The sequence below is a fragment of the Mesorhizobium australicum genome (assembly GCF_900177325.1).
In the GTDB taxonomy this organism is placed as follows: Bacteria; Pseudomonadota; Alphaproteobacteria; order Rhizobiales; family Rhizobiaceae; genus Mesorhizobium_A; species Mesorhizobium_A australicum_A.
Genome location: NZ_FXBL01000004.1, coordinates 1733956 through 1845635 on the forward strand (window position 1 = coordinate 1733956; position 111680 = coordinate 1845635).

The 111680-nt window shown below is 66.5% G+C and carries 108 protein-coding genes, 1 tRNA gene and 1 pseudogene (2 of these 110 only partly in view); 56 read left to right on the top strand and 54 right to left on the bottom strand.

Going from position 1 to position 111680, the window contains the following annotated elements; all coding sequences use genetic code 11:
- A protein-coding gene (locus tag B9Z03_RS10780; protein ID WP_085464213.1) for a LysR substrate-binding domain-containing protein crosses the window boundary here: on the bottom strand, positions 1-569 show its 5' portion. Its footprint begins 385 nt before the window's first position; only the first 569 of its 954 coding nucleotides appear in the window; its start codon is at positions 567-569; the stop codon falls past the left edge of the window.
- 177 nt (positions 570-746) lie between these two features.
- Between B9Z03_RS10780 and B9Z03_RS10785 the strand changes: the two genes are divergently transcribed.
- The gene (locus tag B9Z03_RS10785; RefSeq protein ID WP_085464214.1) at positions 747-1052 is read left to right on the top strand and encodes a DUF1127 domain-containing protein; all 306 of its coding nucleotides are present in this window, start codon (positions 747-749) and stop codon (positions 1050-1052) included.
- 92 nt (positions 1053-1144) lie between these two features.
- Here the strand turns inward: B9Z03_RS10785 and B9Z03_RS10790 are convergent, their stop codons facing one another.
- From B9Z03_RS10790 to B9Z03_RS30225, 5 genes are all read right to left on the bottom strand, one after another.
- Positions 1145-1366: a type II toxin-antitoxin system HicB family antitoxin gene (locus B9Z03_RS10790; protein ID WP_085464215.1), complete on the bottom strand. Its 222-nt coding sequence runs from the start codon at positions 1364-1366 to the stop codon at positions 1145-1147.
- A gap of 263 nt (positions 1367-1629) precedes the next feature.
- Positions 1630-2538: a DUF937 domain-containing protein gene (locus B9Z03_RS10800; protein ID WP_085464217.1), complete on the bottom strand. Its 909-nt coding sequence runs from the start codon at positions 2536-2538 to the stop codon at positions 1630-1632.
- A 94-nt stretch (positions 2539-2632) separates the two neighbouring features.
- Entirely contained in the window at positions 2633-4006 is a 1374-nt protein-coding gene (locus B9Z03_RS10805; RefSeq protein ID WP_085464218.1) for a glutamate--cysteine ligase, read from the bottom strand.
- Positions 4007-4121: 115 nt separating this feature from the next.
- Positions 4122-4859, bottom strand: coding sequence for a 16S rRNA (uracil(1498)-N(3))-methyltransferase (locus B9Z03_RS10810; RefSeq protein WP_085464219.1), 738 nt, complete (start codon positions 4857-4859; stop codon positions 4122-4124).
- 41 nt (positions 4860-4900) lie between these two features.
- Positions 4901-5671, bottom strand: coding sequence for a hypothetical protein (locus B9Z03_RS30225; RefSeq protein WP_244561714.1), 771 nt, complete (start codon positions 5669-5671; stop codon positions 4901-4903).
- A 72-nt stretch (positions 5672-5743) separates the two neighbouring features.
- On the opposite strand from B9Z03_RS30225, the gene B9Z03_RS10820 reads away from it, so the two are divergent.
- Together B9Z03_RS10820 and B9Z03_RS30410 are read left to right on the top strand one after the other, a co-directional pair.
- Complete coding sequence (locus B9Z03_RS10820) at positions 5744-6448, top strand: type 1 glutamine amidotransferase (protein ID WP_085464220.1); 705 nt, start codon at positions 5744-5746, stop codon at positions 6446-6448.
- Positions 6449-6660: 212 nt separating this feature from the next.
- On the top strand, positions 6661-6792 hold the full coding sequence (locus tag B9Z03_RS30410) for a hypothetical protein (protein WP_257810334.1): 132 nt from the start codon (positions 6661-6663) through the stop codon (positions 6790-6792).
- Here B9Z03_RS30410 and B9Z03_RS10825 read toward each other — a convergent pair.
- From B9Z03_RS10825 to B9Z03_RS10840, 4 genes are read right to left on the bottom strand one after another with little or no spacing between them, the layout of a single operon-like run.
- The gene (locus tag B9Z03_RS10825; protein WP_085464221.1) at positions 6765-7550 is read right to left on the bottom strand and encodes a metallophosphoesterase; all 786 of its coding nucleotides are present in this window, start codon (positions 7548-7550) and stop codon (positions 6765-6767) included. The genes B9Z03_RS30410 and B9Z03_RS10825 overlap by 28 nt on opposite strands.
- On the bottom strand, positions 7547-8329 hold the full coding sequence (locus B9Z03_RS10830) for a (Fe-S)-binding protein (RefSeq protein WP_085464222.1): 783 nt from the start codon (positions 8327-8329) through the stop codon (positions 7547-7549). Before B9Z03_RS10830 ends, B9Z03_RS10825 begins: the two co-directional genes overlap by 4 nt.
- 40 nt (positions 8330-8369) lie before the next feature.
- On the bottom strand, positions 8370-9515 hold the full coding sequence (locus B9Z03_RS10835) for an alpha-hydroxy acid oxidase (protein WP_085464223.1): 1146 nt from the start codon (positions 9513-9515) through the stop codon (positions 8370-8372).
- A 25-nt stretch (positions 9516-9540) separates the two neighbouring features.
- Positions 9541-10344, bottom strand: a complete 804-nt coding sequence (locus tag B9Z03_RS10840; protein WP_085464224.1) for an FCD domain-containing protein — start codon at positions 10342-10344, stop codon at positions 9541-9543.
- A 146-nt stretch (positions 10345-10490) separates the two neighbouring features.
- Here B9Z03_RS10840 and B9Z03_RS10845 point away from each other — a divergent pair, with 146 nt between their 5' ends.
- The 9 genes from B9Z03_RS10845 to B9Z03_RS10885 all read left to right on the top strand — a co-directional run bounded on the left by B9Z03_RS10845 (position 10491) and on the right by B9Z03_RS10885 (position 16513).
- Complete coding sequence (locus B9Z03_RS10845; protein ID WP_085464225.1) at positions 10491-11987, top strand: FAD-linked oxidase C-terminal domain-containing protein; 1497 nt, start codon at positions 10491-10493, stop codon at positions 11985-11987.
- A gap of 62 nt (positions 11988-12049) precedes the next feature.
- Positions 12050-12301: an AbrB/MazE/SpoVT family DNA-binding domain-containing protein gene (locus B9Z03_RS10850; protein WP_085464226.1), complete on the top strand. Its 252-nt coding sequence runs from the start codon at positions 12050-12052 to the stop codon at positions 12299-12301.
- Entirely contained in the window at positions 12298-12705 is a 408-nt protein-coding gene (locus B9Z03_RS10855) for a type II toxin-antitoxin system VapC family toxin (protein ID WP_085464227.1), read from the top strand. Before B9Z03_RS10850 ends, B9Z03_RS10855 begins: the two co-directional genes overlap by 4 nt.
- Entirely contained in the window at positions 12702-13916 is a 1215-nt protein-coding gene (glcE, locus tag B9Z03_RS10860; protein ID WP_085464228.1) for a glycolate oxidase subunit GlcE, read from the top strand. The genes B9Z03_RS10855 and glcE overlap by 4 nt, the downstream gene beginning before the upstream one ends.
- Before the next feature lie 40 nt (positions 13917-13956).
- Positions 13957-14337 (top strand): DUF4870 family protein, encoded by a 381-nt coding sequence (locus tag B9Z03_RS10865; RefSeq protein ID WP_085464229.1) that lies wholly within the window; start codon positions 13957-13959, stop codon positions 14335-14337.
- A 55-nt stretch (positions 14338-14392) separates the two neighbouring features.
- A complete protein-coding gene (locus tag B9Z03_RS10870; protein WP_085464230.1) occupies positions 14393-14620 on the top strand; it encodes a DUF433 domain-containing protein in 228 nt (75 codons plus the stop codon).
- Positions 14617-14958 carry a hypothetical protein gene (locus B9Z03_RS10875; protein WP_085464231.1) on the top strand — a complete coding sequence of 114 codons (342 nt, stop codon included), beginning with the start codon at positions 14617-14619 and terminating at the stop codon, positions 14956-14958. The genes B9Z03_RS10870 and B9Z03_RS10875 overlap by 4 nt, the downstream gene beginning before the upstream one ends.
- Positions 14959-14961: 3 nt before the next feature.
- Positions 14962-16272: a glycolate oxidase subunit GlcF gene (glcF, locus tag B9Z03_RS10880; RefSeq protein WP_085464232.1), complete on the top strand. Its 1311-nt coding sequence runs from the start codon at positions 14962-14964 to the stop codon at positions 16270-16272.
- Positions 16273-16297: 25 nt separating this feature from the next.
- Entirely contained in the window at positions 16298-16513 is a 216-nt protein-coding gene (locus B9Z03_RS10885; protein WP_085464233.1) for a hypothetical protein, read from the top strand.
- On the opposite strand, the gene B9Z03_RS10890 is transcribed toward B9Z03_RS10885, so the two are convergent.
- Both B9Z03_RS10890 and B9Z03_RS10895 read right to left on the bottom strand, forming a co-directional pair.
- Positions 16510-17373, bottom strand: a complete 864-nt coding sequence (locus tag B9Z03_RS10890; RefSeq protein ID WP_085464234.1) for a bile acid:sodium symporter family protein — start codon at positions 17371-17373, stop codon at positions 16510-16512. The two genes, B9Z03_RS10885 and B9Z03_RS10890, sit on opposite strands and share 4 nt — an antisense overlap.
- A 213-nt stretch (positions 17374-17586) precedes the next feature.
- Positions 17587-18351, bottom strand: a complete 765-nt coding sequence (locus tag B9Z03_RS10895) for a L,D-transpeptidase (RefSeq protein ID WP_139832225.1) — start codon at positions 18349-18351, stop codon at positions 17587-17589.
- A 206-nt stretch (positions 18352-18557) separates the two neighbouring features.
- Between B9Z03_RS10895 and B9Z03_RS10900 the strand changes: the two genes are divergently transcribed.
- Together B9Z03_RS10900 and B9Z03_RS10905 are read left to right on the top strand one after the other, a co-directional pair.
- Positions 18558-19196: a DNA-3-methyladenine glycosylase I gene (locus B9Z03_RS10900; protein WP_085464236.1), complete on the top strand. Its 639-nt coding sequence runs from the start codon at positions 18558-18560 to the stop codon at positions 19194-19196.
- Complete coding sequence (locus B9Z03_RS10905) at positions 19174-19593, top strand: DUF1801 domain-containing protein (RefSeq protein WP_085464237.1); 420 nt, start codon at positions 19174-19176, stop codon at positions 19591-19593. The genes B9Z03_RS10900 and B9Z03_RS10905 overlap by 23 nt, the downstream gene beginning before the upstream one ends.
- Positions 19594-19692: 99 nt before the next feature.
- Here the strand turns inward: B9Z03_RS10905 and B9Z03_RS10910 are convergent, their stop codons facing one another.
- The gene (locus B9Z03_RS10910) at positions 19693-20040 is read right to left on the bottom strand and encodes a hypothetical protein (protein ID WP_244561715.1); all 348 of its coding nucleotides are present in this window, start codon (positions 20038-20040) and stop codon (positions 19693-19695) included.
- Positions 20041-20111: 71 nt separating this feature from the next.
- Positions 20112-20345: a hypothetical protein gene (locus B9Z03_RS10915; protein WP_085464239.1), complete on the bottom strand. Its 234-nt coding sequence runs from the start codon at positions 20343-20345 to the stop codon at positions 20112-20114.
- A 211-nt stretch (positions 20346-20556) separates the two neighbouring features.
- Between B9Z03_RS10915 and hisS the strand changes: the two genes are divergently transcribed.
- The 3 genes from hisS to hisG all read left to right on the top strand — a co-directional run bounded on the left by hisS (position 20557) and on the right by hisG (position 24203).
- Positions 20557-22170, top strand: a complete 1614-nt coding sequence (gene hisS, locus B9Z03_RS10920) for a histidine--tRNA ligase (protein WP_085464240.1) — start codon at positions 20557-20559, stop codon at positions 22168-22170.
- A 237-nt stretch (positions 22171-22407) separates the two neighbouring features.
- Positions 22408-23517, top strand: a complete 1110-nt coding sequence (locus B9Z03_RS10930; RefSeq protein ID WP_085464241.1) for an ATP phosphoribosyltransferase regulatory subunit — start codon at positions 22408-22410, stop codon at positions 23515-23517.
- Positions 23514-24203 (top strand): ATP phosphoribosyltransferase, encoded by a 690-nt coding sequence (gene hisG / locus B9Z03_RS10935; RefSeq protein WP_085464242.1) that lies wholly within the window; start codon positions 23514-23516, stop codon positions 24201-24203. Before B9Z03_RS10930 ends, hisG begins: the two co-directional genes overlap by 4 nt.
- On the opposite strand, the gene B9Z03_RS10940 is transcribed toward hisG, so the two are convergent.
- The 9 genes from B9Z03_RS10940 to groES form a co-directional block, all read right to left on the bottom strand.
- Positions 24200-24622: a DoxX family protein gene (locus B9Z03_RS10940; RefSeq protein ID WP_085464243.1), complete on the bottom strand. Its 423-nt coding sequence runs from the start codon at positions 24620-24622 to the stop codon at positions 24200-24202. The two genes, hisG and B9Z03_RS10940, sit on opposite strands and share 4 nt — an antisense overlap.
- Positions 24623-24727: 105 nt before the next feature.
- On the bottom strand, positions 24728-25159 hold the full coding sequence (locus B9Z03_RS10945; protein ID WP_085464244.1) for a DoxX family protein: 432 nt from the start codon (positions 25157-25159) through the stop codon (positions 24728-24730).
- Positions 25160-25284: 125 nt separating this feature from the next.
- On the bottom strand, positions 25285-26676 hold the full coding sequence (gene fumC / locus B9Z03_RS10950) for a class II fumarate hydratase (protein ID WP_085464245.1): 1392 nt from the start codon (positions 26674-26676) through the stop codon (positions 25285-25287).
- A 125-nt stretch (positions 26677-26801) separates the two neighbouring features.
- Positions 26802-27812 (bottom strand): GGDEF domain-containing protein, encoded by a 1011-nt coding sequence (locus B9Z03_RS10955; protein WP_348529008.1) that lies wholly within the window; start codon positions 27810-27812, stop codon positions 26802-26804.
- Positions 27813-28118: 306 nt separating this feature from the next.
- A complete protein-coding gene (locus B9Z03_RS10960; RefSeq protein WP_085464247.1) occupies positions 28119-28298 on the bottom strand; it encodes a CsbD family protein in 180 nt (59 codons plus the stop codon).
- Between the two features lie 70 nt (positions 28299-28368).
- Positions 28369-28896: a GNAT family N-acetyltransferase gene (locus tag B9Z03_RS10965; protein WP_085464248.1), complete on the bottom strand. Its 528-nt coding sequence runs from the start codon at positions 28894-28896 to the stop codon at positions 28369-28371.
- 5 nt (positions 28897-28901) lie between these two features.
- Complete coding sequence (locus tag B9Z03_RS10970; RefSeq protein WP_085464249.1) at positions 28902-29474, bottom strand: helix-turn-helix domain-containing protein; 573 nt, start codon at positions 29472-29474, stop codon at positions 28902-28904.
- Between the two features lie 256 nt (positions 29475-29730).
- Entirely contained in the window at positions 29731-31374 is a 1644-nt protein-coding gene (gene groL / locus B9Z03_RS10975; RefSeq protein ID WP_085464250.1) for a chaperonin GroEL, read from the bottom strand.
- Positions 31375-31434: 60 nt separating this feature from the next.
- Entirely contained in the window at positions 31435-31731 is a 297-nt protein-coding gene (groES, locus tag B9Z03_RS10980) for a co-chaperone GroES (protein ID WP_085464251.1), read from the bottom strand.
- A 298-nt stretch (positions 31732-32029) separates the two neighbouring features.
- Between groES and B9Z03_RS10985 the strand changes: the two genes are divergently transcribed.
- Positions 32030-32836 carry a DUF2189 domain-containing protein gene (locus B9Z03_RS10985; protein WP_085464252.1) on the top strand — a complete coding sequence of 269 codons (807 nt, stop codon included), beginning with the start codon at positions 32030-32032 and terminating at the stop codon, positions 32834-32836.
- Positions 32837-32839: 3 nt separating this feature from the next.
- On the opposite strand, the gene B9Z03_RS10990 is transcribed toward B9Z03_RS10985, so the two are convergent.
- Both B9Z03_RS10990 and B9Z03_RS10995 read right to left on the bottom strand, forming a co-directional pair.
- Positions 32840-34783, bottom strand: a complete 1944-nt coding sequence (locus B9Z03_RS10990; RefSeq protein ID WP_085464253.1) for a TadE/TadG family type IV pilus assembly protein — start codon at positions 34781-34783, stop codon at positions 32840-32842.
- Between the two features lie 130 nt (positions 34784-34913).
- Positions 34914-36098 carry an EAL domain-containing protein gene (locus B9Z03_RS10995; RefSeq protein ID WP_139832228.1) on the bottom strand — a complete coding sequence of 395 codons (1185 nt, stop codon included), beginning with the start codon at positions 36096-36098 and terminating at the stop codon, positions 34914-34916.
- A 189-nt stretch (positions 36099-36287) separates the two neighbouring features.
- On the opposite strand from B9Z03_RS10995, the gene B9Z03_RS11000 reads away from it, so the two are divergent.
- Both B9Z03_RS11000 and B9Z03_RS11005 read left to right on the top strand, forming a co-directional pair.
- Positions 36288-37148: a TIGR01459 family HAD-type hydrolase gene (locus B9Z03_RS11000; RefSeq protein ID WP_085464255.1), complete on the top strand. Its 861-nt coding sequence runs from the start codon at positions 36288-36290 to the stop codon at positions 37146-37148.
- A 4-nt stretch (positions 37149-37152) separates the two neighbouring features.
- Positions 37153-38133 carry a bifunctional riboflavin kinase/FAD synthetase gene (locus B9Z03_RS11005; protein ID WP_085464256.1) on the top strand — a complete coding sequence of 327 codons (981 nt, stop codon included), beginning with the start codon at positions 37153-37155 and terminating at the stop codon, positions 38131-38133.
- A 3-nt stretch (positions 38134-38136) separates the two neighbouring features.
- On the opposite strand, the gene B9Z03_RS11010 is transcribed toward B9Z03_RS11005, so the two are convergent.
- The 3 genes from B9Z03_RS11010 to B9Z03_RS11020 form a co-directional block, all read right to left on the bottom strand.
- Positions 38137-38697 (bottom strand): HdeD family acid-resistance protein, encoded by a 561-nt coding sequence (locus B9Z03_RS11010; protein ID WP_085464257.1) that lies wholly within the window; start codon positions 38695-38697, stop codon positions 38137-38139.
- Positions 38698-38817: 120 nt separating this feature from the next.
- The gene (gene vapC / locus B9Z03_RS11015; RefSeq protein WP_085464258.1) at positions 38818-39204 is read right to left on the bottom strand and encodes a type II toxin-antitoxin system VapC family toxin; all 387 of its coding nucleotides are present in this window, start codon (positions 39202-39204) and stop codon (positions 38818-38820) included.
- Positions 39201-39413: a type II toxin-antitoxin system VapB family antitoxin gene (locus B9Z03_RS11020; protein ID WP_085464259.1), complete on the bottom strand. Its 213-nt coding sequence runs from the start codon at positions 39411-39413 to the stop codon at positions 39201-39203. Before B9Z03_RS11020 ends, vapC begins: the two co-directional genes overlap by 4 nt.
- Positions 39414-39686: 273 nt before the next feature.
- On the opposite strand from B9Z03_RS11020, the gene ileS reads away from it, so the two are divergent.
- Positions 39687-42680, top strand: a complete 2994-nt coding sequence (ileS, locus tag B9Z03_RS11025) for an isoleucine--tRNA ligase (protein ID WP_085464260.1) — start codon at positions 39687-39689, stop codon at positions 42678-42680.
- Positions 42681-42871: 191 nt separating this feature from the next.
- On the top strand, positions 42872-43540 hold the full coding sequence (locus B9Z03_RS11030) for a hypothetical protein (RefSeq protein WP_085467600.1): 669 nt from the start codon (positions 42872-42874) through the stop codon (positions 43538-43540).
- 9 nt (positions 43541-43549) lie between these two features.
- Here the strand turns inward: B9Z03_RS11030 and B9Z03_RS11035 are convergent, their stop codons facing one another.
- Positions 43550-44005 (bottom strand): nucleoside deaminase, encoded by a 456-nt coding sequence (locus B9Z03_RS11035; protein ID WP_085464261.1) that lies wholly within the window; start codon positions 44003-44005, stop codon positions 43550-43552.
- Between the two features lie 69 nt (positions 44006-44074).
- On the opposite strand from B9Z03_RS11035, the gene B9Z03_RS11040 reads away from it, so the two are divergent.
- The 5 genes from B9Z03_RS11040 (at position 44075) to B9Z03_RS11060 (ending at position 50254) form a co-directional block, all read left to right on the top strand.
- A complete protein-coding gene (locus B9Z03_RS11040) occupies positions 44075-46018 on the top strand; it encodes a pseudouridine synthase (RefSeq protein ID WP_139832229.1) in 1944 nt (647 codons plus the stop codon).
- Positions 46018-46572 carry a 16S rRNA (guanine(966)-N(2))-methyltransferase RsmD gene (gene rsmD / locus B9Z03_RS11045; protein WP_085464262.1) on the top strand — a complete coding sequence of 185 codons (555 nt, stop codon included), beginning with the start codon at positions 46018-46020 and terminating at the stop codon, positions 46570-46572. The genes B9Z03_RS11040 and rsmD overlap by 1 nt, the downstream gene beginning before the upstream one ends.
- 165 nt (positions 46573-46737) lie before the next feature.
- Entirely contained in the window at positions 46738-48042 is a 1305-nt protein-coding gene (locus tag B9Z03_RS11050; protein ID WP_085467601.1) for a M16 family metallopeptidase, read from the top strand.
- On the top strand, positions 48039-49385 hold the full coding sequence (locus B9Z03_RS11055; RefSeq protein ID WP_085464263.1) for a M16 family metallopeptidase: 1347 nt from the start codon (positions 48039-48041) through the stop codon (positions 49383-49385). The genes B9Z03_RS11050 and B9Z03_RS11055 overlap by 4 nt, the downstream gene beginning before the upstream one ends.
- Positions 49385-50254 (top strand): patatin-like phospholipase family protein, encoded by an 870-nt coding sequence (locus B9Z03_RS11060; RefSeq protein WP_085464264.1) that lies wholly within the window; start codon positions 49385-49387, stop codon positions 50252-50254. The genes B9Z03_RS11055 and B9Z03_RS11060 overlap by 1 nt, the downstream gene beginning before the upstream one ends.
- Before the next feature lie 3 nt (positions 50255-50257).
- On the opposite strand, the gene B9Z03_RS11065 is transcribed toward B9Z03_RS11060, so the two are convergent.
- Together B9Z03_RS11065 and B9Z03_RS11070 are read right to left on the bottom strand one after the other, a co-directional pair.
- Complete coding sequence (locus B9Z03_RS11065; RefSeq protein WP_085464265.1) at positions 50258-51712, bottom strand: MATE family efflux transporter; 1455 nt, start codon at positions 51710-51712, stop codon at positions 50258-50260.
- Between the two features lie 17 nt (positions 51713-51729).
- Positions 51730-53556: a monovalent cation:proton antiporter-2 (CPA2) family protein gene (locus B9Z03_RS11070; RefSeq protein WP_085464266.1), complete on the bottom strand. Its 1827-nt coding sequence runs from the start codon at positions 53554-53556 to the stop codon at positions 51730-51732.
- 229 nt (positions 53557-53785) lie between these two features.
- On the opposite strand from B9Z03_RS11070, the gene B9Z03_RS11075 reads away from it, so the two are divergent.
- The 6 genes from B9Z03_RS11075 to lpxK are packed head-to-tail and all read left to right on the top strand — an operon-like array spanning position 53786 to position 59341.
- Positions 53786-55129 carry a TldD/PmbA family protein gene (locus B9Z03_RS11075; protein WP_085464267.1) on the top strand — a complete coding sequence of 448 codons (1344 nt, stop codon included), beginning with the start codon at positions 53786-53788 and terminating at the stop codon, positions 55127-55129.
- A complete protein-coding gene (locus B9Z03_RS11080; RefSeq protein ID WP_085464268.1) occupies positions 55116-55916 on the top strand; it encodes a 3'(2'),5'-bisphosphate nucleotidase CysQ in 801 nt (266 codons plus the stop codon). The genes B9Z03_RS11075 and B9Z03_RS11080 overlap by 14 nt, the downstream gene beginning before the upstream one ends.
- A 52-nt stretch (positions 55917-55968) precedes the next feature.
- Positions 55969-56220: a DUF4170 domain-containing protein gene (locus tag B9Z03_RS11085; protein ID WP_085464269.1), complete on the top strand. Its 252-nt coding sequence runs from the start codon at positions 55969-55971 to the stop codon at positions 56218-56220.
- 18 nt (positions 56221-56238) lie between these two features.
- A complete protein-coding gene (locus B9Z03_RS11090; protein ID WP_085464270.1) occupies positions 56239-57006 on the top strand; it encodes a lysophospholipid acyltransferase family protein in 768 nt (255 codons plus the stop codon).
- Entirely contained in the window at positions 57003-58328 is a 1326-nt protein-coding gene (gene waaA, locus B9Z03_RS11095) for a lipid IV(A) 3-deoxy-D-manno-octulosonic acid transferase (RefSeq protein ID WP_085464271.1), read from the top strand. The genes B9Z03_RS11090 and waaA overlap by 4 nt, the downstream gene beginning before the upstream one ends.
- Positions 58328-59341 carry a tetraacyldisaccharide 4'-kinase gene (gene lpxK, locus B9Z03_RS11100; RefSeq protein ID WP_085464272.1) on the top strand — a complete coding sequence of 338 codons (1014 nt, stop codon included), beginning with the start codon at positions 58328-58330 and terminating at the stop codon, positions 59339-59341. Before waaA ends, lpxK begins: the two co-directional genes overlap by 1 nt.
- A gap of 6 nt (positions 59342-59347) precedes the next feature.
- On the opposite strand, the gene B9Z03_RS11105 is transcribed toward lpxK, so the two are convergent.
- The 3 genes from B9Z03_RS11105 to B9Z03_RS11115 form a co-directional block, all read right to left on the bottom strand.
- Positions 59348-59578 carry a DUF2093 domain-containing protein gene (locus tag B9Z03_RS11105; protein ID WP_085464273.1) on the bottom strand — a complete coding sequence of 77 codons (231 nt, stop codon included), beginning with the start codon at positions 59576-59578 and terminating at the stop codon, positions 59348-59350.
- Positions 59579-59752: 174 nt separating this feature from the next.
- Complete coding sequence (mutL, locus tag B9Z03_RS11110; RefSeq protein ID WP_085464274.1) at positions 59753-61573, bottom strand: DNA mismatch repair endonuclease MutL; 1821 nt, start codon at positions 61571-61573, stop codon at positions 59753-59755.
- 65 nt (positions 61574-61638) lie between these two features.
- Positions 61639-63714: a putative bifunctional diguanylate cyclase/phosphodiesterase gene (locus tag B9Z03_RS11115; protein ID WP_085464275.1), complete on the bottom strand. Its 2076-nt coding sequence runs from the start codon at positions 63712-63714 to the stop codon at positions 61639-61641.
- Positions 63715-63959: 245 nt separating this feature from the next.
- On the opposite strand from B9Z03_RS11115, the gene B9Z03_RS11120 reads away from it, so the two are divergent.
- Both B9Z03_RS11120 and prmB read left to right on the top strand, forming a co-directional pair.
- Positions 63960-65171, top strand: coding sequence for an acyl-CoA dehydrogenase (locus tag B9Z03_RS11120; RefSeq protein ID WP_210191362.1), 1212 nt, complete (start codon positions 63960-63962; stop codon positions 65169-65171).
- Positions 65171-66118, top strand: a complete 948-nt coding sequence (prmB, locus tag B9Z03_RS11125) for a 50S ribosomal protein L3 N(5)-glutamine methyltransferase (protein WP_085464276.1) — start codon at positions 65171-65173, stop codon at positions 66116-66118. The genes B9Z03_RS11120 and prmB overlap by 1 nt, the downstream gene beginning before the upstream one ends.
- Before the next feature lie 3 nt (positions 66119-66121).
- Here the strand turns inward: prmB and B9Z03_RS11130 are convergent, their stop codons facing one another.
- Both B9Z03_RS11130 and B9Z03_RS11135 read right to left on the bottom strand, forming a co-directional pair.
- Complete coding sequence (locus tag B9Z03_RS11130) at positions 66122-67300, bottom strand: GGDEF domain-containing protein (protein ID WP_085464277.1); 1179 nt, start codon at positions 67298-67300, stop codon at positions 66122-66124.
- A 92-nt stretch (positions 67301-67392) separates the two neighbouring features.
- Positions 67393-68379, bottom strand: a complete 987-nt coding sequence (locus B9Z03_RS11135) for an isopenicillin N synthase family dioxygenase (protein WP_085464278.1) — start codon at positions 68377-68379, stop codon at positions 67393-67395.
- A 219-nt stretch (positions 68380-68598) separates the two neighbouring features.
- Between B9Z03_RS11135 and B9Z03_RS11140 the strand changes: the two genes are divergently transcribed.
- From B9Z03_RS11140 to tdh, 4 genes are all read left to right on the top strand, one after another.
- Entirely contained in the window at positions 68599-69078 is a 480-nt protein-coding gene (locus B9Z03_RS11140) for a cupin domain-containing protein (RefSeq protein ID WP_085464279.1), read from the top strand.
- A gap of 111 nt (positions 69079-69189) precedes the next feature.
- Complete coding sequence (locus tag B9Z03_RS11145) at positions 69190-70377, top strand: glycine C-acetyltransferase (RefSeq protein WP_085464280.1); 1188 nt, start codon at positions 69190-69192, stop codon at positions 70375-70377.
- Between the two features lie 32 nt (positions 70378-70409).
- Entirely contained in the window at positions 70410-70856 is a 447-nt protein-coding gene (locus tag B9Z03_RS11150) for a pyridoxamine 5'-phosphate oxidase family protein (protein WP_085464281.1), read from the top strand.
- A 28-nt stretch (positions 70857-70884) separates the two neighbouring features.
- Positions 70885-71919, top strand: a complete 1035-nt coding sequence (gene tdh, locus B9Z03_RS11155; RefSeq protein ID WP_085464282.1) for an L-threonine 3-dehydrogenase — start codon at positions 70885-70887, stop codon at positions 71917-71919.
- 11 nt (positions 71920-71930) lie between these two features.
- On the opposite strand, the gene B9Z03_RS11160 is transcribed toward tdh, so the two are convergent.
- Positions 71931-73298, bottom strand: a complete 1368-nt coding sequence (locus tag B9Z03_RS11160) for a chloride channel protein (RefSeq protein ID WP_085464283.1) — start codon at positions 73296-73298, stop codon at positions 71931-71933.
- Positions 73299-73433: 135 nt separating this feature from the next.
- The gene (locus tag B9Z03_RS11165) at positions 73434-73643 is read right to left on the bottom strand and encodes a hypothetical protein (RefSeq protein ID WP_085464284.1); all 210 of its coding nucleotides are present in this window, start codon (positions 73641-73643) and stop codon (positions 73434-73436) included.
- Between the two features lie 67 nt (positions 73644-73710).
- On the opposite strand from B9Z03_RS11165, the gene B9Z03_RS11170 reads away from it, so the two are divergent.
- The 7 genes from B9Z03_RS11170 (at position 73711) to B9Z03_RS11200 (ending at position 78790) form a co-directional block, all read left to right on the top strand.
- Positions 73711-74268 (top strand): DNA-3-methyladenine glycosylase, encoded by a 558-nt coding sequence (locus B9Z03_RS11170; RefSeq protein ID WP_085464285.1) that lies wholly within the window; start codon positions 73711-73713, stop codon positions 74266-74268.
- A gap of 66 nt (positions 74269-74334) precedes the next feature.
- The gene (locus B9Z03_RS11175; protein WP_085464286.1) at positions 74335-75234 is read left to right on the top strand and encodes an MBL fold metallo-hydrolase; all 900 of its coding nucleotides are present in this window, start codon (positions 74335-74337) and stop codon (positions 75232-75234) included.
- On the top strand, positions 75231-76244 hold the full coding sequence (locus B9Z03_RS11180) for a fumarylacetoacetate hydrolase family protein (RefSeq protein WP_085464287.1): 1014 nt from the start codon (positions 75231-75233) through the stop codon (positions 76242-76244). Before B9Z03_RS11175 ends, B9Z03_RS11180 begins: the two co-directional genes overlap by 4 nt.
- 10 nt (positions 76245-76254) lie before the next feature.
- Positions 76255-76518 carry a hypothetical protein gene (locus B9Z03_RS11185; protein WP_139832230.1) on the top strand — a complete coding sequence of 88 codons (264 nt, stop codon included), beginning with the start codon at positions 76255-76257 and terminating at the stop codon, positions 76516-76518.
- A complete protein-coding gene (locus tag B9Z03_RS11190; protein ID WP_085464289.1) occupies positions 76515-76817 on the top strand; it encodes a hypothetical protein in 303 nt (100 codons plus the stop codon). The genes B9Z03_RS11185 and B9Z03_RS11190 overlap by 4 nt, the downstream gene beginning before the upstream one ends.
- 123 nt (positions 76818-76940) lie before the next feature.
- The gene (locus tag B9Z03_RS11195; protein WP_085464290.1) at positions 76941-77471 is read left to right on the top strand and encodes a TRAP transporter small permease; all 531 of its coding nucleotides are present in this window, start codon (positions 76941-76943) and stop codon (positions 77469-77471) included.
- Positions 77468-78790 carry a TRAP transporter large permease gene (locus B9Z03_RS11200; protein WP_085464291.1) on the top strand — a complete coding sequence of 441 codons (1323 nt, stop codon included), beginning with the start codon at positions 77468-77470 and terminating at the stop codon, positions 78788-78790. Before B9Z03_RS11195 ends, B9Z03_RS11200 begins: the two co-directional genes overlap by 4 nt.
- Here the strand turns inward: B9Z03_RS11200 and B9Z03_RS11205 are convergent.
- Entirely contained in the window at positions 78787-79122 is a 336-nt protein-coding gene (locus tag B9Z03_RS11205) for a protein tyrosine phosphatase family protein (RefSeq protein WP_085464292.1), read from the bottom strand. The genes B9Z03_RS11200 and B9Z03_RS11205 overlap by 4 nt on opposite strands.
- 137 nt (positions 79123-79259) lie before the next feature.
- Here B9Z03_RS11205 and B9Z03_RS11210 point away from each other — a divergent pair, with 137 nt between their 5' ends.
- On the top strand, positions 79260-80360 hold the full coding sequence (locus B9Z03_RS11210; RefSeq protein ID WP_085464293.1) for an NAD(P)/FAD-dependent oxidoreductase: 1101 nt from the start codon (positions 79260-79262) through the stop codon (positions 80358-80360).
- A gap of 76 nt (positions 80361-80436) precedes the next feature.
- On the opposite strand, the gene B9Z03_RS11215 is transcribed toward B9Z03_RS11210, so the two are convergent.
- The 7 genes from B9Z03_RS11215 to katG form a co-directional block, all read right to left on the bottom strand.
- Entirely contained in the window at positions 80437-81585 is a 1149-nt protein-coding gene (locus B9Z03_RS11215) for an acyl-CoA dehydrogenase family protein (RefSeq protein WP_085464294.1), read from the bottom strand.
- 18 nt (positions 81586-81603) lie between these two features.
- Positions 81604-82806, bottom strand: coding sequence for a pimeloyl-CoA dehydrogenase large subunit (gene pimC, locus B9Z03_RS11220; RefSeq protein ID WP_085464295.1), 1203 nt, complete (start codon positions 82804-82806; stop codon positions 81604-81606).
- A 153-nt stretch (positions 82807-82959) separates the two neighbouring features.
- Positions 82960-84141 (bottom strand): acetyl-CoA C-acyltransferase, encoded by a 1182-nt coding sequence (locus B9Z03_RS11225; RefSeq protein ID WP_085464296.1) that lies wholly within the window; start codon positions 84139-84141, stop codon positions 82960-82962.
- A gap of 3 nt (positions 84142-84144) precedes the next feature.
- The gene (locus B9Z03_RS11230) at positions 84145-85827 is read right to left on the bottom strand and encodes an AMP-binding protein (protein WP_085464297.1); all 1683 of its coding nucleotides are present in this window, start codon (positions 85825-85827) and stop codon (positions 84145-84147) included.
- Complete coding sequence (locus B9Z03_RS11235) at positions 85824-87914, bottom strand: 3-hydroxyacyl-CoA dehydrogenase NAD-binding domain-containing protein (RefSeq protein WP_085464298.1); 2091 nt, start codon at positions 87912-87914, stop codon at positions 85824-85826. The genes B9Z03_RS11230 and B9Z03_RS11235 overlap by 4 nt, the downstream gene beginning before the upstream one ends.
- A gap of 41 nt (positions 87915-87955) precedes the next feature.
- Entirely contained in the window at positions 87956-88747 is a 792-nt protein-coding gene (gene pcaD / locus B9Z03_RS11240) for a 3-oxoadipate enol-lactonase (protein ID WP_085464299.1), read from the bottom strand.
- A 204-nt stretch (positions 88748-88951) separates the two neighbouring features.
- Positions 88952-91180, bottom strand: a complete 2229-nt coding sequence (gene katG / locus B9Z03_RS11245; RefSeq protein ID WP_085464300.1) for a catalase/peroxidase HPI — start codon at positions 91178-91180, stop codon at positions 88952-88954.
- Between the two features lie 186 nt (positions 91181-91366).
- On the opposite strand from katG, the pseudogene B9Z03_RS11250 reads away from it, so the two are divergent.
- Positions 91367-92251 (top strand): annotated as a pseudogene (locus B9Z03_RS11250) (LysR substrate-binding domain-containing protein); the annotation flags it as partial.
- A gap of 6 nt (positions 92252-92257) precedes the next feature.
- Here B9Z03_RS11250 and B9Z03_RS11255 read toward each other — a convergent pair.
- From B9Z03_RS11255 to guaB, 3 genes are all read right to left on the bottom strand, one after another.
- A complete protein-coding gene (locus B9Z03_RS11255; RefSeq protein WP_085467603.1) occupies positions 92258-92650 on the bottom strand; it encodes an MAPEG family protein in 393 nt (130 codons plus the stop codon).
- Positions 92651-92742: 92 nt separating this feature from the next.
- On the bottom strand, positions 92743-94371 hold the full coding sequence (locus tag B9Z03_RS11260; protein WP_085464301.1) for an MFS transporter: 1629 nt from the start codon (positions 94369-94371) through the stop codon (positions 92743-92745).
- A 94-nt stretch (positions 94372-94465) separates the two neighbouring features.
- The gene (guaB, locus tag B9Z03_RS11265; RefSeq protein ID WP_085464302.1) at positions 94466-95971 is read right to left on the bottom strand and encodes an IMP dehydrogenase; all 1506 of its coding nucleotides are present in this window, start codon (positions 95969-95971) and stop codon (positions 94466-94468) included.
- 210 nt (positions 95972-96181) lie between these two features.
- On the opposite strand from guaB, the gene B9Z03_RS11270 reads away from it, so the two are divergent.
- The 3 genes from B9Z03_RS11270 to B9Z03_RS11280 all read left to right on the top strand — a co-directional run bounded on the left by B9Z03_RS11270 (position 96182) and on the right by B9Z03_RS11280 (position 99879).
- Entirely contained in the window at positions 96182-97312 is a 1131-nt protein-coding gene (locus B9Z03_RS11270; protein WP_085464303.1) for a YjgN family protein, read from the top strand.
- A complete protein-coding gene (locus B9Z03_RS11275; RefSeq protein WP_085464304.1) occupies positions 97302-98342 on the top strand; it encodes a M48 family metallopeptidase in 1041 nt (346 codons plus the stop codon). Before B9Z03_RS11270 ends, B9Z03_RS11275 begins: the two co-directional genes overlap by 11 nt.
- Before the next feature lie 73 nt (positions 98343-98415).
- Positions 98416-99879, top strand: coding sequence for an MFS transporter (locus tag B9Z03_RS11280; RefSeq protein WP_085464305.1), 1464 nt, complete (start codon positions 98416-98418; stop codon positions 99877-99879).
- A gap of 6 nt (positions 99880-99885) precedes the next feature.
- Here the strand turns inward: B9Z03_RS11280 and B9Z03_RS11285 are convergent, their stop codons facing one another.
- Both B9Z03_RS11285 and B9Z03_RS11290 read right to left on the bottom strand, forming a co-directional pair.
- Positions 99886-100614 (bottom strand): RlmE family RNA methyltransferase, encoded by a 729-nt coding sequence (locus tag B9Z03_RS11285; RefSeq protein WP_085467604.1) that lies wholly within the window; start codon positions 100612-100614, stop codon positions 99886-99888.
- Complete coding sequence (locus tag B9Z03_RS11290; protein WP_085464306.1) at positions 100611-102098, bottom strand: Ppx/GppA phosphatase family protein; 1488 nt, start codon at positions 102096-102098, stop codon at positions 100611-100613. The genes B9Z03_RS11285 and B9Z03_RS11290 overlap by 4 nt, the downstream gene beginning before the upstream one ends.
- 185 nt (positions 102099-102283) lie before the next feature.
- On the opposite strand from B9Z03_RS11290, the gene B9Z03_RS11295 reads away from it, so the two are divergent.
- A tRNA-Gln gene (locus tag B9Z03_RS11295) sits at positions 102284-102357 on the top strand.
- 32 nt (positions 102358-102389) lie between these two features.
- On the opposite strand, the gene B9Z03_RS11300 is transcribed toward B9Z03_RS11295, so the two are convergent.
- Positions 102390-103295: a LysR family transcriptional regulator gene (locus tag B9Z03_RS11300; RefSeq protein ID WP_085464307.1), complete on the bottom strand. Its 906-nt coding sequence runs from the start codon at positions 103293-103295 to the stop codon at positions 102390-102392.
- 107 nt (positions 103296-103402) lie between these two features.
- Between B9Z03_RS11300 and hglS the strand changes: the two genes are divergently transcribed.
- The 4 genes from hglS to arsK all read left to right on the top strand — a co-directional run bounded on the left by hglS (position 103403) and on the right by arsK (position 109185).
- Positions 103403-104800 carry a 2-oxoadipate dioxygenase/decarboxylase HglS gene (gene hglS / locus B9Z03_RS11305; protein ID WP_085467605.1) on the top strand — a complete coding sequence of 466 codons (1398 nt, stop codon included), beginning with the start codon at positions 103403-103405 and terminating at the stop codon, positions 104798-104800.
- 13 nt (positions 104801-104813) lie between these two features.
- A complete protein-coding gene (locus tag B9Z03_RS11310; RefSeq protein ID WP_085467606.1) occupies positions 104814-106232 on the top strand; it encodes an FAD-binding oxidoreductase in 1419 nt (472 codons plus the stop codon).
- A 51-nt stretch (positions 106233-106283) separates the two neighbouring features.
- Complete coding sequence (amaB, locus tag B9Z03_RS11315) at positions 106284-107810, top strand: L-piperidine-6-carboxylate dehydrogenase (RefSeq protein WP_085464308.1); 1527 nt, start codon at positions 106284-106286, stop codon at positions 107808-107810.
- Positions 107811-107979: 169 nt separating this feature from the next.
- On the top strand, positions 107980-109185 hold the full coding sequence (arsK, locus tag B9Z03_RS11320; protein ID WP_085464309.1) for an arsenite efflux MFS transporter ArsK: 1206 nt from the start codon (positions 107980-107982) through the stop codon (positions 109183-109185).
- Here the strand turns inward: arsK and B9Z03_RS11325 are convergent.
- On the bottom strand, positions 109166-110047 hold the full coding sequence (locus tag B9Z03_RS11325) for a transglutaminase family protein (RefSeq protein WP_085464310.1): 882 nt from the start codon (positions 110045-110047) through the stop codon (positions 109166-109168). The two genes, arsK and B9Z03_RS11325, sit on opposite strands and share 20 nt — an antisense overlap.
- Before the next feature lie 2 nt (positions 110048-110049).
- On the bottom strand, positions 110050-111680 hold the 3' portion of the coding sequence (locus B9Z03_RS11330; protein ID WP_244561717.1) for a circularly permuted type 2 ATP-grasp protein. 778 nt of this gene lie beyond the right edge of the window; the window shows 1631 of its 2409 coding nt (coding positions 779-2409); its start codon lies off the right edge, out of view; its stop codon occupies positions 110050-110052.

Here is a 111680-nt window from a genome sequence, read left to right on the forward strand (position 1 = left end):
CAGGTCGGCCGCCCGACCGCCAGCGGCACCACCGGCTCCTCATGCACGGCATGGCTGGCCGACGTCACCCACAGCAACGGCTCCCGTCGCACGATCTCGGTCACGTTGACGTCGTCACACTGCGTCACCAGCGCAAGGTCGAGCTGGCCCCGGCGCACGAGTTCGGCGAGATTGAGCGTGGGTTCGCAGATGACCGACATCTCGATCCGCGGGTTCGACCGTGCGAAGCGGCCCATGATCTCCGGCAGGAAGCGGTCGGCGTAGTCGTCCGGCGTGCCGATGCGCACCTGGCCTTCGAGCTGGGATTCGTCGAAGGCGGCCAGCGTCTCGCGGCTCAGCCGCAAGAGCCGCCTCGCATAGCTCAACAGCCGCTCGCCCTCCTCGGTCAGCTTGTTGGTGCGCCCGTCCTTCTCGAACAGCGGCTTGCCGATCCGCTCCTCGAGCCGTCGCATCTGCATGGAGACGGCCGACTGCGTGCGGAACACCGTATCGGCCGCCTTGGTGAAGCTGCCGGTGTCTGAAATGGCGATGAAGGTCTGGAGCTGGTCGAGATCGAGTGGCGCGTTCATGGCATATCTCATCAATCATTATGATGATTAGGATCAGAAACATTCGTTAGACTAATCGATCTCTGCCTGTCAAATACGGCACGTCCACCAAGAGGGCGCGATTGATCGCCGCCGGAACGCTGCACGCTGTGTGCCGGCGCGGCGGCCTGCGCCCGGACGCCACGAAGGAGAGATACGATGACGACGCTTGACCGCACCACGTTCCCGCTGACCGGCACGACGCGCCCGGCCGTGGCCGTGCGGGTGATCAACGCCATCGCCAACCTCCTGCGCGCCTGGAAAAACCGCCGCGCGGTCTACCGCCTCGGCGCGATGACCGATTGGGAGTTGGCCGACATCGGCCTGACCCGCGGTGACCTGCATGTCGCCTGGCGCGAGCCGTTCGGCGTCGATCCGACCACCACGCTCGGAACCCTGGCCGAAGCGCGTGCCGTTCAGGCGATGCGCGACGCCACGGAGCGTGCCGCACGCCAGGTCTGCTGATTTTCGCTTACGCAGGCGCTCCCGTTCACACCCGGCTCCCCGCCGGTCGCCTGCCACTGCCCGGTCCCCTCCCAAGGGACCGGGCTTTTTCATTATGCGAGGGCTTGTGGGCGGGTGGGTGCGGGCAGCGGCCGCCCCATCCGCTCGGCCATATCCAGCCACTCGGTAATGGCGTCTTGCACGTTATGCAGGGCTTCTTCCGGCGATTCTCCGTCGCTCATACAACCCGGAAGGTCAGGCACCGTTGCGACGAAGCCGCCGCCATCTTCGGGTGCAAGGGGAGATACGATGACTGCGTAGCGCAGCGCTCTCATGTCTATCGTCCTTCCACGGCATCGACCAATTTTACGAGTTTCCGGATATATACAGGTTTGATCGGGCGCTTGTAAGGGATCGTGACAATCTCGCGTATCCGATCATGAGCGACTTTATAGTGTGATCCGCCGCCACGCGGAGGCTGGCATTGCAAGCCGTGTTCGCGGCAGACGGTGATGACATCGTCGATCTTCCAATCGGACTGAGGATTCTTCCGCATCCGATCGATCAGGCGAATTGTGCGGAGAGCGCACACCTGCGTCTACCGGTAGCGGTCCATCCCCTTCAGATACTGGTCGAAGATCGACTCCATCCCCTTCTGGTATTCGTCGCGCTGCTTGGAGCCGCTCTCGAACATATCGCCGAACAGGTCGTCATAGGGATTGCGCGGGCGGCCGCTCGGGTTCGTCCGCTGCTGCGCTGGTTCGGGCTCCGGCTCGGCCTTGCGCTGCCCGCCGCGCATCATCTCCTCGAAGATGCGGCCAAGCGGATTGTCCGCCATCGGATCGGTCTGGCGCTGGCGGGCCTGGCCCTGCGGCTGCGGTGCGCTGCCGGCTGCGCCGCCGCCGAGCATGTCCTTGAGGATTTTGCCGAACGGATTGTCGAACGGATCCATAGGGTTGGGCTGAGGTGGCGGCGCCTGGCGCTGCTGCGGCTGGCCCATCATGCCGCCGCCCTGCTTCATCATCTGGTCGATGATCTCGCCAAGAATATTGCCGCTGGCGCCAAATCCGCCCGCCTGGGCCTGTTGCGGCTGGCCGGCCGTCTGCCTGAACAGGCCGCCCATCAGCATCGAGGCCATCGCCGGCAGCATCTGTTTCAGGATCTCCTGCTGGATGCCGGTCGCCTGCGCAGCCTGCGCGGCCACGGCCCGCGACAGTTCCTTCGAGCCGAACAGGTGGCCAAGGATTCCATTGCCCTCGGCCATGCCGGCGGGCGAGAAGGCGTTCGCCGCGTCGTCGTAATATTTCGCGTGGTTTCCGCTCGCCAGCGCCTGCAGGAAGTTCGACACGCCGTAGGGGTCCGACGTGTTGCGCTTCAGCCCCTGGCTAAATGCCGGCGCCAGCGCCTCCATGGCGAGCGCGGCCTGCTGCTGCGACAGGTTGAACTGCCGTGCCATGAGTTCGACCGCACGGCCGTTCTGCGCCATCATTTCGTAGAGCGGTAGCATCGCGGTCTCCCTGGCTGAACCTCGCCAGCGAAACCTAATGCCGAATCCGCGTTGTTAGAAGAGGCGATATCGCAGCGTGGCGATGCCGCCAGCCTCAGTAGGCATATTCCAGGAACGCCGGCTCGATCGAACCTCCCCAGCGCGTGTGGTAGGCATTGACCATCTCCTGCGCACTCGTCGTGCCGCGCGCCACCACCTCGTCCAGCGTCGACAGGAAGCTGGTCTCGTCGTACCCGTCGCGGTTCCTGCGGTTGCGGTTCGTGAGACCCAGCCGCGAGATGGCCAGAACCTCACGCGCCACCTCCAGCAGCGAGCGGTTGCGGAACACGGTCGTCAGCGCCTCCTCCGGCACCGCGTTGCGCATCGCCAGCACCTCCTCGAAGGTCCAGTCGCGGGTCAGTTCCTCCGCGGCGTCCAGCGCTTCGGCGTCGTAAAGGAGGCCGACCCAGAAGGCCGGCAGTGCGCAGATGCGCCGCCATGGTCCGCCGTCGGCGCCGCGCATCTCCAGGAAGCGCTTCAGCCTGACGTCCGGGAACAGCGTCGACAGATGGTTCGCCCAGTCGCCCATGGTCGGCATGCCGTCCGGCACTTCGTTGCGCGCCTTGCCGGCCATGAAGTCGCGGAAGGTCATGTGGGTCATGTCGATGTAGCGGCCTTCGCGGATGACGAAATACATCGGCACGTCCAGCGCCCAGTCGACATAGTCCGCGAAGCCGAAATCGGGCGAAAAGCAGAAGTCGAGCAGGCCGGAGCGCTGGTTGTCGGTGTCGCGCCAGATGTCGCCGCGCCAGCTCTGCAGCCCGTTCGGGCGCCCGTCGGTGAAGGGGGAGTTGGCGAACAGGGCCGTCGCCAGCGGCTGGAGCTTGAGCGAAACCTGCATCTTGCGACGCATGTCCGCCTCGCTCTCGAAGTCGAGATTCACCTGGATCGTGCAGGTGCGGTACATCATGTCGAGGCCCTTGGTGCCGACCTTGGGCATGTAGCGCGTCATGATTTCGTAGCGCGACTTCGGCATCTTCGGCGTTTCGGCGAGCGTCCATTTCGGGCTGCCGCCGAGGCCGAGAAAGCGGATGCCGAGCGGCTCAGCGATCTCGCGCAGCTGCGCCAGATGTGCGTTGCCCTCGCGGCAGGTGTGGTGGATCGTTTCCAGCGGCGCGCCCGAAAGCTCGAACTGCCCGCCCGGCTCCAGCGAGATCGCGCCCTGTCCGGTCGGCTCGACCAGGCCGATGATGTTGCCCGCGTCGATGATCGGCTCCCAGCCGAGCTTGTCCTTCATCCCGTCGAGCAGCGCCTTGATGCCGCGCGGTCCCGCATAGGGCACCGGCGCGTTGCCGTCGACATAGAAAGGGAACTTCTCATGCTCGGTGCCGATGCGCCACTTGTCGCGCGGCTTGTTGCCGGCGGCCAGATAGCCGACGAGTTCGTCCGTGCTTTCGATCGGGCTGAAGTCTGTCGTGTCGCGCGCCATGGTGTCGCCCCGGGTGGTCTTTTGCGCGCGAGCATTGGCCGCAAACCCCGGTCTTCGGCAAGCGAAATGTTCTGAGCCAGCCGTCAACGAAACTTGATGGCCGGGCAGCGCGGGCTTACCGCCAATCCCCGATGGAGGCCTGTATGACCGCCATCGCCGCCACCGCGGCGGTGTCGGCGCGCAGGATGCGCGGGCCGAGCGGGATCGAGGTGACGTAGGGCAGGGCGCGCAGCTGCTGGCGCTCCTCCTCGGAGAACCCGCCTTCCGGGCCGATCAGCAGGCCGAGCTTGTTCTCCGGCACGGCCTGAAGAGCGGGCATCGGGTTGTTGGTCTCCGCGCCCTCGTCGCAGAAGATCAGCCGCCGTCCCGGCTCCCATTCCCAGATCAGACGTTCGAGCTTCACCACGTCGCGCACCTGCGGGATCGCCAGGATGCCGCACTGCTCTGCGGCCTCCACCACGTTGGCGCGGATGCGGTCGATGCCGATGTTCGACATCTGCGTGTGCTGGGTCAGCACCGGCTGCAACACGCCGGCGCCCATCTCGACCGCCTTCTGCACCATGTAGTCGAGCCGGCCCTGCTTCAGCGGTGCGAAGCAGTAGATGAGGTCGGGCAGCGCCGGCTGCGGCCTGACCTGCGTCATCAGCGACAGCCGCACCTTCTTCCGCGATGCCTCGGTCAGGCTCGCCAGCCACTCGCCGTCGACGCCGTTGAAGACCAGCAACTGAGCGCCGGAATGCATGCGCAGCACGTTGAGGAGATAGTGGGCCTGCTGCGGATCGGGCTCGATCTCGCCGTTCGCCTGCATGGCTTGCGGCACGAAGAGCCGCTGCATTCTGTAATTCGCTCGCATCGCCGGCAGCCATGCGGCAGGCTTGCGGCGAGTTCAAGGCATTATCCGGCGGAGGGATGCCAGTCCGGTGCATAGCCTAGCGACAGGGCGCGCACCGTGCTTGCCGGCGTCAGGAGCACCGCATCGGCGCCCGGTTCGGAAGCGTGCAGCCAGCCTTGAAACGACCATTCCAGCCAGGCGGCGTTCGATTTCGCATAAGCCCGACCGTTGGCTGCGACGATTGCTCCCGCAGGAAGTGTGGAGAGGCTGGGCAATGCGATACCCCCACCCCTAACCCCTCCCCGCAAGGGGGAGGGGGACCTTGGTGTCGCGCTCTTCCCTCCGGAGGTGTCGCCGGGCATCGACGTTTCGGGATCCCCCTCCCCCTTGCGGGGAGGGGTTAGGGGTGGGGGTGCCTCGTCCCGGTCTTGCCCCCGTCCGCTCGCCCTTCTCTCTTGGTGCAGCACCGCATCCATCTCCGGTGCAGCCATCGCGTCCCGCCCTTGTCCCGCCGCGAAGCATCTTGCGAATTCCACCGCCCGCTCGCGCCGGCAGTAGAAGCAGGGCCGGTGTCCGGCAGCGAGCGCCGTCACCTCATCGAGGAAGAACAGTTCCGTCCAGCCGGCGCCGCCTGAGGGCGAGTTCCGGCCCATCACCTCGCGCCTGCGGCCGCGAAAGTCGCATTCGCAGATGATCCACGCCTTGGTCGTCCAGCGCTTGAGCAGCGTCTTCGTCGCCGGATCGTGGATCACGCCGCGGTTGCCGGTGAATATGCCGCGCGCGGCCACCGCGTGGATCATGCCGAACGGATCGACCCTGTTCTGCAACGGCATGCGCTCCTCCTTCCCGTCGGCGATACTGCATGATACCGCTCGGGCCTGTCCTGCCCACCCGGAACGCGCGCGATGAAAGTCCTCGTGGTCGAGAACTATGACAATACCGGCCTCGGCCAAATGGCGACCGCGCTCGACCAGGCGGGGGCTGAGATCACGCTGGTGCGCGCGCACCGCGGCGACGAACTGCCGGCCGGCGCGGACGGCCACGACGCCATCATCGTGCTCGGCGGCGGCCAGAACGCGCTGGCGGACGAGGAATATCCCTACCTGCCGGCGCTCGCCGCGCTGATGCGGTCCTTCGCCGATTCGGGCCGGTCCGCGCTTGGTATCTGCCTCGGCAGCCAGATCCTCGCCCGCGCCTACGGTGCCGAGAACCTGATCGGCGCGGCACCGGAGTTCGGCTGGCAGGAGGTGACGCTGACGCCGGAGGGGCGCGACGACCCTGTCCTGTCCGCCGCGCCCGAGGTGTTCCCTATCTTCCAGTGGCACGACGACACATTCGTCCTGCCGCGCGGCGCGGCGCGTCTCGCCGGCAACGATGCCGCCCACAACCAGGCCTTCCGGGTCGGCCGGGCTGGCTACGGCATCCAGTTCCATTTCGAGGCCGACCGGAAACTGGTCGACGAGTGGCACGCGGCGTTTCCCGAGACGATCGCGCAAAAACGCGCCGGCTGGATGGACATCTATCCCGCCGAGGCAGCAGGTCATGGTCCCGCGGCCGATGCGGCAGGCCTCGCGATCGCGCGCGCCTGGGTCTCCACCATCCGCTCCTGAGCCGCCGGCGTTGCCGGATTGCCACGTACGGAAACTATCCCCAGTTGTGTGAAACAGCTCCTTTTCATTCGCCCTGGAGAGGGATAGAGCCACGCCCGCGCTCGGCGCCGCCCGATCGTGGCGGAACCTTGTTACCGACCGGGCGTTTTTGTGAAACCAAACGGTAACGTAGAACAGCTAAAGACTTCAGAACCGAAATCGAGATGACTCCCGTGAAAGCAGCTCTCCTGTCCGTCCTGATGCTGTCCGGCATTGCGCTGTGGGGCGCAGGCATCTACGCCGCCGACGCGGCGGGCGATCACGCCCCGGTCGACGGCTACGGCGTCGTCCAGGCGTCGCGCTGACCGTCAGCGCTCATCTGCAGGATACGCTTCCGCGTTCCCTCGATCGAAAGGGCGGTCAGCACGCCCGTCGAGAACGCCGCGGTGTCCACGTTCACCCTGTTTGGCAGAATCTCCGGCACGCTTGACGGCGTGTGACCGTGCACGACAACTTTTTCGTGCAGCAGCGGCGAATCGAGGAACGCGCCGCGAATCCAGATCAGGTCTTCCGGATTTTGGCGTGCCAGTGGAACGCCGGGCCTGATTCCCGCATGGCAGAAGAAGAAGTCGCCAAAGGCGACGCTGCGCGGCAGCGTGGCGAGGAACTCGACATGCTCGCGCGGCATCGCCGCCCTGAGCCGGGCCGCCGCTTCGTGCGCCAGCGCGTGCGAGGAGAAATCGGCGTCCACGCCATATGAAAAGGCCGTCTGCCTGCCGCCGTGCCGCGCGAACAGGCTGTCGGGGTTGGGGTCTGCAAGAAAGTCCACCAGCCCCGCATCATGATTGCCGGCGAGCGCGATGTATCGTCCGTCAGCGCCGGTCGCGCGGATCAGGAAGTCGACCACGCCCTTCGAGTCGGGCCCCCGGTCGATGTAGTCGCCGACATGGACGATGCGCCAGTCGCCCGGCGGGTTGCCGTCGATCTCCGTCCGGATCGCCTCATGCATCGCCTCCAGCAGGTCGAGCCGTCCGTGCACGTCGCCGATTGCATAGATGCGCAGGCCGGCGGGGCCCGCGGCGTCGGTCAGGTGGATGCCTTCCGTTCCGATGCGTTCAGTCATCGCGAACCTCCGATCGGCGGCTCGCCGGTCATTCCGGCCAGCACCTCCGCCACATGCCGCGTCTCTATGGCGGAACCTTGCCGCTTCAGCCTGCCGGCCATGTTCATCAGGCAGCCGAGGTCGCCTGCAAGCAACAGGTCCGCGCCCGATGCCCCGATCGCCTCGGTCTTCCTCGCCGCGATCGCGTTCGACACACCGGATGGCCTAGCGCAGAACGCGCCGCCGAGGCCGCAGCAGACGTCCGCCTCCGGCAGGTCGCGCAGCCGCAGCCCCTGCACCTTGCCGAGCAGGGCGCGCGGCTGGCCGCGGATGCCGAGCTCGCGCAGCCCCGCGCACGAGTCGTGATAGGTCGCGATCGCCTCCAGGCGGGCGTCGACGGCGGACAGGCCCCTGATGTCGCTCAGGAAGGACACCAACTCGTGCACCTTGGCCGAGAAGGCAGCCACGCGCCCCTCCCAGTCCGGATCCCCCTTGAACAGGGGCGGATAGTGCTTCTTCAGCATGCCGGCACAGGAACCCGACGGCGCAACGACATAGTCGAATTCCTCGAAGGCCTCGATCGTCGTCTCGGCGATCGCGCGCGCGTCCTTGCGGTCGCCGGCATTGTGGGCCGGCTGGCCACAGCATGTCTGCGTTCTCGGAATCTCGACCGTGCAGCCCGTCGCCTCGATCAGCTTGGCCGCGGCGAGACCGACGACGGGGCGGAACAGGTCCACGAGGCAGGTCACGAACAGGCCAACGCGCGGCTTCTCGGTCTCATCGTCGATGCTCGGACTCATATCCCGCCTGTTCGTTCCGGCGAGATCGTCCGTGCCGGTGTCAGCCCGGCCTGCGGGCCAGCCAGTCCTTGCTCGCCAGCCTGATGTCGCGTTTGCCGCACAGCGCCATCGTCGTGTCGAGCTCCTTGCGGATGATCTCCAGCGCCGTCGTTACACCCGGCTCGCCCATTGCGCCAAGCCCGTAGAGGAACGGCCTGCCGATGAATGTTCCCTTGGCGCCCAGGCACAGCGCCTTGAGCACGTCCTGGCCCGAGCGGATGCCGCCATCGAAATGCACCTCGATCCTGTCGCCGACCGCATCGGCGATCTCCTCCAGCTTCGATATCGACGAATCGGCCCCGTCGAGCTGCCGGCCACCATGATTCGAGACGATGATCGCGTCCGCGCCCGTCTGCACGGCCATTTCGGCGTCCTCCCGGTCGAGGATGCCCTTGAGGATCAGCTTGCCGCCCCACTGCTTCTTGATCCACTCGACGTCCGCCCAGGAGAGCTGCGGATCGAACTGCTCCGATGTCCAGGCCGACAGCGACGACAGGTCGGTGACGCTCTTGGCGTGGCCGACGATGTTGCGGAAGGTGCGCCGCTGCGTGCCGAGCATGCCCAGGCACCAGCCGGGCCGCGTTGCCATCTGCCAGATATGCTTCGGCGTGAAGCGCGGCGGCGCCGACAGGCCGTTGCGCAGGTCCTTGTGGCGCTGGCCGAGGATCTGCAGGTCGAGCGTCAAAACCAGCGCGGAGCATTTCGCCGCCTTGGCGCGCTGGATCAGGTTGAGGACAAAATCCTTGTCGCGCATGACATAGAGCTGGAACCAGAACGGCTTCGTCGTCACGGACGCCACGTCCTCAATGGAACAGATGCTCATCGTCGAGAGCGTGAACGGTACGCCGAACTTCTCGGCGGCGCGGGCCGCCAGCATCTCGCCATCGGCATGCTGCATGCCGGTCAGGCCGGTGGGAGCGAGGGCTACCGGCATCGACACCTTCTCGCCGATCATTGTCGATTCAAGGCTTCGGTTGGTCATGTCGACCAGCACGCGCTGGCGCAGCTTGATCTTGGCGAAGTCCGCCTCGTTGGCGCGGTAGGTGCTCTCCGTCCACGAGCCCGAATCCGCGTAGTCGAAGAACATCTTCGGCACGCGCCGCCTGGCGAGTTTCTTGAGGTCGTTGATCTCGAGGATGGGTGCCATGGACAATGCCCGTCTGGTTAGGAAATCAGGATCGGCGGTCGGCGCTGCGCGCCCGCTCGCCAGCTGCCCGCTGCAGGAGCCGCAACCGCGAGACGCGCTGCCATTCGCCCGTCCGCTCGGCGGCGTCGACCGCTTCCGCGACGAAATCGATATGCGCCTCGGCGGCCCGCCGCGCCGCCGCCGGATCGCCGGACACGACCGCGCTGTGGATCGCCTTGTGCTGGGCAAGCAACTTCTCGCGCATGCCGGGCAGCGTGTAGATCAGCGAGCGGTTGAAGAAGACGCCGTCGGCCAGCAGCCGGTAGCAGGAGCGCAGCGTGTGCAGCAGGATGATGTTGTGCGCGCATTCGCCGATCGCATTGTGGAACTCGACGTCGATCTCGGCGTCCGCGCTGAAGTCGTCGCCGGCGTTCGCGGCCTCCATCCTCGTCATGATGTCGTCGAGCATGGACCGGTCTTCCGCCGTCGCCCGCCGCGCCGCATAGTCCGCCGCCATGCCCTCTATGTCGCGGCGGTATTCCAGGTAGTCGGCCGTCGCCTTGCGGTGCGCGGCGATCAGCTCGATCATCGGCGCGGTGAACACTTGCCCGACGATATCGGCGATATAGGTGCCGCCGCCGGGGCGAGACGTGATGAGCCCGCGCTCCTCCAGCGACTTCAGGGCGATGCGCAGGATCGGCCGCGACACCTCGAACCGCCCCGCGAGATCGCGCTCGCCCGGCAGCCGGTCGCCGACCCGCAGCACCCCTTCGAGGATCAGCGACTCGATCTGCTGCACGACCTCGTCGGCCGTGCGCAGGTGCTCGATGCGGGAAAAGACGTCGTTCAAGGCAGTGTCTCGACAGTCAGTGGCTCCACTCCTAGCGGAACCATCGCCAACTGGTCAACTTTATTGTCCACTTGTTGTGTTGTGGCCTCCGGTCGGCTATGGGTTGGCTGCGACGAACGAAGCGTGCCGGCAAGGAGGCGTGGGCAATGTCAGGTCTCGTGATGCCTGCCCCCGATGCGCAGACAATGCGCCGACGCGACGAGATCGTGGCGGATATGCGCATCATCGTGCCGGGCGAGGGCGTCGTCGACCATCCGACCGGCATGCGCGCCTTCGAGAGCGACGGGCTGACCGCCTACCGCCAGTTGCCCTTGGTCGTCGTGCTGCCCGAGACCACCGCCCAGGTCTCGCGCATCCTGAAATACTGCAACGACCGCAACATACGTGTCGTGCCGCGTGGCTCCGGAACGTCCCTGTCCGGCGGCGCGCTGCCGCTAGAGGACGCGGTGCTGCTGGTGATGAGCCGCTTCAACCGCATTCTCGACATCGACTTCGCCAACCGCGCCATCGTCGCGCAGCCGGGCGTCACCAATCTCGGCATCACAACGGCCGTGCAAGACCAGGGATTCTACTACGCACCGGACCCCTCCTCGCAGATCGCTTGTTCGATCGGCGGCAATGTCGCGGAAAACTCTGGCGGCGTGCATTGCCTGAAATACGGCCTCACCGCCAACAACGTACTGGGCATCGAGATGGTGCTGATGGACGGCGAGGTGGTGCGCCTCGGCGGCAAGCATCTGGATTCGGAAGGCTACGACCTTCTCGGCGTCATGACCGGCTCGGAAGGCCTGCTCGGCGTCGTCACCGAGGTCACAGTACGCATCTTGAAGAAGCCCGAGGCGGCGCGGGCGCTGCTCATCGGCTTCCCGTCTTCTGAGGAGGCCGGCCAGTGTGTCGCCGACATCATCGGCGCCGGCATCATCCCCGGCGGCATGGAGATGATGGATCGCCCGGCGATCCATGCGGCAGAGGATTTCGTCCATGCCGGCTATCCGCTCGACGTCGAGGCGCTGCTGATCGTCGAGCTTGACGGGCCTGGCCCCGAGATCGACCACCTGATCGGCGAAGTGGAGGCGATCGCACGCCGCAACGGCTCGACCGAGTGTCGCATCTCCGCCTCCGAGGCCGAGCGCCTGTCCTTCTGGGCCGGCCGCAAGGCGGCGTTCCCGGCCGTTGGCCGCATCTCGCCCGACTATTACTGCATGGACGGCACAATCCCGCGCAAGGAACTGCCGAAGGTTCTGGCCGGCATGCGCGAGATGTCGGAGAAATACGGGCTCGGCGTCGCCAACGTCTTCCATGCCGGCGACGGCAACCTGCACCCGCTCATCCTCTACGACGCGAACATTCCGGGCGAACTAGAGAAGGCTGAGAGCTTCGGCTCCGACATCCTGCGCCTCTGCGTCGCCGTCGGCGGGGTCCTCACTGGGGAGCATGGTGTCGGCGTCGAGAAGCGAGACCTGATGCCGGAGATGTTCTCCGAGATCGACCTCGACCAGCAGATGCGCGTCAAATGCGCCTTCGACCCGAAGCACCTGCTCAATCCCGGCAAAGTCTTCCCGCAACTGCGCCGCTGCGCCGAGCTCGGCCGCATGCACGTGCATCGCGGGCAGATGGCTTTCCCGGACATTCCGAGGTTTTAGGATTGGAGGTAAGGCAGTATTGCCTTACATTGGATGTCGAGGGCCAAATTGGAAACGCCACGATGACCACACTCACTGTAACGGCCAAGGGCCAAGTGACACTGAAGAAGGAACTGCTGCAGCATCTCGGCGTGAAACCCGGCCAGAAGATCGAGGTGGATGCCTTGCCCGGCGGGCAGCTGGCGATGAAGGCGGCTCCGCGAAAGGGAAGCTGGGAGGAAATCTACGGAATGCTCGCTGGCAAGACCGACAAGGTCGCGACGATCGAAGAGATGAACGAGGCCATTCGAAGGGGTTGGGCCGGAGAGAGATGAGGATCACTGCCGACACCAACATTCTGGTGCGCGTGATCGTCCTCGACGATCTTGCCCAGGCGCGGACAGCTTTGGACATCCTCACAAGGGCCGAGACGGTTTTCCTGCCGCTGCCGTGCCTCTGCGAATTCGCCTGGGTTCTCGAACGGACCTATGGGCTTTCGCGGCAAGACATTGCAGCGTCTCTGCGTCAGATCATCCAGCGCGGCAATGTGGAAACAGATGCCCAGGCAGTCGATGCGGGACTTCGTGTCCTGGATGGCGGTGGTGACTTCGCGGATGGCGTGATCGCTTCGGTTGGGGCCCAATCGGGCGCCGACAAGTTTGTTTCGTTCGACCGCAAGGCAGTTGCCCGGGTCAAAGCAATCGGCATGTCCGCAGAGCTGGTCACCATCAAGACATGACCACCTTCACCCCCACCACCGCCGCCGAGGTTCTGGACGCCGTCCGCTGGGCTGCAGCCGAGGAGCAGCCGCTGGAGATCGTCGGCCGCGGCACCAAGCGCGGCATCGGGCGACCGGCGCAGACGAAGCATGCGGTCGACCTGTCGGGGCTGACCGGAGTGACGCTCTACGAGCCGGAGGAACTGGTGCTGTCGGCTCGCGCCGGCACGCCGCTGGCCGAGATCGAGGCGCTGCTGGCCGGGCGCGGCCAGGAACTCGCTTTCGAGCCGATGGACTACGCGCCGCTGCTCACCGGAAAGACCTCTTCGGATGGCAAGTCGGGCACCGTCGGCGGCGCGCTCGCTGCCAATCTCTCAGGCCCGCGCCGGCTAAAGGCGGGTGCGGCGCGCGACCATATCCTCGGCGTCCACGCCGTCTCGGGCCGCGGCGAGGCGTTCAAGGCGGGTGGCCGCGTGGTGAAGAACGTCACCGGCTACGACCTCTCCAAGGCGATGGCGGGCTCGTGGGGCACGCTGGCGGTGGTCACCGACCTCACCTTCAAGGTGCTGCCGCGCGCCGAGACCGAGACCACCGTCGCGCTGCGTCGGCTCGACGACGAGAAGGCTGTCGCGGCGATGGCGGCCGCCATGGGCTCGAGCGCGGAAGTCTCCGCCGCCGCCCACTTGCCCGAACTGGTTGCCGCGCGCGTCGCAGGCGGCACGCTCGGCTCTGATCCGGCGACCCTGTTGCGCGTCGACGGTTTCGGCCCCTCGGTCGCCTACCGGGTCGCCATGCTCTCCGACCTCTTCGGCGGTCATGTCGAGACCATCGACACGGAGCGCTCGCGCGCGCTCTGGGTCGGCGTGCGTGACGTCGCTCCCTTCGCCGACGGTACGGACCGCCCGGTCTGGCGCATATCGCTCGCGCCGTCCGAGGGATGGAAGCTGGTCGCCGCACTGCGCATGCAGTTGGCCGTCGACGCCTTCTACGACTGGCAGGGCGGGCTGGTCTGGCTGCGCCTGGAGGACGATCCGGAGGCCGAACTCGTGCGCCGGTTGGTCCGCGGGCTTGGCAGCGGTCACGCGACGCTGGTTCGTGCGTCCGCGCCGGTCCGCGCCGCCATACCCGTCTTCGAGCCGCAACACGGCGCGCTTGGAGCGCTCTCGGCGCGCCTTAAGTCCGAGTTCGACCCCAGGGGCATCCTCAATCCCGGCCGGATGGCGACGGTATGAACTTCTGGTAGAATATGACACCGAAACGAGGGGAACCGAGATGACCGACACGAATCCGCCGCCCGCCGCACCGCGCCAGACCGACCAGTGGCTCGAGCCCGGCAAGACCAACGTCCAGATCGTCTACTTCCTCTACATTGCCGGCATGTTCATCCCGATCCTGCCGCTGGTGGGCCTGATCATGGCCTATATCAACCGCGGCAAGGCCGGCGGCTGGGTCGACACGCACTACACCTATCTCATCCGCACCTTCTGGATCGGCCTGCTTTACGGCGCCATCGCCGTGATCCTGATGATGCTCCTGATCGGCTTCCTGCTCCTCGTCGCAGTCGCCGTCTGGATCATCGTGCGCTGCATCGTCGGCCTGCAGGCCGCAGGCAGAGGCGAGCCGGTGAAGAACCCGGAGAGCTGGCTGATTTGAACGCCACAGGTCGCGGCGCGCCCCCTGGAACCGCGCGCCGCCCGAGGAGGATGAGATGAAGATCTCCGATGTCTTGAGCTCCGATCCCGAAATCGTCTCCGGTGCCGTCGTGTTCAAGGGCACGCGCGTACCGGTCGCGGGCCTGTTCGAATACCTGCGGGCGGGTGATACGCTCGACGAGTTCCTGCTCGATTTCCCGACGGTGGAGCGCGAGCAGGTCGAGGCGGTCATCCAACTGGCCGGCGAGGACGTCGAGCAGCTTATCCTGAAGCAGGCCGCGTGACAGTTCAACTCGACGAATCCGTGCCTGCGCGGCTGGCGAAATCGCTCAATGCAGCCGGTGTCCGCACCTTGCGCTTTCCGAACGAATGGAAGGGCTTGAAGAACGGGGAACTGCTGGCTGTACTTCGACAACGCGGGTTCACCTGTCTGGTCACGTGCGACAAGAACCTGCACTACCAGCAATCGATTTCCCAGTTGAACCTGGCGCTTGTGGTGCTGCCGCGTCAGCGCTTCCTGGACCTGCAGCCTTTGCTGGACGTCATCGCAGGGGCCGCGCAAGACGCGAAGCCCGGCGAAACGATCATCATCGCGGAAGACGGTACGGTATCTAAGGCGTAATTCATGCAAACCACCTTCTCCCTTGCCCAACTCGCCGATCCGCACGTGGCGGAGGCCGAGAAGATCCTGCGCAAATGCGTCCATTGCGGGTTCTGCACGGCGACGTGCCCGACCTATGTGACGCTCGGCAACGAGCTCGATTCGCCGCGCGGGCGCATCTATCTCATCAAGGACATGCTGGAGAACGGCCGCCCGGCCGACGAGGAGATCGTCACCCATGTCGACCGCTGCCTGTCCTGCCTGTCCTGCATGACGACCTGCCCGTCGGGCGTGCACTACATGCACCTCGTCGACCATGCGCGGGCGCATATCGAGCAGACCTACCGCCGCCCCTTCATCGACCGCACGATCCGCGCCGTGCTGGCGCAGGTGCTGCCGTACCCGGGGCGCTTCCGCGCCGCGCTGAGGCTCGCCGCCTTCGGCCGCCCCTTCGCCGGCCTGTTCGGTCGCATGCAGGCGCTGAAGCCGCTCGCCGCCATGCTCACGATGGCGCCGCGTACGGTACCCGCCGCCTCCGCGGTCTCGAAGCCCGCCACTCACGGCGCGAGCGCACCAAAGCGCGGCCGCGTCGCGCTCCTCACCGGCTGCGCCCAGTCGGTGCTCGATCCGGCGATCAACGAGGCGACCGTGCGCCTGCTCACCCGCCTCGGCGTCGAGGTGGTCGTGCCGGAAGGTGAGGGCTGCTGCGGCGCGCTCGTCCACCACATGGGCCGCGAGGAGGCAGCGCTCGCGGCCGCGCGCACGAATGTCGACGCCTGGACCCGCGAGATCGAGCGCGCCGGCCTCGACGCCATCGTCATCACCGCGTCCGGTTGCGGCACCACGATCAAGGATTACGGCTTCATGCTGCGCCTCGACCCGGCCTATGCCGACAAGGCCGCGCGCGTATCGGCGCTCGCCAAGGACGTCACCGAATATCTCGCGGCGATCGACTTGCCCGAGCCGTCGCTGCCGCCGGGCCTGTCCGTCGCCTACCACTCCGCCTGCTCGATGCAGCACGGCCAGAAGATCACCCGCCAGCCGAAGGACCTCCTGAAGCGCGCCGGCTTCGACGTGCGCGAGCCGAAGGAAGGGCATCTGTGCTGCGGTTCTGCCGGCACCTACAACATCCTCCAGCCCGACATCGCGGCGAAGCTGCGTTCCCGCAAGGTGTCCAACATCGAAGCGACGGGAGCGGCGCTCGTCGCCACCGGTAACATCGGCTGCATGACCCAGATCAGCGGCGGGACGGCGCTGTCCGTCGTGCACACCGTCGAGCTGCTCGACTGGGCCTGGGGCGGGCCGAGGCCGGAGGGCCTGCTGGCGACTTTCTGAAACGTCTGACGGCGAGTGGTCAACGATGTCTGATGTCGGCTTTTTCTGGGTAGGGCTTGCCTTGATCATCGGCGCCATGGCCTGGTTTGCCAGGTGGCTCGAGAGCACCTCGAGGATCTCCAAGGAGACCGAGGATGGCATTCAAGCCGGGCTCGAGGGCGGTGTGTCTGCGCACCGTGCCCGATGGTGGCACGACATGTTTTCTGGTGATGGCGATGGCGGAGGCGGCGACGGCGATTAGCCCATCATCCTTCGCCGCCACAGCACGAAGGGGATCGTCACCAAATACATCGTGATGCCGTAGACGCCCGACGGCAGCGAGAACGGCGGCAGCGCGCTTGCCTGTTCGGCGATCAGCGAGCCGACGGTGATGCCGAGCGTCGCGTTCTGGATGTCGGTCTCGATCGCGATGGCGGTCGACTGCGCCGGCCCCAGCGCGAAGACCCGCCCCAGCCCCAGCCCGATCGCCAGCAAAGCAAGGTTCAGCACGATCAGGCTCGGCGCGAGTACCGCGAGGTTGGCAACGAACAGCGACCAGTTCGCGGCCAGCGCGCCGACCACAACAATCACAAACAGAACCAGCGCCAGCTTCTCGACGAAGGGTTCGATCGCCAGCGCCATACCCTCTGCGAAGCGCCGCACCAGCACGCCGATGACGACCGGCGCCGCGGTAATCAGGAACATCGAGATGCCGAGCCGGGTCACATCCACCGGCGGAGCGTCAAGCCCCATGAAGTGTCGCGCGAAGAAGGCGACCAGCGGCGGCATGGTGAAAACGGCCACCAGGCTGATGATGCCGGTCAGCGTGATCGACAGCGCCAGATCGCCCCTGGCGAGCTTGGTCAGGATGTTCGACGTCACACCGCCCGGGCAGAGCGACAGGATCATCAGCCCCACCGCCAGTTCCGGCGGGAGGCCGAAGGCGGTAGCGATGAGGAAGGCGACGGCCGGGATCGTCACCAGTTGCGAGAACGCGCCGATGCCGAAGGCCTTCGGCTGCGCGGCCACCCGCGCAAAGTCTGCGACCGTCAGCCCGAGGCCGAGCGAGAACATGATCACCGCCAGCGCGAGCGGCAGGAACACCGTGATGAGACTGTCCAACGATCCCCTCCCTGATCGGCCGGAGGCGTCCGGCACGACAAGGCTTAGGCAAGATCCGGCGATTCCGCAATCGTATGAGCAGCGTCTCACGGCAGCACGCCCGTTCAAAAACAAAGGGCAGCGCGACGGCGATCGCGCTGCCCTTGTCGCCGCAGGTTCCCCCGCCGACGCGGCCGCCCCCGTCCCCTGACGCGGCCTATCCCCTCTCCGGGATCACATGACGATGACCTTGGTCCCCACGTTCACCATCTCGTAGAGCTCGATCACGTCCTGGTTGCGCATGCGGATGCAGCCGGAGGAATTGTTGGTGCCGATGGTCCACGGCGCATTGGTGCCGTGGATGCGGTAGAGCGTCGAGCCGAGATAAAGCGCGCGCGCGCCGAGCGGGTTCGCCTCGCCGCCGGCCATGAAGGCGGGCAGGATGCGGCCCTTCTTCCTCTCGCGCTCGATCATCTCCGCCGGCGGGCGCCAGTCGGGCCAGGTCCGCTTGTTGCTGACGATCTCGGTGCCGCGCCAGTCCATGCCTTCCTTGCCGACGCCGACGCCATAGCGCCGCGCCATGCCGTCGCCGCGCACGTAGTAGAGGAACTTGGACTGCTGATCGATGATGATCGTGCCCGGCTTTTCCTTGCTCGGATACTCCACCTCCTGCGGCAGATAGACAGGATCCATCTGGAACTGCTTCTTGGTCGGAGCGGGAACCGCAGCGGTGCGCAGGTTCGGGTCGACCGCCTGGCGCTGCCCGGTGCGCCGCAGCTCTCGCAGCCGCGGCTGGTTCATCGCGACGCTGCGGCGCTCCACAGGCGCTGCCATGCGCCGCCCATCCGGCGTGCGCTTCAGCTGCATCACCCACGGGGCAGACAGGTCCGGCGAGACGACGAGCGGCGGGCGCTCAGAATAGCGGCTCTGGGCCGCGGCGGGCTGGGCAGCGAGGGCGGCGGCGGTCGCTGCGCCGGCAAGCAGGAGGATACGCAACATCACACTTTTCACTCTCGTTCTGGCGGCACATGATCGGCGGGACGAGCACCGAAACTGTCAGGAGCGTGCATCGCGGGCGGTAGCAAAAGGTGAATCGGAATTGATAAAAGGCCGCCGATCGCGGAAACCATTTGGTGTGGTTACCGGCTGGTTCAGGAAAATGGTGAACGGCCGGTAAACCGGTCGTGGCAGGGAAGGGATGTCGGATGGCGGAGCTCGCGAGTGGGCTGATCGAGGGACCGGATGGCGCTGTGCGCTGCTTCTGGCACGGCAACCTGCCGGACTACCTGTACTACCACGACCACGAATGGGGCCGCCCCGTCGCCGACGACCGCCGCCTGTTCGAGAAACTGTGCCTTGAAGGCTTCCAGTCTGGCCTGTCATGGCTCACCATCCTGCGCAAGCGGGACAATTTCCGCGCCGCCTTCGACAATTTCGACCATGAGAAGATCGCGCACTACGGCGAGGCGGACGTCGCGCGCCTGCTCGCCGACAAGGGGATCGTGCGCCATCAGGGCAAGATCCGCTCCGTCATCAACAATGCGCAGCGCGCCAAGGAACTCATCGCCGAGGCCGGGTCGCTCGCCGCTTTCTTCTGGCGCTTCGAGCCGGGAGATTCGGAGCGCCCCGAACGCGTCGACCTCGAACATCTTCGCGCCAATCCGACGACGGAGGTCTCGAAGAAGATTTCGAAGGAACTGAAGAAGCGCGGCTGGAGCTTTGTCGGGCCGACCACCGTCTATGCGTTCATGCAGGCGATGGGGCTGGTGAATGACCACATCGAAGGCTGCATCTGCCGTTCGGCCATCGAAAGGGAGCGCCATGCCTTCGTCCGCCCCCGTTGAGCCGGCTGCGGCGGCCTATTTCGCGGCTCTGCCGAAGCAGGCAGGCGACGAGTTGCTGCGGCTGCGCGAGCTGATCCACCGTGTCGCAGGCGAGACCGCGGGCGTCGGCGCGCTCGCCGAGACGCTGAAATGGGGCGAGCCATCCTACACGCCGGCGAAGGCCGGCATCGGCAGTTCGGTACGGCTTGCCGCGCTGCGCGATGGCCGCGTGGCGGTGCATTTCATCTGTCACACCGGGTTGGTCGCGCGCTTTCGGGAGATCTATCCGGACGTCTTCGACTATCAGGGCAAGCGGTCGATCCTGATCGAGCCCGGCAGGCCGTTGGACGAGAGGGCGCTGTCCCATTGCTTGGCGATGGCGCTGACCTATCACCGTGACCGGCGCTCTTTCGGCTGAGGAAAAACGCCCCCTCCGCCGATCCTCGGGCGGATCGGGAAGGGGGCGATCATCCGGCCCGGGGCAAAGAAGGCCGGAATTCCGAAGGCGCGCGAGCGCCTATTTTTCGTAGCGGCCCTTGTAGCCGCTGCCGCCGATGTTCCAGACCAGCGCGCGGCCTTCGACATCGAGCACGATGCCGGTGAAGCCGCGGCTGTCGGGGGTGTGCCGGCCGCTGACGCGGCTGCGTCCGGCTGGCACCAGCGAGATCTTGTTGCCGTCCTGCGCCCAGCAGCCCTTGCCGTACTGGTCGTTGGCGCCATAGGCGAGCATGAATTCGAACGAGCCGTCCTTGCGCAGCAGGAGTTCGGAACCGACCTCCATCACGCCGTTGAGATAGTAGTGCCCGGCGAGGCGCTCGTGGCCGCCGCGGCAGCCGACGGCGGCGATACCTGTCTGGGCACTCACGCACGCCGCTCCAGTCGCGAAGACCGCCGACAGGAGCAGGAGTCTGAAGATATGGCGCATTGCCGTCCTCCTCACGCCGGCAGCGCCGCGCCCGACAGTGTCAGGCTGGTCAGCACGACGATCACGCAGGCGAAGACCGGATAGAGCACCAGCATCGAGGTGCCGAAGGCGCTGCCGGTCGCCATCTCGGCGAGGCGGGGATCGTTGCGCGGCGAAAACGCGCCGTGGGCAGGCGAGCCCGGCTCGGTCTTCCCGGCGGCGGGGCGCAGCGTGCGGTCTTCCGGGGCGATGGTCTCAGTGGTCATGGTCGTTGTTCCGAATGTGTTGCTGCTCTTTTCGGTGGTTCGTGTTTCAGCCCAATGGCGCGGGGGAGGGGTGATGTAACTGTGGGCGCAGACGGCGGCGGCGGAGGGCGCGCCGGGACGTTCACCGCCTTGCCCCTCCCGCATCGATCCGCTAGGACACGCCCGCGCGGGAAACCGCGTGTAAAGCCCAAGAAAACACGCGGAATTCCCGATGGCCGACAAATCGCAGAAGATGCTGGCGCGCACGCCGCGCGGCTTTGCGGATCGCACGCCGGAGGACATCCGCGCCGTCGAGCAGATGATGGCCAAGATCCGCGCCGTCTACGAGCTCTACGGCTTCGAGCCCGCCGACCAGCCGCTGATCGAATATACCGACGCGCTGGGCAAGTTCCTGCCCGACCAGGACCGGCCGAACGAGGGCGTGTTCTCCTTCCAGGATGACGACGAGCAGTGGCTGTCGTTGCGCTACGACCTGACCGCCCCGATGGCGCGCTATGTGGCGGAGAACTTCGAGCGGTTGCCGAAACCGTTCCGCTCCTACCGCTCCGGCTGGGTGTTCCGCAACGAAAAGCCCGGCCCCGGCCGCTTCCGCCAGTTCATGCAGTTCGACGCCGATACCGTCGGCACGCCGGGCGTCGCGGCGGATGCCGAGATGGCGATGATGATGGCCGACGTGATGGAGGCGCTGGGCATCGCGCGCGGCGACTACGTCATCCGGGTGAACAACCGCAAGGTGCTCGACGGCGTGCTGGAGGCGATTGGCCTCGGCGGCGACGAGAATGCCGGGCGACGGCTGACGGTGCTCAGGGCGATCGACAAGCTGGACAAGCTGGGCGTCGAGGGCGTGCGGCTGCTGCTGGGGGCCGGGCGCTGGGACGGCGGCAAGGAAGGCGAGGGGGATTTTACGAAAGGCGCGGGGCTGGATGAGGCTGGCGTAGACACAATATTGGAGTTCTTATCAAAGGCCTCAAAGCCCTACCTCACATTCACCGAAAATCCGGAGACGTCCTCGGTCACCGCTCAGGACGATGCGTGGTTGGAGGTCGAGGGTGGCGGACAGGCATTCTACGACAACGAACACATGATCGTAAGGCTGCAGCATGATCTCCCGCAAAACGCACTTCTGCAGCAAGGCCTTGAAGAGCTAGGCGCAATTGCGAACCTAGTTGCGTCTGCTGGGTATGGTTCGAAGCGCATCCGTATCGACCCCTCCGTCGTCCGAGGCCTCGAATACTACACCGGTCCGGTTTTCGAGGCCGAGCTGCTCGCCGAAATCCCCAATGACGACGGCCAGATCGTGCGGTTCGGCTCGGTCGGCGGCGGCGGGCGGTATGACGGGCTGGTGTCGCGCTTCCGTGGCGAGCCTGTGCCGGCGACAGGGTTCTCCATCGGCGTCTCGCGGCTGACGTCTGCGCTGAAGGCGCTGGGCAAGCTGGACACGTCCGACACGATCGGCCCGGTCGTCGTGCTGGTGATGGACCGCGACATGGAAAGCCTCGGCCGCTACCAGAAGATGGTGTCGGACCTGCGCCGGGCCGGCATCCGCGCGGAAATGTACCTCGGCGGATCGGGCATGAAGCCGCAGATGAAATATGCCGACCGGCGCGGTGCGCCCTGCGTGGTGATCCAGGGCGGCAACGAGCGCGCCGAGGGCGTCGTCCAGATCAAGGACATGGTGGCGGGCGCCGAGCTTGCCGCGAACATCGCCGGCCATGACGCCTACAAGGAGGCGCGGCCGGGGCAGATGACCGTGCCGGAGACGGAGCTGGTCGCCACGGTGCGGGGGATTCTCGAGGCGCAGCGGGCGGAACGTGAACGTGGCTGAGGCTTTGGCCTGCCAGACCCCCCTCTGGCCTGCCGGCCATCTCCCCCTCAAGGGGGGAGATTGGCTGTCGCCAGCGATGTCGCCAATCGCCGACGCCGCCGTTCTGTCGACTCACAGGGTCAAGATTTCCGTTCCTCACAGGTTGCGGCAGGCGCCGAAACCGCCGATCTCCCCCCTTGAGGGGGAGATGGCCGGCAGGCCAGAGGGGGGTGCGCTCACGCGACGCATCCGTCGAGCATGACCGCCCTCGCTGCCTCCATCCTCGACCTCTTCGCCGCGCGCGGCGCGCAGGCGATCGATGTGCCGATGCTGCAGCCGGCCGATCCGTTTCTCGACATCGCGGGAGAGGACCTGCGCCGCCGCATCTTCCTCACCGAGAGCGAGACGGGCGAGACGCTGTGCCTGAGGCCCGAATTCACCATTCCGGTCTGCCTCGACCACATCGCCAATCGCGCCGCCACGCCGCGCCGCTATGCCTATCTCGGCGAGGTGTTCCGCCAGCGCCGCGACGGCGAGAGCGAGTTCGTCCAGGCGGGCATCGAGGATCTCGGCGACCCGGACACGGCGCGTGCCGACGCCCGCTCGCTGGCCGATGCGCATGCGCTGCTGGCGATGGCGCTGCCCGGCCTGCCGCTGGCGGTGACGCTCGGCGACCAGACCGTGTTCGAGGCGGTGCTGGCCGCGCTCGGTCTGCCGCGCGGCTGGCAGAAGCGTCTGGCGCGCGCCTTCGGCTCGGCGGAGATGGTCGAGGCGGCGCTTGCCGACCTCGCCGACCCGCCGGCCGGCCGTGGCCTTGCCGGCGACGCCAACCTGATCGCGGCTTCCGGCGACCGCGCCGCACTCGCCGCCTTCATCGAGGGCGAGATGCGCGAGGCCGGCATCTCGCCGTCGGCCGGCCGCACGCCCGACGAGATCGCGCGCCGGCTGATCGAGAAGGCCGAGCTGTCGCGCCTGCGGCTGACGCCGGCGCAGCTCGACGCGCTGAAGACCTTTCTCGCCATTCACGTGCCGCTGGCCGAGGCCCCGGCAGCGCTGGCCGGCTTCGCGGCTTCCTCCGGCATCGTGCTGGGCGAGGCGCTCGACCTGTTTTCGGCCCGCGCCGACGCGATCCTGTCGAACGGGCTGAAGGCGAAGGACATTGCCTATGACGCGGCCTTCGGCCGCCCGCTGGACTACTACACCGGCGTCGTGTTCGAGATCGCGGCGCCCGGCGGGCCGCGCCCGCTGGTCGGCGGTGGCCGCTACGACCGGTTGCTGACGCTGCTGGGGGCCGAAAGGCCGATCCCCGGCGTCGGCTTCTCCGTCTGGCTCGACCGGATCGAGAAGGCGCGGGAGGGCAGGGGATGAGCATCACCATCGCGCTGCCCTCGAAGGGCCGGATGAAGGACGACGCGGTCGCGAGCCTGGCGAAGGCCGGTATCGAGGTGCTGCCGACCACCGATTCGCGCGCCTACAAGACTCGCGTGAAGGGTCGCGACGATGTCGAGGTGGCGTTCCTGTCGGCCTCTGAGATCGCCCGCGAGCTGGCGCAGGGCACGGTCGACCTCGGCGTCACAGGCGAGGACCTGGTGCGCGAGGCGGTGTCCGACTGGTCGGGGCGGATGGGCATCGAGGCGCGGCTCGGCTTCGGGCGGGCGGACGTTGTGGTGGCGGTGCCGGAGGTCTGGTTCGACGTCTCGACCATGTCCGACCTCGACGACGTCGCCGCCGATTTCCGCCAGCGCCACGGGCGCAGGCTTCGCATCGCGACCAAATACTGGCGGCTGACGCAGCAGTTCTTCTCGGGCAAGCACGGCATCCAGGTCTACCGCATCGTAGAAAGCCTCGGCGCGACCGAAGGCGCGCCGGCGGCGGGGCAAGCGGACGTGATCGTCGACATCACCTCCACCGGCTCGACGCTGAAGGCCAACCGGCTGAAGATCCTCGACGACGGAGTGATTCTCGAATCGGAGGCCTGCCTCGTCTCGTCGAAGAAGGCGCGCGGCGAGGCGGACGTGGCGACGCTCGCCGAGGTCGTCTCGCGCTTCGGCTAGCCGTTCTCGGCCAGCGGCGAGACCTTGTTGCGCCGCGCCAGCCACGCGTCCAGCGAGAGCACACCGCCGCCGAACAGCGCGACGAGGATCAGCCCCCCGGCCACGGCGATGTCCTTGAGCAGCATCTGCTGGTGCGTGAAGGCATCCGCCGTCTGTCCATAATGGCCGACATAGGTGGCAAACAGGCAGAAGGCCGCGAGCACGGCGGCGACGATCCGCGTCTGGAAACCGACGACGAGCAGCGCGCCGGCGGCGATCTCGAAAAGTCCCGTGCCGACCGCGACCAGGAGCGGCACCGGCAATCCAAGTCCGCCGAAATAGGCCGACGCGGCCGACAGGTCCATCAGCGCGCCATAGCCGCTGGCCAGGAACATCAGCGCGATCATGATCCGCGCCACGAGAAGGCCTGCATTGGTCATGGAGCCGTCTCCCCCTGCGGAATGCGACGGATCTTACGCCTTTTCCCCGCAAACGAAAACGCCCGGCGCGAGGCCGGGCGTTCGAGGCAGGGAGGGAAAGTGGGTTTAGGCAACCTTGCCGAGGCGGGCGTCGACCGACAGCGCACCGGGGCCGGAGGCGATCAGCGCCAGGAAGCCGCCGGCGATGGTCAGGTTCTTCATGAAGATGAGCTGGTTCATCATCGACAGCATGCCATTGGCAGCTTCCGGGAAGTCGGGAATGGCGATCGCGCCCGAGTGGAACCAGAAGGCGGTGAAGGCGCAGAACAGCGCGAGCAGCGCGGCCGCGATGCGCGTCTGGAAGCCGACGAGGATGGCGATGCCGGCCAGCGTCTCGAAGATGGCCGAGAGCCAGGCGAGCAGCGTCGGGGCGGGCAGGTTGACCGAGGCGATGTAGCCGGCGGTGCCTTCGATCGAGCCGAACTTCTGCAGGCCGGCGGCAATGAACATGAATGCGAGCAGGATGCGCGCGACGAGGAGGAGGATGTTGGTGTTCATGGAGTGGATCTCTGTTGAGGACGTCGATCCACCCCATACAAGCTTCGCCAGCGGCTGGCAGGCCCCCGCGCGCCTGACTCAGTGTTCAGCGAAAGAGAACAGTCACGAAATCTTGTTCACCAGGCTCAGCCGGGGCTGATCATCAGCTCCGGCCGTACGATCCGGTCGTAGTCGGCGGCCGAAACGAGGCCGGTCTTCAGGGCCTCTTCGCGCAGCGTCGTCCCGTTCTTGTGCGCGGTCTTGGCGATCTTGGCGGCATTGTCGTAGCCGATCGTCGGTGCGAGCGCGGTGACCAGCATCAGCGAGCGGTTGACGCCCTCGCGAATGTTATCCTCCCGCGCCTCGATGCCGACCACGCAATTGTCGGTGAAGGAGACCGCGGCGTCGGAGATGAGCTGCACCGACTGGAGGAAGTTGTAGGCCATCACCGGGTTGAAGACGTTCAGCTCGAAATGGCCCTGGCTGCCGGCGAAGGTGACGGCGGCGTGGTTGCCGAAGACGTGCACGCAGACCTGCGTCAGCGCCTCGCACTGCGTCGGGTTGACCTTGCCCGGCATGATCGACGAACCGGGCTCGTTCTCCGGCAGCGACAGTTCGCCGAGGCCCGCGCGCGGGCCGGAGCCGAGAAAGCGGATATCGTTGGCGATCTTGAACAGCGCCGCCGCGGTGGCGTTGATGGCGCCGTGCGAGAAGACCATCGCATCGTGCGCGGCGAGCGCCTCGAACTTGTTGGGCGCGGTGACGAAGGGCAGCTTGGTGATCTTGGCGATCCGCTTGGCCACCTTCTCGTCGAAGCCGATCGGCGCGTTGAGGCCGGTGCCGACGGCGGTGCCGCCCTGGGCGAGTTCGTAGAGGCCGGGCAGCGTCGCCTCGATGCGGCGGATCGAGGAGGCGACCTGCGCGGCATAGCCGCCGAACTCCTGGCCCAGCGTCAGCGGGGTCGCGTCCTGCGTGTGGGTGCGGCCGATCTTGACGATCTTGGCGAACTTCTTCGACTTCTTGTCGAGCGCCTTGTGCAGGTGCTTGAGCGCGGGGATCAGGTCGTGGACGATCCGCTCCGCGCAGGCGACGTGCATGGCCGTCGGATAGGTGTCGTTGGACGACTGGCTCATGTTGACGTGGTCGTTGGGATGGACCGGTTTCTTGGAGCCCATCTGCCCGCCCAGCATCTCGATCGCGCGGTTCGAGATCACCTCGTTGGCATTCATGTTCGACTGGGTGCCCGAGCCGGTCTGCCAGACGACGAGCGGGAAGTGTTCGTTGAGCTTGCCGTCAATCACCTCCTGCGCCGCGTCGACGATCGCCTTGCCGATGGCGGGGTCGAGCCGCTTCAGCTCCATGTTCGCCTCTGCCGCAGCGCGCTTGACGATGCCGAGCGCGCGCACGACCGACATCGGCTGCTTTTCCCAGCCGATTTTGAAGTTGCCGAGCGACCGCTGCGCCTGCGCGCCCCAGTATCGGTCCGCCTGGACCTCGATGGGTCCGAATGTATCGGTCTCGGTGCGGGTCTTGGACAAGCGGTCTCTCCAGCGTTCTGCAATGACGTGTGCGACGTATCCGCTGGACGCCGCGCGTTCAAGCGGTCAAGCCGGGGAGAGGCACGACAAAATCGTTTGAAAGAGATGCGGCCGCCGGCGGCGGCCTAGTCCTTGCGGTAGATGAACCAGTTCTTGCGTGCCTTGCCGTCCACGAGGGACGAGTGGCGCGTGATCTGGTTGCGGCCGCTGACCTTCGAGGCATAGAGCGCGCGATCGGCCTTGATGTAGAGATCTTCGGGGCCGGCGGCCTCCGAGGCCATGCAGATGCCGAGCGAGATCGTCACCGGGCCGTAGCTCATTCCGGTGTCGGTGCTGACAAAGGGAGCAGCCTCGATCGCGGTGCGGATCGCCTCGGCCACCCGCGAGATGCCTTCCTCGCTCATGCCCTCGCCGATGATGGCGAACTCCTCGCCGCCGGTGCGCGCCACGAACATGCCGGGCTGGACATTCGAGCTGATGATGTCGGCGACAATCTGCAGGATGCGGTCGCCGACGGGATGGCCGTGGCGGTCGTTGAAATCCTTGAAGCGGTCGATGTCGGCGATGATGAGGGCGCTGAACATGCGGCCCTTCTCGGTGTCGTAGATCGACGCGACGGCGCGGTCGAAGGCGCGACGGTTCCAGATCTGCGTCAGCGGGTCGGTGTCGGCAAGTTTCTTGTATTCCTCAAGCGTGACCTTGACCTTTTCGAGCTCTGCCGACTTGTCGATGATCGACGTCTCGATCTGGCGGCCCTGCTCCAGCGTGCTTTCTGTGGCGGCCGACATGATGCCGACGATCCGCAAGAGAATGTCCTGCGTGATCTGGCTGTTCAGCCCGCCGGAGGTCTTGCCGAGGATGCTGCCGTATTTTTCGAGCGAGGAGCGCTCGCGCCGCAACAGCGACATCACCTCTTCGATTTTCGTCGCAACCTGGTCACGCGCCTCTTCCAACACGTTCCGGCCGTTGGTGCCGGCGAAATACTTCCGCCCGATGCCGTCCAGCTGGTCCTGCGTCGGCATCGGACCGAGCGCACGGACGTCGTCGCACAGTGCATCGTTGCTGCCGGTGCAGATCTCGTAAAAGATCTCGTAGTTGCGTGGCAGGCCGATCACGCCCATCTGACGCATCGTCATCGCGATCTTCGTCGCGATGTCGGCTGGTTGAAAGCTGTTCGCCGCTGCCGTCCGCATATCCGCCCCGATGTTTCGCGTCCGGGTTGAAAGGCCGTACCGTCCCTCAGGCCCGGCGCCCATAGACCCGCGCGTTCAGGTCCGTCCCACATCGGATCTGCCGCTACGTGAACATCTAAGGTATGCGCGCTAATATGGGGTTAATCCGCTCGTATGCCGACGATGCGGTAAGTGAGAAATGCGATGCTGCTGCAACTTATGGGGGCGGCGTGCACCGCCGCCCCGCAAGTTCGTTTCGCAGCGATGGGCTCAGAGAGCCTTCTTGACCTTTTCCTTCACGTCGCCGAACCCTTTCTGGACCTTTCCGGCTGTCTTCTCCGCCTTGCCCTTGGCTTCGGTGCTTCGGTTGCCGGTGGCTTTGCCCACCGCTTCCTTGACTGCGCCCGTGGCCTGCTTGGCGGCGCCCTTGACCTGATCCTTATTCACCATGTCGCTATCTCCCGGCTCCTGGATCGGAGCGCGATTGAAACGCGGCAGGCACCGGGCGGTTCCGGTAGCCTCAGATCGGCTTGTACATAATCGTCGTCGAATCGAATTCCCGCCCTCGCGGATCGAGGCAGTAGCCGGGTATTACGCCGCTGGTGCGGTAGCCGATCGATGCATACAGCGGTTCGGCATGATCGCCCGTGCGCGTGTCGAGCGTGAGCAGATGGCGGCCGAGCGCGCGTGCCTTCTCTTCGACTCGCAGCATCAGCAGCCGCGCCAGGCCGCGGCGACGGAAGTCAGGATGTACCATCAGCTTGCGCACTTCCGCCCGGTGCGGCTGGTTGGGCGGTGTGTCGTAGTCGAGCTGCACTGCGCCCGCGATGCGTTTATGCGCCCTTGCGACAAGCAGGAGCAGGTTGCCGCCATCAAGCCGGGGCATCACCTTCCTCGCCCAGAAGTCCGCCCCGTCGGCGGGCGAATAGGGAAGGATGTAGCCGATGCTCGCGCCAGCGTGGACGCAGGCATGCATCATCTCGCCCAGCGCCTCGATGTTCGCAGCGACGTCGTCGCGTCCAAATTCGGTGATGGCGAAGTCCGTCATGGCGGTCACACGATGAAGAGGAGGTATTTCGCGCCCATGTCGACCGGCGTCTCGAACCGGCTCTCGCCGTGGAGCTGGTAGCGCAGGCAGTCTCCGGGCACGAGGTCGTGGCGCCTGCCTTCGATCGTGAGTGAAAGCGCGCCCTCCCGCAGCACGAGATGGTGTTCGAGGCCTGGCCGCGGCGGCAAGGGATAGTCGATGCGCGTGCCGGCCCGCAGTTCGCATTCCAGCACTTCGCCTGCGAGCGTCGCGGCGGGAGGCGACAGCGAGCGGCGGGTGAAGCCGGCGGACCTGTCTTCCCAGACCGGCTGCGAGCCGGTTTTGACCAGCGGCTCGAACCGCTCCTCGACCATTCGCATCAGCCGCGACATCGTCAGTCCGTAAGCGGCGCACAGGCGTCCCAGCGCTTGAGCGGTCGGGCTGACCTCGGCATTCTCCATGCGCGACAAGGTGGCCCGGCTCACTCCGCTCCGGGTGGCGAGTTCGTCCAGCGACCACCCGCGCTTCGTGCGCAGCGATTTCAGTCGATCGGCGACCTGTCGGGCAAATGCGTCGTCATGGAGAGAAAGAGATTCCATATACGGGAAAATTTCCCGAATATGAGAATATGTCAAGGGAGGACCGCGCAAAAAGGAACGCCCTCCTCGGCTTATATCCGTGAAGGGCGTCCTTTGTCCGTCATCTTCAGTTGGAATCTCTTCCTTCGTTGGATGGGACATCGACATAACGCCGACCCTTCCCGCCGGTTCCACGAGGCGACGAGATTTTTTCCGTCAAGAAAAAGGGCGGTCCTTTCGGACCGCCCTTCGCATTCCTGGCAGATGGCGGTACTTCTTAGAAGTCCATGCCGCCCATGCCGCCCATGCCGCCGCCCGGCATTGCGGGCATCGGGGCGTCCTTCTTCGGAGCCTCGGCGATCATGGCCTCAGTGGTGACCAGCAGGCCGGCGACCGAAGCGGCGTCCTGCAGGGCCGTGCGGACGACCTTCGTCGGGTCGACGATGCCGAGCTGGATCATGTCGCCATACTCGCCGGTGGCAGCGTTGTAGCCGAAGGTGGCCGACTTGTTGTCGAGGATCTTGCCCGCGACGATCGAGGCCTCGGCACCGGCGTTGGTTGCGATCTGGCGGGCCGGAGCCTGCAGGGCGCGACGAACGATGTTGATGCCGGCTTCCTGGTCGGCATTGATGCCCTTCGACTTCAGAGCGGCCGAAGCGCGCAGCAGAGCCGTGCCGCCGCCGGGGACGATGCCTTCTTCCACCGCAGCGCGGGTGGCGTTCAGCGCGTCGTCAACGCGGTCCTTCTTTTCCTTGACCTCGACCTCGGTCGCGCCGCCGACGCGGATCACCGCGACGCCGCCTGCGAGCTTGGCGAGACGCTCCTGGAGCTTCTCACGATCGTAGTCCGAGGTGGTCTCCTCGATCTGCTGCTTGATCTGGGCGACGCGGCCGTTGATCTCGGCCTTCTTGCCGGCGCCGTCGACGATCGTGGTGTTCTCCTTCTCGATGCGCACCTTCTTGGCGCGGCCGAGCATGTTGAGCGTCACGTTCTCGAGCTTGATGCCGAGGTCTTCGGAGATGACCTGGCCGCCGGTGAGGATCGCGATGTCCTCGAGCATGGCCTTTCGGCGGTCACCGAAGCCCGGAGCCTTGACGGCGGCGATCTTCAGGCCGCCACGCAGCTTGTTGACGACCAGCGTGGCCAGAGCCTCGCCCTCGACGTCCTCGGAGATGATGAGGAGCGGCTTGGAGGTCTGCACCACGGCCTCGAGGACCGGGAGCATCGCCTGGAGGTTCGACAGCTTCTTCTCGTGCAGGAGGATGTAGGCATCCTCGAGCTCGGCGACCATCTTGTCGGGGTTGGTGATGAAGTAGGGCGACAGGTAGCCGCGGTCGAACTGCATGCCTTCGACGACCTCGAGCTCGGTCTCGGCGGTCTTGGCTTCCTCGACCGTGATCACGCCCTCATTGCCGACCTTCTGCATGGCCTGGGCGATCATCTCGCCGATCTCCTTCTCGCCGTTGGCGGAGATGGTGCCGACCTGCGCAACCTCTTCCGAGGTCTTGATCTTCTTGGTGGCCTTGGCGAGCGCCGCGACGACCTCGGCGACGGCGAGATCGATACCGCGCTTCAGGTCCATCGGGTTCATGCCGGCGGCAACCGCCTTGTGGCCTTCCTGGACGATCGCCTGGGCGAGAACCGTGGCGGTCGTGGTGCCGTCACCGGCGATGTCGTTGGTCTTCGAGGCCACTTCGCGCACCATCTGGGCGCCCATGTTCTCGAACTTGTCCTCCAGCTCGATCTCCTTGGCGACGGTGACGCCGTCCTTGGTGATGCGCGGAGCGCCGAACGACTTGTCGATCACGACGTTGCGGCCCTTCGGGCCCAGCGTGACCTTCACCGCGTCGGCGAGGATGTTGACGCCGCGGAGCATGCGCTCGCGGGCATCACGGGAAAACTTTACGTCTTTGGCTGCCATGTTCTTGCTCCTGGGCCATCAGGCCCGACTAAACCTGGTTGGAGAGTTACGGGCGGTCGTTCAGCCGATGATGCCCATGATGTCGGATTCCTTCATGATCAGAAGGTCTTCGCCATTGAGCTTCACTTCGGTGCCGGACCACTTGCCGAACAGCACGCGGTCACCCGCCTTGACGTCCAGCGGAACGAGCTTGCCGCTTTCATCGCGGGCGCCGGAGCCGACAGCGACGATTTCGCCTTCCTGCGGCTTCTCCTTGGCGGTATCGGGGATGATGATCCCGCCCTTGGTCTTCTCCTCGGATTCGACCCGGCGGACGACAACGCGGTCGTGCAGCGGCCGGAACTTCGACTTTGCCATGTTCTTGATCCCTTGAGCGAAGCGGTTTGTGACGTCCGATGTTTCGGGCCGTCTGTTAGCACTCACCTATGGCGAGTGCTAACGTGGCGGTGAGATAGGCCGTCGCCATTTTCATGTCAAGGACTGAGGTCGCGATGACGGCGACGCCGCACGAGACCGTGAGAGGACAGACCGGCCGCGCGGGCGTATGCTGTTACTCACTGCCGCGCTGATGTGGCAGGCGGTAACCCGGCGATGGTTCGAGGGGCGCCGTCGTCGCAAGGTCCGCTCCGATCCCTGGCTGTGAGGAGGAATGGCCATGACCGACTTCCACGTCTACGCCGGCGCCGAGCATTCGATCGACCGCCCGCATGTTCGCAGGATCTCGCTGAACGATATCCGCGAGGCGCTGCGCAAGGGGCTCGACGATTTCCGGGACAAGCCGTCCCATGTCGTGTTCATCGCGCTGATCTATCCGATCGTCGGTGTCGTGCTTGCCCGATGGAGTTCAGGCGAAGACACGCTGCAGCTGCTCTATCCGCTGATGTCGGGCTTCGCGCTGATCGGCCCGTTCGCAGCGCTCGGCCTCTACGAGATCAGCCGCCGCCGCGAACTTGGCCTCGACACGTCCTGGCGTCACGCGCTCGGCGTCGTCCGTTCGCCCTCCATCCCCGGCATCGCGGCGGTTGGGCTGATGCTCGTCGCGCTGTTCCTGGCGTGGCTGCTCACGGCGGATGCCATCTACAAGGCGATCTATGTCGGCGGCAGGCCGGCGAGCATCCCGGCGCTGCTGGCCGATGTGCTCGGCACGCAACGCGGCTGGATGCTGATCGTCGTCGGCAACGTCGTTGGCTTCCTCTTCGCGGCGGCCGCGCTGGTTCTGACGCTGGTCGCCTTTCCGATGATGCTCGATCGCGATTGCGGCGCGGTGGCGGCAATAGAGACGTCGGTGCGCGCAGCTCTCGCGAATCCGGTCCCGGTCGCGGCCTGGGGCCTCGTCGTGGCCGCAGGGCTGCTGCTCGGCTCGCTGCCGCTCTTCGCCGGCCTGGCGGTCGTCATGCCGATCCTCGGCCATGCGACATGGCACCTCTACCGGGCGCTTGTCGCGCCAGGCCGGGGGAGATGAGCCTCAGCCGACGATGCGCAGGTTGGACAGTTCGTCGGCGATCTTCCTGAACGTTTCAGCCAGGTCGCCGCCCTTCGTGTTCCAGAACAGCTTCTCGTCTCGGATGCGCGAGAAGGACGCGCAGTTGGTTAGTCCGTCGATCTGCGCCTGCGTCGCCGCCTTCTCCGCCGTGGTTCCCTTCGTCGCGTCCAGATCGAGCGCGACCGTCATGATGATGACGTTCTTGTTCTTCGCGTTGGTGCAGGTCGTGGCGAGATGCTCGTCCATCGCCTTTGAATAGTTGGCGTTGGAGTAGTCCGTCTTGGTGATCGCACTGGTGGTGCCGAGGAACAGCCGGCCATAGGTGTAGGCGTTGGTGTAGGGCACGAGATAGCCGAAGGCCGAATAGATCGCCTTGGAGCCGGCGAGATCGTTGCCGCCGTAGTTCCAGTAGGTGCCTGAATAGGTGTGCGCGGTGACGGAGGTCGGCGTGTAGTAGGTGTTGGCGCCGTCGGTCAGCACGATGACGACCTTGTCATTGCCTTTCTCGGTGTCGGCGCGGCCCTCGGTGAAGGGTTCTCCGCCCGAGACGGTGCGCCAGCCCCAGGCCAGCCCTTCCGGCACGTTCGTCGCACCGTTGGGGGCCATCGCATCGATGGCCGCCTTGATCTTGTCGATGCCGGTCTGGCCGGAGACGTCCACGAGAGGCGTGATCGCCGTGGTCGAGCAGCTTGCGTTCGGGCCCTCGTCCAGCCCCATCGCCGCCGTGCCTTCGGCGGCCGCTGTGTAGTATTTCGGCATGTAACGCTGACGCACCGCGGCGCTCGAATTCGTCGATCCGTCCTTCCACCAGTTGTTGTTTGCCGGGCGGCTGTTGCTGTCGGTCTGGTCGGTCTCATCGGGCGCGAACATCGGGACGAACAGCGTCGCCGGCGTGCCCACGCTTGGGGTTGTGTCGTCGGTATTGTAGGGATGAGGCCGTGCCTCGACGCAGCCTTGCCAGGACGAGAAGCTCACCAGCTCTGTATAACCGGTGTCGCGCGTGCCCCACGTCTTGCAGTTTCCGTTCCACTTGTACTCGACGCAGTAGCTTTCCGTTCCGGTCTTAACGAACTTTTGCCGCTGCATGTCCTTGTACAAGGTGAACCGGGTCATCACCTTGTCCTTTTCCGTCCCCCATCCGGTGCCGCGCTTGTAGTAGGCGCCGCCGCTGAGTTCGACCTTCTTGTTCGAATTCGCCGCGCCCATCGTCGACCAGTCGAAGTTCTCGTGGTGGATCGGCGAAATGCCGGTCGTGTCCATCCAGCTCGACGTCTCATGGCTCGCGCCGACATTGACCGAGGCGGCGAACGGCACCAGCGAGAACTGCACCGGCTTGTCGACCTGTTTCATCTGCGCCGCCTGGGCCGAGATCGTGTCGACCAGTTGCTTGGCGGCGGCCTTGAGGAGATCGATCCGCTTCTGCCCGGAGCCAGTGCCGACAAAATCCATCGAGCCCGAATTGTCGAGCACGAGTGCGACCTCAAGCGTGTTCTTCAGCTTGATCTCGGTGTGCTCGGTGAAGTTGATTTCCGTGGAGGCGCCGGTGACATGGTGGACCAGGTTCGTAAAGGCCGCGAAGAAATAGGGTCTGTATGTCAGCGTCGCCGACATCTTGAGCGTCCCGCCACCGGTGTTGTTCTGGGGCAGGATGACGGAAAGCGTGGTGTCGGCGGGATCGACGGCGTTCAGGTTCGCCTCGAAGAAATCGCCGGCGTAGTCGATCAGTTGGGCGTCGGTCGCGCCCGTGATGGCCTGCCGGGCCGTCGCGATGCCGGCGGCGTCGAGGGCGTTGAGAACGTCTACCCGCTGGCGGTTCATTTCAGTGAAGTCGACGGCGAAAGCGAGACCGCCCAGCAGCGGGACGGACAGGATCGCCGTCATCATCGCAAACTGGCCGCTCTCATTCCTGCGGAAATGCCGGATCATCGTAAACCTGCCCCAAGGAGTGCCTGGCTAATGATCAGGATCGCAGAAAGCCGCTAATTTCCCGTTTTCCTGGTTGGTTAGAATTCCCTGCACGGCTTGAACTGGCGTTAACCATTCAGGCCGCCCGGCGTCATCGCGCAGGAAGCGTGGCAGAACCGCCGGGCGGCGATGACTTCAGCTTGCGGGGCGGCGAGAAGCACTCGCCTCGCATCAGGTCCACGCCGAGGTCGAGGAGGGCGACTGCGTCCTCGTCCGTGGCGACGTCGGTCGCGACGATGGTCATGCCCGACCTGCCGATGAGTTCGGCGAGATCCGCTCCCGGCACGGCCTTGCGCCGGACGCGCTCGCGATCGAGCAGCCGGTCCGCGGCAAGCTTGACGATGCGCACGCCCTGCAGCTTGAGCCGCTCCAGCCCGTTCTCCTCGGTGGGCCAGCCCTCGGCCGCAAGTGCGGCACCCGACACGGCCAGCCTTACGATGCTGTGCTGGACAGGCTTGTCTTTGGTGGTGAAGAGCTCGGCGGGGATCGAGAAGATCAGTCCCCTGGCCAGTCCGGCATGCAGGTCGAGCAGGCCGCAGACCTCTTCAAGCGCCGCCGCGTCGCCGAGCATCGCCGCCGAGACGGCGACGTGCAGGGGAAGCCTGGAGCTATCGGCGCCCAGCTGCCGGCGGCTCGCATGCATGGCGGCCTTGACCAGCGCGAGCTCGAATGCGGCGAGATCGGCCGGGGCGATGGCCGGCGACAATCCCCGCACGATGCGCTCGGTTCCGTCCTCCAGCACGAGATGCGCAAGCACCTCGAAGCCGGCCGCCGCGCCCTGAGACACCGACACGATCGGCTCCAGGCTGAGCTCGAGTTCGCGATCGGCCCATCCGGCGGGCAGCGTCGCTCCCAAGGCCGGCTTCGCCGCAGGCTTGCGCTCGCCCGCTCCCTGCCCGGCCGGGTCGTCGCGGTTCTCGGCCGGCGGGGCGGCCGCGGCTTCCGTGGGAGCGTCCGAGTGGGTGTCGATCCGGTCGAGCATGCCGCCGATCTGCCGGTCGATCGTCGCGGTGAGCGCCCCGAGCGTGAGCGAGTTCCGCTCGTTGCCTGCGGCAAGCTCCTTGAGCGCGCCATCGAGCGTGTGGGCGAGGCGGTCGATGTCGCCCTGCATCCGTTCCGCCTTGAGAAACAGATATGCCGCCAGCACGGCCGCGAACGCAGCGAGCAGCAGCGCCACGAGGGTGAGGAAAGGCCAGAGCGCCGCCGGGCCGGCCGCCGCGAGCGCGAGCCCGGCGCAGATGATGAGCGCCGCCGCGATGATCGCGATATATCGCATGCGCAGCTTCACGTGCCTCCGGCCGGTTCCCCGAACATCTCGCGGCCGCGGTGCCGATGTCCTGTCCGAAGGACATGTCGCATGAGGCCGGTTCCTTGTTAAGCGAAAGCTGGTGACAGGGTGAACCGGTTCGGTTAATCCGCTGCGGTCGCTTCTCGCGGCGGTGAAATCTCGTCAACCGGAGGCTCGATGGCCCATCGCGCGGACAGGATCGGCTCGCTTCAGGACATCGAGGGACGCTATGGCGTCATCCTTTCCGATGTCTGGGGTGTGGTCCACAACGGCGTCCGCGCCTTTCCGGACGCATCGCAGGCGCTGGCAGCGGCGCGTTCGCGAGGACTGGCCGTGGTGCTGATCACCAACGCGCCGCGTCCGCGGGGTGAGGTGCAGGCGCAGCTCGACATTCTCGGCGTGCCGCGCGACGCGTATGACCGCATCGTCACGTCGGGGGACGTGACGCGTGACCTGATCACGGAAGGAGCGCGCAAGATCTTTCACATCGGCCCCGAGCGCGACCTGTCGATCTATGACGGGCTCGACGTGGAGCTCGTCGAGGAGTTCGAGGCACTGACCGTCGTTTGCACGGGCCTGTTCGACGACGACACCGAAACGCCGGAAGACTATGCCGACATGCTGCGGCGCCTGCGCGCGCGCGACCTCCCCTTCGTCTGCGCCAATCCGGACATCGTGGTGGAAAAGGGTGACCGGCTGATCTGGTGCGCCGGGGCGCTGGCGCGCGACTACGCCCAGCTCGGCGGCCGCACCCGAATTGCCGGCAAACCGCACCGCCCGATCTATATCGCGGCGCTGCAGGCGGCCGCCGAGGTTCTCGGCCGCGACGTTTCTGAGCGCGACGCGCTGGCGATCGGCGACGGCGTCCTGACCGACGTGAAGGGCGCCGAACAGAACGGCATCGACATCCTCTACGTGACCGGCGGCATCCATGCGCGCGAATACGGCGAGACGCTGGAGCCCGATCCGGCGATGCTGGCCGCGTTCCTGGAGAAGCACGGCCACCATCCTGTTGCCGTCATCCCGAGGCTGCGCTGACGCCATGCCGGACTTCGCCCGCGTCTCGGACCTTCCACAACTCCCGGCTCGGCTGCGCGGCGGCGTGGTGGCCATCGGCAATTTCGACGGCGTGCACCGTGGCCACCAGATCGTGCTTCAGCGCGCGCTCGACGAGGCGAAGGCGATCGGTGCCCCGGCGCTCGCCTTGACGTTCGAGCCGCATCCGCGCCAGCTCTTCCGCCCGGATATTCCGCTGTTCCGGCTCACGCCCCCCGACCTCAAGGCGCGCCTGATCGGCACGCTCGGCTTCGACGCCATCGTGGAACTGCCCTTCACGCGCGCCTTCGCCGCTCAGACGGCGGAGGAGTTCATCGACCGCGTGCTGATCGAAGGCCTGGGGATCAGGCACGTGATCACCGGCTTCGACTTCCATTTCGGCAAGGACCGCCGGGGCGGCCCGGCCTTCCTGATGGAGGCTGGCCGCGAGCGCGGGTTCAGGGTTACGCTGCTCGACGCCTTCCGCGACGAGGGCGCGGAGGTGATTTCGTCCAGCCGCATCCGCGACCTGCTCTGCGAGGGCGACGTGGCACAATCCGCCGGCCTCCTCGGCTACCGCTACACCGTCGAGGGTGTCGTCTCGCGCGGCAAGCAGCTTGGTCGCACGCTGGGCTTCCCGACCGCCAACATGGCTCTTGGCGAGGACAACGGTTTGAAGCACGGCATCTATGCTGTGCGGTTGCGCGACGGTTCGGGCGCCTTGCGGGACGGCGTGGCGAGCTTCGGGCGGCGCCCGACGGTCGACGAGGCGGGCGAGCCGCTGCTGGAGACCTTCGTCTTCGACTATTCCGGCGACCTCTACGGCCAGACCTGCGCGGTCTCGTTCTTTGGCTTCCTGCGCGGCGAGGAGAAATTCTCCTCGCTCGACGACCTCGTCATCCAGATCCGCCGCGACGAGGAGGAAGCGCGCGCCCTTATGTCGGGCGTCCGGCCGCTTGGGCCGCTCGATCTCAGCCTCGCGTTCTGACGCCTACTTCTTCAGCGCCAGCCCGACCGCGATGAACGTCCATCCCTGGAAAATCAGGTCGATGGCGAGGAACATGCCGAGCACCCACAGGCTGTTCACCGGCCAGCCCGCGGCGATGATGAGGCCGAGGAGCACGGTAACTACGCCGCCCGCGACCACCCAGCCCCAGCCGCTGTTCGGCCGCTCCTTGAAGCCCACCCAGATGCGCAGCGCACCCGAGGCGAGCAGGCCGGCCGCCAGCATGAAGGTGAGCACCGCCGAGGCGAGCAGCGGGTTCATGAAGGCGACGACGCCCGATGCGGCATAGAGGATGCCACTGAGCAGCCACCAGAAGAACCCGCCCCAGTCCTTGACGCTGAAAGAATGGATGATTTCGCCGATGCCGGCGACCAGCATCAGCGAGCCGACGACGAAGACCGAGGCGACGGTGGCGGTGAGGAGATTCGCGGCAGCGATGCCGCCGGCCACGAGCAGGAGCACGCCGAGCGCAACGAACCAACCCCATTTGGCGCGCGCCTCGCGCAGCGCTTCGCCGAGGCTGCCTGTGGGGGAGGGGATCGTCATGGCGCGACTCCTAATTCGTATGTCGAATGCCCGAATGCTAGCACGTGCCACGCGATCCGGGGAGAGCTTTTGTGGTCGCCTCGCGTACCGGCAATGCGTGGATGCTGGACTGCGCAGGCGTCAGGCTTCGAGCAGGCCCAGCGGGCGGAAATGCTCGAAGTCGCGGTCGTCGTGGAGCAGACGGTGGCCGTTTTCGATGCAATAGGTCGCGATGACGACGTCGATCGTCTTGCGGACGGTCCTGCCGAGCGACCTTAGAATTCGGTAGTTCCGTGCCGCTTTGGGCGCCAGTTCTGGAGTGCTCAGCGCGACATGGTAGAATTGGCGCAGAAAACGCTCAATCCGCTCGGCTTGGAGATCGCTGCGAGCGCCCTGCAAGACTTCGATGAGGATCAGATCACCAATCAGGATCTGATCTGTGTCGGCAAGTTGCCTGATCTGAAGAACCTGCTTTGTCGGGGACCGGTTGAACCAGTCGATCCACACCGAGCTGTCGACAACGATCATTTGATTTCGCCGAAATCCCGTCCTTCACGCATCTCGTCAAGATTGCCTTCCCAGCCGATACCCCAAAGAGCATCCAGCGCCTCACGTTGCCGATGAAGGCGGACAAATTTTTCAAGCGCGGCCTCGATTGCGGCTTTCTTTGTCGAGACGCCCGCGATCTTTTTTGCCTCCTCGAGGAGCTGCTCGTCGATATCGATATTGGTCCGCATTGACGCACCCAATGTGTATGAACTCCTCCAATCATACACATCGCTGCGGCCGCTCGCAATGAACCCCTTCCGTCGGCGCGGTTCCTGCGATACAGAGCCCCTCATGACCCCGCGCCACCTCATCCGCGCCATACGAATTATCGGCCCGGCCGTCCGGCCGGCCTGAACGGCTGCCGACGGTCCGGGTTTCCCGCGCATTTGCGCGTCTTTCCATCCGTGATATTGGCCTGCCCGCGCGCTGTCGCGCATCCGGGCAAAACCTTGCGACCGATCATGACCGACACGAAGATCGACTATTCCACCACGCTCTACCTGCCGCAGACGGATTTTCCGATGCGCGCGGGCCTGCCCGAGAAGGAGCCGCAGATCGTGGCGCGCTGGCAGGAGATGGGGCTCTACAAGCTATTGCGCGAGGACGCGGCCGGGCGACCGAAATACGTGCTGCACGACGGCCCGCCCTACGCCAACGGCAACATCCACATCGGCCACGCGCTGAACAAGATCCTCAAGGACATCATCACGCGCTCCTTCCAGATGCGCGGGTTCGATAGCAACTATGTGCCCGGCTGGGACTGCCACGGCCTGCCGATCGAGTGGAAGATCGAGGAGGAGAACTACCGTTCAAAGGGCAGGGCGAAGCCGGACCTGTCGCAGCCGGCCGCCATGGTCGAGTTCCGCCAGGAATGCCGCGCCTATGCCGAGAACTGGATCAAGGTGCAGGGCGCCGAGTTTCAGCGCCTCGGCGTTATCGGCGACTTCGACAATCCCTACACGACGATGAATTTCCACGCCGAGTCACGCATTGCCGGCGAGCTCTTGAAGTTCGCGAAGAGCGGGCAGCTCTATCGAGGCTCCAAGCCGGTGATGTGGTCGGTTGTCGAGCGCACCGCGCTCGCCGAGGCCGAGGTCGAATATCAGGATTATGAAAGCGATACGGTCTGGGCGAAGTTCCCGGTAAAGGAGTTCTTCCGCCGCGTTGCGACCGGCCCGGGTGAGAACGATTTCCGCCTGGAGGAGGTGCCGGTCTCGGTGCTGATCTGGACGACGACGCCATGGACTCTCCCAGGCAACCGCGCGATCGCCTTCTCGCCGAAGGTCCAGTACGGCATGTACAGGGTCGTGTCGGCGGAGAACGACTACGGGCCACAGCCGGGCGAGCGTTTCGTCATCGCCGACGCGCTTGTGGGGTCGTGCGCCGAAAAGGCCAAGCTGACTTTCGAGAAGGAGAGCGCCGTCCATGCTGCCGTGCTGGCTGGCATGACGGCCGAGCACCCCTTCAAGGGTCTCGGTGGCGGCTACGAGTTCGTCGTCCCGCTGCTTCCCGGCGACCATGTGACCGACGACGCCGGCACCGGCTTTGTGCACACCGCGCCCGGCCATGGCCGCGAGGATTTCGACGCCTGGACGGATGCGGCGAAGGATCTCCGGGCGAAGGGCATCGATACGGCGATCCCGTTCACGGTCGACGACGCCGGCTTCTTCACCAAGGATGCGCCTGGCTTCGGGCCGGACCGCGAGGGTGGCGCCGCGCGCGTCATCGACGACAACGGCAAGAAGGGCGATGCCAACAAGGCAGTGATTGACGAACTGATCGCCCGCAACATGTTGTTCGCGCGCGGCAAGCTGAAGCATCAGTATCCGCATTCCTGGCGGTCGAAGAAGGCGGTCATCTTCCGCAACACGCCGCAGTGGTTCGTCCACATGGACAAGGAACTGGACGGCTATGGCCTGCCAGCAGGGGCGAAGAAGGCTCAGTCGGACACGCTGCGCACCCGTGCGCTGGCAGCCATCGACGCTACCCGCTTTGTGCCCGCGCAGGGGCAGACGCGGTTGCGCGCGATGATCGAGGAACGTCCCGACTGGGTGCTGTCGCGCCAGCGCGCCTGGGGCGTGCCGATCTGCGTCTTCGCCGACGAGGACGGCAACGTGCTCAAGGACGACGCCGTCAACGCCCGCATCCTGGAAGCGTTCGAGAAAGAAGGGGCCGATGCGTGGTTCGCGGAGGGCGCGCGCGAGCGCTTCCTGGGCTCCCGCGCCAACGAGCCGTGGACGATGGTCAAGGACATCCTCGACGTCTGGTTCGATTCAGGCTCGACCCATACCTTCACGCTGGAGGATCGGCCCGACCTGAAGTGGCCGGCGGACGTCTACCTCGAAGGCTCCGACCAGCATCGCGGCTGGTTCCACTCCTCGCTTCTGGAAGCCTGCGGCACGCGCGGCCGCGCGCCCTACGATGCGGTCATCACCCACGGCTTCACCATGGCCGAGGACGGCCGGAAGATGTCGAAGTCGCTCGGCAACCAGGTGTTCCCGCAGGACGTGATGAAGCAGTCCGGCGCCGACATCCTGCGGCTGTGGGTGGCGACGACCGACTATTGGGAGGACCAGCGCCTCGGCAAGTCGATCATCCAGACCAACATCGACGCCTACCGCAAGCTGCGCAACACCATCCGCTGGATGCTGGGCACCCTGGCGCACGACGAGGGCGAGGAAGTCGCGCTCGCCGACATGCCGGAGCTGGAGCGCCTCATGCTGCACCGTCTGTCGGAACTCGACGAGATCGTGCGCAAGGGCTACGACGCCTTCGACTTCAAGCGCATCGCCAAGTCGCTGCTCGACTTCGCCGTGGTAGACCTGTCGGCCTTCTACTTCGACGTCCGCAAGGACGCGCTCTACTGCGATGCGCCGTCGAGCGTGCGCCGCAAGGCTTCGGTCGTGGTCGTGCGCCATCTTTTCGACTGCATGGTGAAATGGCTTGGACCGCTCTTGCCTTTCACCACCGAGGAGGCCTGGCTCGACCGCAATCCGGGCGCGCGTTCGGTGCATCTTGAGCAGTTCCCCGACGTTCCGGCCGGCTGGCGCGATGAGGCGCTGGCTGAGAAGTGGCGCAAGGTGAGGCTCGTACGCCGCGTCGTCACCGGCGCGCTGGAGCTGAAGCGGGCGGAGAAGGCGATCGGGTCGTCGCTGGAAGCGGCACCGCGCGTGTTTATCGCCGATCCGGAGCTCGCAGCCGCCGTCGCGGATGTCGACATGGCCGAGGTCGCCATCACCAGCGGCATTTCCGTCGTCGCGGGCGAAGGGCCGGCGGATGCCTTCCGCCTTGACGAGGTGAAGGGCGTGGCGGTGGTCTTCGAGGCGGCACCCGGCACGAAATGCGCGCGGTCGTGGCGCTACACGACCGATGTCGGCTCGGATCCGGAATTCCCGGATGTGTCCGCGCGCGACGCGGCGGCGCTGCGCGAACTCGAGACGCTGGGCCGTCTTTAGCGATTGTTCGCATTTGCAGGGCAATGTGACCGGACGGCAACGCCCGGTCGTTGCCGTGGCGAATGCCATGAGATAAACAGGCTTGAATTCCCGGCGCCATCATTTTGCCGGATCGGGATGGGTTATCGGTGTCGGAGAAGGCGCCGAGGCCGGATGACCTTCCGAACGACACGAAGCGGACGAATATGAAGATGACGATCGAGCACGCCCGCACGACCCGCAGGATTTCCGCCGGCGCCCTAGCGGCCGTCTCGGCGGTCGCGCTTTCGGGCTGCGTCGGCATGGCGCCGACCTACGGCACCGGCAAGGCCGCCGACACCCAGCTGATGGAGGACGTGACCGGCATGTTCTCGCTGTCCGGCACCAAGAAGCGCGAGCAGATCGACTACAAGCCGCGTCCCGAACTGGTGAAGCCGGCGAATGACGAGGTCCTCCCGACCCCGCAGGACAACATCACCACGGCGTCGGCCGGCGGCGCCTGGCCCGAATCGCCCGAGGCGCGGCTTGCCCGCGTCCGCGCCGACGCCACCCAGAACCGCGACAGCCTCGGCTTCGAGCCCGAGGTGGACATGCCGATCGAGAAGAACCGCCGGACCGTGCGCTCCACCCGCGGCGACGACGTCAATCTCGACGGCAGCTCGGTCTCGATCGAGAAGCAGCGTGAGGATTTCAACCGGCGCATCGCGATGAGCAACCAGGGCAGCGCAACCCAGCGCCGCTATCTGAGCGAGCCGCCGCTCGAATATCGCCAGCCCGCCGCGACCGCTGCGACCGACGACGTCGGCGAAGACGAGTGGAAGAAGGAAAAGCGCCGCAAGGCCGGCCATACCAAGAAGAGCTCGAGCTGGTGGCCTTTCTAGGCTACTTCGTCACGAGCGCCTTTCGGCGAAGAACGATCTGAGCAGACTGGCGGCTTCGCTTTCAGCCAGTCCGTCATAGACCTCCGGCGCATGGTGACAGGTTGGCTGGGTGAAGAAGCGCCCGCCGCTTTCGACCGCTCCCCCTTTAGGATCTCTCGCACCGTAGTAGAGCCGCCGCAGCCGCGCGAAAGAAATCGCCGCGGCGCACATGGCGCAGGGCTCCAGCGTCACGTAGAGGTCCGCGCCGGTCAGCCGTTCGCTGCCGGTTTCGGCGCAGGCCTGGCGGATGGCAAGGATCTCTGCATGCGCGGTTGGGTCGTTGAGCTCTCGCGTGCGGTTGCCGGCGCGGGCGAGCACGACGCCGTCGCGGACGATCAGCGCCCCGACCGGAACCTCGCCGCGCTCCGCCGCCGCGCGGGCTTCCGCGAGCGCCTCGGCCATGAAATCGCGTCGTGATACGTGCATCTTTCCCTGAATTCCCTCGCGCGAACAAGGCGCACCTGTTAGTTACCCGCCTCGAGAGGCAAAGGCCACATGAGCGACGAACGAAAGAAATCTCCTGGCAATCGCGGCCCCGGTGGAGGTGGTCCTGGCGGACGCGGCCCTTCGGGTGGACCGAAGGGCGGCAAGCCGAGCTACGGCAAGCCTGCCCGAAAGAAGGGCGACCGGCAGCCTGCCTATCGCACGGAACGTACGCCGCGGCCTGCGGGCGCGGCGGCCGAAAAGCGCGAACCGAGGCCACGCCGCGACGATGCGGCAGCATCGGCCGATGCTCCGAAGAGGAGTTTCAAGCCACGTGGAGAGGACCGCGGCGAAAAGCCGGCGCGCGCCGAGGGACGGCCGTTCCGCAAGTCCGGCCCCGGCGAACGCCCTTTTGCAGGCAGAAGTGGCGACAAGCCGTACCGGAAGCCCGCGGAAGCCGGCGAGAAACGCGAGTATCGCCCGCGCCGGGATGATGCGGCCGCCGGCGACGGGCCGAAGCGCGCCTATCGGCCGCGTTCGGAGGGAGACAAGCCCTACCGGAAGCCTGAGGGCGACCGTCCGTTCCGCAAGCCGGCGGAAGCCGGGGAGAAGCGTGAATACCGTCCTCGCCGGGATGACGCGGCTGCTGCCGCCGACGGACCGAAGCGTGCCTATCGGCCACGACCCGATGGCGACAAGCCGTTCCGCAAGCAGGACGGCGACAAGCCCTTCCGCAAGCGTCCCGATGGCGAAGCGCCGCGTCCGGGCGGCCGGTCGCGCCCGTTCGCGGACAGGCCGGCACGCGAGGAGGCTGCGCCCGAGGAGGGCGAGCGCATCGCCAAGCGCCTGGCACGCGCCGGCATTTCGTCCCGCCGCGACGCCGAGGAGATGATCGCCGCCGGTCGCGTCAAGGTGAACGGCAAGGTGCTGGCCTCGCCGGCGATCAATGTCGGGCCCGATGACGTGATCCATGTCGACAACGAGCTGATCCCCGCGATCGAGCGGACGCGGCTGTTCCTGTTTCACAAGCCGGGCGGCGTGGTGACTACCAACCGTGATCCGGAAGGCCGCAAGACCGTCTTCGACGTGCTGCCGCAGGGCCTGCCACGCCTGATGACCATAGGCCGGCTCGACATCAACACCGAAGGCCTGCTGCTCCTGACCAACGATGGCGGCCTTGCCCGCGTGCTCGAACTGCCGGCGACCGGCTGGCTGCGCCGCTATCGCGCCCGCGTCCATGGCCGCGTGGACGAGAAGGCGCTTGCCTCGCTGAAAGACGGCATCGCCGTCGACGGTGTGTTTTACGGCTCGATCGAGGCCTCGCTCGACCGTGAGCAGGGCACCAATGCCTGGCTGACGATCGGCCTGCGCGAAGGCAAGAACCGCGAGGTTAAGAACGTGCTCGGCGCGCTCGGCCTCGACGTGTCGCGGCTGATCCGCGTCTCCTTCGGCCCCTTCCAGCTCGGCGAACTCGCCGAAGGCGCGGTGCAGGAGCTGAAGGGCAAGGCGCTGCGCGACCAGCTCGGCGACCGCCTGATCACGGAGGCCGGCGCAAATTTCGAGGCGCCGGTCGTCACGGAGTTCTCCAACAAGCCGGTTGTTCGCTCCCGCGATCCCGAGCCCGAAGCGGCACCTCGTCGCGAGCGGCGCTCCGAACCCGGCGAGGGCGGTCTGATCAAGAACCGCAAGCGGGCGAGGGAAGACCACCGCGAGGACGTGCTCGGCCGGCTCGGCACCAAGCCGGAGCGCGGCCGTTTCGAAGGCAAGGGTCCGGCCGGCGGCAGGCCGCGCGGGAGGACCGAAAAGCCCTTCGAGCCGCCCAAGACCCGCAGCGCGAATGTCTGGATGGCGCCAGGCGCCCGCCCGCAAGGCAAGCAGGGGAAGCCGAGCGAGGACGTAGCGCCCAGCCGGCGGCCCGAGGGTCCCCGCGACGGCAGCCAGGGTCGCAAGCGCCCCGCGGCGGCTGACGCCTCCTTCCGTCCGCGCGGTCCCCGCAAGCCGCGCAAGGACGATTGATGCGCATTGTCGGCGGCGAGTTCCGCGGCCGCCCGCTTGCGACGCCGCGCTCCAGCGCGATCCGGCCGACCACCGACCGGACGCGCGAGGCTCTCTTCAACGTGCTCGCCCACCGCTACGCGGACAGGCTGGAAGGGGTGCGCGTGCTCGACCTCTTTTCCGGCACCGGTGCGCTGGGGCTGGAAGCCCTGTCGCGCGGGGCCGCCTTCTGCGTCTTCGTCGAGGAATCGGCGGAAGGGCGCGGTCTCGTGCGGGAGAACGTCGAGGCGCTCGGCCTGCAGGGGCGCACCAAGATCTTCCGCCGCGATGCTACGTCGCTCGGTCCTTCGGGAACGCTCGGCTCCTTCGGCCTGCTCTTCGCCGATCCGCCCTATGGCAAGGGCCTCGGCGAGCGGGCGCTCGCGTCGGCGCGGGACGGCGGCTGGATCGTTGCGGGCAGTCTCTGCGTGGTCGAGGAGGGCGCAGATGCGCCGTTTTCACCCGGCGACGGCTTCGAGATCGTCGATGAAAGATCCTATGGCGACACCATCATCCGCTTCGTCGAAGTGACGTAAGACAACAATTTTTCGCGACGGCCATGTTGCGGACACGCGCTTTGGCGACATGTCCCGCTACAATCGCCTGATTCACGGAGGGCTTGGGCATTGCGGCATCATTTCTATCGGCATCTCGCCACGGCGACGGCGGTCTCCCTCGTCGTGCTCGCCTCGCCGGCCGTCATGGCCCAGGAGGTGCGGCAGGAGCCGGTCGCCGATTTCACCCTGGCCAACGGGCTGGAGGTGGTCGTCATCCCGGACCATCGCGCGCCGGTGGTCACACACATGCTCTGGTACAAGGTCGGCGGCTCCGACGAGGAACCCGGCAAGTCGGGCATCGCGCATTTCTTCGAGCACCTGATGTTCAAGGGCACGAAGAACGCGAAGCCCGGTGAGTTCTCCCGTCGCGTCGCCGAGATCGGCGGGCAGGAGAACGCCTTCACCTCTAATGACTACACGGCCTATTACCAACAGGTCTCGCCCGACGTCCTGCCCGATATGATGCGTTTCGAGGCCGATCGCATGCGCAACCTGATCCTCACCGATGAGGTGATCGGACCGGAGCGCGACGTGATCCTCGAAGAGCGCAACTCGCGTGTCGACAGCGATCCGGGCGGCATCCTCGCCGAGGAGATCGACGCGACGCTCTACCAGAACCACCCCTACGGCACGCCGGTAATCGGCTGGAAGCACGAGATCGCCCAACTCAATCGCAAGGACGCGATCGACTTCTACGACCGCTACTACGCGCCCAACAACGCGGTACTGGTCGTTGCCGGCGACGTCGACGCGGAGACGGTCAAGAAGCTCGCCGAGGACACCTATGCCAAGGTGCCGCGCGGACCGGACCTGCCGCCGCGCATCCGACCGACTGAGCCCGAACAGAATACCGCACGCACGGTAACGCTTAAGGACCCGCGCGTCGGCGTGCCGAGCTTCCAGAAGAACTGGCTTGTGCCGTCCTACACGAGTGCCGTGCGCGAGAAGCTCGACGGCGAGCCCGAGGCGCTCGACCTTCTGTCGGAGATCCTTGGCGGCGGCATCCGCAGCCGCCTGCACCAGGAACTGGTCGTCAAGCGCGGCATCGCCTCGTCGGCCGGCGCCTACTATCAGGGCACCGCGCTCGACGACACCGACATCACCTTCTACGGCTCGCCCCGCGGCGCCGCCTCGCTGGCCGAGGTCGAGGCCGCCATTGACTCGGAGATCGCCAAGCTGATCGAAAGCGGCGTCACGCAGGAGGAACTGGACCGCGCCCGCAACCGCTTCCTGCGCAGCCTGATCTTCGCCCGCGACAGCCAGTCCGGCATGGCGCGCATCTACGGTTCGACGCTGACCACGGGGGGTTCGATCCGGGACATCGACGAATGGCCGGACCGCATCAGGAAGGTGACGACGGACGACATCCGCGCCGTCGCGAAGAAATATCTGTCGCCCGACCGGGCAGTGACGGGCTACCTGCTGCCCGCGGGAGGAAACGCCGGATGATCACCCTTCGCATGGCTGCCGGGCGCATCGTCGCCCTAATTTCGCTGGTCCTTCTCCTTGCCCTGCCGGCCCTCTCCGCGGCGCGGGCCGAAGTGAAGATCCAGGACGTCGTCTCGTCAAAGGGCGTCCGCGCCTGGCTGGTGGAGGACTACTCCGTTCCGATCGTCTCGATCCGCTTCGCGCTGCGCGGCGGGTCGACCCAGGACCCGATCGGCAAGGAAGGGCTCGCCAACCTGATGACCGGCCTGTTCGACGAAGGGGCGGGCGATCTCGACAGCGACGCCTTCCAGCTTGGGCTGGACGACGCGGGCGCCGAGATGAGCTTCAGCGCCGGCAGCGATGCGATCTACGGCTCGATGCGCATGCTCGCCGAGGGCCAGGACGAGGCCTTTGCGCTGCTGCGCCTGGCGATCCAGCAGCCGCGCTTCGACGCCGAGCCGCTGAACCGCATCCGCGACCAGATCGTCGCCGGAATCCAGGCGAGCGCGCTCGACCCCTCGACCAAGGGCGAGATCGCCTGGCGTGAGGCCCTCTATGCTGGCCATCCCTACGCGCGGCCGGACGAAGGCACGGAGGCGACTCTGGCCACCATCACGCCCGACGATGTCAGGCAGTTCCACGACCGCGTCTTCGCTCGCGGCAACCTGGTCGTTGGCGTGGTCGGCGCGATCGACGCCGAGACGCTGAAGCGGCGTCTGGACGAACTGTTCGGCGATCTACCGGCTGAGCCGACCCTTTCGCCTGTCGTGCGCGCCGAGCCGAAGTTCGCCCAGCAGATCAACGTGGCTTCCAACCTGCCGCAGACCACGCTGCAGCTCGCCTGGCCCGGCATCGAGCGCAATGACCCGCAATTCTTCGCCGCCTACCTGATGAACCACATCCTCGGCGGCGGCTCGTTCTCGTCGCGCCTCTTCGAGGAGGTGCGCGAGAAGCGAGGCCTCACTTACGGGATCAGCTCCGCGCTGGTGAATCGCGACTATTCCTCTGCGCTGGTTATCGGCACCTCGACCCGGGCCGATCGCGCAGCCGAGACGCTGGCGCTGATCCGCTCCGAGGTGGCGAAAATGGCGACGGAAGGCCCGACCCAGGCTGAGCTCGACTTCGCCAAGAAGTATGTGATCGGCGCCTACGCCATCAACAATCTCGACACGTCGGGCGCGATCGCCCGCACGCTGGTCGAGCTCCAGCTTGACGGCCTGGGCATCGACTATATCGACCGCCGCACTACCCTCATCGAGGCGGTGACGCTGGACGATGTAAAGGCGGCCGCGAAGCGACTGCTCGAGTCTCAGCCGGCGGTGATGGTGCTTGGTCCGGCCCTGCCCCAGAGCGCGGTCCAGTGATGGCACCTGCCGCAGGGCGCACGCGCGGGGACGGCGGTCCGACCTTCGCACTGGCGCTTGGCGGCGGCGGCGCGCGCGGTCTGGCGCATATCCACGCCATCGAGGCTCTGGACGAACTGGGCATCGCGCCGGTCGCAATCGCGGGTTCTTCCATCGGCGCGATCATGGGCGCGGGCATGGCGGCGGGCATGACCGGCGAGGAGATCCATCACTATGCCAAGTCGATCCTCGGCCGGCGCGGCGAGGTTGCCAGCCGCATCTGGAAGTCGCGGCCCGGCAGCCTGCGCGAGGCGGTGGCCGGCGGCTTCAGGCTCGGCCAGTTCGACATCAGCCGCATCCTCAAGGCCTTCCTTCCGGAGGCGGTGCCGGACACGTTTGAGGAACTGAAAATCCCTCTCAAGGTGACGGGAACCGACTTCTACGGGCACAAGGCGGCCGTCTTCGAAAGTGGCGACCTCCTCTCCGCGATCGCCGCGTCGGCCGCCATTCCGGCCGTGTTCCGCCCCGTTCTGCGCGACGGCAGGTACTACATCGACGGGGGCTTCTATAATCCGGTGCCCTTCGACCTTCTGTTCGGCAAGGCCGACATCCTGATCGCGATCGACGTGGTCGGCGCGCCGGACGGAGACCCCGCCAAGGCGCCGAGCGCGCTCGACCTGATGTTCGGCACGAGCCAGCTGATGATGCAGTCGATCATCGAGACGAAGCTGACGCAACGCAGGCCTGACATTTTGCTCCAGCCGCCCGTCTCCCGTTTCCGGGTGCTCGACTTCCTGAAGATCGACACCGTGATGAGCGAGACCGCGGCGCTCAAGGACGAACTCAAGCGCGCGGTCGAGGCGGCGGTGAAGAAACGCGAGCGAAAGTAAGCTTCACGACAGCGTCGCGGCCTTTCCGGTCGAGAACGGCGAATTCGCCGTCGGCGGCGGGGCCGGGATGTTGTCTTCGGCGCCGGAAGCGGCGGTCCGTGCGATCCGCCTCACCAGCCAGAAGCACACGACCGCCGAGGCGACGCCGAAGACGATGGCCCCGAGCGCCCATCCCGCGACCACGCCCTTGGCCCCGTAATACGTGGAGCCTACCCATACGAACGGGATGATGCCAAGCGTCGAGCGCCCCCAGTTGAACAGCGTGCCGTAGCCGGGAAAGCCCAGATTGTTGAATGCCGCGTTGGCGACGAACAGCGTTCCATTGAACAGGAAGCTGCCGGCCGCGAACAGGCAGAAGAAGATCACCAGTTCGCGCGCCTCGCCATGCGCGCCGAACAGGTCCGCGACCTGGTTCGAGAACAGCGCGAGCAGCGCCCACACCGCCAGGCAGTAGACCAGCGTGACGACCAGGCTGTCGCGCATCGTCTCCATCAGTCGTCCGTAGAGCCTGGCGCCGTAGTTCTGGCCGAGGATCGGCCCGACCGCGCCGGACAGCGCAAAGATCACGCCGAACGCGACCGGGATGATGCGGCCGATAATGGCCCAGCCGGCGACGGCGTCGTCGCCGAACTCCGCCATCCGCACCGTGACGTAGGTATTGCCGACCGGCGTGGCGATCTGCGTCAGCAGCGCCGGCACGCCGATGCCGAAGAACGGCCTTGTCGCGGCCTTCAGCCGCGCAAGGTCCGGCAGGCGGATCAGCCGGTGCACGACATGTGCGCCATGCAGGCCGACGGCCAGGATGATGAAGCGCGACAGCACGGTCGCGATCGCGGCGCCGGTGATGCCGAGATCCAGGCCGAAGATGAGCAGCGGGTCGAGGATGGCCGCGGCCACCCCTCCCGACAGCGTCACGTACATCGCCCGCCTGGCGTCGCCGACGCCGCGCAGGATACCGGTCGTGCACATGCCGAGCGCCATGATCGGCGAGGAGGGGATGACGATGCGCAGGAAGTCGGCGCAGATCCGCGCCGTTTCCCCCTTGGCACCCATCCAGCCCACCAGCGTGTCGAGGAACGGCCACATGGCGAGGGCGAGCACGCTCGTCGCGGCTCCCATGAAAACCATCGACGCACCGCCGAGCCGCGCGGCCTCGTTCCGGTCGCCGCGTCCAAGCGCCCTCGACACCAGCGCCGATGCCGCGATGGTGAAGCCGATCGACACCGAAATGGTGAAGAACAGCAGGGTTCCGGCAAAGCCGATCGCCGCCGCCAGCTCCTGCACGCCCAGCATCGAGATGTAGAACAGGTTGAGCGCGTCGACGATGAAGATAGCGATGAGGCCGATCGAACCCGTCGCCGTCATCGAGATCACATGCCGCAAGGTCGATCCTGACGTGAACCGGGCTTGGCGCGGTCGCTCGACCGGCCGTGCCGGCTGCGTCCCTTCCTGTTCCATCTCAGACCTTCCTCCGCTCAGCCGGGCGCCGCCGACGGTTCCCGCTTGTCCGCTTCCTCGATCGCCTTGTCGAGCCGGCGCGCCTCCCGGCTGGGCCTGGTCAGCGGCTCGGGCGACACCGGCGTCGTCGTCAGCGTGCCACTGCCGGCATAGGCGCCGCCGGTCGCCTGCATGGCGAGGCGCTCCTCGTCCCGCCGGCGCACGTCCTCGGCAATCTCCAGCGCCTCCATTTCCGATACGCCAAGCCCCTCGAGGGTGCGGCGGCCGAACATCAGGCCCGACTCGAAGGTCTCCCGCACCTCGTATTCCACGCCCTTGGCGCGCAGCTGCAGCGTATGCGTCCTGTCGTAGGCGCGCACATAGAGTTTAACGTCGGGATAGTCGTGCTGGATCAAGTCGACGATCTTGTCCGTCGTGGCCCGCTCGCGGGTGCAGATCGCAACCACCTTGGCGTCGCGGATGCCGGCGGCCTCCAGCACGTCTTTGCGCGTGCCGTCGCCGAAATAGATGCGGAAGCCGAATTTCTCGACGGCGCGCACCCGGTTGGCCGAGTTGTCTATGATCGTGACCGACGTGCCGCCCGACAGCAGGATTTGCGACGCGATCTGGCCGAAGCGTGAGAATCCGATCATCAGCACGTCCGCGCCCGCCTCGTCGAAGTTCTCCTCGATCTCGTCCGCGTCGAGCGGCGTCTTCAGCCGCTGGCCCAGGCGCACGACGACGGGCGTCAGCGCCATGGAGACGGTCACGATCGCGATCAGCATCGATGCCGTCTCCGCTGAGAGGATCGCCGCGCCGGTCGCTGCCGAAAAGAGCACGAAGCCGAACTCGCCGCCCTGCGGCAGGATCAGCGCCACCTGCAGCGCATCGTCGTGATCGGCACCGAAGAGACGCGCCAGAGGATAGATGATCAGGGCCTTCACCAGCATCATGATCGGCACTGCGATCAGGATGGTGCCCCAATGGTCCCGGATCACCTCGAGGTCGAGCGACATGCCGACCGCCATGAAGAACAGGCCGAGCAGGATGCCGCGGAAAGGCTCGATGCAGGCTTCCAGCTCATGCCGGTAGGATGAATCGGCCAGCATCACGCCCGCCAGGAATGCGCCCATTGCCATGGACAGGCCTGCAAGCTGCATCAGTGTCGCGGCACCAAGCACCACAAGCAGCGCCGCCGCGATCATGGCCTCTCGCGCGCCGGTGTTGGCGATGATGCGGAACAGCGGGTTGAGCAGGTAGCGGCCGGAGACGAACAGGGTCGCCACCGCGGCGGCCGCGATCGAAAGCTCCCTGTAGCCCGATTCCTCCATCTCGACCGCGAAGGGCGCCAGGATTGGAATGACGGCAAGCAGCGGCACGATCGCCATGTCCTGCAGCAGAAGGATGGAGAACGAGATCTGGCCATAGCGCCGGTTGAGCGAGCCCTGCTGTTCGAGGATCTGGGTCGCGAATGCGGTCGACGACAGCGCCAGGCCGAATCCGGCAAGGATCGCCGCCGGCAGCGAGAAGCCGGCGAGCAGAACGGCGAGAGCCGTCAGCACGAGGCCGGTGGTGACCACCTGCGCCGTACCGAGGCCGAATATGTCTTTGCGCATGGCCCACAACCGCGCCGGCTTGAGTTCCAGACCGATGATGAAGAGCAGGAACACGACGCCGAGCTCGCCGAGTTGAAGCAACTGGTCACTGCCGGTGATCAGCAGCGTGACCGGCCCGATGGCGATGCCGGCCGCGATGTAGCCCAGCACCGTCTCTAATCCGAAGCGCTTGAAAAGTGGGGCAGCGATGACCGCTCCACCCAGCATCAGCAACACTTGTGCATAGATCGCCGGTCCGTGCTGTTCCATTCTTCGATCTCGTTTCGTGTTGGCGTCGCGGCGGGATCACCGCCACCCATTGCAGAACCCGAGTGGGAACAATAGATGGGGTCCGGAGCTATGTCCGATCAGATTGAGTCATTTCTGTTTCGAAACGACGCGAAATGACCGGACGTCCGCAGCTACGCCCGGCCGCTCATCGCTCCGCACCTGCGCAGGTCCGCCGCAAGTGCCCAGTCGCAGCATGTTGGAAGCCGTCATGACAGATTCCCCCGATTCGAAGAAACTTGCCGAGCGCGTCGCCGCATTGGTGGATGCAGCGAAGCGGGCAGGGGCCGACGCAGCCGATGCGGTCGCCGTCCGCTCGCGCTCGAAGGGCGTCACTGTCCGTCTCGGCAAGGTAGAATCGACCGAGGCGTCGGAAAGCGACGACATCTCGCTGCGCGTCTTCGTCGGACAGCGCGTCGCCAGCGTCTCGGCCACCGCCTCCTCGGATGCCGGCACGCTCGCCCAACGCGCCGTTGCGATGGCGAAGGTCTCGCCCGAGGACCCCTACCAGGGGCTTGTCGATCCGGCGCTTCTTGCTGACGGCGTCGTCGACCTCGATCTGTTCGACCCGACGGAGCTGTCCGCCGAGCAACTGCGCGAGGCGGCACTGGAAATGGAAGAAGCCGCGCTCGCCATCAAGGGCATCTCCAATTCGGGCGGTTCCAGCGCCGGCGCCGGCATGGGCGGCATGGTGCTGGCCACTTCGCACGGCTTCGTCGGCCACTATGCCGCCACCCGCTTCTCCCGCTCGGTCAGCGCCGTCGCCGGAGAGGGCACCGGCATGGAGCGTGACTACGACTTCTCCTCGCGCCAGCATTATCTCGACCTCGAAAGCGCGGCCGCCATCGGCAGGAGCGCCGGCGAGCGGGCCGTGCGCCGGCTCGGTGGGCGCAAGGTGCCGACCGGGACGATCACCGCTGTCTTCGACCCGCGCGTGGCGCGCGGCATCGCCGGCCACCTCGCCGGCGCGATCAACGGCGCCAGCGTGGCGCGCAAGACGAGCTTCCTGCGCGACATGATGGGCGAGCAGGTCGCTTCCGCGGCCATCACCGTCACCGACGATCCGCTGCGCCGCCGCGGTCAGGCCTCGCGGCCCTTCGACGGCGAGGGCGTACGGGGACAGCCGCTGACAATGGTCGACCGTGGCGTGCTGCGGCACTGGTTCCTGTCGAATTCGGCCGCGAAGGAGCTCGGCCTCGTGACCAACGGGCGCGGCGCGCGCTCCGGTTCGTCCGTGTCGCCGACCTCGACCAACCTGGCGATCGAGCCGGGCGCCATCTCGCCGAAGGACATGATCGCCCGCCTCAAGTCAGGCTTCTACGTAACCGAGGTGTTCGGCCAGGGCGTCAACATGGTAACCGGCGAATACAGCCGCGGCGCCTCCGGCTTCTGGATCGAGAACGGCGAACTGACCTTCCCGGTGACCGAGGTGACGATCGCCTCCAACCTCAAGGACATGTTCCTGGCACTTGTTCCTGCCGACGATCTCGACCGCAATTTCGGCACGGCCGCGCCAACGCTGCTCATCGAAGGGATGACCCTTGCAGGCAGTTGAACCCCGGCTGACGGCCTTCGAGGCCGACCTCGCTTTGATCTCCGACGCCGCGCTGCGCGGCGGCGAGATCGCCATGCGCTATTTCGGTCGCAAGCCGGACGTCTGGATGAAGCCGGGCGATTCCCCGGTCACCCAGGCCGACATCGCCGTCGACACCTATCTGCGTGAGACCCTGCGCGCCGCGCGGCCGGACTATGGCTGGCTGTCCGAGGAGACGGTCGACACGCCCGACCGGCTGAAGACAGAGCGGCTGTTCGTCGTCGACCCGATCGACGGCACCCGCGCCTTCATCGACAAGCGCGACACCTGGTGCGTCAGCATCGCCGTGGTCGAGAAGGGTCGACCACTCGCAGGCGTGCTGGCGTGCCCGGCCAAGGCCGAGTTTTATTCCGCCGCGCTCGGCGGCGGCGCGTTCCTGGACGGAACAGGCCTGTCGATCCGCGAGACCGATGCCTCTCCATCGATCGCCGGGCCGAAGACGATGGTCGATGCCGCGCGCGAGCGCTTCCCGGACCTGCGCACCGTGCCCTACATCCCCTCGCTCGCCTATCGGCTGGCGATGGTCGCGGCCGGTCGCATCGACGCCACATTCGTCAAGCCTAGGTCGCACGATTGGGATCTGGCGGCCGCCGATCTCATCCTCACGGAGGCTGGAGGCGGGATTCGTGCGCGAGAGGGCGGTTCGCCATTTTATGGCGGCGTCAGTCCGCAGCACGGCTCGCTTGTCGCGGGCGGCCCTTATCTACTAGACAGGCTCTCGGATATTCTGATCCGCCAGGACGCCTGAATCGGCCGCGCGATCTGCGACCGGTCGGAATCGAACGTACGAGGAGAAGGCCATGTCTGACGATGGCGAAAGGAAGCAGCTTCTGCATCTCGTCTTCGGTGGCGAGCTGAAGTCGTTGAAGGGGCTCGAATTCCGCGACCTCGAAGGCCTCGACATCGTCGGTATCTTTCCCGACTACAAGTCGGCCGAGCTTGCCTGGCGCGCCAAGGCGCAGGCCAGCGTCGACAACGCGCACATGCGCTACTTCATCGTCCATCTGCACCGCCTCCTCGACCCCGATTCGCAACAGGCGGCCGGGCGCTAGTCGGTGAGCGTGGGAGACATGTCCGCCGAGGACGAGGCGCCGCAGCCTGTGCGCAAGCGCAGCCCGATCGGCCGCCTCTGGCGGAAGATCCGCAAGCCGCTGGCGCAGTCGACCATGGTGAAGAACCTGCTCGCCTCGGCGATCGCGTCGGGCCTGCGCTTCGTCAAGGCGACGAACCGGATCGCGCCCGGCTCCGATCCGGTGGACAGCTTCCTCGATGTCCGCTCGAACAATATCTACGTGCTCTGGCACGGCCAGCATCTGCTTGCCCCGGCCTTCGTGCCGAAAGGGCAGCGCTTGCCGACCATGTTCTCGCGCAGCGCCGACGCCGAACTCAACGCGCTGGCCGCAAGCCGCCTCGGACTGGAGCCCGTCAGGGGATCAGGCGGGCGCGACGGTAAGCATTCGATCGAAAAAGGCGGTGCGAGGGCGCTGATTGCCCTCAAAAAGGCGCTCGACCAGGGCAAGTCGGTCTGCATGATCGCAGACATACCGCACGGAACCCCGCGCGAGGCGGGGCTCGGCGTGATCACCCTGTCGAGGATATCCGGCCGGCCCATCGTCGGCGTCGCCTTCGCCACGAGCCGGCGCAAGGTGCTCGAAAAGAGCTGGGACAAGACGACGATCAACCTGCCCTTCGGGCGTTGCGGCATCGCCTCCACCGAGGAAATCCAGGTGCCGGCAGGTGCGTCCGAGGCGGAGATGGAATACTACCGCCGCCGCCTCACCGACGCTCTCAACGCGGCGACGAAGCGCGCCTACAGCCTGGCAGACGACCGCACATGAGCGAACGCTGGGCACGCGCACTGTTGGGCACATATCGCTGGGCCGGAGCCGCGGCCTATCCGCTGGTCGGCGGCTATATCGCCTGGCGCACCAGCAAGGGCAAGGAGGAGCGTAGCCGCCGGCGCGAGCGCTACGGCTTCCCTGGAGCGGCCCGCCCGCATGGCCCGCTCGTCTGGTTCCACGCCGCGAGCGTCGGCGAGACGCTCGCCGTGGCGCCGCTGGTCGAGCGCATCATAGGCCTCGGTATCAACGTGGTGCTGACCACCGGGACCGTGACCTCCGCCGCCGTGGTGCGCGACCGCTTCAGCGAAGGCGTGATCCACCAATATGTGCCGCTGGACCTGACCCCGGCGCTGAACCGCTTCCTCACCCACTGGGCGCCGGATCTCGCCATCATTGCCGAATCCGAGATCTGGCCGATGACGATCCTGGAGCTCGGCTCGCGCCGCATCCCGCAGATCCTCGTCAACGGCCGTATGTCCGACCGCTCGTTCGAATCGTGGAAGAAGCGCTCCTACATCGCCGAGGCGCTGTTCGAGAACCTCTCGCACGTCATCGCGCAGTCGGAAATCGACGGCGAGCGCTTCCGCACCCTGGGCGCGAGGCCCGTGACGGTGTCGGGCAACCTTAAGGGCGACACCGAGCCGCTTCCGGTGGACGACGCCGCGCTGGCGCTGATCGGCGGCCAGATCGGCAAACGCCCGACATGGGCGGCGGTGTCGACCCATGAGGGCGAGGAGCAGGTGGCCGTCTCCGTCCATCGCCTCCTGAAGCAGCGGCATCCCGACATCCTGACGATCATCGTGCCGCGCCATCCCAAGCGCGCCGACGCGCTGGAGGCAGAGTTCGCGGCCATGGGCCTGAAGGTGGCACGCCGCAGCCGCAACGACCGCATCCTCTATGACACCGACATCCTGCTCGGCGACACGATCGGCGAGATGGGACTCTACCTGCGCCTGACCGAGATCGCCTTCGTCGGCCGTTCGCTGACGGCGGAGGGCGGCCAGAACCCGCTCGAGCCGGCGCTGCTCGATACGGCGGTACTGGCCGGGCGCAACGTGCAGAACTTCCGCGACGCCTACCAGAAGCTCGTCGACCGCGGCGGCGCCAGGCTCGTTCGCGACGCCGACATGCTGGCGGGCGCGGTGAACTTCCTCCTCACCAACCCGGCCAAGCGCCGCGAGATGATCGCCGCGGGTCGCGAGACGGTCGAGGCCATGCGCGGCGCGCTCAACCTCACGCTCAAGGCGCTGGAGCCCTATGTCCAGCCGCTGATCGTCAAGGCCCGCCTCGAGCAGGCCAACGGCCGCCGGGCGAGATGATGGCAAGCGAGGCCCCGCCCTTCTGGTGGGATCGTCCCGACTGGAGGTCGGCGCTGCTGTGGCCGGTCTCGTCAGTCTACGGGCTGGTCGCTGCCCGCCGCATGCTGAATGCGCGACGCGAGCATGTCGGAGTGCCGGTGCTGTGCGTCGGCAACCCGACCGTCGGCGGGGCCGGCAAGACGCCGGTCGCCATCGCGCTCGCTCAGCAGGCCCGCCGCATGGGCCTGGAGCCGGGCTTTCTGTCGCGCGGCCATGGCGGCAGCCTGTCAAAGCCGCATCTGGTCGATCCGCACCACGACAGCGCCAAGTCGACCGGCGACGAGCCGCTTCTGCTCGCCAGCGAGGCGCCGACAGCGGTGACGCCCAACCGTGCGGCGGGCGCGCGGCTGCTGATCGCGGAGGGATGCGATTTCCTCATCATGGATGACGGGTTCCAGAGCGCGCATATCCATTACGACTACGCGCTCCTGGTGGTGGACGCGCAGCGCGGCCTCGGCAACGGCCACATCATCCCGGGCGGTCCGGTGAGGGCGCCGCTGGTCGACCAGATCCGCCATGCCCACGCGGTTCTGCGCATGGGCGAGGGCGAAGCGGCCGACGCGCTGGTGCGGCTCGCCGCGCGCGCCGGACGCCCGATCTACGACGCGGTCGCCCGGCCGCGCCCCGGCAGCGGGGTCGAGGGCCGCGCGCTGCTGGCCTTTGCCGGTATCGGCCATCCGGACAAGTTCTTCCGCACCGTCGAGGAGGCGGGCGGCAGGCTCGTCGCAACGCGGCCTTTCCCCGACCATCACTACTACACCGACGAGAACCTCGCCGAGCTGCTCGAACAGGCGGATGCAGCAGGCGCCGACCTGGTCACGACGGCAAAGGATGCCGTGCGCATCCGCCACGCCTCCGAGGTTGCCGCGCGACTTTTGCAGCGGCTCTCCGTCATCGAGATCGACCTGGAATTCGATCCGCCGGGAATTCCGGAACGGATCATCGGCGACACGATCGCCGCGTTCGAACGGTAGGGTTGCTCAGCCGCGCTTGCGCAGGCCGGGATTGGCGTCGATTTCACGCTTCAGCGAGATGGCAGCGGTGAGATAGGCCTCCTGCCGCGCGACGCTCCAGTATTTGAGCTCGTCGAGCGGTATTGCCTCACCCGTCACCGCGCAGCGCACGAACGAGCCCGGACTGGCGACCTGGAAGTCGCCGTCGAGATAGCGGATGCGCGCTTCCTTCGCGCCGGGGCCTTCGAAACGGTTCATGTCTGCTCGCGTCCGCCTGACCCCGAAAATCGGAATCGATTTTCGGAAGGATCATGCGCCAACTCAAAGTGTTAGAGCGTCCTTTGCGCGTCCAATAGGACGCGCGGCGCTCTAATGCGCCTCATCCGCCATACTTCGCGCGGGAAATCAAGCTGCCGCCGCGGCGCGGGCCGCTCATCGCCGCCCGAACAGCCGTTCGATGTCGGCGAGCTTCAGCTCGATATAGGTCGGGCGGCCGTGATTGCACGTTCCGGAGCCCGGCGTCGCCTCCATCTGCCGCAGGAGCGCGTTCATCTCCTCCGGCCGCAGCTTGCGGCCCGACCGCACCGAGCCGTGGCAGGCCATCGTCGCGGCGATCGCGTCGAGCCGCCTGGTCAGGGTCTCGGTCGTGTCGTGCTCGCCGATCTCGTCGGCGAGGTCGCGGATCAACTGCCCGGCATCCACCTCGCCCAACATGGCCGGCGTCTCGCGCACGGCGACCGCGCCTGGGCCGAAGCGCTCGACCGACAGGCCGAAACGGCGCAGTGTGTCCGCGTGCCTGGCGAGCCTTTCGGCATCGTCCTCGCCGAGATCGACAATCTCCGGCACCAGCAGCATCTGGGCGGGAACGCCGCGGCTCGCCAGTGCCGTCTTCAACTGCTCGTAGACCAGCCGCTCATGCGCGGCGTGCTGGTCGACGATGATGAGCGAATCCCGCGTCTGTGCGACGATGTAGTTCTCGTGCACCTGCGCGCGCGCTGCACCCAGATCCCGGTCGAGCAGGTCCACCGGCGGCTCCGATGCATCCGCGCGCATGTCGGTGGAGCGCGCCGTCTCGAACACGGCCTGCATCGCCTCGCCGAACCCACCCGCCGGGCCGAAGGAGCGGGCGGGCTGCGGTGTCGTCCATAGCGGGGCGTTCACACCGGTATCGCCGCGAGGCCACGCCGGCGCTGCGGCTGCGGCGCCGTCTGCGCGGAACGCGGCCATCATGCCGTCCGCGCCGCTCGTCGCCGCCCGGATGCCGGAACGCGCCAAGGTCTCGCGGATCGCACCGACGATCAGGCCGCGCACGAGGCCCGGATCGCGGAAGCGCACGTCGGACTTCGCCGGATGCACGTTGACGTCCACCAGGGCCGGGTCGAGCGTCAGGAACAGCGCGGTGACCGGATGCCGGTCGCGCGGCAGAACGTCGGCGAAACCGGCGCGCAGCGCGCCGGCGATCAGCTTGTCGCGCACCGGTCGGCCGTTGACATAGGCGAACTGCTGCAGCGCGTTCGCCCGGCTGTAGGCGGGGATGGAGATGTAGCCGTCGAGCCGCACGCCTTCCCGCAGCGCGTCGACGGCGAGCGAATTCTCGGCGAATTCACGGCCGAGCACCTGCGCCACGCGCGCAAGCCGGCCTTCGGGGCCTTCGCCGGCGGGAGCTAGGTCGAGCGTGCTGCGGTCGGGTCCGGACAGGCTGAACCGGACTTCGGGGAACGCGATCGCGATGCGCTTGACCGTGTCGGCGATCGCCGTCGCCTCCGCGCGCTCGCCCTTCATGAACTTCAGCCGCGCCGGCGTCGCAAAGAACAGGTCGCGCACCTCCACCAGCGTGCCGCGATTGGCGGGCGCCGGGCGCACGGACGCGACGCGGCCGCCGTCCACCGCGATCTCCGCGCCGTTTTCCGCCTCTGCGGTCCGCGACCGGATCGCGAGCTTCGACACCGAGCCGATCGATGGCAGAGCCTCGCCGCGGAAGCCCAGGGCACGGATGTCGTTGATGTCGTCGGTGAGCTTGGAGGTGCAGTGGCGCGCCACCGCGAGCGACAGCTCGGCCTCCGGAATGCCCGAGCCGTCGTCGGTGACGCGGATGAGGCTGAGCCCGCCGCCGGCCGTCGCGACGTCGACGCGGGTTGCGCCTGCGTCCAGCGCGTTCTCGACCAGTTCCTTAACGACGCTCGCCGGCCGCTCGATGACCTCGCCGGCGGCGATCTGGTTCACCATCGTTTCGGAGAGGGGGCGGATTGGCATTCCGCCATCTTACCGGGATTCGCCCCGGCCGCGAAAGCGGTGTGGCGAACGCCCGGACGAATGTGTCAGGCGACGTTGCTTGCGGCGAGCCGGATGACCGGTTTCTTCGGCGAGCGCTGTGCCAGCCAGCTGCGTGCCTGATCGACCGGCATCGGGAAGGCGATGGAGTAGCCCTGCACCTGTTCGCAGCCGATCTTGAGCAGCGAGGACAGTTCCTCCTCCGTCTCCGCGCCCTCGGCGATGATGGAGATGCCGAGCCCGCGCGCGAGCTCGGTGATCGCCTTGACGATCGCGCTGTTGTCGTCGTTGGTGTTGATCTTCTGCACGAAGCGGCGGTCGATCTTGAGCCGGTCGATCTCGTTCGGGTTGACGTGGCTGAGCGAGGCGTAGCCGGTACCGAAATCGTCGAGCTCGAGATGAACGCCCGCCGCGCGGATCAGCCTGAGCTTGCCTGCGATGCCCGTCTTCTCGTCGTCCAGGATCACCGATTCCACGATTTCGAGGGAGAGCTTCTGCGGCGGCAGGCCGTGCTTCTCCAGCGTGCCGAACAAGAATTTGGCGAAATCCGCCTCGCGCAGTTCGGTGCCCGACGCGTTCACGGCGAGCCGGCCAAACTGGATCCCGTTGTGGTGCCACTCCGCCGCCGCCCCGATCGCCTTGTCCATGACAATCTTGCCGATCTCGGCCATCAGCCCGGTTTTCTCGGCGATCGGGATGAACTCCCCGGGCGAGATCATGCCGCGCTCCGGATGCGGCCAGCGCACCAGCGCCTCGATGCCGGCCACCGAGCCGTTGAGCAGCGACACCTGCGGCTGGAAATAGACCTCGAAGGAGCGGTCGGCGATCGCCGAGCGCATGTCGCGCTCCAGCATCTTGCGGTAGTCGAGCTCGCGGCGCAGTTCGTCCGAGAAGAAGCAGAACGAGCCGGTGGCCGATTTCTTGGCGTTGTAGAGTGCGAGGTCCGCGTCGACCAGGAGGTCGCTCGCATTGTCGGCATCGACCGGATAGACGGCGATGCCGGCGCTCGCCGCGCACTGGATCGTCACACCCTCGAAGTCCATCGGCTCGCCGATGCGGTCGAGAACACGCTTGGCGACCATGCCGATGTCCTCGGTACGGCCGGCGCCGGTGAGTACGATGACGAATTCGTCGCCGCCGAGCCGCACGCACATGTCCGAGGCGCGCGAGGTCTCGCGCATGCGCCGCGCCGTCGTCGCGAGCACGTAGTCGCCGGCCGCATGACCGATCGTGTCGTTGATCTGCTTGAAGCCGTCGAGGTCGATCTGCAGCACCGCGATGCGCTCGCCGCGGCGCTTGGCGCCGCTGATCTGGGTGTCGAAATGGTCGATCAGGAAGGCGCGGTTGCGCAGCCCCGTCAGCCCGTCATGCGCGGCGAGGAAGGCCATGGAGTTGCGCGCCTCGACAAGTTCGCTCGTCTTGCGGCCGATCGCGTTCGCCATCGGGCGGAAGATGAAGATCGCCACGGCACCGAGCAGCAGGAGGGTGAGCACGTACAACGCCCGATGCACTGTGAGCATGTCGCCGAGGCGCGTGTTGATCAGCGCTTGGAGGCGTTCGCGCAGCTCCGTATAGGCGAGGAGCGTGGTGTTTGCGACGGTGGCGTCGAGATGGGCGAGTTCGAAGCGTGGCGAATAGCCCGACGCCATGACGTCCATCCCAGCTTCCTGTTCGCTGGCAGCGACGAAACGCCGTGCGCGGGCGGCGAGCTCGGTGGTGAAATGGTCGAGATGAAACGGCTGCGCGAACAGGACCTGTTCGAACATCGCGCGGTCGCGCGGCTGCACCGATGCGTCCTCGACGCCGGAAAGGTCGAGCAGCTTGTCATAGTTGCGTTCGAAATCGGTGATCGAGGCGGAGAGGGCGGCAAGCATCTCGGGCCTCGCCTCCGGCCGGGTGAGTTGTACCTGGTTCGCGAGGAACACGATGCGCTGTGAGAGCGTGCCTTGCGTGCCGACGAGCATCAGAAGCTCGCGGTTGGCGCGGTGCTCGGACAGTTTCTGATCGAGCAGCCAGTATGACGCCGTCGCCATCGCGGCGATCAGGGTGAGGGCGATCCAGTAAGTGACCTTCATCTGCCGTGTCAGGCGTGAAGGTCCCGCAGTCTGAGAAGAGTCGTCCATCAAGAGGCGTCCCGGATGCGCATGTGTCCGTCTGCATTCTTCTGGCGAGGAGGTTAATGTCTGGAGAAGGAATCCTCGCTTTGCGCCGCCCGCACCGGCTATCGACATCGCTGGTTAGGAACGATTTGAGCGTATGGCTAAAATGCGATGAATGCCCGCTCCCGAAAGGCGCCCGACGAAGGGCTTTCGTCCGGCCGCGAAATCGGCTTTAAGGGCGCCGGATTTCTCGCGAAGGAATGAAGCCGATGAACATGGAACACAGGCCGGCCAAACTGGCGGGTTTCGTCTGGAACGATCCCTTCCTGCTGGAAGACCAGCTTTCCGAGGACGAGCGCATGATCCGCGACGCGGCGGCCGCGTTCGCCGCGGACAAGCTCGCGCCGCGCGTGGAGGATATGTATCTCAACGAGACCTCAGATCCGTCGATCTTCCGCGAGATGGGCGAGGCGGGCCTGCTGGGCGTCACGGTTCCCGAGGAATATGGCGGCATCGGCGCGAATTATGTGACCTACGGCCTCGTCGCCCGCGAGGTGGAGCGCGTCGACAGCGGTTACCGCTCGATGATGAGCGTGCAGTCCTCGCTGGTGATGTATCCGATCTATGCCTACGGCTCCGAGGAGCAGCGGAAGAAGTATCTGCCGAAGCTGGCGTCGGGCGAGTTCATCGGCTGCTTCGGCCTGACCGAGCCGGAGGCCGGCTCCGACCCGGGCGGCATGAAGACCCGCGCCGAGAAGACCGCAGGCGGCTACCGGCTCAACGGCGCCAAGATGTGGATCTCCAACGCGCCGATCGCCGACGTGTTCGTGGTCTGGGCCAAGCTGAAGAACGAGGACGGCAAGGACGAGATTCGCGGCTTCGTGCTCGAAAAGGGCATGAAGGGCCTGTCGGCGCCGAAGATCGAGGGCAAGCTGAGCCTCCGCGCCTCGATCACCGGCGAAGTGGTGATGGAGAATGTCGAGGTCGGCGAGGATGCGCTGTTGCCCAACGCGCGCGGCCTCGGCGGTCCGTTCGGCTGCCTCAACCGCGCCCGCTACGGCATCTCCTGGGGCGCTCTCGGCGCGGCGGAGGACTGCTGGTTCCGCGCCCGCCAGTATGGCCTCGATCGCAAGCAGTTCGGCAAGCCGCTCGCCGGCACACAACTCTACCAGAAGAAGCTCGCCGACATGCAGACCGAGATTTCGCTCGGCCTGCAGGCCTCGCTGCGCGTCGGCCGGCTGATGGACGAGCACAAGATGGCGCCGGAGATGATCTCGATCGTCAAGCGCAACAACTGCGGCAAAGCGCTCGACATCGCCCGCCAGGCCCGCGACATGCACGGCGGCAACGGCATCCAGATCGGCTATCACGTCATGCGCCACGCGGCGAACCTGGAGACGGTCAACACCTACGAGGGCGCGCACGACGTGCACGCGCTGATCCTCGGCCGGGCGCAGACGGGCATCCAGGCGTTCTTCTGATGACAACGAACGCCACGGCGGGCGCAGGCGACCCGCGCGCCGAGGTGACGGAACTCGTCACCCTGCGCGACGTCCTGCGCTATGCCGTGTCGGCCTTCTCGGCCGCTGGCCTGCATTTCGGCCACGGCTCCGACAATGCGCTCGACGAGGCGGTGTTCCTGATCCTGGAGACGCTCCACCTGCCGGTGGACGACTTCAACGCCTTCGCCGACGCGCGGCTCACCCAGCGCGAAAAGGCGCTGCTCGGCGAGCTCATTGCTCGCCGTGTCGAGGAGCGGCTGCCGGCGGCGTATCTCACCGGCCGAACCTATCTGATGGGCGTGCCGTTCCGCAGCGATGCCCGCGCGCTCGCTCCCCGTTCCTTCATCGCCGAGCTGCTGCGCTCGCCGCTTTTCGACGGTACGGACGAGGGGATCGGCCTGATCGATGACCCGCTGTCGGTGACGTCGGTTCTTGATCTCTGCACCGGCGGCGGTTCGCTGGCGATCTTCGCGGCTTACGCCTTCCCGAATGCCGAGGTTGACGGCGCGGACCTGTCGACGCAGGTGCTGTCGCTCGCGACCGAGAACGTCGCCGACCACGGGCTGGAAGACCGCGTCCACCTGTTCCAGGGCGACCTGTTCGACGCCGTGCCCGGCCGCGCCTACGACCTCATCATCACCAACCCGCCCTATGTGGGGCGCGAGGCGATGGAGGCACTGCCGCGGGAATTCCGCCACGAGCCGGCAATGGCGCTCGACGGCGGCGAGGACGGTTTCGACATCGTCCGCCGCATTCTCGCCGAGGCAGGAAACCATCTCAATCCGGGCGGCGGGCTGCTCTGCGAGATCGGAACCGACCGCGATCTGCTCGAGGCCCAATATCCGGATACACCCTTCCTCTGGCTCGACACCGAAGGCAGCGAGGGCGAGGTGTTCTGGCTGACGCGCGAGCAGTTGCCGGACTGACGGTCAGGCGTGCGCGCGGCGCGCCCTTGTGTTGATGGCCTTGCACACCTGGTTCCGGCCCGCGGCCTTCGCCTGATAGACGGCGGCATCGGCCTCTTCCATCAGCCTGGCGAATGATCTCGGCCTGTCCGGGCTTCGCACGCTGAAGCCGATGCTCGCGGTCACGACGCGCCTGATCCGCTTCGATCCGGAGGCATGGGCGCCTTCGACGTTGGCGCGCATCCGCTCGGCGACCGATTCGGCGATGTCCCGCGTGGCCTCGGTCAGGACCACGACGAATTCCTCGCCGCCAAGGCGCGCGACGAGGTCAAGATGCGGCCGCACGCTGGATCGCAGCGCATCCGCGACCGCCACGAGGCAGGCGTCGCCTTCGACGTGGCCGTACGTGTCGTTGTAGGACTTGAAGTGGTCGATATCGACGACGAGCACGGCGCAGGAGGCAGGCGCTGCGCGCCCGAAGGACATCAGCCGGCGGCGATTGGCGACCCCGGTGAGTGGATCGGTGGTGCTCAGCACCTCGAGCTCGCGGTTCGCGCTCTCCAGCGCCGCGGTGCGTTCTTCGAGGCGCTCCGCCAGGCGCTTGTTCTCGATCGACAGGCGCAGTGCCATCACCAGTCTCCGGCCGAGGTCGCGTCCGATCAACATGGAAAACGGGGCGAGGAGGAAGAAGCCGACGGCAATGACCCAGCCGAATTCGAGCGAGCTGAACAGCGCACCCACGGCGTAGCACCAGAAGATCGGAAAATGGAACAGGTTGTAGGCAGTCTGATGCACCACCGAGGGTATCGAGACGGTCACGGCGCCGAGGCCGATCGATATCGTCAGCAGCGCCTGCTGCCCGGTGGCTATGCTCAGCATCCACCCGCCGCCAATCCCCCAGGCCAGGCCGGACAGGAGATGCATCACGCAGACGAAGCGCTCCCATGCCTCGTCCGTCCATCCAGACGGAATGCTCCGTACCCGCATCGCGGTGGTGATCACATTCGTCGCCGCGATCGCGAAAATGCAGGCAAACCAGATCATCAGTCCCGCTGCGATCTCGGGAGACCAGTAGACGTAGACGGACAGCGATGCCGCGATGATGCTGAGAAACGAGGCCGGGGACGAACTGTGGATGGCATCCATCTGCAGCGAGAGGATCGACCTGTCGTCGTGTGTCGGCTCGGAAGCTGCTGTCGGCACGAAACATCTCTCCCCGGAAGCAGCTATCCTAGCGGAACCAGCTTTAACAATTGATGTCGTGCCTGCCTGCTGCGCGAATGCAAACTGGGGAGCTATTTTGTCGTCGACCTGAACTTGCCCATCAGATAGGGCCCCGACCGGACCGGCTCGTATTTCGGCCGCTCGCCCGCCGCCAGGAACTGAGGCAGCACCGTGATCTCCGCATCCCAGTTCGGCTGGTGGAAGAAGGCGAGGCTCTGGCGACGTTCGCCGCCGCCCTCGTCCGCTCCCGGATTAACCACGCGATGGAGCGTGGAGACCCAGCGGTCATTGGTCCACAATCCCATAAGATCGCCGATATTGATCACGAAGGCGCCGGGCACGGGCGGCACGGGCGTCCATTCGCCGTCGGGCGAAAGGATCTCGAGCCCCTTCGAGCCCTCTTGCGGCAGGAGGATCGTCAGCGTGCCATAGTCGGTATGCGCGCCGGCGCGTAGCTGCCCCGGCTCCGGCGGCACCGCCTGCTCGGGATAGTTCAGCGCTCTCAGCGCGCTGATCGGATGGTCGATGAAGGAATCGAAATAGTGCTCCGGCAGGCCGATCGCGACGGCGAAGACGCGCATGATACGCTGCGCCAGATCCTCCATCGCGCTGTAGTAGGCGGTCCATGCCGCGCGGAAGCCCGCGGGCGCCGCCGGCCAGATCGTCTCGGCATAGCAGAAGGCGAGCGCGTCCTTGTCGTCCAGTCCTGCCGGAACCGAAAGCGGCCCGCCGTTGAAGCTCTCCTTCAGGTCCGGCGGCGTGTCCACGCCCTTCGACTTCGCCAGCGCCTCCAGCTTGGGGCCGAGATAGCCGTAGGGATAACCGGCATAGGGTGCGCGGGCGGCGTACTTCTCCTCGTAGGGAAGGTCGAAGAAGGCCTTGGCCTGGTCCCAGACGCCATCGATCACGGCCCGCGGCACGCCGTGATTTGTGATGGCGAGGAAACCGGTGGAGCGGCAGATCCCGTCGACCTCGGCGCCAAGCGCCTCGCGTTCGGCGCCGCCGGCCTTTTCGAACCGGCCGAGATCGAAAACCGGAAATGCTGCTGTCCTGGCCATGCCCGTCTCCATGCTGCGATGCCGGACAATAACCCAGCACGATGGCGTGTCGACAGGCCGGGAGCATCCCGCCGCGTCGCGGTTTCCTCAACGTAACTCTTCGGTTTCAAAGCGTCGACGAAGGGCCGCCCGTGCGCCTTCGAGCCGAAACGCGGCGCTCCTAGATCGGATGAGCCGCGGCGGCGACGCCTTGCGGCGCTCATGAAAGGACAAGACACTATGAGCATCCAGAAGAAGTCGGCCCCCGCCGAGCACCTCCTCATGTTTCTCGATACGCTGGTGAGCGTGCGCCTGTCGGCCTCCGCCGGCGAGGACCGCATCAGCATCATCGAGCACCGCATGCCCTACGGCTCCAAGACGCCGATGCACATCCACCGCAAGGAGGACGAAGTGTTCCACGTGCTCGACGGCACGATGCGCTTCCGCGTCGAGGGCAAGGACACGGTGGCGCATGCCGGCCAGATCGTTTTGGCGCCGAAGGGCATCCCGCATGCCTTCCGCGTCGAGTCGGTCTCTGGCGCACGCTGCCTGACCATCACCACCGGTGGTGATTTCGAGCGCATGCTGCGCGAGATGGCCAAGCCCGCGGCGTCTGCCGAGCTGATGCCCTATGTCGAGCCGAACCTGCATATCCAGCAGGCGCTCGCCATGGCTTGCGCGCGCAACAACATCGACATCATCGGCGGGCCGATCGCCTGACAGATGACGGCGGGCGAACCGCACTGGTTCGCCCGCTCATGACAGGTCGTTTTTGCGGTAGATTTCCGGCCGCGCAGGCGCGATTGTCCCCAACCGACAAGGGGATTCTCAATGCGCGACGCCTTCATCTCGCATCTCGCTGCCGAGCTCGACGGATTGAAATCCGGCGGCCTCTACAAGAGCGAGCGCGTCATCACGTCGATGCAGTCTGCCGAGATCGAGGTGGCAGGCGGTGCACATGTGCTCAACTTCTGCGCCAACAACTATCTCGGCCTCGCCGACTCGGAGGATCTGCGCGAAGCAGCAAAGGCCGGCCTCGACCGCTACGGCTACGGCATGGCCTCGGTGCGCTTCATCTGCGGCACGCAGGAGGAGCACAAGCAACTCGAGGCCCGTATCTCCTCCTTCCTCGGTTTCGAGGACACGATCCTCTACGGCTCCTGCTTCGACGCCAATGGCGGCCTGTTCGAGACGGTGCTATCCGAGGAGGACGCGGTCATCTCGGACGCGCTCAACCATGCCTCGATCATCGACGGCGTGCGTCTCTCCAAGGCGCAGCGCTTCCGCTATGCCAACAACGACATGAAGGCGCTGGAGGAGGAGCTGAAGAAGGCGGAAGACTGCCGCTTCAAGCTGATCGCCACCGATGGCGTGTTCTCGATGGACGGCATCATCGCCAATCTTGGCGGCGTCTGCGACCTCGCCGAGAAATATGGCGCGATGGTCATGGTGGACGACAGCCATGCCGTCGGCTTCGTCGGCAAGCACGGGCGCGGCTCGGCGGAGCATTGCGGCGTCGAGGGACGCGTGGACATCATTACCGGTACGCTCGGCAAGGCGCTCGGCGGCGCCTCGGGTGGCTATACTTCCGGCCGGCGCGAGGTGGTCGACTGGCTGCGCCAGCGCTCGCGGCCCTACCTTTTCTCCAACACGCTGATGCCGGCGATCGCCGCTGCCTCGCTGAAAGTGTTCGACATCGTCGAGAAGGGCGATGCACTTCGGGCAAAGCTCGCCGGCAACGCCGTGCGCTTCCGCGAGAAGATGACGAAAGCCGGCTTCACCCTCGCCGGCGCAGACCATCCGATCATCCCGGTCATGCTGGGCGACGCAGCGCTGGCTCAGGAGATGGCGGCGCGGATGCTCGCGCGGGGGATCTACGTGATCGGGTTCTCGTTCCCGGTCGTGCCGAAGGGCCAGGCGCGGATCAGGACGCAGATGTCGGCGGCGCATTCGCACGCGGACATCGACAGGGCGGTCGAGGCTTTTGTCGCAGTCGGTAAGGAACTCGGTGTGGTATAAGACGTGGTCGCAGACGACCCGGAGACCGCAGGATGATCATCGCCGAGATGGACAAGTCTGAATGCATGGCATTGCTCGGATCATCTCAGCTCGGAAGGCTGGCCTGTGCCAAAGGCGGGCAACCCTATGTGGTTCCGATTACCTTCGCTGCCGACGGTAACTTTCTTTACGGCTTTTCCCTGTTGGGCCTGAAGATCGATTGGATGCGGGACAAACCGGCCGTCTGCGTGCAGGTGGACGAGTTCGGCGCGGCGCGGGAATGGCGAAGCGTCGTGGTCAACGGCCGCTATGAGGAACTGCCGGACCGTATCGGCTGGAAGCAGCAGCGGGAGCATGCCTGGTCGCTGCTCAGCCGGCACGCGCAGTGGTGGGAGCCGGGTGGTCTGAAGCCCATGGCAGAGACGCCCGCGCCTCACCTCTTCTACCGGATCATCATGGACGAGATCACCGGGCGGCATGCCAAGGATGACTCGAACTAGCAGGAAGCATGTTTCCCGGAGCCATGCCATGTCGAACATGATGCGCGCACTCGTGAAGGCCAGGCCCGAGCCCGGCATCTGGATGGAGCGCGTGCCGATCCCGGAGGTCGGACCGAACGACGTGCTGATCAAGGTGAGAAAATCCGCTATCTGCGGCACCGACGTGCATATCTACAACTGGGACCAGTGGGCGCAGAAAACCGTGCCTGTTCCGATGGTGACCGGCCACGAATTCGTCGGCACGGTGGCCGACGTCGGCTCAGCCGTGACCGAATACAAGCTCGGCCAGCGCGTCTCGGGCGAAGGGCACATCGTCTGCGGCCATTGTCGCAACTGCCGTGCGGGCAGGGGGCATCTCTGCCGCAACACGCTGGGCGTCGGCGTCAACCGGCCGGGCTCGTTCGGCGAATACGTCGCGATCCCGCAGCACAACGTTGTGCCGATCCCGGACGACATACCGGACGAGGTGGCCGCCATCTTCGATCCGCTCGGCAACGCCGTGCACACGACGCTGTCCTTCGATCTCGTCGGCGAGGACGTGCTGGTCACCGGCGCCGGGCCGATCGGCATCATGGGCGCGCTGGTGGCGCAATGCGTCGGCGCGCGGAAAGTGGTCATCACCGACATCAATCCCTACAGGCTCGACCTCGCTCGCAAGGTGGGCGTTCAGCATGTCGTCGACGCCTCGAAGCAGAAGCTGCGCGAGGTCATGGGCGAGATCGGCATGACGGAGGGCTTCGACGTCGGTCTGGAGATGTCGGGCGCCGCGCCCGCCTTCCGCGACATGATCGACACGATGAACAATGGCGGCAAGATCGCCATCCTGGGCATCGCGCCGACCGGCTTCGAGATCGACTGGAACAAGGTGATCTTCAAGATGCTCCACCTGAAAGGCATCTATGGGCGCGAGATGTTCGAGACCTGGTACAAAATGATCGCTCTCGTCCAGGGTCCGTTGGACGTGACCGGCCTGATCACCCACCGCATCGGCATCGACGACTACGAGGCCGGCTTCCAGGCCATGCGCAGCGGCAACTCAGGCAAGGTTGTGATGGATTGGTAGATCCGCCGGCCTCAGACCGGATCCGGACGCGACGCCGTCCCAGCGTCGTCCGCCCGTTGGCGGCGAATCAGGTCTGCCAGGAAGAGACGCGACAGGGCGTGGTAAAGCGGTTCCGGCGAGATCAGGCGTGAAACGCCATAGCCCAGCATCGATGCGAGCATCAGCGGAATGACGTTGCCGTGGTTTCCCGTCATTTCGAGGATGATGACGAAGGCGGTCATCGGCGCCTGCACGACACCCGCAAAATAGCCGGCCATGCCGAGGATCGCGGCGAGGCCGATATCTCCGCCGACGAGCGATCCGAGAGTGCCGCCTAGCCCGGCGCCGACGGAGAGGGAAGGCGCGAACAGGCCGCCCGGAATACCTGCAACCGTCGAGGCGAGGCTCGCGACGAATTTTCCGACGAAGTAAAGGGCGGGCGGCGCCTCCCCCTCGATGGCCGCCCGCGCCTGCTCGTAACCGGTGCCGAAGGTTTGCCCATCCGTGGCGACGCCGATGATGGCGACGACCATGCCTGCCGCGAGCGCGACGATGACGGTGCGGCCGACCGGATCATGGGTGCGCATCCGGCGCACGCGCCGGGTGATCTTCAGGGTCGCGAGGCTGAATGTCGCTCCGAGAGCGCCGCCGACGATCCCGCAGATGACCACCAGCAGCCAGTCGAGCGGGTCGTGCGCCGCGGCGTCGGACACGCCGAAATAGGTGTAGTTGCCGACGATGGCGAGCGAGGCGAGGCCGGCGATGATCACCGCCGACAACACCACGCCATTGGTGCGCGACTGATAGCTGCGCCCCATTTCCTCGATGGCGAAGACGATGCCCGCCAAAGGCGTGTTGAAGGCGGCCGCGATGCCGGCGGCGGAGCCTGCGAGGATCAGTCCACGCGCCTGCGCCATGCCTCCCTTGCGGGCAGCCGCGAGCATGATCGAAGCGCCGACCTGGACGGTGGGACCTTCGCGGCCGATGGAAGCGCCAAACAGAAGCCCGCCTGTGGTCAGCGCGATCTTGCCCACGACCATCCGGAGCGAAAGAAACCAGCTCCGCTCCTCGTCCTGCCGCACATGACGCGCCGCGATGGCCTGGGGTATGCCAGACCCTTGCGAGCCCGGAAAGTAGCGTAGCGCAAGCCAGGCAAGCAGAGCAAAACCAGCCGGCGTCACCGCGAGCGGCAGGAAGCGGCGCCAGTCATCGCGCACGAAGGCGGCAGAGAACAGGTGCTGCGCCCCGTCGGCGAGCCAGGCGAACGCGACGCTGGTAACTCCAATCGCCAGTGCGCCGAACCAGAAGACGAGCCGCTGCCTCCATTGGCGCGGCCGCGCCAGCGCGGTGGATCTGCGCAGCAGCCCTGCGCGACTTCGCCTGCGGGAAGCTTGAGCCATGTTGGAGGCGCGCCCTGAGGGATGACGATCCGGTGTCCGGGATGGACCCGGCAATGTCAACCGCCTGGTGATGACGATCGCCTTGGCGCGACAGAGGACCGCGCTCTTTCAAGGGCACTCGACTTTACGTCGTCCTCACACCTCGTCGAAGCGGCTGCCTTCCTTCGAAGGGTCCTTCCGCAGCACCGCTTCCTCGAGCTCGTCAGGAAGAGCTTCGTCACTTTCCTGATACGGATTGTCGTCGTCTTCCTCGGGAAGTTCGCCATTCGGCTCTTCGTCGAGCAGGTCTTCCGGAAGCTCCACCAGCGGAACCTCTTCGCTCTGGGTCGGTCTGTCATCGGCCATCTTGCATTCTCCTTGCGTTTTCTTCCCAACCGCTCGAAGTGATGATGGTTCCCGTTTCCTGAGCGCCATGACGACATCGTCCGACCTTGCCGCCTTCTTCTCCCGTTCCGCGACCGAGGTCGCGCGAGATCTGATCGGCGCGACGCTGCTGGTGGACGGCGTCGGCGGCAGGATCGTCGAGACGGAGGCCTATGCGGCCGACGAACCCGCCTCCCACAGCTTCCGCGGGCCGACGGCGCGCAATGCGGCGATGTTCGGGCCGCCGGCGCACGCCTATGTCTACCGTTCCTATGGCATCCACTGGTGCCTGAACTTCGTCTGCCTGCCGGGCAGTGCGGTGTTGATCCGTGCTTTGGAGCCGCTGATGGGGCTCGAGGCGATGGCGCGACGCCGCGGAACCGAGAATCCGCGTGCGCTTTGCTCCGGCCCCGGACGCCTGGCGCAGGCGCTGGCCGTCGACATCTCCCTCGATGGCGCGGCCCTCGCGCGCCCGCCTTTCCGTCTCCAAGCCGAACCGGGATCGGCCGACGTCGCGATCGGCCCCCGCATCGGCATCACAAAGGCGGCGGATCTGCCCTGGCGTTTCGGTCTCGCCGGATCGCCCTTCCTCAGCCGGCGGATGTAACGGGCTCGACGCAGCCGGGACGGGCGGATAGTTTCGACGGATGACAGTCCGCCGTCCGGATAGGCCATGACCGCCCAACTCGTCACTCTCGGCTCGAAGGGCGGGCCCGCGATCCGTCCAGGCGGTCCGTCGCCGACCTCCTCGCTGCTGCGGCTCGGCGGCCGCACGATCGTCGTCGACTGCGGCCTCGGCGCCTCCCGTGGGTTGGTTGAAGCCGGCGTCAGCCTCAAGAACCTCGACCTCGTCTTCATCACTCACCTGCATTCCGACCACGTGCTGGAACTGGGCGGCTTGCTCCACACAGCATGGACAACCGGTCTCGACCATGAGGTGCGCGTCTTCGGTCCGCCCGGCACCGGTCACTACTGGGCGCGTTTCGCGCAGGCACTGGAGTTCGACATCGAGATCCGCATCTCCGACGAGGGCCGGCCCGACATCCGCGATCTCGTGCGGATCGAGGAGTTCGCCGAGGGGCCGGTGCTGGATGAGGCCGGGCTCGCGGTCTCGGCCCTGCGCGTCGACCATCCACCGGTGACGGACTGCTTCGCTCTGCGGTTCGATCATGCCGAGGCAAGCATCGTCTTCTCCGCTGATACGGCTTATTTCCCGCCGCTTGCCGATTTCGCGCGCGGCGCCGACGTGCTGGTCCACGAGGCGATGCTCGCCGAGGGCGTCGAGCGACTCGTCGCCCGCACGGGCAACGGCGCGCGGCTGAGGGAGCATCTATTCGCCAGCCACAGTTTTGCGGCGGATGCCGGCCGCATCGCCACCGAGGCAGGCGTCGGGCGGCTGGTGCTCAACCATCTTATTCCCGCCGACGATCCCGCGATCACCCTCGACCATTGGGTCCGAGCCGCGCGGGAGACGTGGCAAGGGCCGTTGACAATTGCCCGCGACGGGCTGTTGGTTGAGTTCGGAACGGCCGGACGCGACAATCAGGAACCGGCCGCGGGAGGAATTGCATGAAGCTTGCCTCGGTGAGGAATGGCCGCCGCGACGGCCGCCTGGTCGTCGTCTCGCGCGATCTGACGCGCTGCACGGACGCCTCGTATCTCGTGCCCACCTTGCAGGCGGCGCTGGACGACTGGCGGCGGATTGCTCCACATCTGGCGGCTCTCGCCGAATCGCTGGAGCACGGCGCCGTGCCGTCCGAGCGTTTCCATGAGCATGACGCGCTCTCGCCGCTGCCGCGCGCCTACCAGTGGGCGGATGCGTCCTCCTTCCACAACCACGTCGAACTGGTCAACAAGGCCCGCGGCCGTGAGGTCCCGGAAAGCTACAGGACCGAGCCAATGATCTACCAGGGCGGCTCCGACGCCTTCCTGGCGCCGCGCGAATCGATCCCTCTTGCCGATGAGCGCTGGGGTCTCGATTTCGAGGGCGAGGTGGCTGTCATCGTCGACGACGTGCCCCTGGGCGCCGAGGCGGCCACCGCACGCGAGGCGATCCGGCTGGTGGTGCTCGTCAACGATGTGTCGCTGCGCTATCTGGCGGCCGGCGAGCTTGCGAAGGGCTTTGGTTTCTATCAAGCCAAGCCGTCCTCTGCCTTCTCGCCGGTCGCGGTGACGCCCGACGAACTGGGCGAGGCGTGGAACGGCGGCAAGGTGCACCTGCCGCTGAGCGTCGACCTCAACGGCAAGCCGTTCGGCCGGGCGAATGCCGGCGTCGGCATGCTGTTCGACTTCGGAGAGATCATCGCGCATGCTGCGAAAACGCGGCCGATCTGCGCCGGCTCGATCTTCGGTTCGGGCACAGTGTCGAACAAGGGCGACGATGGCCCGGGCAAGCCCGTCTCGGACGGCGGCGTCGGCTATTCCTGCATCCTCGAGCAGCGCACCGTGGAGAAGATCCTGTCGGGCTCGTCCGTCACGCCCTTCATGACGGCAGGCGATATGGTGCGCATCGAGATGAAGGACGAGCGTGGCCACTCGATCTTCGGGGCGATCGAGCAGACGGTGGCGGGGCTGGAGTCCTGAAGTGTCGTCGTTGAACGATATCCAGATCGCCGGGTGGATTGTCATCTTCGTGGCCAGTTTTGTCTTCGCGATCGTCGGGTTGTTCGACATGCGAGACAACTGGCCAAAATGGGATGAGGCAACCAACAAGATGTTCGGTGAGCGTCCGACCTCCGTCTGGCACGGGGTGACGATTGGCCTGCGCACGGTACGTGGATGGATCACATTGTCGGCATGGCTGGCCGCCCTCGCTGGAATGGGAATGGCCATGTTTGGCGGGGGGATCGCGCGATGAAGGAACTGCTCCAGTCCTCCACCGTCTTCTTCATCTTCTGCGGCCTGTGGGCGGTCGCGATGATCGCGATGTGGATCTCCGTGACGCGGCTCTGCTATGCCATCGAGGCGCGTTCCGGCCGGCCGGTGCTGAAGAACGGCCTGCCCGGCTTCGCCAATGTCTTCCCGGTCGCCTTTAACGTCGGCGTCGCGAAAGACGAGGAGACCCAGCGCATGCGCTGGCGCATGGTTCAGCGCCTGCTGGTCATCGGCGCGGGATTTGCGTTCTTCCTGATCGTGCTTCGCGAGGCGAACATCTGAGCGCTTTACGCATCCCTCGAAGATTGTTATGAAACATATCAATCGGGTGCGCGCGATTGCCTTGTGCAATCAAGGGAGATAGCGTCGCGCCGGGGAGACTGAAGGGAACGTTCGGGAGGCGGCGTGAACCTTTCATCCATCGTCCATGCGCTTGCGAAGTGGCTTGCCATAATCGGCGGTCTCTTTCTCGTTGCCATAACTGTCATGACGGTGGTCTCCATCGTCGGCCGTTCCCTGATCTTCGCCGGTCTCGGGCCGGTCCCCGGCGATTTTGAGCTGGTCGAGGCGGGCACGGGCTTCGCGGTGTTCGCCTTCCTGCCCTGGTGTCAGCTCAACCGCGGTCACGCCTCTGTCGACCTGTTCACGAACTATCTGCCGCCGGCGGCAAACCGGGTGCTCGATCTGCTCTGGGAGATCGTGCTGGGATTTGTGACGTTCCTCATCGCGTGGCGCCTGTGGATCGGCATGCTCGAGAAGCGGGACTACGGCGAGATTACCTTTATCCTGCAGATTCCCATCTGGTGGGGCATGGCGCTGTGCGCGGTGGCGACCGTGGTCGGCGTGCTGGTCGCCGCCTACATGATCGTGATTCGGGCGATGGAGGTCGTGCAGGGACGCGCGCTGTTGGGGCCGACGACGGGAGCCATCCATTGAGCGCGCTCGAGATCGGTCTCTGGTCGTTTCCCGTCCTTCTTCTCCTGATCTTCCTGCGCATGCCTATAGGGCTTGCCATGCTGGTCTGCGGCCTGGGCGGCACGTGGCTTCTGTCGGGAAGCACGGTGCCGATCCTGGCGAAACTCAAGTCCGAGACCTATTCGACCTTCGCGAGCCATTCGCTGTCGATCATCCCGCTCTTCCTGCTGATGGGCCAGTTCGCCGGCCTCGGCGGCATGTCGCAATCGCTGTTCAAGGCGGCGAACGCCTGGCTGGGTCACAGGCGGGGCGGCGTTGCCATGGCGGCAATCGGCGCCTGCGCCGGCTTCGGCGCGATCTGCGGGTCCTCGCTCGCCACGGCGGCCACCATGGCGCAGGTGGCGCTGCCGGAACTGAAGCGATACGGCTATTCGGGCGGGCTCGCCACCGGCACGTTGGCGGCCGGCGGAACGCTTGGCATCCTGATCCCGCCGTCGATTGTGCTGGTGATCTATGCGATCCTTGCCGAGCAGAACATCGCCAAGCTGTTCCTGGCCGCCTTCGTGCCCGGCATCCTGGCGGCGATCGGCTATATGATCGCCATCTCGATCTATGTCCGGCTCTACCCCGAGACCGCCGGGCAGTCGCCGCGCCTCCCTTATGGCGAGCGCTTCCGCGCGCTGGTCGACGTCTGGCCGGTGCTGCTGGTATTCCTCGCCGTGGTGGGCGGCATCTATTTCGGCTGGTTCACGCCGACGGAGGGTGCTGCGATCGGCGCCGCCGGTACCGGCCTCATCGCCTGGATCAATGGTGGTTTGACCCGGCGGACGCTTGTCCAGTCGATCCTCATGACCGCCAGCGCAACGGGAATGATTTTCTTCATCGTCTTCGGCGCGGCGATGTACAACGGCTTTCTCGCACTGACGCAGATGCCGCAGATCGCCGCCGCCTACATATCCGGTCAAGGCTTCAATCCGTGGGTCGTGATGGTCGCGATCCTCGTGCTCTACCTTATCCTCGGCTGCGTGATGGATTCGCTGTCGATGATCCTGCTGACGATCCCGATCTTCTTCCCGATCGTGACCGCGCTCGACTACGGCCTGTCGCCCGAGGAATTCGCGATCTGGTTCGGCATTCTGGTGCTGATTGTGGTCGAGGTCGGACTGATCACCCCGCCGGTCGGCATGAACCTGTTTGTCATCAACTCGATGGCGAGAGACACGCCGATCCTGGCGACCTACCGGGGCGTTACGCCCTTCGTGATCAGCGATCTCGTCCGCACCACCATCCTGCTGGTCTTCCCGGCGATCTCGCTGTTCCTGCTGCGGTGGCTCTACTAGCCGCGCAGCTGCTTCGCCATCATGTAGAGGTTGGTGGAGCGTGCGCCGGAGCGGCAATAGGCAAAGATCGGGCCCTCCATCTCGTCCAGCGCGTCAGCCATCTTCTCGACATCCTCGGACGTGATCGCGCCGCTGACCACGGGGATATAGCGGAACTCCAGGCCCGCTGCCTTCGCCGCCGCCTCGATGCCTTCGTGCGGCACGGCGCCGTCTTCCGGGTCGGGGCGGTTCGAAATGACGCTCTTGTAGCCGGCGGCCTTGATGGTCGGGATGTCCTCGGCGGTGATCTGGCCGGTCACGGCGAAGTCGTCGGTGATCTTGCGGTATTCCATCGGACACGATCCTCGTTCTGGTGCGCGGACTCATGCCACCGCTGCTGCCGGGGAGCAATGGTTTTCGGGACAGGCCAGGACGGCTGGGCCATCTCACCGCCGTTGCCTGGCCAGGCCGGTCCGTCTAACCACAGGCCATGAGTGCGGATTTCGACATCGTCATCATCGGGGCCGGCATCGCCGGCGTGGGCCTCGCGGCGGCGCTCGGGCCGGGGCCGAGGGTTGCGATCCTCGAGCAGGAGGCCCGCCACGGCTACCATTCGACGGGGCGCTCTGCCGCGATCTACATCCGCAACTACGGCAATGCCGTCATCCGGACGCTGAACGCGGCGAGCGCGCCGCTGTTCGAACAGGGCGATGCCAGCCTCTTCCCGCATCCGCTGCTGACCCCGCGCGGCGTGCTGAACGTCGCCGACGAGGAGGGGCTCGCCAGGCACGAGGCCATGCTCGAAGGTTCTCACGGCATGGAAATCCTGACGCGCGAGCAGGCGCTTGCCATGGTGCCCGCGCTGCGTCCGGAGAAACTGGCGGCCGCTGCCTACGAGCGCGATGCGCAGGACATCGACGTGTCGGCGCTGCACGAGGGCTGGCTGCGCAAGGCGCGGGCCAATGGCGCGACGCTGATGGTCGGCACGCCTATGCTTTCGGCGGCGCGCGTGGGCGGCCGCTGGCAGATCGAGACGCCGGCCGGCGCGCTAACGGCGACCACCCTGGTCGACGCGGCGGGCGCCTGGGCCGACGACGTGGCGACGAGGGCCGGGATCGCGCCGCTCGGCCTGCAGCCGATGCGGCGCTCGATAGCCGTAATCCCGGCGCCGGAGGCATATGATACCGCCGGTTGGCCGCTGATCGCCGATTCCGCCGAGGGCTGGTATGCCAAGCCGGACGCAGGAAGGCTTTACGTGTCGCCGACCGAGGAGATCCCGGTCGATCCGCATGATGCCTATGTCGACGACATGGTGCTGGCCGAAGGGCTCTGGCGCTTCGAGCAAGCGGTCGATGTTCCCATCACGCGCGTCGAGCGGAGTTGGGCCGGCCTGCGTACCTTCGCGCCGGACCGCACGCCAGTCGTGGGTTTCGGCGGCGACGGGTTTTTCTGGCTGGCCGGGCAGGGCGGCTACGGTATCCAGACCTCTCCCGCTCTGTCCGCGCTCGCCGCTGCGCTGGTCAAGGGTGAGCCGCCGCCTGATGGGCTGGAGGCGCTGTTGCCGGCGCTGTCGCCGAAGAGGTTCGGATAGAGGTTCTGGCTGACCTCTCCCTTCCCCGACAGGGTAAGGAGGGTCAGCAGCTCCGGAACGATGGACGCTTTGGCTCCTACGCCGCCTTGTCGAACAATCCTCCAAGCGCGGCGAGCTTGCGCAGATGAAAATCGCCGTCGCCGAAGAGCGTGTTCATCATCGTCAGGCGCTTGAAGTAGTGCGTCACGGCATATTCCGTCGTCATGCCGACGCCGCCATGCAACTGGATTGCGTTCTCGCCGGCGAGCCTACCGCCGCGGCCGAGTTCGACCTTGGCGGCATGCATGGCGCGCGCGCGCTCGTCGGCATCGTCGCTGTCTGCCATCATGGTTGCGAACATGGCGATCGAGCGCATCTGCTCGGTGGCGATGTACATGTCGACCGCCTTGTGCTGCAGCACCTGGAACTGGCCGATGGCGACGCCGAACTGCTTGCGCACCTTGATGTAGTCGACGGTCAGCTCGTGCATGGCCGACATCACGCCGACCGCTTCCGCGGCAAGCGCCGCGATCGCCTGGTCGACCACCGTGCGGACGAGGGGCATGCCGTTGCCGGGATCGCCCAGCACATGGTCGGCCCGAACGTTGTCGAAGGAGATTTCGGCGGCACGCAGCCCGTCCTGCGTGGGGTAGCCGCGCCGCGAAACGCCGGTGGCACCCGCGTCGACGACGAATACGCCGACGCCGGCCTCCTCGCCCGCCTCGCCGCCGGTGCGCGCGGTGACGATCAGCCTGTCGGCGCTGTCGCCATGCAGGACCAGGCTCTTGGCGCCGGAGAGCTTCCAGCCGGAGCCGTCCTTCGCGGCGGTGGTCGAGATATGTGCAAGGTCGTAGCGCGCGCCGCGCTCGACCTGGGCGAAGGCGTATTTGGTCGAGCCGTCGGCGATGCCGGGGATCAGTTCCGCCTTCTGCTCGTCGCTGGCGCCCGAACGCAGGAAGCCGCCGCCGAGCACGACGGTTGCAAAATAGGGCTCCAGCGCCAGCACGCGGCCGAAGGACTCCATGACGATCATGGTCTCCACCGGCCCCCCGCCAATACCGCCGTGGCCCTCCGCGAAGGGCAGCGCCATCAGCCCCATCTCGGCATAGGCGGACCACATGTCAGGACTGAAACCCTCGGCCGCAGCCATGTATTTCTTGCGATCCTCGAAGCCGTAGCGGTCCTTCAGCAGGCGGTCGAGCTGGTCCTTGATGAGCGACTGTTCTTCGGTCAGGTCGAAATCCATTGCGTCCTCACGATGTCCCTAAAGGCCCAGCACGGCCTTGGCGATGATGTTCTTCTGGATCTCGTTCGAGCCCCCATAGATCGAGACCTTGCGGTTGTTGAAATAGGACGGCGCGGCGTGGGCGGCGTATTCGGGTCCGTCAAAGGGCTCGTTGCGGCCGTCTAGTCCATGGTCCTGATAGGGCAGAGCATACGGGCCCATCACCTCCATCAGGAGATGTGTGGTCGCCTGCTGGATCTCCGAGCCCTTGATCTTGAGGATCGAAGAAGCGGGATCGGGCTTGCCGGTATTGCCGCGCTTGGCATCTGCGGCGACGACGCGCAGCTGCGTCAGCTCCAGCGCCTTGAGGTCTATCTCGATCGAGGCGAGCTTTTCGCGGAAGCGCTCGTCCTCCAGCAGTGGCCGGCCGCCGGAGAGTTCAAGCGCTGCGAGCTCGCGGATGCGGGCGATGCGCTGCTTCGACACGCCGATGCGGGCGATGTTGGTGCGCTCGTTGCCGAGCAGGAACTTGGCGTAGTCCCAGCCCTTGTTTTCCTCGCCGACGAGGTTTTCCACCGGCACGCGCACGTCGGTAAGGAACACCTCATTGATTTCGCGGCCGCCATCCATCGTAACGATCGGGCGGACCTCGATGCCGGGCGTCTTCATGTCGATCAGCAGGAAGGAGATACCCTCCTGCTTCTTGGCCTCTGTATTGGTTCGCACGAGGCAGAAGATCCAGTCGGCGTATTGAGCTAGCGTCGTCCAGGTCTTCTGGCCGTTGACGATGTAGTGGTCGCCGTCGCGGATCGCGCGGGTCTTGAGCGAGGCGAGGTCGGAGCCGGCGCCGGGTTCCGAGAACCCCTGGCACCACCAGTCGTCGAGGTTGCGGATGCGCGGCAGGAAGCGCTCCTTCTGCGCTTTCGAGCCGAAGGTGTAGATGACCGGTCCCACCATGTTGACGCCAAAGGCGAGCGGCTGCGGCGCGGGGAACTTCTGCAGCTCCTCGAGGAAGATATATTGCCGCATTGGGTCCCAGCCGGTGCCGCCATATTCGACCGGCCAGTGGGGCGCACCCCAGCCATGCGCGTTCAGCACGCGCGACCAGGAGACGAGATCCTCCTTGCCGAGATATTCGCCGTCTACAGTCTTGCGGCGGATATCGGGGTCGAGGTTCTCGGCGAAGAAGGCGCGAACCTCCTCGCGGAAGGCGTTTTCCTCGCGCGTGAAGCGAAGGTCCATATGCGTTCTCCCTCTTTTTCTCTTCTCCCCGTTCACGGGGAGAAGTTGGCCCGAAGGGCCGGATGAGGGGCGGTCACTTTTCCAGTCGCAGGCACCGCCCCTCGTCTGCCTGCCGGCATCTTCTCCCCGTGAACGGGGAGAAGAGGGCTGTCCTCACACGATCTCCAGCAGTCCGGCGCCGCCCATGCCTCCGCCGATGCACATGGTCACGACGGCATACTTGACGCCGCGGCGCTTGCCCTCGATCAGAGCATGGCCGGCGAGACGTGCACCGCTCATGCCGTAAGGATGGCCGACCGCGATCGCCCCACCGTCGACATTGAGCTTGGACGGGTCGATGCCCAGCCGGTCACGGCAGTAGATCACCTGCACGGCGAAGGCCTCGTTGAGCTCCCACAGGCCGATGTCGTCGATCTTGAGGCCGTGGCGTTCGAGCAGACGCGGCACGGCGAAGACAGGGCCGATGCCCATTTCGTCGGGCTCGCAGCCGGCGACGTTGAAGCCGCGGAAGATCCCGAGCGGGGTGAGGCCGCGCTTCTCGGCCTCCTTGCTGCTCATCATCACCGAGGCGGCGGCGCCGTCGGAGAGCTGGCTGGCATTGCCGGCGGTGACGACGCCGCCCTCGCGCACTGGCTTGAGGCCGGCAAGGCCTGCCGCCGTCGTGTCGGCGCGCGGACCTTCGTCATGCACGACCTCGATCTCCTTGTAGGAGATCGCCTTCGTCTCCTTGTCGACCACGGCCATGCGCGTCTTCATCGGCGCGATCTCCGTGGCGAAGCGGCCGGCCTCGCGGGCGGCGGCCGTGCGCCTCTGTGATTCCAGCGCATATTCGTCCTGCCGCTCGCGCGAGATGCCGTAGCGCTTGGCGACGACCTCTGCGGTGTCGATCATCGGCATGTAGGCTGCCGGGTGCAGCGACAGCAGCTTCTCGTCCTTGAGCCGGAACGTGTTCTGGTGCTCGTTCTGAACGAGGCTGATCGATTCAAGCCCTCCGGCGATGCCGATCTTGACGCCGTCATTGCGGATGGCGTTGGCAAGCAGCGACATCGACTGGATGCCCGACGAGCACTGGCGGTCGATCGTGGTGCCGGCGGTCGTGACCGGCAGGCCGGCCGTCAACAGTGCGCGTCGCGCGACGTTGACACCGTCGGTGCCCTCGGGCATCGCGCAGCCCATGATGACGTCTTCGATCTCGGCGCCGTCGATGCCGGAACGCTTCAGAGCGTGCTCTATCGCATGGCCGCCGAGCGTAGCGCCGGTGGTGTCGTTGAAGGCGCCGCGATAGGCCTTGCCAATCGGCGTGCGGGCAGTTGAAACGATGACGGCGTCGACCATTCTTCAGGCTCCTTGGCTTTGGGATGCGGCCTTGTCCCGCTCTTCCCGCTTGAGTTCGAGTTTGGAAAGCTTGCCCACCGGCGTGCGCGGAAGGGCTGCGCGGATCTCCAGCGCGGCGGGCATTTCGTGCGGGCCAAGCCGGCCCTTGAGGAAGGCGCGCAGGCTTTCCAGCGTCAGGGGGGAAGCGCCTGCATGCAGCTTGACGAAGGCCTTCGCAGCCTCGCCACGATAGGGGTCGGAAACGCCGATCACCAGCACTTCCTCGACGTCCGGATGCTCGTAGATCGCCTGCTCGATCATCTGCGGATAGACGTTGAAGCCGCCGGAGATGATCATGTCCTTCTTGCGGTCGACGAGGAAGATGAAGCCGTCCTCGTCCATGTGCCCGATGTCACCCGTGAGGAACCAGCCGTCGGCGAAGGCAGCCGCATTCTCGTCCGGCCGGTTGAGATAGCCGGAGGTGACGTTGGCGCCCTTCACCGCGATCTCACCGGTCTCGCCGCGGGCGAGCTCGCGGCGCGGATCGTCGAGTGCAACGATGCGCATGCGGATACCGGGCAGCGGCAGGCCTATCGTGCCCGCCTTGTCGGGACGGCCGCGCGGAATGTTTGTACCGGCAGGCGAGGTCTCGGTCATCCCCCAGCCGCCGAGCAGTTCGATACCGGCGAGATCCTTCAGCCTGCGTGCGACCTCGACGGGCAGGGGCGCGCCGCCGGAGCCGCAATAATGCAGCGAGGAAATGTCGCGCTTCTCGAAGCCGGGCAAGGAGCAGATGGCGATCCACATCGTCGGCACACCGGGGAAGACCGTCACGCCCGCCTCGATTTCGGCCAGCGCCGTTTCGGCGTCGAAGCGCGTGTGCAGGACCATGGTCTGGCCGTCGATCAGCGCACGCAGCATCACGGCGACCAGCGCGTAGATATGGAAAAGGGGGAGGACCAGCAGCACCTTTTCCTTGCCTACCCGCGTCAGCCCGTCCGCCGCGCTCCAGAGCGCATAGGAGGAGACGGCCGCCGACAGGTTCGCATGCGTCAGCATTGCCGCTTTGGGCAGGCCGGTGGTGCCACCGGTATATTGCAGCAGGGCGAGGTCTTCGACTGCGACGGACTGGAAGGATGCCGGACCGGCGGTGCCGATGAAGTCGTCCCAGTCGGTCACGCCGTCCGCGGCGGGCAGCGGGCCGGTGAGCGGGGAGGAGCCGAAACGTGCATCGTCGCCGACGATGAGGCGGTCGACGAGGCCGGACTCCAGCAGCGCAACGGCACCGGCCGCAATGCCGCCGATATTGGTGGTGACGAGCGTCCGCGCGCCGGAATCGGTGAGCTTGTGAGCGACGACCTTCGGCGCGTCGAGCGGCGAGAGGTGAACCACAGTGGCGCCCGCCTTCAGCGCGCCGAAGAAGGCATAGGGGTGGTAGAGCGTGTTGGGCAGGAGGAGGGCGACCCGGTCGCCCTTGCCGATGCCGATTGCCGCGAAACCGGCCGCGGCGCGGTCGGCCTCGCGCTTGAGGTCGCGGTAGCTGATCTTCGCGTCGCGGAAGATGAAGGCGATCGTATCGCCGAATTGCTCGGCGCTCCGGTCGACAGCCTCATGGACCGGCCAGGTGTCGAGGGCGACGTCCGGGGAGAAGCCCCCCGGATAGGACCTGGCCCAGGGCCAGGGGTCGCCCGCGATCGCCTGGATCATGCAGCGGCCTTGGTGGCATCTGCGAAGCTGCCGTTTTGCGCGGCCAGCTTCCTGAGCAGCGGCGAGGGGTTGTAGACCTCCTTGCCGGTCTTGCCGTACCAGTAGTCGAGCCGCTCGACGATCTTCGGCAGACCCACGAGCTCGGCCCAGAACATCGGACCGCCCTTGCCGACCGGGAAGCCGTAGCCGTTGACCCACACCGTGTCGATGTCGGAGGAGCGGATGGCGATGCCCTCCTCCAGGATGCGCGCACCCTCGTTGATCATCGGATACATCATGCGCTCGGTGATCTCCTCGTTGGAGATGTCGCGGCGGTTGATGCCCTTCTCGCGCGCCTTTTCGACGATCAGCGCCTCGACCTCCGGATCGGAGACCGGCGTGCGGCCGTCCGGATAGAGGTAGTAGCCCTTGCCGGTCTTCTGGCCGTAGCGGCCCTGCTCGCAGAGCGCGTCGCCAATGGCGGCCGTCTTGCCGAGCGACTTGCGCGTGCGCCAGCCGATGTCGAGGCCGGCGAGGTCCCACATCTGATAGGTGCCCATCGGCCAGCCGAAATCGGTGAAGACCTTGTCGGCCTGGGCAGGCGTAGCACCCTCGAGCAAAAGGTCCTCCGCCTCTGCGCCGCGCGCGCCGAGCATGCGGTTGCCGACGAAGCCGTGGCAAACGCCGACGACCACCGGCACCTTGCCGATCGCCTTGCCGACGGCGATCGCGGTGGCGATGACGTCAGGCGCGGTCTTCGAACCGCGCACGATCTCCAGCAGCTTCATCACGTTGGCCGGCGAGAAGAAGTGCATGCCGAGCACGTCCTGCGGGCGGCTGGTGAACTTCGCGATCTCATTGACGTCGAGATAGGAGGTGTTGGAGGCGAGGATCGCGCCCGGCTTGGCGATCTTGTCGAGCGTGCCGAACACCTTCTCCTTGACGCCCATCTCTTCGAAGACCGCCTCAATGATCAGGTCGCAGTCGGCGAGATCGGCATAGTCGGTCGTCCCCTTGAACATCGACATCCGCTTGGCCTTGGCCTCCTCGGTCAACGAGCCGCGCGAGACGGAGATGCCGTAGTTCTTCTCGATGACGCCGAGCCCGCGCTTCAGTGCCTCGTCGGACATTTCAAGGATGGTGACCGGGATGCCGCCGTTGACGAAGGACATCGAGATGCCGCCACCCATGGTGCCGGCGCCGATGACGCCCACCTTGGCGATCTTGCGCGGCTTGTCGTCCTTGCCGACGCCCGGCACCTTGTTCGCCTCGCGCTCGGCGAAGAACAGGTGGCGTTGCGCGCGCGACTGGTCGCCCTTGACGAGTTCGTGGAAGAAGTTGCGCTCGGCGGTTGCTGCCTCGGCGAAGGGCATGGTCAGCGCGTTGCGCACCGACTGGGCGCAGGTCTTGGGCGCGTCGAGGCCCTTGGACTTCTTAAGTACCTCGGCGATCTCGGCGTCGAAGGCAGCCATGTTCGCGCGCACCGGGGCGAGCTTGTCGTCGCGCTGGCTGACGGCAATCAGCGTGGCCTTCGAGGCAGCCTTTTCACGCGCGAACCGGATCGCATTCGCCAGGAGATCCCCGTCCACCACCTCATCGACCAGGCCGCTTGCGAGCGCGTCCTTCGCACCGATCGGCGTGCCGGACACGATCATCTTCAAGGCCTTGGACGGCCCCACGAGGCGCGGCAGGCGCTGCGTGCCGCCTGCGCCCGGCAGGATGCCGAGCTTGACTTCCGGCAACCCCATCTTGGCCGAGGCCTCCGCCACGCGGAAGTGGCAGCCCATCGCCAGTTCGAGGCCGCCGCCGAGCGCGGTGCCGTGAACGGCAGCGACGGTCGGCTTCTGGAAGGTCTCGATCAGGTCGATGATCTCCGGCAGGAAGGGATACTGTATCGGCTTGCCGAACTCGGTAATGTCGGCGCCCGCCACGAAGGTGCGGCCGGCGCAGGCGAGCACGAGGGCTTCGACTGACGAGTCGTCGCGCAGTTCGAGCAGGCGGGCGTGCAGCGGCTCGCGGACGTGGAACGACATCGCGTTCACCGGCGGGTTGTCGATCGTCACGATGGCGACATTGCCGTCGCGGGTGACAGTCACGGGCTGGGACATCAGCTACTCCAAATGGTTCGACGCGAGAGGATGATCGGCCGTCAGGCGAGCCTGGCGGTCATGAGAAACTGGCGGATCAGCGCGGTCACCGCAGCGGGCTGCTCCACGCAGGGGATGTGGCCGGCGTCCGCGACGATGCGGAAGTCCGAGCCGCGGATAAGGTTGGCGGTCGAACGCACGAGATCGGGCGGCGTCGAGCCATCCTGGTCGCCGACGATGCAGAGGACCGGCACCTTGAGCGCCCGGGTCGATTCTGTCAGGTCGCTGTCGCGCAGCGCCGCGCACGTGCCGAGATAGCCCGCGAGCGGGCTGCGCACGAGCATGGCGCGGCACCCAGCGAATTCCGCATTGGAGGGCGAGCGGAAGGCCGGCGTGAACCACAGCTTCATCACCGCGTCGGCGATGCTTTCGATGCCGCCGGCCTCGACGGTCGCGATCCGTGCGTTCCAGCTTTCCTGCGTGCCGATCTTGTGCGCGGTGTTCGACAGGACGAGGCCGCGCACGAGATCCGGCCGGACGGCGGCCAAGCCCTGTGCGATAACGCCGCCGACAGAAAGGCCGACGATCACGGCAGACTTGACGCGCAACTCGTCGAGCAGCGCGGCGAGGTCGTTGACGTGGTCGCTCATCGCATAGGGCGCGGGCGTCGCCTCCGACAGGCCGTGGCCGCGCTTGTCGTAGCGGACGATGCGGAAATCAGGACGTAGCGCTGCTGCTACCTTGTCCCAGATGCGGAAGTCGGTGCCTAGCGAATTCGCGAACACGATGACCGGACGGTCTCCGCCCGTGTCCTCGTAATGCAGCACGATGCCGTTGGCGTGCGTGAAATTCATCGTCGGAACTCCTCCCTGTCCCGAAACATACTACTGAGTATGTTGCAAGGGCGATGTCCGGTCAATCGCCGAGTTTTTATGCAGGGGTGCATAATCCAAAAGCGACCCCGCCCCAACGAAAAACGGGCGCGGATCGCTCCGCGCCCATCTTTTCGAGCCATAATTCAGACTTGTGTTGCGTGCGCCCCGCCGGGCGCTGCGCGATCAGGCGATGTCGAAGCGGTCGGCGTGCATCACCTTGGCCCAGGCCGCGACGAAGTCGTCCACGAATTTCGCCTTGGCGTCTGCGCTGCCATAGACCTCGGACAACGCTCGCAGCTGCGAGTGGGAGCCGAAGACCAGGTCGACGCGGGTGCCGGTCCACTTGAGCTCGCCGCTCGCCCGGTCACGCCCTTCGAACACGCCCTCGACGTCCGCCGCGGGCTTCCACACGGTCGCCATGTCCAGAAGGTTGACGAAGAAGTCGTTGGTCAGGGTTTCAGGCGTGTTCGTGAACACGCCATGCGTCGAGTTGCCGACATTCGCGCCGAGAACCCTCAGGCCGCCGACGAGCACCGTCATCTCCGGCGCCGTGAGCGTGAGCAATTGCGCCTTGTCGACCAGCATCTCCTCGGCCGAAACGGTGTACCTGCCCTTCAGGTAGTTGCGGAAGCCGTCAGCGATCGGCTCCAGAACCGCGAAGGACTCGATGTCCGTCTGCTCGGCCGTTGCGTCGGTGCGGCCGGGGACGAACGGAACCTCGGTCGGGTATCCTGCCTTGGCGGCCGCCTGCTCGACGCCGGCATTGCCAGCCAGCACGATCAGGTCGGCAAGCGAGACCTTCTTGCCGCCGGCCTGCGCCTCGTTGAACTCCTTCTGGACGGTTTCCAGCTTCGAAAGCACCGTCGCGAGCCGGGCCGGCTGGTTGACCTCCCAGTCCTTCTGGGGCGCGAGCCGGATGCGCGCGCCGTTGGCGCCGCCGCGCTTGTCGGAGCCACGGAAGGTCGAGGCCGAGGCCCAGGCGGTCGAGACGAGGTCGGAGATGGACAGGCCGGAGGCGAGGATCTTCGCCTTGAGGGCGGCCGCGTCCTGCTCGTCGATCAAAACATGGTCGACTTCCGGCACCGGATCCTGCCAGATCAGTTCCTCGGCAGGTACGTCCGGGCCAAGATAGCGGGCGCGAGGACCCATGTCGCGGTGCGTCAGTTTGAACCACGCGCGGGCGAAGGCGTCCGCGAACTCGTCGGGATTCTCATAGAACCGGCGCGAGATCTTCTCGTAGATCGGGTCGAAGCGCAGCGCGAGGTCGGAGGTCAGCATCGCAGGCGCGTGCCGCTTTGACTTGTCGTGTGCGTCCGGCACGGAGTTGGCGCCCATGCCATGTTTCGGCGTCCACTGGTGTGCGCCGGCCGGGCTCTTAGTCAGCTCCCACTCGTAGCCGAACAGGTTCCAGAAGAAGTTGTTGGTCCACTTGGTCGGCGTCGAGGTCCAGGTGACTTCGAGACCGCTGCTGATCGTATCGCCGCCCTTGCCGGTGCCGAAGCTGCTCGCCCAGCCCAGACCCTGCTGCTCGATGCCGGCACCTTCCGGCTCCGGACCGACGAGCCGCGCGTCGCCCGCACCGTGGGTCTTGCCGAAGGTATGGCCGCCAGCGATCAGCGCGACGGTCTCCTCGTCGTTCATCGCCATGCGCGCGAAGGTCTCGCGGATGTCGCGGGCAGATGCGATCGGGTCCGGATTGGCGTTCGGGCCTTCGGGATTGACGTAGATCAGGCCCATCTGGACGGCTGCCAGCGGATTCTCGAGCTCGCGGTCGCCCGAATAGCGCTTGTCATCCAGCCAGACGTTTTCCTTGCCCCAGTAGACGTCTTCTTCCGGCTCCCAGACGTCGGCGCGGCCGCCGGCGAAGCCAAATGTCTTGAAGCCCATCGATTCGAGTGCGACGTTGCCGGTGAGGATCATCAGATCCGCCCAGGAAATCTTGTTGCCGTATTTCTGCTTGATCGGCCACAGCAGGCGGCGGGCCTTGTCGAGGTTGACGTTGTCCGGCCAGGAATTGAGCGGCGCGAAGCGCTGCTGGCCGGCTCCGGCGCCGCCGCGACCGTCGGCCGTGCGATAGGTTCCGGCCGAGTGCCAGGCCATGCGGATGAAGAGGGGACCGTAATGGCCGAAGTCGGCCGGCCACCAGTCCTGCGAATCGGTCATCAGCGCGTGGAGGTCCTTCTTCAGGGCCTCAAGGTCGAGCTTCTGGAACTCCTCGGCATAGTCGAAATCCTCCCCCATCGGATCGGAGAGCGAGGAATGCTGGTGCAGGATCTTCAGGTTGAGCTGGTTCGGCCACCAGTCGCGGTTCGATCGCATCGACGGGTTCGAGGCGATCGTCGCGCCATGGGCCACCGGGCATCTCGGCTCCGGCTTGGCTTCCGTGTTTTCGTTGACCTCTAGCGCGTCCATATCGTTCTCCGATCGTGTCCCGGTGCTCCCCGTGGAGCGGGCACTGCAATGTGTCGTGCGAATTCCCCGGCTGCCGCGCTCGAAGCGGATCGTTAGGCGGCTGCCTAGTCTGGAATGGTTCCAAACTAGAAAACCAGGACGATAAACGCAAATTGCGTTTCATGTTCGTCGTGATAACCTGATCTTATGATCAGATTGACCGTCCGGCAGATGGAATATTTCGACGCGCTGGCGCAGACGCGCCATTTTGGCCGGGCAGCGGAGCTCGCGGGTGTGACGCAGCCGGCGCTCTCGGCACAGATCGCCGAGATGGAACAGCGGCTGGGATGCCGGCTGTTCGAGCGCGGCGGCAAGGCGGTCGGAATGACCGAGGACGGCCGGGCGCTCCAGCCGCGCATCGAGGCAATCCTCGACGAGATTCGCGACCTGGAAAGCACCGCCCGGCGCGGCCGGCTGGCGATGGAGGGCAAGCTCAGGCTCGGTATCATCCCCACCGTCGCGCCCTATATCCTGCCGAAGATCCTGCCTGAGCTTCGCGGCCTCTTCCCTTCGCTGACGCTCGAATTGCGCGAGGCGGTGACGCGGACGCTGATCGACGAGACGCTCGGCGGGCGCATCGACGCCGCACTCGTGGCGCTGCCGATCGAGGAGGCAGGCCTCGCCGCCGAGCCGGTCTTCGAGGACACGTTCCTGCTCGCGATCCCGGCCTCGGAGCCGGGTTTCGTCACGCCGCCGGTGCCGCCCGAAAGCCCGGTGCTCGAACGGCTGATGCTGCTGGAGGAGGGCCATTGCATGCGCGATCAGGCCCTGGCGGTGTGCGGGAACGCCCGCCCGGCCGCGATGGCGAACTATGGCGCGACCAGCCTCACCACGCTACTACAGATGGTGGCACATGGCTTCGGCGTGACGCTCATCCCCTCCATCGCGCTGCCTTCGGCCGGCGAGATGCGCGACGTGCGGATCGTTCCCTTCGCAGAGCCGGCGCCTGCCCGAACGCTCGGCCTCGTGTGGCGGCGCGGCAGCGCGCGCGGCAACGAATGCGCAGCACTCGCCACGACACTGAAACGCCTGTTCGGCTCAGATGAGGCCGGCGATGTGAAGAGCGAACCAGAGCCAGATCGCCAGCAGGGCAAAGAAGCCGACGACGAAGGCGGGCTGGCGGTGGCGGATGCGGTTGGTAGTGACGTGGATCGCGGCGTGAACGCAGCGTGACAGGACAAAGATCCAGGCCAGCACGGCGGTGAGGATGTTGACGCCGTTGGTCACGTAAAGCGCCAGGCAGGCGGCGAAGAACAGCACCGGCAACTCGAACTGGTTGGCGAGATTATTGCGGACGAACAGGCTTTCGGGCGGTTCGTTGCGGTTCTCGCGGAAGTCGGACGTCCTGATGCTTCCGGCCCGCACCGCAGCCTTGCGGCGCACCGAGATCAGCGCGTAGATCGCGTAGATCAGCGCCACCTGCAGCAGCATCGGCCAGAAAATGGCAGTCTGGTTCAAGTCGGCCTCCCAATATCCGCGCCGACGCTACCCGATTCGCGGTGACACGCAATCCGTGGTCGCGCCTACAGGATATCCGGGGTGCCTTTGAGCGGCATGTCGTCGCTTACCGGCACGGTCTGGCGCTCGATCATCCGGTGCACGCGCGGCCGCGCCGGTCCCTTGTGCAGTTTCTGCAGGGCTTCGTTCACCTCTGCATCGGCCTGAGTGCGGCGCTGATTGTGCCGCAGATACTCGATCCAGGTCGGGACGTGATAGCTCTCCGTCCAGACCTCGGGATTCTCGAGATCGCGCAGCAGCGCCCATTGCCGCGCGCCGTCGCGGATGCGGATGCGCCGGCGCGCCGTCATCGCGGCCAGGAAGGCGGGCACGTTCTCCTGTGCGATCGTGTAATCGACCATGATCATGATCGGCCCGCTGCGCGCCTTGAGGTCGAGGCGCAGTTCGGGCTCCCTGAACTGATCGAGCGGGTCGAGGTTGAGCGCGCCGAACTCAGGCAGGCGGTGCCATAGCCCCACGGCAACGCTGGCGATGAGGACGGCGCCCGATACGATGAGCGCAGCGGCAGGGCCGGACGCATCCGCGGTCGCCCCCCAGAGCCAGCTGCCCATAGCCATGCCACCGAACGTGGCCGTCTGGTAGAGGGAGAGCGCGCGGGCCACCACCCAGCGCGGCGTCGACAGCTGTACCGTGACGTTGAACAGCGACAGCGCGAACACCCAGCAGGCGCCGGCAGGCAGAAGCAGCAGGTGGCTGAGCCAGACATTGCCGCTGAGGGCGACGAGGATGTTGCTCAGCCCGAAGCCGATACAGGCGAGCCGCACGATCCACTCGTTGCTGAACCGCTCGCGCACGATACCGTTGATGAAGCCGCCGAGGATCGCGCCGACGCCGAAGGCGCCGAGCAGGCCGCCATAGGTCAGTGCGCCGCCACCGACGAGCTCACGCGCCACGAGTGGCAGCAGAGCCAGAGACGAGATCGCCGCGATGCCGAACAGCCAGGCGCGGAACATCACAATCAGGAGATTGGGCGACATCGACACGTAGCGCAGGCCGGCCGACATTGCGCTGAGAAAACTCTCGCGCGGCAGGGCCCGCGGCGGATAGACCGGCTTCCAGCGCCAGAGCGCCGCGATCAGCGTCACGTAGCTCACGGCATTGGCGAGGAACGCCGCCGCGACCCCGGCTGTCGCCACGATGATGCCGCCGACCGCCGGGCCGACGCTGCGCATCAGGTTGAAGCCCATCGAGTTGAGCGTCACGGCGGCCGGAAGATCCTCGCGGGGTACGATGTCACCCACCGAGGCCTGCCACGGCGGATTGTGCAGCGCCGTGCCGCAGCCGAGCAGGAAGGTGAAGGCGAGCAGCAGCCATGGCGTGATCCAGCCCTGATAGGCGATTGCCGCCAGTGCCACCGACACGACCATCATCATGATCTGCGCGAACAGCATGATCCGCCGCCGGTCGAAATTGTCGGCGAGCGCGCCCGAGGCGAGCGAGAACAGCATGATAGGCAGGGTGGTGGCGCCCTGCACCAGCGCGACCATGATGTGCGAATCCGAGATGGTCGTCATCATCCAGCCGGCACCGACGCCCTGGATCAGCCCGCCGAGGTTGGAGACGAGTGTCGCAATCCACAGGGCTCGGAAGGTCGGGTGCCGGAACGGGGCTAGGGTCGATGCGCGCTGCGGCACCTTGCGGGCTTCCTCCTGCCAGGTGAGATTCGTCTCCTATAGCACAGGGACGCGGCGCGTGGTCGATTGGTTCCTTGGGCTGCGCCGATCTGGCTTACATCCCGCCCGGATAGTTTGGGCTCTCGCGGGTGATCGTCACATCGTGGGCGTGGCTCTCGCGCAGGCCGGCCGAGGAGATGCGTACGAACTGCGCCTTCTCGCGGAATTCCGCCAGGTCGCGCCCGCCGACATAGCCCATCGCGGCCTTGAGACCGCCGGTGAGCTGGTGCAGCACGCCGCCGACCGGCCCCTTGTAGGGCACCTGGCCCTCGATGCCTTCCGGCACGAGCTTGAGCGTGTCGCGTACCTCGGCCTGGAAGTAGCGGTCGGCCGAGCCGCGCGCCATCGCGCCGACCGAACCCATGCCGCGATAGGCTTTGAAGGAACGGCCCTGATGCAGGTAGACCTCGCCGGGGCTTTCCTCGGTGCCGGCGAGCAGCGAGCCGATCATCGCGGCGTTCGCACCGGCGGCGAGCGCCTTGGCGAGATCGCCAGAATATTTGATGCCACCGTCGGCGATGACCGACACGCCGGACTTGGCGGCTTCCTCCGCGGCTGCGATGACGGCCGAGAGCTGCGGCACGCCGACACCGGCCACGATGCGGGTGGTGCAGATCGAGCCCGGACCGATGCCGACCTTGACCGCGTCCGCGCCCGCGTCGATCAGCGCACGGGTGCCTTCGGCGGTCGCGACGTTGCCGGCAAGGATGCGCACTGAGTTGGAGAGCTTCTTGGCCTTGGTGACGGCGTCGAGCACGCGCTGAGAATGGCCGTGCGCGGTGTCGATGACGAGCAGGTCGACGCCGGCCGCGATCAGCCGCTCGGCGCGCTCGAACCCGTCTTGGCCGACGCTGGTGGCGGCGGCGACCCGCAGGCGGCCTTGCGCATCTTTGGAGGCATTGGGGTTGAGCTGCGTCTTCTCGATGTCCTTGACGGTGATCAGTCCGACGCAATGGCCCTTCTGGTCGACCACCAGCAGCTTTTCGATGCGGTGACTGTGGAGCAGACGCTTGGCTTCCTCCTGATCGACGCGGTTCTCGCGCACCGTGACGAGGTTCTCCCGCGTCATCAGCTCGTATACCTTCTGCGACGGGTCGGAGGCGAAGCGCACGTCGCGGTTGGTGAGGATGCCGACGAGCCGGCCGGTGCGCTGGCCGCCCTCGCCGCCGTTCTCGACGACCGGGATGCCGGAGATGCCGTGCGCCTTCATCAGCGCCAGGGCGTCGGCCAGCGTTGCGTCGGGGCCGATCGTGACAGGGTTCACGACCATGCCGGATTCGTATTTCTTGACCTGGCGGACCTGCTCGGCCTGCTCATCCGGCGAAAGGTTGCGGTGGATGACGCCGATGCCGCCGGCCTGCGCCATCGAGATGGCAAGCCGCGCCTCGGTGACGGTATCCATCGCTGCCGACAGGATCGGGATGTTGAGGTCGATGTCGCCGGCGATCCGCGTGCGCACGTCGGTCTCGCCCGGCATGACGTCGGAATGGCCGGGCTGGAGCAGCACGTCGTCGAAGGTAAGCGCCTGGGCGCCGGTCGCGGTCTCGATGATTTTCGCCATTGGCCGATCCTTGAATGCGAATATGGCGCTGACGCCCGGGGTTTGGGCCGCGCCGACTCGAAATGTCCCTTTCAGGATTGGCACCGGCTGGTAACACGGCTGCGACGGAATGCAAAGCGGGAGATTCGGCTTCCTCCCGCCGGACGGCCCACTTGTAAACCGTCGGGTCGAACGGCAAGTTACGCTGCGGCAATCGGGGACGAAACGACCATGGCGACGACGCAACCTTGGGGGAGGGCGGCAGAACCGTTGTCTTCGCAACCGCCGCCGGCTCAGGCAACAAGTGTCGAACCTTTCGTCTTCACCGGTAGGACCAGCGAATATTTCGGCATCTGGATCGTCAACGTCCTGCTGACCATCGTGACGCTCGGCATTTACTCCGCCTGGGCGAAGGTAAGACGGCTGCGCTACTTCTACGGCAACACGCACCTGGCGGGATCGAGCTTCGACTACCATGCTCGACCGGTGCAGATCCTGATCGGGCGGATCATCGTGCTGGTCGTTCTCATGGTCTATAACGTCGTCCTCAACGTAGTGCCGCTGGCGGGTCTCGTCCTCGTTCCGCTCTTCGTCCTGGCCCTGCCCTGGTTCGTCATGCGCGGGCTGCGCTTCAATGCGCGGGTGACGAGCTTCCGCAATGTCCGCTTCGATTTCCACGGCGGCTACTGGGGCGCTTTCCGCGCCTATGTGCTGGGTGGCGCTGTCACCTGGCTGACGCTCGGCATCCTGGCACCCGTGGCGTCGCGCTGGATGTGGCGCTACATGCTCGCCAACACGACGTATGGTGGTAGGCCGATCACGAGCGATCCGGCGCTGCGCAAGCTCTACGGCCAGTGGCTCCTGCCGGCGGTGATCCTGCTTGCGACCATCGTCGTCTTGGGCCTGTCGGCGCTGGCGCTCGGCAGCGCGCTCTATGCGCTTTACGAGGATGTCTCGACCGGCACGAACGACGCGGATGCCGTCGTCGTCGCGATCCTGCAGGTGCTGACGACCTCCTTCCTGCCTTTCATCGTTATCCTCGCCATCGTGACGCTGATCTACCGCGCCGGCACGCGCAATGTGGCTCTGAACGCCACGGTGGTCGATGGGCGCCATCGCTTCCGGTCCGCCATCCATCGCGGGCGCTTCACCTGGATCACGGTGACGAACCTGATAGCGACCGTCCTGTCGCTCGGCCTCGCGCGGCCGTGGGCGGCGATCCGCATGGCGAAGTTCCTCGCGGCCGCCACCGCGCTGGAAGTCTCAGGCTCGCTCGACGACTATCTGGGCGACGTGCAGGACACCGGCTCGGCGGTCGGGGCGGAATACATGGACGTCGAGGGCTTCGATTTTGGCTTCTGAACCCGTCCGCGGCGCGTGGTTTCCGCCGGGGTCGAGCCGCAAGATCGAGGCGGCCATCTCGAAGGCAGGCGACGGCGACCTGATCGTTGTGGCCGGCGAGGCAGTGCTGGCACGAGCGGCCCCGGCCGAAATCGAGTTTTCCGCGCGCGTCGGCTCGATCCCGCGTCGGCTCTCTTTCCCGGACGGCAGCCTGTTCGAGACGGCGGACAATGACGGTGTCGACGCACTCGCGGGAGCGGCGGTCCGCGCGGCGGGGGCCGTGCACCAGCTCGAACGGTTCCGGCCGCGCCTCTTCGTCTTCGCCGCGCTCGTCGTCGGGCTCTGCTTCCTGATCTACCGCTTCGCAGTGCCGGCGCTGGTGGAGGTGGCGGTCGCGATCACGCCGCCGGTGGTGCCGCAACTGATGAGCCAGGGCGCGCTCGCCTCGCTGGACGAGACGCTGCTGGCGAAGAGCGAGTTGCCGGAAGCCCGGCAGGCTTCGATCCGCGAAGGTTTCTCCGCCCTTGCCGCGCTCACGCCGCGCGGGCAGGGCGGCTACGCGCTGCACTTCCGCAAGGGCGGCTCGATCGGCCCGAACGCATTTGCGCTGCCCGACGGCTCGATCATCCTGACCGACGAGCTCGTGGCGCTGGCGCCGGGACAGGACGCGGTCCTCGGCGTACTGGCGCACGAGATCGGCCATGTCGAGCGCGAGCACTCGCTGCGCCAGCTCTATCGCGCGGCGGGCATCGCGGCCCTTATCATGCTGATCGGCGGCGACATCGGTGCGGGCGCGGAGGACATCCTCGTGCAGGGATCGGCGCTCGCCGGCCTCTCCTATTCGCGCGGACAGGAGGCAGAGGCCGACAGATCGAGCGTCGAGTTGATGCTGAGGGCGGGCAAGGACCCGGCGGCGATCGTCGGCTTCCTCGAGATCATGCGCGACAAGCTGGAGAAGGGCTCCGGGACGGATTTCTTATCCACTCATCCCGCGACGCAACAGCGGATCGAGGCCGTGAAGGCGTATGCCGAGGAGCTTGCGAAGAAGTAGCCGTCAGGCAAAGCGGCTGGCCCTGTCGATCGGTCGCGACAAGCCCCGCGCTCCGTGCTAACCGCGCGGCGACATGCAGGATCGCGCAAATCCTTCCTCCACATCCGTGGAACCTGCCCCGCTCGGCAGAACGGCACCACTGGTGCTGGCGGTCGCATTGTTCATGGAGCAGATGGATTCGACCGTCATCGCCACCTCGCTACCGGCGATCGCTTCCGACATCGGCACCAGCCCGGTCGCGCTGAAGCTGGCGCTCACCGCCTATCTCGTGTCGCTGGCGATCTTCATCCCGGTGAGCGGCTGGATGGCGGAGCGCTTCGGCGCCAAGCGCGTGTTCCGCATCGCGATCGGCGTCTTCGTGCTCGGCTCGGTCGCCTGTGCCTTCGCGGGCTCGCTCGGAGCCTTCGTCGTGGCGCGCTTCGTGCAGGGCATGGGTGGAGCGATGATGACGCCGGTGGCGCGCCTCGTTCTGGTGCGCGCGACGCCGAAGTCGGAGCTGGTGCAGGCGATGGCGTGGCTCACCATACCGGGCCTGATCGGCCCTCTGATCGGCCCGCCCGTCGGTGGCTTCATCACCACCTTCTTCACCTGGCACTGGATCTTCCTGATCAACCTGCCGATCGGACTGGCCGGCATCTATCTCGCGGGCCGTGTGCTGCCCGACATCGAGCCGAGCGGCGGCGGCTCGCTCGACAGGAAGGGTTTTGTCCTTTCGGCCATGGCGGCGTCGGGCATCGTCTTCGGCCTGTCGGTGGTGAGCCTGCCGGCGCTGCCACCGGCCGTCGGCCTCGCGACGGCGCTGTTCGGGCTCGCCTGCGGCTGGCTCTATGTCCGCCACGCCAGGCGCACGCCAGCGCCGATCCTCGACCTCAGGCTCTTCTCCAATCCGGTCTTCCGCGCCGCGATCCTCGGCGGCTCGCTGTTCCGCATCGGGGCGGGCGCGGTGCCGTTCCTTCTGCCGCTGTTCTTCCAGCTCGGTTTCGGCATGACGCCGTTCCAGTCCGGTATGCTGACTTTCGCATCGGCGGGCGGCGCGATCCTGCTCAAGTTCATGGCCTCGGCGGCGCTGAGGGCAGGCGGCTTCCGCAACGTGCTGATCGCGGGCGGCCTGGCAGGGGCGGCCTTCATCGGCATCAACGCCTCGTTCACGGCCGGGACGCCCTGGCCGGTGATCGTTGCGGTGCTGTTCGCTTCCGGTTTCCTGCGCTCGCTGTTCTTCACTTCGGTCAATGCGCTGGTCTTCGCCGAGATCTCGGAGGCCCAGGCTGCACAAGCGACGGCCCTGGCGGCGGCGACGCAACAGATTTCGATCGCGCTGGGCGTGGCGGTGGCGGGCGGGGCGCTGGAGGCGATCTCGCTGATCACCGGCGAGGCGCTTACGACGCACGCCTTCGTCTGGGCCTTCCTCATCGTGGCGGCGCTCACCTCGCTCGCCGCCCTGCCTTTCGTCTGGCTCGATCCCGACGCCGGCAGCTCGGTCTCCGGCAAGGCCCCCGTGGCGCGCTCGACGACGCCGATCAACCCGCCGCAGCAGTGAGGCTCATCAGTCTTCGGAGACTGAGGATACCTGGTCCACGTCCTTCCGTCCCTTGAAGTCCTTGGCGAGCAGGAACAGCTCCACCGACTCGTCGCGCGAGGCCGGTGGCTTGACGTGGTGCACCGACTTGAAGTTCTGCTTCAGCATGGTCAGCAGGTCGTTGGCCGTGCCGCCCTGGAAAGTCTTGGTGAGGAAATGCCCGCCGGGCTTCAGCACCGAGATCGCGAAGTCGGCAGCCACTTCGCCGAGATGCATGGTGCGGATGTGGTCGGTGCGGCGATGCCCGGTGGTGGGCGCCGCCATGTCCGAGATCACGACGTCGGGCGGGCCGCCGAGCGCCTCGATGAGCGCGGCCGGCGCGTCGTCATCGAGAAAATCCTTCTTCAGGATGACGCAGCCCGGCACCGGGTCCATGTCGAGGTAATCGATCGCAGCGATCAGCGGCTTCTCGTCGGTCGAGCCGAGCTTGCGCGCCGCGACCTGGCACCAGCCGCCTGGGGCGGCCCCGAGGTCCACCACGCGCATGCCGGACTTCAACAGCTTGTAGCGCTCGTCGATCTCGATCAGCTTGTAGGCCGCGCGGGAGCGATAGCCTTCCGCCTTGGAGCGCTGCACATAGGGGTCGTTCATGTGCCGCTCGAGCCAGCGGCGCGAGGATTCCTTAAGCCCGCTCTTCTTCTTGATCTTCGTTCGGAGGACGCGGGTCGGCCCCTTGCCGGAGGTCGGCTTCTTCATGGCGCGCTCCGCCAGCGGTTGCGCCGCCACGCGCCGTCAGACGCCATCAGCTCGGTGAGGATGCCTTCGCGCAGCCCGCGGTCGGCGACCCTTAGCCGCTCCGACGGCCAGACCTGCCGGATCGCTTCGAGAATGGCGCAGCCGGCGAGCACGAGGTCGGCGCGGTCGGCGCCGATGCAGGGATTGGCGACGCGGGCGGCAAAGTCCCAGCCAAGCAGTCGCTCGGTCATCGCATCCACGTCGGCGCGCTCCAGCCACAGGCCGTCGACCCGCTTGCGGTCGTAGCGTTCGAGCCCGAGATAGACACCGGCGAGCGTCGTCACCGTGCCGGAGGTGCCGAGGAGATGAAAGCGGCCGCCGGCGACGAGGCGGCCGAGCCGGTCGCGCCCTTCAAACGCATCTAGCATGCGCGCCACGTCGGCCACCATGTCGTCGAAGACCTCGCGCGTGACGTGGCGGCCGCCGAAGCGTTCGGCCAGCGACACGACGCCGACGGGCAGCGAGGTCCAGGAGACGATGTGACGGGCAAGATGCGGGCTGCGCTCGCCCGAGAGATCGATCAGCGCGATCTCCGACGAGCCGCCGCCGATGTCGAACAGCACCACCGCCTCGGTGTCCGGCTCGACCAGCGAGCCGCAGCCGGAGACGGCGAGCCGCGCCTCCGTCTCGCGGTCGATGATCTCAAGCTCAAGCCCCGTCGCCTCCGTGACCCGGCTGAGGAATTCTTCGCCATTGCCGGCCGAGCGGCAGGCCTCGGTCGCGATCAGCCGTTTCATGCGGATCTCGCGCAGGCCGAGCTTGGTGGCGCACACAGCAAGCGCGTCGATGGCGCGGGCCATCGCCGCGTCGCCGAGCCGGCCGGTGGCCGTCAGCCCTTCGCCCAGCCGCACGATGCGCGAGAAGGCGTCGATGACGCGGAACTGCCCTGGCCGGGTCGGCACCGCGACGAGCAGCCGGCAATTGTTGGTGCCGAGGTCGAGTGCGGCATAGACTGGCTGGTCGCCGGGACGGGGTGCGCGCGGATAGGCTGGCGCGCCGATCCTGCCGTTCGCCGCGCCGACAGATTCGTTGGAAGAGGAGGCTCCTGCCGGGGGAGCGTCAGCCGCGGCGCTGGATGACTGCAGTGCGCTGTGCGTCGCAACGGCGGCGTGCGTGCGATCCTCGGTTCCCGCGCTTGGAACCGGACCTTGCGGGTGTTTCGCGCCGGCCTGGGGCGTCGGCGCTATCGACCCGTCGCGCGCGAAAACCTTGCGGCCGCGCTTGCGCTTTCGCCTCTTGCGGTGTGTCTGGCTGGGGGCCACGGCCCGCTCGCGCGTCGCCGCTTTGCCTGGCTGCCGCGGTTGTCCGCGATCGCCGCCGGACGTTCGGCGCTCGTCGCCGGCTCGGTCCGGATGCCCCCCGCGATGCGGCGCATTGCCGCTCGTGTCGGGGTCGTCCACGTGGTGTCCTTCATGCGCGGCGCGAACCCGATCGGGACGCGGCATCGCGCTTTGTCTAGCGTTGACGACAACATAGCAGTCCGATGGCCAATCACCAAGGGGGCTTGCATGGAGCATTGTGCAACGGCGGTCGTCCGGCACATGCCTTGAATTCGCCTTTGGGCTTGACTATTTCGCTCCCGTCGATAAAAGCCGCCGCACCATAGCCGCGACGCTTTTCGCGGCGGCGTTGGGGAATAGGTTAACGGTAGACCCACGGACTCTGACTCCGTTAGTCCTGGTTCGAATCCAGGTTCCCCAGCCACTCTCTCTTCAGCTTCGATCTGTGCTGGCGTCTCACGCCAGCCGCGTGCCGACCTGGCTCAGCAGCCAGGCCTGGAAGGCCTGGGCCAGCGTGTCGTCGCGCTTGCCCTCGGGCAGCACGACGTAATAGCTGTTGTCGGTCGGCATCGGGCGGTCGAAGACGATGCGCAGGCGGCCGGACGCGATCTCGTCCTCGATCAGGTAGAGCGGCAGGAGCGAGAAGCCCATGCCGCGCACGGTGGCTTCGATGACCATGGCGAACTGGTCGAAGCGGTTGCCGCGATAGGCCTGCTCGCCGCCGAGGCCGTTGAGCTGGAACCACTCGGCCCAGAGCTTAGGGCGGGTGGCGAGGTGCAGCAGGGGCCGGGTTTCGAGGTCGGAGGGTTCGCGGACCGGGCTTGCGTCGAGGAGCGCGGGGCTTGCCACCGGCAGGATCACCTCGCTGCAGAGATAGGTGCAGACGGCGTTGGCCCACACCGGCTGGCCGTAATGGATGGCGAGGTCGACGTCCTCGGCCTCGAGGTCGAAGGGTTGCGCGCGCGAGGCGACGTCCACCGCGACGCCCGGATGACCTTCGAGGAAATCGCGCAGTCGCGGCATCAGCCAGCGGCTGCCGAAAGTGGGCAAGGTGGCGATCGACAGCACCGTGCGCCCGTCGGCGCCGGCGCGGGCGCGCAGCACCATCTCCTCCGACTGCGCCAGCAGGCGCCGCACCGAGGGCAGGAGCTGGCGGCCGGCGTCGGACAGCACCGCACGCTGGCGCACCCGCTCGAACAGGAGCACGCCGAGCTGCCCTTCCAGCGTCTTGACCTGCCGGCTGATCGCGCTCTGCGTGAGGTTCAGTTCGGTCGCCGCGCGGGTGAAATTGCCATGGCGCGCAGCACTTTCGAAGGCCTGCAGGACCATCAGGTCGGGGATGAGAGTTCGGCTCAGGTTCATTCCGGATCCGCATCAAGTCAGTCAAAAACATCATAAGAGCGCGCGCGTAAGCTCAGATATGATCCGGATCACGAATGATGGCCAGCATAAATTCGAGACAGATCCCGATGACCGATACACGCTTCGTCTCCGCCGACGACATCCGTTCCGCCTTCTCCGCCGCGATGTCGGCGATGTACCGCGACGAGGTGCCGGCCTATGGCACGCTGATGACGCTGGTGGCGCGGGTGAACCAGCAGAAGCTGTCGGCCGATCCGAGGCTCAAGGCGCGGCTCGAGGCGACGGATTCGCTCGACCGCATTTCCGAGGAACGGCACGGCGCGATCCGCCTCGGCACGCCGCAGGAGCTGGCGATGATGCGCCGGGCCTTCGCGGTGATGGGCATGTATCCGGTGGGCTATTACGACCTTTCGACGGCGGGTGTGCCGGTGCATTCAACCGCGTTCCGGCCGGTCGGCGATGCGAGCCTGAAGCGCAATCCGTTTCGCGTGTTCACCTCGCTGCTGCGGCTCGACCTGATCGCCGACGCGGCGCTGCGCGAACAGGCGGCCGAGGTGCTGGCGTCGCGAAGGATCTTCACCGACGAGGCCGTGCGGCTGATTGAAAAGGCCGAAAGCGAGGGCGGGCTCGGCGAGGCGGATGCCAAGCAGTTCGTTGCGGAGGTGCTGGAGACGTTCCGCTGGCACGACAGGGCGATCGTCGATGCCGGCATGTACAAGCGCCTGCATGATGCGCACCGGCTGATAGCCGACGTGGTGTCCTTCAAGGGACCGCACATCAATCACCTGACGCCGCGCACGCTCGACATCGACAAGGTGCAGGCGCTGATGCCGGAGCACGGCATCGCGCCGAAAGCCGTGGTGGAAGGCCCGCCGACGCGAGAATGTCCGATCCTTTTGCGCCAGACCTCGTTCAAGGCGCTGGAGGAACCGGTCTCCTTCATCGGCGACGGCGGCGAGTGGCGGAAAGGTTCGCACACCGCCCGCTTCGGCGAGATCGAGCAGCGCGGCGTGGCGCTGACGCCGAAGGGTCGTGCGCTCTACGATGCGCTGCTCAACCAGACGCGCGCCAAGGTGCGGCCGGCTGCCGACGGCTCGAATGCCGACGCTTACGAGGCAGCACTTGCCGAAGTGTTCAGGGCGCTTCCGGACGACTGGAACGAACTGCGCAAGGCCGGGCTCGGCTATTTCAGCTATTCGCTGACGGAGAAGGGCCGCGCGGTGGCCGGCCGCAGGGTCGATCTGGAAACGGCAATCGCCGAGGGCCTCGTCCAGTTCGACCCGATCGTCTATGAGGATTTCCTCCCGGTGAGCGCGGCCGGCATCTTCCAGTCCAACCTCGGCGACGAGGCGACGCAGGAATTCGTCGCGAGCCCCAACCAGATCATGTTCGAGCGCGATCTGGGGGCTTCGGTGCTGGACGAGTTCGCCCACTATTCCGAGATCGAGCGCGCCTCGATCGAGGCCTGTTTCGCGGTGATCGGCCAGGCCCTCGCCGCCGAGTGACGACGGACGGATGATGATCGAAGCGGGGCACATCGAGGCATTGCGGGCGCTGCTCGGCGAGAAGGGTCTTCTCGCCGCGGCGGCCGACATGGCTGCCTACGAGACGGGTGCGCGCTACGACAAGGGGAGGGCGGCCTTCGTGGCGCGACCGGCTTCGACGGCGGAGGTCTCTGCGGTCGTCGCCTATTGTGTGAGGCATGCGATCCCGCTGGTGCCTCAGTCCGGCAATACCGGCCTCGTGTCGGGATCCACGCCTGATGCGAGCGGCGCGCAGGGCGTGCTGAGCCTCGACCGGCTGACCGGCGTGTTCGAGCTCGACCCGGTCAACCGCACGGTGCGGGCGGGCGCAGGGCTGCGGCTGTCGGACCTCAACGGCCGGCTGGAGGAACATGGCCTGTTCTTCCCGATCGACCTCGGGGCGGACCCGCGTCTGGGCGGCATGGTCGCGACCAACACCGGCGGCTCGCGCTTCCTGCGGTATGGCGACGTGCGCCGCAACACGCTGGGCCTCACCGTGGTGCTCGGCGACGAGGCCGGCACGGTGCTCGACCTCTCCTCGGCATTGCGCAAGAACAACACGGGCGTCGACTGGAAGCAGCTGTTCGTCGGCACGTCGGGCGCCTTCGGCGTCGTCACCGAATGCGTGCTCAACCTCGAACCGCTGCCGCGCCAGAGCGCCACGGCGCTGCTGGCACCATCGTCGTCCGAGGCGGTGCCGGCGCTGCTGATGGCGATGGAGGATGCGCTGGGTTCGTATCTCTCCGCCTTCGAGGGCATGTCCGGCAATGCGGTGCGGGCGGCGCTCGACCATGTGCCGTCGCTGCGCAATCCCTTCGGCGACGGTCGCGTGCCCGACTTCGTCATCCTGGCGGAAGTGTCGCGGACGAACGCGCCGCGGGCGGGCGAGCAGCCGCTCGACGCCGTGCTGGAAGAGGTGCTCGCTGCCATCTGGGAGAAGGACGATGCGCTTCTGGCGGACGCCTTCGTCGGCCCGCCGCACGAGACCTGGGCATTGCGCCATGCCCTGTCGGAGGGCGTGAAGCACCGCGGCCGGCTGATCGCGTTCGACCTCGCCTTCCGACGCGGCGACATCATGCGCTTCCTTGACAGGATGAAGGCAGAGATGCCGGAGCGCTTTCCGGGCGTCGAGATCTGCGACTTCGGCCATGTCGGCGATGGCGGCGTGCACTTCAACCTTGTCGTGGCGAAAGACGATCCGCGCCTCGCCGACGGGGCCTTCGAGGCCGCGCTGCGCGAATGGGTCATTTCGGTCTGCGTCGAGGATTTTCAGGGTAGTTTCAGCGCCGAGCACGCGATCGGCCGCAAGAACCAGGCCTTCTACGACCGCTATACGCCGGCGGAGATCCGCAGGCTGTCGGCGGCGCTGAAGGCCGCCGCCTCGCCCGGCCCACTCGGCGCGGTCGAATTTTGAGACGAATGGCGGCGCGGCCGCCGCAATGACGAGAACAGTGGAGAAAGACAGATGAGCAAGAGCGTCGACGTGAAGCAGGAGACCGCCGCGATCCTCGACCGACTGGGCGTGCCGCGCGCGGTCTGGACGGGCGGCCGCATGGCCTCGTTCAGCCCGGTGAGCGGCGAGGAGATCGCGAACCTCAAGGCCGTGACAGCAGCCGAGGCGGGCGCTGCGATCGAGGCCGCGCACGAAGCCTTCAAGGAATGGCGGCTGGTGCCGGCGCCGAAGCGCGGCGAACTGGTGCGGCTGCTCGGCGAGGAGCTGCGCGCCGCCAAGGCCGATCTCGGCCGCCTCGTTTCGATCGAGGCTGGCAAGATCACGTCGGAAGGCCAGGGCGAGGTGCAGGAGATGATCGATATCTGCGACTTCGCCGTCGGCCTGTCGCGCCAGCTCTACGGCCTGACGATCGCCACCGAGCGTCCCGGCCACCGCATGATGGAGACCTGGCACCCGCTCGGCGTCGTCGGCATCATCTCGGCCTTTAACTTCCCGGTCGCCGTCTGGTCGTGGAACGCGGCGCTTGCCCTCGTTTGCGGCAACGCCATCGTCTGGAAGCCGTCGGAGAAGACGCCGCTCACCGCACTTGCGAGCCAGGCGATCCTGGAAAAGGCGATCGCCCGCTTCGGAGCCACGCCGAAGAACCTGTCGACGGTGCTGATCGGCGACCGGGCGGCCGGCGAGGCGCTGGTCGACCATCCGAAGGTGGCGCTGGTTTCCGCGACCGGCTCGACCCGCATGGGCAAGGAAGTCGGCCCGCGGGTCGCCAAGCGCTTCGCCCGCTCGATCCTCGAGCTCGGCGGCAACAATGCCGGCATCGTCTGCCCCTCGGCCGATCTCGACATGGCGCTCAGGGCGATCGCCTTCGGCGCGATGGGCACGGCGGGCCAGCGCTGCACGACGCTGCGCCGCCTCTTCGTGCATGACAGCGTCTACGACCAGCTCGTGCCGCGGCTGAAGAAGGCCTACACAAGCGTCTCCGTCGGCAATCCGCTGGAGACCTCGGCGCTGGTCGGTCCGCTGATCGACAAGGCGGCCTTCGACGGCATGCAGAAGGCGCTCGGCGCGGCGAAAGCCGAAGGCGGCGCGGTGACGGGCGGCGAGCGCGTTGCCGAGGCAGGCAAGGAGACGGCTTATTACGTCAAGCCGGCGATCGTGGAGATGCCGAAGCAGTCCGGCCCGGTGCTCGAAGAGACCTTCGCGCCGATCCTCTACGTGATGAAGTATTCGGACTTCGACAAGGCGCTGGAAGACCACAACGCGGTGGCCGCCGGCCTGTCGTCCTCGATCTTCACCCTCAACGTGCAGGAGGCCGAGCGCTTCCTCGCCGTCGACGGCTCGGATTGCGGCATCGCCAACGTCAACATCGGCACGTCGGGTGCGGAGATCGGCGGCGCGTTCGGCGGCGAGAAGGAGACGGGCGGCGGCCGCGAGAGCGGTTCGGACGCCTGGAAGGCCTATATGCGCCGCGCCACCAACACGGTGAACTACTCCAAGGCGCTGCCGTTGGCGCAGGGCGTCTCGTTCGACATCGAGTAGGGCGGCGCGACGCGCGATGAAGAGGCGGGCTGGACAGTCGATCCAGCCCGTTGATCCAGCTGCCGGATGCAGTTGACGCCCGTCCTTTCGCGCTTCAGGAAGGGGCGTCCCGCCGGTGTCCTTCCGTGATATTTTCCCTGGCCTTCCTCGCCGAAAAGGCGCTGCCCCGATGAGCGCGGACCGCGCCCCGGCCTCCGTCATCTGGGCGCTCGGCGTCACGCAGATCGTCGGCTACGGCACGCTGTTCTACAGCTTCGCGATCCTTGCTCCGGACATCTCGGCCACCTTGGGATGGCCGCAGGCTTGGATCTTCGGCGCGCTGTCGCTTTCGCTGATCGCCGGGAGCGTCGTCGCCCCCTCGGCGGGACGACTGGCCGACCGGCTGGGCGCCGGGCGCACCATGACCGCGGGCTCGCTGGCCGCCGCGGCCTCGCTCGCCTTCGCGGCGGCAGCGCCCAGCGCCTATGTCTTTGTCGCGGCGCTGTTCCTGATGCAGGTCGCGGCGTCCTTCGTGCTCTACTCCTCCGCCTTCGTCGCCATCGTCCAGGTCGGCGGCAGCCGCGCCTCGCTGTCGATCACGCACCTGACGCTGATCGCCGGCTTCGCCTCGACCCTGTTCTGGCCGCTGACGACATGGCTGCACGGTTCGCTCGACTGGCGGCAGGTCTTCCTGGTCTTCGCCGCGCTGCACCTCGTCGTCTGCCTGCCGCTGCACGGCTGGATCGCGAGCCATTCGCGCCGCTCCGGGTCGATGCCGGTCGTCGGCCCGAAGGACGCGACCCCTACGGATGCACCGCCCTCAACGGTGCCGCGGGCGATCTTCGCGCTGATGCTTGCCGGCTTCGCCACCGAGGGCTTCGTGCTGAACTCCGTCCTCATCCACATGGTGCCCCTGACGGCCGCGCTGGGCATGGGGGCGGCGGGCCTGTGGGCCTCGACGCTGTTCGGCCCGGCGCAGGTGGCGAGCAGGCTGGTCAACATGGTCTTCGGCGGCCGTCTGTCGCAGACCTGGCTCGCCGTCATCTCGGCCTTCCTGCTTCCGGCGGGGCTGCTTGTGCTGGTCGCCACCACGCCCTGGCTGCCGGGCGCGCTCGTCTTCGTCGTCATGTTCGGGATGGGCTCCGGCCTGAACAGCATCGTCGGCGGGACCCTGCCGCTGGAACTGTTCGGTCGCCCCGGCTACGGCGCGATGGTCGGATGGGCGACGTCGGCGAAGCAGTTCTCGTCTGCCTTCGCGCCGTTCGCCTTCTCGGCCATGCTTGCCGGGCTCGGCGTCGTGCCGTCGCTGCTGGTGCTGGTCGTGCTCTCGGCAGCGGCGGTGGGCTGCTTCTCCGCCATCGCCGTGCTGCGCGGAGCTACTCCGCGACGGGTATGACGTCCACCGACTGTTCGGAGGAATGGCGGCCGACCGTGCGCAGCACGCCGACGATCGGCGCGACGTCGGCATAGTCGCGGCCGTAGCCGATGACGATATGGTCGTTGCCGGCGAGCATCGCATTGGTCGGGTCGAATTCGCGCCAGCCGGCCTCGCGCCCGCACCACACGCTCACCCAGGCATGCATCGCGTCCGCCCCCTCCAGCCGCTCCTTGCCGGGCGGGGGGATGGTGCGGATGAAGCCGCTGACATAGCACGCCGGGATGCCGAGCCCGCGCAGGCCCGAGATCATCACATGCGAGAAGTCCTGACACACGCCGGCCCGGAGGTGAAAGGCCTCCGGCGACAGCGTCCGCACGTTGGTGGCGTCGGGCTCGTAGTCGAAGTCGCCGTGGATGCGCCGGCACAGGTCGAAGGCGAGTTCGAACACGCTGCGCGTCGAGGCAACACTCTCCTGCGCATAGGCGGTGATCGCCGGATCGATCGGAGCGTGCAGGCTGCCGGCCAGGAAATGCTGCGGCGAGGCGGCATCGAGCGAAAGGGCGGCGTCGATCTCGGCCTTCAGCCCCTCGACGGTCGGCGAGATGTCGAGCGGCGGCTCGGCGCGCGTCACGCTCACCCGTGCCTTCATCGTGAGGTCGAGCGTATCGTGCGGCTCGCGATAGGCGATCGAGGTGACCGCATTGCCGAAGAAGTCGGTGAAGGTGCGGCTCTCGGTCGGCTTCGGGTCGAGCGCGATGTTGGCCGCGATCACGCGCTGCATTCCGGGCAGCGTCAGCGGCATGGTGCGCAGGTGATGCCGTCCGCCCTCGACCGTGGCGGGATAGTCGTAATGCAGGTTCAGGCGGATGTCGTAGAGCATCGTCAGGTGAAATAGCTGCGCGAGAGCGCGTCGTATACGGCGCCGAGGCCGGAGACCACCTCGTCAAGCTGCGCCGTGTCCAGGTCCTTCGCCTCGGCGATGGACAGGCGGGTATGGAGGTTCAGCACTTCCTTGGCGGCCGCGCTGAGGTGGCCGGTCTCGTTGCCCGGGAGTTCGCCGATCTCCTCCTTCAGCCGGTCGAGCTGGAAGACGATCGAGCGCGGGTTGAGCGGATCGAGCGCCAGGAGCTCGATTACCGATCGCCGGCTGGCGCTGACGCTGAACTGGCGACGGTGGGTGAGCACGCTGTCGCCGATCTCAAGCAGCATGTCCAGGCCGCCGTCGGGCGAGGTCGAGGAGCCGAGCGCGCCGAGGATGCGCGCCATGTGGATGCCGCGTTCGATGCGGCGGCCGATTTCGAGGAAGCGCCAGCCGGTGAAGCGGTACATGTTCTCGTGCACGAGGCCCGAGAAGCCGGCGAGCTTGCGCAGGATCACGGTCATGGCGCGCGCCGCGTCGTCTCCGGGTTCCACCTTGTCGGCAAAGCGGTGCAGCGTCTTCGACAGGTCGTTGAGCGCCAGCCAGCCGTCGGGCGAGAAGCGGTCGCGGATCTGGCCGGCGCTGCCGGTCGCATGGCCGATGGTGCGCAGTACGCCGGGCGAGACGGCGCAGGTCGCGTCGACGCCGAGGAAGTCGAGATAGTTTCGAACGCTCTTCAACAGCGGCAGTGCCGGATCGACCGCCTCGGCGAGCCGCACGTGGTAGGCGCGCAGGATGCGCACCGTGCTTTCCAGCCGTTCCGAATAGCGCCCGAGCCACATCATGTTCTCGGCCGCGCGGCTCGGCAGGTTGCCGGTGCGCGTGCGCGGGATCGGTTCGGACTCGTCCGGCAGCAGCGTTTCCTGCTTCACCGGCCTGTCGCTGGCGATCCAGACGTCGGCCGCCTGACCGCCGCGCTGCATGGTGATCGCGGTAGCGTCGTTGGTGCGGCCGATGCGAGCGAAGCCGCCGGGCATGATCGTCCAGCCGTCCTTGGTGCGAGCGGCGAAGACGCGCAGCGACATCGGCCGCGGCACGAGCCGGCCATGGGTGTAGACCGGCGTGGTGGACAGCGTCACCGCCTCCTGCGCGGCGAAGGCCGTGCCCTCGGCCGCGAGGCGTGCAAGCAGGTCCGCGCGCTCCTGCGGATCGAGGGCGGAGCCGAGGCGGGTCATTTCCGGATCTTCGAAGGGAAGGCGGGTCGACAGCGCGGGGCCGACCACCATCCGGTCGAGATTGTCCATCACGTGCCGCTGTTCGGCCGCCTGCCCGCACCACCATGTCGCGACGGAGGGAAGCTTCGGCTCGGCGCCGTTGAGGGCGCGGGCGATGCCGGGCATGAAGGCCAGGAAAGCACGCGTCTCAACGATGCCGGAGCCGAGCGCGTTGACGACCGCGAGGTTGCCGCTCCTGAGCGCCTCGACGATGCCGGGCGTGCCGATCCGGGAATCGCCCTTGAGCTCGAGCGGGTCCATGAAGGTGGCGTCCATGCGCCGCCACAGCACGTTGACCGGCTTGAGGCCCGAGACGGTGCGCACCATCACCTGGCCGTCGAAGACGCGCAGGTCTTCGCCCTCGAGCAGCGTTATGCCGA

Bases quoted from the DNA above. Each gene is read 5' to 3' on its own strand.
- B9Z03_RS11085 (WP_085464269.1), top strand. From the start codon at position 55,969: ATGTCTGACGATGGCGAAAGGAAGCAGCTTCTGCATCTCGTCTTCGGT.
- B9Z03_RS11000 (WP_085464255.1), top strand. From the start codon at position 36,288: ATGGCCCATCGCGCGGACAGGATCGGCTCGCTTCAGGACATCGAGGGA.
- B9Z03_RS10805 (WP_085464218.1), bottom strand. From the start codon at position 4,006: ATGGCGCGCGACACGACAGACTTCAGCCCGATCGAAAGCACGGACGAA.
- pimC (WP_085464295.1), bottom strand. From the start codon at position 82,806: ATGGACCTTCGCTTCACGCGCGAGGAAAACGCCTTCCGCGAGGAGGTT.
- glcE (WP_085464228.1), top strand. From the start codon at position 12,702: ATGACCACCTTCACCCCCACCACCGCCGCCGAGGTTCTGGACGCCGTC.
- B9Z03_RS10820 (WP_085464220.1), top strand. From the start codon at position 5,744: ATGAAAGTCCTCGTGGTCGAGAACTATGACAATACCGGCCTCGGCCAA.
- B9Z03_RS11035 (WP_085464261.1), bottom strand. From the start codon at position 44,005: ATGCACGTATCACGACGCGATTTCATGGCCGAGGCGCTCGCGGAAGCC.
- B9Z03_RS11285 (WP_085467604.1), bottom strand. From the start codon at position 100,614: ATGAAGAAGCCGACCTCCGGCAAGGGGCCGACCCGCGTCCTCCGAACG.
- B9Z03_RS11135 (WP_085464278.1), bottom strand. From the start codon at position 68,379: ATGGCCAGGACAGCAGCATTTCCGGTTTTCGATCTCGGCCGGTTCGAA.
- B9Z03_RS11230 (WP_085464297.1), bottom strand. From the start codon at position 85,827: ATGATCCAGGCGATCGCGGGCGACCCCTGGCCCTGGGCCAGGTCCTAT.
- B9Z03_RS10800 (WP_085464217.1), bottom strand. From the start codon at position 2,538: ATGCTACCGCTCTACGAAATGATGGCGCAGAACGGCCGTGCGGTCGAA.
- hisG (WP_085464242.1), top strand. From the start codon at position 23,514: ATGAGCATCACCATCGCGCTGCCCTCGAAGGGCCGGATGAAGGACGAC.
- B9Z03_RS11210 (WP_085464293.1), top strand. From the start codon at position 79,260: ATGAGTGCGGATTTCGACATCGTCATCATCGGGGCCGGCATCGCCGGC.
- katG (WP_085464300.1), bottom strand. From the start codon at position 91,180: ATGGACGCGCTAGAGGTCAACGAAAACACGGAAGCCAAGCCGGAGCCG.
- guaB (WP_085464302.1), bottom strand. From the start codon at position 95,971: ATGGCGAAAATCATCGAGACCGCGACCGGCGCCCAGGCGCTTACCTTC.
- B9Z03_RS11325 (WP_085464310.1), bottom strand. From the start codon at position 110,047: ATGCTCTACGACATCCGCCTGAACCTGCATTACGACTATCCCGCCACG.
- B9Z03_RS11205 (WP_085464292.1), bottom strand. From the start codon at position 79,122: ATGGAATACCGCAAGATCACCGACGACTTCGCCGTGACCGGCCAGATC.
- B9Z03_RS11235 (WP_085464298.1), bottom strand. From the start codon at position 87,914: ATGTCCCAGCCCGTGACTGTCACCCGCGACGGCAATGTCGCCATCGTG.
- B9Z03_RS11165 (WP_085464284.1), bottom strand. From the start codon at position 73,643: ATGGCCGATGACAGACCGACCCAGAGCGAAGAGGTTCCGCTGGTGGAG.
- B9Z03_RS10885 (WP_085464233.1), top strand. From the start codon at position 16,298: ATGTCTGATGTCGGCTTTTTCTGGGTAGGGCTTGCCTTGATCATCGGC.
- groL (WP_085464250.1), bottom strand. From the start codon at position 31,374: ATGGCAGCCAAAGACGTAAAGTTTTCCCGTGATGCCCGCGAGCGCATG.
- B9Z03_RS10835 (WP_085464223.1), bottom strand. From the start codon at position 9,515: ATGGCACCCATCCTCGAGATCAACGACCTCAAGAAACTCGCCAGGCGG.
- B9Z03_RS10930 (WP_085464241.1), top strand. From the start codon at position 22,408: ATGACCGCCCTCGCTGCCTCCATCCTCGACCTCTTCGCCGCGCGCGGC.
- B9Z03_RS11050 (WP_085467601.1), top strand. From the start codon at position 46,738: ATGGCCCAGGAGGTGCGGCAGGAGCCGGTCGCCGATTTCACCCTGGCC.
- B9Z03_RS10865 (WP_085464229.1), top strand. From the start codon at position 13,957: ATGACCGACACGAATCCGCCGCCCGCCGCACCGCGCCAGACCGACCAG.
- B9Z03_RS10895 (WP_139832225.1), bottom strand. From the start codon at position 18,351: ATGTTGCGTATCCTCCTGCTTGCCGGCGCAGCGACCGCCGCCGCCCTC.
- ileS (WP_085464260.1), top strand. From the start codon at position 39,687: ATGACCGACACGAAGATCGACTATTCCACCACGCTCTACCTGCCGCAG.
- B9Z03_RS11145 (WP_085464280.1), top strand. From the start codon at position 69,190: ATGCGCGACGCCTTCATCTCGCATCTCGCTGCCGAGCTCGACGGATTG.
- B9Z03_RS11160 (WP_085464283.1), bottom strand. From the start codon at position 73,298: ATGGCTCAAGCTTCCCGCAGGCGAAGTCGCGCAGGGCTGCTGCGCAGA.
- hisS (WP_085464240.1), top strand. From the start codon at position 20,557: ATGGCCGACAAATCGCAGAAGATGCTGGCGCGCACGCCGCGCGGCTTT.
- B9Z03_RS11270 (WP_085464303.1), top strand. From the start codon at position 96,182: ATGGCGACGACGCAACCTTGGGGGAGGGCGGCAGAACCGTTGTCTTCG.
- B9Z03_RS10970 (WP_085464249.1), bottom strand. From the start codon at position 29,474: ATGGAATCTCTTTCTCTCCATGACGACGCATTTGCCCGACAGGTCGCC.
- B9Z03_RS11115 (WP_085464275.1), bottom strand. From the start codon at position 63,714: ATGGACGACTCTTCTCAGACTGCGGGACCTTCACGCCTGACACGGCAG.
- B9Z03_RS11075 (WP_085464267.1), top strand. From the start codon at position 53,786: ATGACAGATTCCCCCGATTCGAAGAAACTTGCCGAGCGCGTCGCCGCA.
- groES (WP_085464251.1), bottom strand. From the start codon at position 31,731: ATGGCAAAGTCGAAGTTCCGGCCGCTGCACGACCGCGTTGTCGTCCGC.
- B9Z03_RS11010 (WP_085464257.1), bottom strand. From the start codon at position 38,697: ATGACGATCCCCTCCCCCACAGGCAGCCTCGGCGAAGCGCTGCGCGAG.
- B9Z03_RS11090 (WP_085464270.1), top strand. From the start codon at position 56,239: ATGTCCGCCGAGGACGAGGCGCCGCAGCCTGTGCGCAAGCGCAGCCCG.
- B9Z03_RS11040 (WP_139832229.1), top strand. From the start codon at position 44,075: ATGAGCGACGAACGAAAGAAATCTCCTGGCAATCGCGGCCCCGGTGGA.
- B9Z03_RS10845 (WP_085464225.1), top strand. From the start codon at position 10,491: ATGTCAGGTCTCGTGATGCCTGCCCCCGATGCGCAGACAATGCGCCGA.
- B9Z03_RS11105 (WP_085464273.1), bottom strand. From the start codon at position 59,578: ATGAACCGTTTCGAAGGCCCCGGCGCGAAGGAAGCGCGCATCCGCTAT.
- pcaD (WP_085464299.1), bottom strand. From the start codon at position 88,747: ATGAATTTCACGCACGCCAACGGCATCGTGCTGCATTACGAGGACACG.
- B9Z03_RS11140 (WP_085464279.1), top strand. From the start codon at position 68,599: ATGAGCATCCAGAAGAAGTCGGCCCCCGCCGAGCACCTCCTCATGTTT.
- B9Z03_RS10955 (WP_348529008.1), bottom strand. From the start codon at position 27,812: ATGACGATGCGTCAGATGGGCGTGATCGGCCTGCCACGCAACTACGAG.
- B9Z03_RS10850 (WP_085464226.1), top strand. From the start codon at position 12,050: ATGACCACACTCACTGTAACGGCCAAGGGCCAAGTGACACTGAAGAAG.
- B9Z03_RS11030 (WP_085467600.1), top strand. From the start codon at position 42,872: ATGACGATCGAGCACGCCCGCACGACCCGCAGGATTTCCGCCGGCGCC.
- B9Z03_RS11255 (WP_085467603.1), bottom strand. From the start codon at position 92,650: ATGCTGCTGCAGGTGGCGCTGATCTACGCGATCTACGCGCTGATCTCG.
- B9Z03_RS10940 (WP_085464243.1), bottom strand. From the start codon at position 24,622: ATGACCAATGCAGGCCTTCTCGTGGCGCGGATCATGATCGCGCTGATG.
- B9Z03_RS11170 (WP_085464285.1), top strand. From the start codon at position 73,711: ATGACGACATCGTCCGACCTTGCCGCCTTCTTCTCCCGTTCCGCGACC.
- B9Z03_RS11290 (WP_085464306.1), bottom strand. From the start codon at position 102,098: ATGCCGCGTCCCGATCGGGTTCGCGCCGCGCATGAAGGACACCACGTG.
- B9Z03_RS10915 (WP_085464239.1), bottom strand. From the start codon at position 20,345: ATGACCACTGAGACCATCGCCCCGGAAGACCGCACGCTGCGCCCCGCC.
- B9Z03_RS11060 (WP_085464264.1), top strand. From the start codon at position 49,385: ATGGCACCTGCCGCAGGGCGCACGCGCGGGGACGGCGGTCCGACCTTC.
- vapC (WP_085464258.1), bottom strand. From the start codon at position 39,204: ATGATCGTTGTCGACAGCTCGGTGTGGATCGACTGGTTCAACCGGTCC.
- B9Z03_RS11070 (WP_085464266.1), bottom strand. From the start codon at position 53,556: ATGGAACAGCACGGACCGGCGATCTATGCACAAGTGTTGCTGATGCTG.
- B9Z03_RS10855 (WP_085464227.1), top strand. From the start codon at position 12,298: ATGAGGATCACTGCCGACACCAACATTCTGGTGCGCGTGATCGTCCTC.
- B9Z03_RS11225 (WP_085464296.1), bottom strand. From the start codon at position 84,141: ATGGTCGACGCCGTCATCGTTTCAACTGCCCGCACGCCGATTGGCAAG.
- B9Z03_RS10985 (WP_085464252.1), top strand. From the start codon at position 32,030: ATGACCGACTTCCACGTCTACGCCGGCGCCGAGCATTCGATCGACCGC.
- amaB (WP_085464308.1), top strand. From the start codon at position 106,284: ATGAGCAAGAGCGTCGACGTGAAGCAGGAGACCGCCGCGATCCTCGAC.
- B9Z03_RS11055 (WP_085464263.1), top strand. From the start codon at position 48,039: ATGATCACCCTTCGCATGGCTGCCGGGCGCATCGTCGCCCTAATTTCG.
- B9Z03_RS10810 (WP_085464219.1), bottom strand. From the start codon at position 4,859: ATGCGAGCGAATTACAGAATGCAGCGGCTCTTCGTGCCGCAAGCCATG.
- B9Z03_RS10870 (WP_085464230.1), top strand. From the start codon at position 14,393: ATGAAGATCTCCGATGTCTTGAGCTCCGATCCCGAAATCGTCTCCGGT.
- mutL (WP_085464274.1), bottom strand. From the start codon at position 61,573: ATGCCAATCCGCCCCCTCTCCGAAACGATGGTGAACCAGATCGCCGCC.
- B9Z03_RS11300 (WP_085464307.1), bottom strand. From the start codon at position 103,295: ATGAACCTGAGCCGAACTCTCATCCCCGACCTGATGGTCCTGCAGGCC.
- waaA (WP_085464271.1), top strand. From the start codon at position 57,003: ATGAGCGAACGCTGGGCACGCGCACTGTTGGGCACATATCGCTGGGCC.
- prmB (WP_085464276.1), top strand. From the start codon at position 65,171: ATGACAACGAACGCCACGGCGGGCGCAGGCGACCCGCGCGCCGAGGTG.
- hglS (WP_085467605.1), top strand. From the start codon at position 103,403: ATGACCGATACACGCTTCGTCTCCGCCGACGACATCCGTTCCGCCTTC.
- B9Z03_RS10785 (WP_085464214.1), top strand. From the start codon at position 747: ATGACGACGCTTGACCGCACCACGTTCCCGCTGACCGGCACGACGCGC.
- B9Z03_RS10905 (WP_085464237.1), top strand. From the start codon at position 19,174: ATGCCTTCGTCCGCCCCCGTTGAGCCGGCTGCGGCGGCCTATTTCGCG.
- B9Z03_RS10990 (WP_085464253.1), bottom strand. From the start codon at position 34,783: ATGATCCGGCATTTCCGCAGGAATGAGAGCGGCCAGTTTGCGATGATG.
- B9Z03_RS11175 (WP_085464286.1), top strand. From the start codon at position 74,335: ATGACCGCCCAACTCGTCACTCTCGGCTCGAAGGGCGGGCCCGCGATC.
- B9Z03_RS11120 (WP_210191362.1), top strand. From the start codon at position 63,960: ATGAACATGGAACACAGGCCGGCCAAACTGGCGGGTTTCGTCTGGAAC.
- B9Z03_RS10830 (WP_085464222.1), bottom strand. From the start codon at position 8,329: ATGAGTCCGAGCATCGACGATGAGACCGAGAAGCCGCGCGTTGGCCTG.
- B9Z03_RS10960 (WP_085464247.1), bottom strand. From the start codon at position 28,298: ATGGTGAATAAGGATCAGGTCAAGGGCGCCGCCAAGCAGGCCACGGGC.
- B9Z03_RS10900 (WP_085464236.1), top strand. From the start codon at position 18,558: ATGGCGGAGCTCGCGAGTGGGCTGATCGAGGGACCGGATGGCGCTGTG.
- rsmD (WP_085464262.1), top strand. From the start codon at position 46,018: ATGCGCATTGTCGGCGGCGAGTTCCGCGGCCGCCCGCTTGCGACGCCG.
- B9Z03_RS10945 (WP_085464244.1), bottom strand. From the start codon at position 25,159: ATGAACACCAACATCCTCCTCCTCGTCGCGCGCATCCTGCTCGCATTC.
- B9Z03_RS11190 (WP_085464289.1), top strand. From the start codon at position 76,515: ATGAAGGAACTGCTCCAGTCCTCCACCGTCTTCTTCATCTTCTGCGGC.
- B9Z03_RS10995 (WP_139832228.1), bottom strand. From the start codon at position 36,098: ATGCGATATATCGCGATCATCGCGGCGGCGCTCATCATCTGCGCCGGG.
- B9Z03_RS11215 (WP_085464294.1), bottom strand. From the start codon at position 81,585: ATGGATTTCGACCTGACCGAAGAACAGTCGCTCATCAAGGACCAGCTC.
- B9Z03_RS11065 (WP_085464265.1), bottom strand. From the start codon at position 51,712: ATGGAACAGGAAGGGACGCAGCCGGCACGGCCGGTCGAGCGACCGCGC.
- B9Z03_RS10965 (WP_085464248.1), bottom strand. From the start codon at position 28,896: ATGACGGACTTCGCCATCACCGAATTTGGACGCGACGACGTCGCTGCG.
- B9Z03_RS11005 (WP_085464256.1), top strand. From the start codon at position 37,153: ATGCCGGACTTCGCCCGCGTCTCGGACCTTCCACAACTCCCGGCTCGG.
- B9Z03_RS11310 (WP_085467606.1), top strand. From the start codon at position 104,814: ATGATCGAAGCGGGGCACATCGAGGCATTGCGGGCGCTGCTCGGCGAG.
- lpxK (WP_085464272.1), top strand. From the start codon at position 58,328: ATGGCAAGCGAGGCCCCGCCCTTCTGGTGGGATCGTCCCGACTGGAGG.
- tdh (WP_085464282.1), top strand. From the start codon at position 70,885: ATGTCGAACATGATGCGCGCACTCGTGAAGGCCAGGCCCGAGCCCGGC.
- arsK (WP_085464309.1), top strand. From the start codon at position 107,980: ATGAGCGCGGACCGCGCCCCGGCCTCCGTCATCTGGGCGCTCGGCGTC.
- B9Z03_RS10790 (WP_085464215.1), bottom strand. From the start codon at position 1,366: ATGAGAGCGCTGCGCTACGCAGTCATCGTATCTCCCCTTGCACCCGAA.
- glcF (WP_085464232.1), top strand. From the start codon at position 14,962: ATGCAAACCACCTTCTCCCTTGCCCAACTCGCCGATCCGCACGTGGCG.
- B9Z03_RS10825 (WP_085464221.1), bottom strand. From the start codon at position 7,550: ATGACTGAACGCATCGGAACGGAAGGCATCCACCTGACCGACGCCGCG.
- B9Z03_RS11180 (WP_085464287.1), top strand. From the start codon at position 75,231: ATGAAGCTTGCCTCGGTGAGGAATGGCCGCCGCGACGGCCGCCTGGTC.
- B9Z03_RS11020 (WP_085464259.1), bottom strand. From the start codon at position 39,413: ATGCGGACCAATATCGATATCGACGAGCAGCTCCTCGAGGAGGCAAAA.
- B9Z03_RS11280 (WP_085464305.1), top strand. From the start codon at position 98,416: ATGCAGGATCGCGCAAATCCTTCCTCCACATCCGTGGAACCTGCCCCG.
- B9Z03_RS30225 (WP_244561714.1), bottom strand. From the start codon at position 5,671: ATGCCGTTGCAGAACAGGGTCGATCCGTTCGGCATGATCCACGCGGTG.
- B9Z03_RS11150 (WP_085464281.1), top strand. From the start codon at position 70,410: ATGATCATCGCCGAGATGGACAAGTCTGAATGCATGGCATTGCTCGGA.